This window comes from Epilithonimonas bovis DSM 19482, assembly GCF_900108115.1.
In the GTDB taxonomy this organism is placed as follows: domain Bacteria; phylum Bacteroidota; class Bacteroidia; order Flavobacteriales; family Weeksellaceae; genus Epilithonimonas; species Epilithonimonas bovis.
Genome location: NZ_FTPU01000008.1, coordinates 1 through 111,288, shown reverse-complemented (window position 1 = coordinate 111,288; position 111,288 = coordinate 1). Strand labels below are relative to the sequence as shown.

Annotated in this window: 92 protein-coding genes; 38 read left to right on the top strand and 54 right to left on the bottom strand. The window is 38.5% G+C overall.

Translation table 11 applies throughout. The annotated features are described in order from the left end of the window. Positions 1-273: 273 nt before the first annotated feature. Complete coding sequence (locus B0B05_RS05185) at positions 274-1,392, bottom strand: HEPN domain-containing protein (RefSeq protein ID WP_076782415.1); 1,119 nt, start codon at positions 1,390-1,392, stop codon at positions 274-276. A gap of 215 nt (positions 1,393-1,607) precedes the next feature. On the opposite strand from B0B05_RS05185, the gene B0B05_RS05180 reads away from it, so the two are divergent. The 4 genes from B0B05_RS05180 (at position 1,608) to B0B05_RS05165 (ending at position 5,109) form a co-directional block, all read left to right on the top strand. Beyond that, positions 1,608-1,994 carry a helix-turn-helix domain-containing protein gene (locus tag B0B05_RS05180; protein ID WP_076782414.1) on the top strand — a complete coding sequence of 129 codons (387 nt, stop codon included), beginning with the start codon at positions 1,608-1,610 and terminating at the stop codon, positions 1,992-1,994. A 335-nt stretch (positions 1,995-2,329) separates the two neighbouring features. After that, positions 2,330-3,514 (top strand): aspartate aminotransferase family protein, encoded by a 1,185-nt coding sequence (locus tag B0B05_RS05175; protein WP_076782413.1) that lies wholly within the window; start codon positions 2,330-2,332, stop codon positions 3,512-3,514. Between the two features lie 331 nt (positions 3,515-3,845). Beyond that, a complete protein-coding gene (locus B0B05_RS05170) occupies positions 3,846-4,232 on the top strand; it encodes an START-like domain-containing protein (RefSeq protein WP_076782412.1) in 387 nt (128 codons plus the stop codon). 49 nt (positions 4,233-4,281) lie between these two features. After that, entirely contained in the window at positions 4,282-5,109 is an 828-nt protein-coding gene (locus tag B0B05_RS05165) for an aminotransferase class IV (RefSeq protein ID WP_076782411.1), read from the top strand. Positions 5,110-5,114: 5 nt separating this feature from the next. Here the strand turns inward: B0B05_RS05165 and B0B05_RS05160 are convergent, their stop codons facing one another. The 7 genes from B0B05_RS05160 to B0B05_RS05130 all read right to left on the bottom strand — a co-directional run bounded on the left by B0B05_RS05160 (position 5,115) and on the right by B0B05_RS05130 (position 9,190). Continuing rightward, a complete protein-coding gene (locus B0B05_RS05160; RefSeq protein WP_076782410.1) occupies positions 5,115-5,750 on the bottom strand; it encodes an HAD family hydrolase in 636 nt (211 codons plus the stop codon). After that, a complete protein-coding gene (locus B0B05_RS05155) occupies positions 5,743-6,711 on the bottom strand; it encodes an ATP-grasp domain-containing protein (protein ID WP_076782409.1) in 969 nt (322 codons plus the stop codon). Before B0B05_RS05155 ends, B0B05_RS05160 begins: the two co-directional genes overlap by 8 nt. A 3-nt stretch (positions 6,712-6,714) precedes the next feature. Continuing rightward, positions 6,715-7,317 carry a sugar transferase gene (locus B0B05_RS05150; RefSeq protein ID WP_076782408.1) on the bottom strand — a complete coding sequence of 201 codons (603 nt, stop codon included), beginning with the start codon at positions 7,315-7,317 and terminating at the stop codon, positions 6,715-6,717. A 72-nt stretch (positions 7,318-7,389) separates the two neighbouring features. Then, positions 7,390-7,629 carry a hypothetical protein gene (locus B0B05_RS05145; RefSeq protein ID WP_076782407.1) on the bottom strand — a complete coding sequence of 80 codons (240 nt, stop codon included), beginning with the start codon at positions 7,627-7,629 and terminating at the stop codon, positions 7,390-7,392. Positions 7,630-7,785: 156 nt separating this feature from the next. Then, positions 7,786-7,968 carry a T9SS type A sorting domain-containing protein gene (locus B0B05_RS05140; protein WP_076782406.1) on the bottom strand — a complete coding sequence of 61 codons (183 nt, stop codon included), beginning with the start codon at positions 7,966-7,968 and terminating at the stop codon, positions 7,786-7,788. Next, complete coding sequence (locus tag B0B05_RS05135) at positions 7,962-8,339, bottom strand: hypothetical protein (protein WP_076782405.1); 378 nt, start codon at positions 8,337-8,339, stop codon at positions 7,962-7,964. Before B0B05_RS05135 ends, B0B05_RS05140 begins: the two co-directional genes overlap by 7 nt. 65 nt (positions 8,340-8,404) lie before the next feature. Further along, positions 8,405-9,190: a hypothetical protein gene (locus B0B05_RS05130; protein WP_076782404.1), complete on the bottom strand. Its 786-nt coding sequence runs from the start codon at positions 9,188-9,190 to the stop codon at positions 8,405-8,407. An 878-nt stretch (positions 9,191-10,068) separates the two neighbouring features. Here B0B05_RS05130 and glgP point away from each other — a divergent pair. Next, the gene (glgP, locus tag B0B05_RS05125; RefSeq protein ID WP_076782403.1) at positions 10,069-11,721 is read left to right on the top strand and encodes an alpha-glucan family phosphorylase; all 1,653 of its coding nucleotides are present in this window, start codon (positions 10,069-10,071) and stop codon (positions 11,719-11,721) included. A 169-nt stretch (positions 11,722-11,890) separates the two neighbouring features. On the opposite strand, the gene aceA is transcribed toward glgP, so the two are convergent. Further along, the gene (gene aceA, locus B0B05_RS05120; RefSeq protein WP_076782402.1) at positions 11,891-13,171 is read right to left on the bottom strand and encodes an isocitrate lyase; all 1,281 of its coding nucleotides are present in this window, start codon (positions 13,169-13,171) and stop codon (positions 11,891-11,893) included. A gap of 87 nt (positions 13,172-13,258) precedes the next feature. Then, a complete protein-coding gene (aceB, locus tag B0B05_RS05115; RefSeq protein WP_076782401.1) occupies positions 13,259-14,833 on the bottom strand; it encodes a malate synthase A in 1,575 nt (524 codons plus the stop codon). A 124-nt stretch (positions 14,834-14,957) separates the two neighbouring features. Here aceB and B0B05_RS05110 point away from each other — a divergent pair, with 124 nt between their 5' ends. Together B0B05_RS05110 and B0B05_RS05105 are read left to right on the top strand one after the other, a co-directional pair. Then, a complete protein-coding gene (locus tag B0B05_RS05110) occupies positions 14,958-16,433 on the top strand; it encodes a helix-turn-helix domain-containing protein (RefSeq protein WP_076782400.1) in 1,476 nt (491 codons plus the stop codon). Between the two features lie 4 nt (positions 16,434-16,437). Beyond that, the gene (locus B0B05_RS05105) at positions 16,438-17,091 is read left to right on the top strand and encodes a ComF family protein (protein WP_076782399.1); all 654 of its coding nucleotides are present in this window, start codon (positions 16,438-16,440) and stop codon (positions 17,089-17,091) included. A gap of 71 nt (positions 17,092-17,162) precedes the next feature. Here B0B05_RS05105 and upp read toward each other — a convergent pair whose 3' ends face one another. Beyond that, positions 17,163-17,813 (bottom strand): uracil phosphoribosyltransferase, encoded by a 651-nt coding sequence (gene upp, locus B0B05_RS05100; RefSeq protein WP_076782398.1) that lies wholly within the window; start codon positions 17,811-17,813, stop codon positions 17,163-17,165. Positions 17,814-17,985: 172 nt separating this feature from the next. Further along, positions 17,986-19,293: a ribosome biogenesis GTPase Der gene (gene der / locus B0B05_RS05095; protein ID WP_076782397.1), complete on the bottom strand. Its 1,308-nt coding sequence runs from the start codon at positions 19,291-19,293 to the stop codon at positions 17,986-17,988. Between the two features lie 316 nt (positions 19,294-19,609). On the opposite strand from der, the gene B0B05_RS05090 reads away from it, so the two are divergent. After that, positions 19,610-20,071 carry a heme-binding domain-containing protein gene (locus tag B0B05_RS05090; RefSeq protein WP_076782396.1) on the top strand — a complete coding sequence of 154 codons (462 nt, stop codon included), beginning with the start codon at positions 19,610-19,612 and terminating at the stop codon, positions 20,069-20,071. 72 nt (positions 20,072-20,143) lie between these two features. Here B0B05_RS05090 and B0B05_RS05085 read toward each other — a convergent pair whose 3' ends face one another. Genes B0B05_RS05085 through B0B05_RS05070 form a run of 4 tightly spaced genes read right to left on the bottom strand, consistent with a single transcriptional unit; the run spans position 20,144 to position 22,737 of the window. Then, positions 20,144-20,677: a hypothetical protein gene (locus B0B05_RS05085; protein WP_076782395.1), complete on the bottom strand. Its 534-nt coding sequence runs from the start codon at positions 20,675-20,677 to the stop codon at positions 20,144-20,146. Positions 20,678-20,688: 11 nt separating this feature from the next. After that, positions 20,689-21,894, bottom strand: a complete 1,206-nt coding sequence (locus B0B05_RS05080; protein WP_159435838.1) for a hypothetical protein — start codon at positions 21,892-21,894, stop codon at positions 20,689-20,691. Next, positions 21,825-22,502 (bottom strand): hypothetical protein, encoded by a 678-nt coding sequence (locus B0B05_RS05075; RefSeq protein WP_076782393.1) that lies wholly within the window; start codon positions 22,500-22,502, stop codon positions 21,825-21,827. The genes B0B05_RS05080 and B0B05_RS05075 overlap by 70 nt, the downstream gene beginning before the upstream one ends. Then, positions 22,495-22,737, bottom strand: coding sequence for a hypothetical protein (locus B0B05_RS05070; protein WP_076782392.1), 243 nt, complete (start codon positions 22,735-22,737; stop codon positions 22,495-22,497). Before B0B05_RS05070 ends, B0B05_RS05075 begins: the two co-directional genes overlap by 8 nt. A 303-nt stretch (positions 22,738-23,040) precedes the next feature. On the opposite strand from B0B05_RS05070, the gene B0B05_RS05065 reads away from it, so the two are divergent. Continuing rightward, positions 23,041-23,472: a thiol-disulfide oxidoreductase DCC family protein gene (locus B0B05_RS05065; protein WP_076782391.1), complete on the top strand. Its 432-nt coding sequence runs from the start codon at positions 23,041-23,043 to the stop codon at positions 23,470-23,472. A 533-nt stretch (positions 23,473-24,005) separates the two neighbouring features. Here B0B05_RS05065 and B0B05_RS05060 read toward each other — a convergent pair. From B0B05_RS05060 to B0B05_RS05050, 3 genes are all read right to left on the bottom strand, one after another. Further along, positions 24,006-24,920 carry a hypothetical protein gene (locus B0B05_RS05060; RefSeq protein ID WP_076782390.1) on the bottom strand — a complete coding sequence of 305 codons (915 nt, stop codon included), beginning with the start codon at positions 24,918-24,920 and terminating at the stop codon, positions 24,006-24,008. A gap of 178 nt (positions 24,921-25,098) precedes the next feature. Then, entirely contained in the window at positions 25,099-25,833 is a 735-nt protein-coding gene (locus tag B0B05_RS05055; protein ID WP_076782389.1) for an RsiV family protein, read from the bottom strand. A 107-nt stretch (positions 25,834-25,940) separates the two neighbouring features. Further along, a complete protein-coding gene (locus B0B05_RS05050; RefSeq protein ID WP_076782388.1) occupies positions 25,941-26,201 on the bottom strand; it encodes a hypothetical protein in 261 nt (86 codons plus the stop codon). A 325-nt stretch (positions 26,202-26,526) separates the two neighbouring features. Here B0B05_RS05050 and ffh point away from each other — a divergent pair, with 325 nt between their 5' ends. Next, a complete protein-coding gene (gene ffh, locus B0B05_RS05045) occupies positions 26,527-27,882 on the top strand; it encodes a signal recognition particle protein (protein ID WP_076782387.1) in 1,356 nt (451 codons plus the stop codon). A gap of 120 nt (positions 27,883-28,002) precedes the next feature. On the opposite strand, the gene B0B05_RS05040 is transcribed toward ffh, so the two are convergent. Beyond that, positions 28,003-29,514 carry a SusD/RagB family nutrient-binding outer membrane lipoprotein gene (locus B0B05_RS05040; RefSeq protein WP_076782386.1) on the bottom strand — a complete coding sequence of 504 codons (1,512 nt, stop codon included), beginning with the start codon at positions 29,512-29,514 and terminating at the stop codon, positions 28,003-28,005. 12 nt (positions 29,515-29,526) lie between these two features. After that, positions 29,527-32,529 (bottom strand): SusC/RagA family TonB-linked outer membrane protein, encoded by a 3,003-nt coding sequence (locus B0B05_RS05035; RefSeq protein ID WP_076782385.1) that lies wholly within the window; start codon positions 32,527-32,529, stop codon positions 29,527-29,529. A gap of 602 nt (positions 32,530-33,131) precedes the next feature. On the opposite strand from B0B05_RS05035, the gene B0B05_RS05030 reads away from it, so the two are divergent. Both B0B05_RS05030 and B0B05_RS05025 read left to right on the top strand, forming a co-directional pair. Next, positions 33,132-36,002 carry a SusC/RagA family TonB-linked outer membrane protein gene (locus tag B0B05_RS05030; RefSeq protein WP_076782384.1) on the top strand — a complete coding sequence of 957 codons (2,871 nt, stop codon included), beginning with the start codon at positions 33,132-33,134 and terminating at the stop codon, positions 36,000-36,002. Between the two features lie 16 nt (positions 36,003-36,018). Continuing rightward, positions 36,019-37,419 carry a RagB/SusD family nutrient uptake outer membrane protein gene (locus B0B05_RS05025; RefSeq protein WP_076782423.1) on the top strand — a complete coding sequence of 467 codons (1,401 nt, stop codon included), beginning with the start codon at positions 36,019-36,021 and terminating at the stop codon, positions 37,417-37,419. A gap of 682 nt (positions 37,420-38,101) precedes the next feature. Here the strand turns inward: B0B05_RS05025 and B0B05_RS05020 are convergent. Then, a complete protein-coding gene (locus B0B05_RS05020; protein WP_076782422.1) occupies positions 38,102-39,595 on the bottom strand; it encodes a RagB/SusD family nutrient uptake outer membrane protein in 1,494 nt (497 codons plus the stop codon). Positions 39,596-39,626: 31 nt separating this feature from the next. Beyond that, on the bottom strand, positions 39,627-42,617 hold the full coding sequence (locus B0B05_RS05015; RefSeq protein WP_245799215.1) for a SusC/RagA family TonB-linked outer membrane protein: 2,991 nt from the start codon (positions 42,615-42,617) through the stop codon (positions 39,627-39,629). Positions 42,618-42,783: 166 nt separating this feature from the next. Between B0B05_RS05015 and B0B05_RS05010 the strand changes: the two genes are divergently transcribed. Together B0B05_RS05010 and B0B05_RS05005 are read left to right on the top strand one after the other, a co-directional pair. Further along, positions 42,784-43,383, top strand: coding sequence for a ribonuclease HII (locus B0B05_RS05010; RefSeq protein ID WP_076782382.1), 600 nt, complete (start codon positions 42,784-42,786; stop codon positions 43,381-43,383). A 120-nt stretch (positions 43,384-43,503) separates the two neighbouring features. Beyond that, positions 43,504-46,653 carry a UvrD-helicase domain-containing protein gene (locus tag B0B05_RS05005; protein ID WP_076782381.1) on the top strand — a complete coding sequence of 1,050 codons (3,150 nt, stop codon included), beginning with the start codon at positions 43,504-43,506 and terminating at the stop codon, positions 46,651-46,653. A 138-nt stretch (positions 46,654-46,791) separates the two neighbouring features. On the opposite strand, the gene B0B05_RS05000 is transcribed toward B0B05_RS05005, so the two are convergent. Continuing rightward, the gene (locus B0B05_RS05000) at positions 46,792-47,301 is read right to left on the bottom strand and encodes a ferritin (protein WP_076782380.1); all 510 of its coding nucleotides are present in this window, start codon (positions 47,299-47,301) and stop codon (positions 46,792-46,794) included. Between the two features lie 74 nt (positions 47,302-47,375). Next, a complete protein-coding gene (locus B0B05_RS04995; protein WP_076782379.1) occupies positions 47,376-48,347 on the bottom strand; it encodes a deoxyhypusine synthase family protein in 972 nt (323 codons plus the stop codon). A 176-nt stretch (positions 48,348-48,523) separates the two neighbouring features. Between B0B05_RS04995 and B0B05_RS04990 the strand changes: the two genes are divergently transcribed. After that, positions 48,524-50,467, top strand: a complete 1,944-nt coding sequence (locus B0B05_RS04990) for an ABC-F family ATP-binding cassette domain-containing protein (RefSeq protein WP_076782378.1) — start codon at positions 48,524-48,526, stop codon at positions 50,465-50,467. Between the two features lie 153 nt (positions 50,468-50,620). On the opposite strand, the gene B0B05_RS04985 is transcribed toward B0B05_RS04990, so the two are convergent. From B0B05_RS04985 to B0B05_RS04950, 8 genes are all read right to left on the bottom strand, one after another. Continuing rightward, positions 50,621-52,699, bottom strand: coding sequence for a M3 family metallopeptidase (locus tag B0B05_RS04985; RefSeq protein ID WP_394332783.1), 2,079 nt, complete (start codon positions 52,697-52,699; stop codon positions 50,621-50,623). Between the two features lie 257 nt (positions 52,700-52,956). After that, positions 52,957-54,159: an enoyl-ACP reductase FabV gene (gene fabV / locus B0B05_RS04980; protein WP_076782376.1), complete on the bottom strand. Its 1,203-nt coding sequence runs from the start codon at positions 54,157-54,159 to the stop codon at positions 52,957-52,959. A gap of 73 nt (positions 54,160-54,232) precedes the next feature. Next, positions 54,233-56,335 carry a type IA DNA topoisomerase gene (locus tag B0B05_RS04975; protein ID WP_076782375.1) on the bottom strand — a complete coding sequence of 701 codons (2,103 nt, stop codon included), beginning with the start codon at positions 56,333-56,335 and terminating at the stop codon, positions 54,233-54,235. 556 nt (positions 56,336-56,891) lie between these two features. Beyond that, entirely contained in the window at positions 56,892-58,178 is a 1,287-nt protein-coding gene (locus B0B05_RS04970; RefSeq protein WP_076782421.1) for a TolC family protein, read from the bottom strand. A 112-nt stretch (positions 58,179-58,290) separates the two neighbouring features. Then, on the bottom strand, positions 58,291-60,732 hold the full coding sequence (locus B0B05_RS04965) for an ABC transporter permease (RefSeq protein ID WP_076782374.1): 2,442 nt from the start codon (positions 60,730-60,732) through the stop codon (positions 58,291-58,293). A 62-nt stretch (positions 60,733-60,794) separates the two neighbouring features. Further along, positions 60,795-63,206, bottom strand: coding sequence for an ABC transporter permease (locus B0B05_RS04960; protein ID WP_076782373.1), 2,412 nt, complete (start codon positions 63,204-63,206; stop codon positions 60,795-60,797). Positions 63,207-63,321: 115 nt separating this feature from the next. Continuing rightward, positions 63,322-64,044: an ABC transporter ATP-binding protein gene (locus B0B05_RS04955; RefSeq protein WP_076782372.1), complete on the bottom strand. Its 723-nt coding sequence runs from the start codon at positions 64,042-64,044 to the stop codon at positions 63,322-63,324. Between the two features lie 33 nt (positions 64,045-64,077). After that, positions 64,078-65,319 carry an efflux RND transporter periplasmic adaptor subunit gene (locus B0B05_RS04950; protein ID WP_076782371.1) on the bottom strand — a complete coding sequence of 414 codons (1,242 nt, stop codon included), beginning with the start codon at positions 65,317-65,319 and terminating at the stop codon, positions 64,078-64,080. Positions 65,320-65,547: 228 nt separating this feature from the next. Here B0B05_RS04950 and B0B05_RS04945 point away from each other — a divergent pair, with 228 nt between their 5' ends. The 4 genes from B0B05_RS04945 to B0B05_RS04930 all read left to right on the top strand — a co-directional run bounded on the left by B0B05_RS04945 (position 65,548) and on the right by B0B05_RS04930 (position 70,185). Further along, positions 65,548-66,909: a sigma-54-dependent transcriptional regulator gene (locus B0B05_RS04945; protein WP_076782370.1), complete on the top strand. Its 1,362-nt coding sequence runs from the start codon at positions 65,548-65,550 to the stop codon at positions 66,907-66,909. 130 nt (positions 66,910-67,039) lie between these two features. Continuing rightward, a complete protein-coding gene (locus B0B05_RS04940) occupies positions 67,040-68,356 on the top strand; it encodes a sensor histidine kinase (protein WP_076782369.1) in 1,317 nt (438 codons plus the stop codon). 201 nt (positions 68,357-68,557) lie between these two features. Then, positions 68,558-69,397: a restriction endonuclease gene (locus tag B0B05_RS04935; RefSeq protein WP_076782368.1), complete on the top strand. Its 840-nt coding sequence runs from the start codon at positions 68,558-68,560 to the stop codon at positions 69,395-69,397. After that, on the top strand, positions 69,397-70,185 hold the full coding sequence (locus B0B05_RS04930) for an SDR family oxidoreductase (RefSeq protein ID WP_076782367.1): 789 nt from the start codon (positions 69,397-69,399) through the stop codon (positions 70,183-70,185). Before B0B05_RS04935 ends, B0B05_RS04930 begins: the two co-directional genes overlap by 1 nt. Before the next feature lie 69 nt (positions 70,186-70,254). On the opposite strand, the gene B0B05_RS04925 is transcribed toward B0B05_RS04930, so the two are convergent. Both B0B05_RS04925 and B0B05_RS16550 read right to left on the bottom strand, forming a co-directional pair. Further along, positions 70,255-70,791 (bottom strand): DUF4136 domain-containing protein, encoded by a 537-nt coding sequence (locus B0B05_RS04925; RefSeq protein ID WP_076782420.1) that lies wholly within the window; start codon positions 70,789-70,791, stop codon positions 70,255-70,257. 108 nt (positions 70,792-70,899) lie between these two features. Further along, positions 70,900-71,076 carry a C1orf53 family protein gene (locus B0B05_RS16550; RefSeq protein WP_159435834.1) on the bottom strand — a complete coding sequence of 59 codons (177 nt, stop codon included), beginning with the start codon at positions 71,074-71,076 and terminating at the stop codon, positions 70,900-70,902. Between the two features lie 255 nt (positions 71,077-71,331). Here B0B05_RS16550 and B0B05_RS04920 point away from each other — a divergent pair, with 255 nt between their 5' ends. The 4 genes from B0B05_RS04920 (at position 71,332) to murA (ending at position 75,515) form a co-directional block, all read left to right on the top strand. Beyond that, entirely contained in the window at positions 71,332-71,658 is a 327-nt protein-coding gene (locus tag B0B05_RS04920) for a hypothetical protein (RefSeq protein WP_076782419.1), read from the top strand. Between the two features lie 101 nt (positions 71,659-71,759). Then, on the top strand, positions 71,760-73,481 hold the full coding sequence (locus B0B05_RS04915; RefSeq protein ID WP_076782366.1) for a tetratricopeptide repeat protein: 1,722 nt from the start codon (positions 71,760-71,762) through the stop codon (positions 73,479-73,481). Positions 73,482-73,545: 64 nt separating this feature from the next. Continuing rightward, positions 73,546-74,208 (top strand): DUF4290 domain-containing protein, encoded by a 663-nt coding sequence (locus B0B05_RS04910; RefSeq protein ID WP_076782365.1) that lies wholly within the window; start codon positions 73,546-73,548, stop codon positions 74,206-74,208. Beyond that, positions 74,208-75,515 (top strand): UDP-N-acetylglucosamine 1-carboxyvinyltransferase, encoded by a 1,308-nt coding sequence (murA, locus tag B0B05_RS04905; protein ID WP_076782364.1) that lies wholly within the window; start codon positions 74,208-74,210, stop codon positions 75,513-75,515. The genes B0B05_RS04910 and murA overlap by 1 nt, the downstream gene beginning before the upstream one ends. A 19-nt stretch (positions 75,516-75,534) precedes the next feature. On the opposite strand, the gene B0B05_RS04900 is transcribed toward murA, so the two are convergent. The 4 genes from B0B05_RS04900 to B0B05_RS04885 all read right to left on the bottom strand — a co-directional run bounded on the left by B0B05_RS04900 (position 75,535) and on the right by B0B05_RS04885 (position 77,622). Beyond that, positions 75,535-75,843, bottom strand: coding sequence for an NIL domain-containing protein (locus tag B0B05_RS04900; RefSeq protein WP_076782363.1), 309 nt, complete (start codon positions 75,841-75,843; stop codon positions 75,535-75,537). Between the two features lie 26 nt (positions 75,844-75,869). Next, positions 75,870-76,304 (bottom strand): DUF4395 domain-containing protein, encoded by a 435-nt coding sequence (locus B0B05_RS04895; RefSeq protein ID WP_084173887.1) that lies wholly within the window; start codon positions 76,302-76,304, stop codon positions 75,870-75,872. A 243-nt stretch (positions 76,305-76,547) separates the two neighbouring features. Next, entirely contained in the window at positions 76,548-77,189 is a 642-nt protein-coding gene (locus tag B0B05_RS04890) for a YiiX/YebB-like N1pC/P60 family cysteine hydrolase (RefSeq protein WP_084173886.1), read from the bottom strand. Beyond that, positions 77,167-77,622, bottom strand: coding sequence for a DUF1801 domain-containing protein (locus tag B0B05_RS04885; RefSeq protein ID WP_076782361.1), 456 nt, complete (start codon positions 77,620-77,622; stop codon positions 77,167-77,169). Before B0B05_RS04885 ends, B0B05_RS04890 begins: the two co-directional genes overlap by 23 nt. A 211-nt stretch (positions 77,623-77,833) precedes the next feature. Between B0B05_RS04885 and B0B05_RS04880 the strand changes: the two genes are divergently transcribed. The 6 genes from B0B05_RS04880 to B0B05_RS04855 all read left to right on the top strand — a co-directional run bounded on the left by B0B05_RS04880 (position 77,834) and on the right by B0B05_RS04855 (position 82,626). Then, positions 77,834-79,042, top strand: coding sequence for a pyridoxal phosphate-dependent aminotransferase (locus B0B05_RS04880; protein WP_076782360.1), 1,209 nt, complete (start codon positions 77,834-77,836; stop codon positions 79,040-79,042). A gap of 149 nt (positions 79,043-79,191) precedes the next feature. Beyond that, complete coding sequence (locus B0B05_RS04875) at positions 79,192-79,638, top strand: hypothetical protein (RefSeq protein ID WP_143745947.1); 447 nt, start codon at positions 79,192-79,194, stop codon at positions 79,636-79,638. After that, positions 79,635-80,651 (top strand): UDP-N-acetylmuramate dehydrogenase, encoded by a 1,017-nt coding sequence (gene murB / locus B0B05_RS04870; RefSeq protein ID WP_076782358.1) that lies wholly within the window; start codon positions 79,635-79,637, stop codon positions 80,649-80,651. Before B0B05_RS04875 ends, murB begins: the two co-directional genes overlap by 4 nt. 10 nt (positions 80,652-80,661) lie before the next feature. Next, complete coding sequence (locus B0B05_RS04865) at positions 80,662-81,366, top strand: DsbA family oxidoreductase (RefSeq protein WP_076782357.1); 705 nt, start codon at positions 80,662-80,664, stop codon at positions 81,364-81,366. 22 nt (positions 81,367-81,388) lie between these two features. Continuing rightward, the gene (gene proC, locus B0B05_RS04860; RefSeq protein WP_076782356.1) at positions 81,389-82,192 is read left to right on the top strand and encodes a pyrroline-5-carboxylate reductase; all 804 of its coding nucleotides are present in this window, start codon (positions 81,389-81,391) and stop codon (positions 82,190-82,192) included. 2 nt (positions 82,193-82,194) lie between these two features. Beyond that, positions 82,195-82,626 carry a GNAT family N-acetyltransferase gene (locus tag B0B05_RS04855; RefSeq protein ID WP_076782355.1) on the top strand — a complete coding sequence of 144 codons (432 nt, stop codon included), beginning with the start codon at positions 82,195-82,197 and terminating at the stop codon, positions 82,624-82,626. Here the strand turns inward: B0B05_RS04855 and B0B05_RS04850 are convergent. The 5 genes from B0B05_RS04850 to B0B05_RS04830 are packed head-to-tail and all read right to left on the bottom strand — an operon-like array spanning position 82,607 to position 86,499. Next, positions 82,607-83,035, bottom strand: coding sequence for a VanZ family protein (locus B0B05_RS04850; protein ID WP_076782354.1), 429 nt, complete (start codon positions 83,033-83,035; stop codon positions 82,607-82,609). The two genes, B0B05_RS04855 and B0B05_RS04850, sit on opposite strands and share 20 nt — an antisense overlap. A 33-nt stretch (positions 83,036-83,068) precedes the next feature. After that, positions 83,069-84,046, bottom strand: a complete 978-nt coding sequence (locus tag B0B05_RS04845; protein WP_076782353.1) for a transglutaminase family protein — start codon at positions 84,044-84,046, stop codon at positions 83,069-83,071. Positions 84,047-84,101: 55 nt separating this feature from the next. Then, positions 84,102-84,977 carry an alpha-E domain-containing protein gene (locus tag B0B05_RS04840; protein ID WP_076782352.1) on the bottom strand — a complete coding sequence of 292 codons (876 nt, stop codon included), beginning with the start codon at positions 84,975-84,977 and terminating at the stop codon, positions 84,102-84,104. Beyond that, a complete protein-coding gene (locus B0B05_RS17185; RefSeq protein WP_076782417.1) occupies positions 84,952-85,023 on the bottom strand; it encodes an alpha-E domain-containing protein in 72 nt (23 codons plus the stop codon). The genes B0B05_RS04840 and B0B05_RS17185 overlap by 26 nt, the downstream gene beginning before the upstream one ends. A 33-nt stretch (positions 85,024-85,056) precedes the next feature. Then, positions 85,057-86,499 (bottom strand): circularly permuted type 2 ATP-grasp protein, encoded by a 1,443-nt coding sequence (locus B0B05_RS04830; RefSeq protein WP_076782351.1) that lies wholly within the window; start codon positions 86,497-86,499, stop codon positions 85,057-85,059. A gap of 210 nt (positions 86,500-86,709) precedes the next feature. On the opposite strand from B0B05_RS04830, the gene B0B05_RS04825 reads away from it, so the two are divergent. Both B0B05_RS04825 and nhaA read left to right on the top strand, forming a co-directional pair. Continuing rightward, positions 86,710-88,911 (top strand): RelA/SpoT family protein, encoded by a 2,202-nt coding sequence (locus tag B0B05_RS04825; RefSeq protein WP_076782416.1) that lies wholly within the window; start codon positions 86,710-86,712, stop codon positions 88,909-88,911. Continuing rightward, positions 88,911-90,083 carry a Na+/H+ antiporter NhaA gene (gene nhaA / locus B0B05_RS04820; protein WP_076782350.1) on the top strand — a complete coding sequence of 391 codons (1,173 nt, stop codon included), beginning with the start codon at positions 88,911-88,913 and terminating at the stop codon, positions 90,081-90,083. Before B0B05_RS04825 ends, nhaA begins: the two co-directional genes overlap by 1 nt. Here the strand turns inward: nhaA and B0B05_RS04815 are convergent. Then, the gene (locus B0B05_RS04815; protein ID WP_076782349.1) at positions 90,060-91,001 is read right to left on the bottom strand and encodes a YihY/virulence factor BrkB family protein; all 942 of its coding nucleotides are present in this window, start codon (positions 90,999-91,001) and stop codon (positions 90,060-90,062) included. The genes nhaA and B0B05_RS04815 overlap by 24 nt on opposite strands. 30 nt (positions 91,002-91,031) lie before the next feature. On the opposite strand from B0B05_RS04815, the gene B0B05_RS04810 reads away from it, so the two are divergent. Further along, on the top strand, positions 91,032-91,505 hold the full coding sequence (locus B0B05_RS04810; protein WP_076782348.1) for a 23S rRNA (pseudouridine(1915)-N(3))-methyltransferase RlmH: 474 nt from the start codon (positions 91,032-91,034) through the stop codon (positions 91,503-91,505). A gap of 28 nt (positions 91,506-91,533) precedes the next feature. Here the strand turns inward: B0B05_RS04810 and B0B05_RS04805 are convergent, their stop codons facing one another. The 3 genes from B0B05_RS04805 to B0B05_RS04795 form a co-directional block, all read right to left on the bottom strand. Then, positions 91,534-92,079 carry a phosphatase PAP2 family protein gene (locus B0B05_RS04805; protein ID WP_076782347.1) on the bottom strand — a complete coding sequence of 182 codons (546 nt, stop codon included), beginning with the start codon at positions 92,077-92,079 and terminating at the stop codon, positions 91,534-91,536. A gap of 1 nt (position 92,080) precedes the next feature. After that, positions 92,081-92,404: a Sec-independent protein translocase subunit TatA/TatB gene (locus B0B05_RS04800; protein ID WP_076782346.1), complete on the bottom strand. Its 324-nt coding sequence runs from the start codon at positions 92,402-92,404 to the stop codon at positions 92,081-92,083. 138 nt (positions 92,405-92,542) lie between these two features. Beyond that, on the bottom strand, positions 92,543-93,763 hold the full coding sequence (locus tag B0B05_RS04795) for a TCR/Tet family MFS transporter (RefSeq protein WP_076782345.1): 1,221 nt from the start codon (positions 93,761-93,763) through the stop codon (positions 92,543-92,545). A 302-nt stretch (positions 93,764-94,065) separates the two neighbouring features. Here B0B05_RS04795 and B0B05_RS04790 point away from each other — a divergent pair, with 302 nt between their 5' ends. Both B0B05_RS04790 and B0B05_RS04785 read left to right on the top strand, forming a co-directional pair. Next, positions 94,066-94,392, top strand: coding sequence for a PadR family transcriptional regulator (locus B0B05_RS04790; RefSeq protein ID WP_076782344.1), 327 nt, complete (start codon positions 94,066-94,068; stop codon positions 94,390-94,392). A 1-nt stretch (position 94,393) separates the two neighbouring features. After that, a complete protein-coding gene (locus tag B0B05_RS04785) occupies positions 94,394-95,104 on the top strand; it encodes a hypothetical protein (protein ID WP_076782343.1) in 711 nt (236 codons plus the stop codon). A 212-nt stretch (positions 95,105-95,316) separates the two neighbouring features. On the opposite strand, the gene secD is transcribed toward B0B05_RS04785, so the two are convergent. After that, the gene (gene secD, locus B0B05_RS04780) at positions 95,317-98,226 is read right to left on the bottom strand and encodes a protein translocase subunit SecD (protein WP_076782342.1); all 2,910 of its coding nucleotides are present in this window, start codon (positions 98,224-98,226) and stop codon (positions 95,317-95,319) included. Positions 98,227-98,449: 223 nt separating this feature from the next. Here secD and B0B05_RS04775 point away from each other — a divergent pair, with 223 nt between their 5' ends. The 4 genes from B0B05_RS04775 to B0B05_RS04760 all read left to right on the top strand — a co-directional run bounded on the left by B0B05_RS04775 (position 98,450) and on the right by B0B05_RS04760 (position 102,921). Next, a complete protein-coding gene (locus B0B05_RS04775) occupies positions 98,450-99,814 on the top strand; it encodes a PQQ-dependent sugar dehydrogenase (RefSeq protein ID WP_076782341.1) in 1,365 nt (454 codons plus the stop codon). Between the two features lie 446 nt (positions 99,815-100,260). Continuing rightward, entirely contained in the window at positions 100,261-100,515 is a 255-nt protein-coding gene (locus tag B0B05_RS04770; protein WP_143745946.1) for a hypothetical protein, read from the top strand. A gap of 38 nt (positions 100,516-100,553) precedes the next feature. Then, the gene (locus tag B0B05_RS04765; protein WP_076782339.1) at positions 100,554-102,374 is read left to right on the top strand and encodes an L-type lectin-domain containing protein; all 1,821 of its coding nucleotides are present in this window, start codon (positions 100,554-100,556) and stop codon (positions 102,372-102,374) included. A 16-nt stretch (positions 102,375-102,390) separates the two neighbouring features. Beyond that, complete coding sequence (locus B0B05_RS04760) at positions 102,391-102,921, top strand: hypothetical protein (protein WP_076782338.1); 531 nt, start codon at positions 102,391-102,393, stop codon at positions 102,919-102,921. Positions 102,922-102,992: 71 nt separating this feature from the next. Here B0B05_RS04760 and bglX read toward each other — a convergent pair whose 3' ends face one another. The 5 genes from bglX to B0B05_RS04735 form a co-directional block, all read right to left on the bottom strand. Continuing rightward, positions 102,993-105,320 (bottom strand): beta-glucosidase BglX, encoded by a 2,328-nt coding sequence (gene bglX / locus B0B05_RS04755; RefSeq protein WP_076782337.1) that lies wholly within the window; start codon positions 105,318-105,320, stop codon positions 102,993-102,995. A gap of 11 nt (positions 105,321-105,331) precedes the next feature. Then, on the bottom strand, positions 105,332-106,042 hold the full coding sequence (locus tag B0B05_RS04750) for a carboxylesterase family protein (RefSeq protein WP_076782336.1): 711 nt from the start codon (positions 106,040-106,042) through the stop codon (positions 105,332-105,334). Between the two features lie 306 nt (positions 106,043-106,348). After that, on the bottom strand, positions 106,349-107,734 hold the full coding sequence (locus B0B05_RS04745; protein WP_076782335.1) for a glucoamylase family protein: 1,386 nt from the start codon (positions 107,732-107,734) through the stop codon (positions 106,349-106,351). A gap of 66 nt (positions 107,735-107,800) precedes the next feature. Further along, positions 107,801-109,228 (bottom strand): RagB/SusD family nutrient uptake outer membrane protein, encoded by a 1,428-nt coding sequence (locus tag B0B05_RS04740; protein WP_076782334.1) that lies wholly within the window; start codon positions 109,226-109,228, stop codon positions 107,801-107,803. A gap of 10 nt (positions 109,229-109,238) precedes the next feature. Then, entirely contained in the window at positions 109,239-111,227 is a 1,989-nt protein-coding gene (locus B0B05_RS04735; RefSeq protein WP_076782333.1) for a SusC/RagA family TonB-linked outer membrane protein, read from the bottom strand. Positions 111,228-111,288 lie beyond the last annotated feature (61 nt).

The following is a 111,288-nucleotide window of genomic DNA, read 5'->3' as shown; positions in this document are numbered from 1 at the left end:
ATGGCTCGGATTGCCCACTTTGGAATACAAGGGCGAAAATTCTTTCTCAAAATAATTCCAATCTATTTTTTCTGAAAGTAGAACAAGTTCATGCTCGTGGTCAATAAAATCCACCAACATTGGGCGGAATAATTCTGGCTTCTTTTCTGGATTTTTCCCCAACATATTTGCAAAGTTTTAAAGCTCTAAGATACAAATTCTTGCAATAAAAAACAAGCTATTTTAAACCCAAAATACTAATAATCAGTAAATTATAGGTGGTTTAAGGAGGGACTAAGTAAAAGACAATATCAACAACGAAGCTTTCTGCCGTTTATTAAACAACACCTGAACATTACTTAAAGACTCTCGTAAATCTATTTCGGTTATAACTAAAAAATCAAAGTAGGAATCGACATCTTCTCCCGTATCACCTGTATTAATTCCACTGATAAAAAAAGAACGATGCCGGTAACCAAATAAATAAATTGTCAACGGCTGCGAAATATTAGATACCACATAATCCACTGCATCTTTCAATTGCAGATTAGAATCTATATTTCTTATGGGCATCATTGTTAATACATCAGGAATTTGATCATTTTGAAGATTATTATCTGTATCTATTTTTTGAAAAAAGTGGATAGTTTCCTCAAAAACTTTTTCTGCGATATCAACCAGAATCTTCATTTTATCTTCCAATTGTTGTAACGTACTAGTATCAATTGAAAAAAAATCTTCATAGCGTGTACCGCGATACATATTTTCCAAAACCTTCAGCAACGCCATGTCATTTTTATTATTTTCGGTAAAAACTCCAGTATAAAACTCACTAATACGTTTCAAATGACGGTGATGATAACGGATAGAATGTGTGATACGCTCTTTGGCAAGGATTACAATTTCCAAGTATCGGTAGGTGAATTCAAACGCTTGATGTAACATAAATGCTGCTAAGGAATAGTTTGTCTTTTCAATCAAATGATAATAAGTCTCTATAAATTCATTGATCTTAATCTGTTCCCTATCCTTAAAAGAAATCATAAGTTTCTTGCATTGTTCGAAATCAAAATTATCCGGTATTAAAACTAATTTAGACTTCTTCTTTTTATAAATAAGCTTCTTAGCCTGACAAGATGTAAAAAGAAATAAACATCCATTTACTATTTTGTGCATTGCATGATGTGTGAGGAAACACAAAGCCTTATACTTTTGATAATTCAAAAGCGTATTTTCGATTTTCGGAACCAAATCGTTTAGTTTACCAATATCGTTTTCAGAAATCAGTATAACTAGCTCATAAGGAAATTTTAATCTTCCGTAAGTATTAATGTAGATCCGCTCAATACAGTATTCAGCAGTCAAAAGAAGAACAATCTCCTCAATTTCTGGTAAAGTCTCTACGTTTTTCATAATTGATTGATTAAGTACAAAATTCATTAGAAGGTATATCCTACTCAATATTTATAATCTCATTTTTTCTTTACAAATGAACTCATTGAATGTTATGTAAGAAACCATAACGTCTTGTATAAGACAAGATTTCATTGTATTATACCATAATTTGTTATATTACAATAGACAATATTTTGCTATATTACGCCCTTAAATTTCCTTAACTTTGAAGCATGAGCACAATTAATACTAGCAATCCTATAGGAAGAAAAATCACCCGCATCCGTGAGTTACGGGGAATGAAGCAAGAAGCCTTGGCCTTTGAATTAGGAGTAAGCCAACAGACCGTATCTAATATGGAGAAAAGTTCAGTTATCGAGGATGATCTGTTGGCTAAAGTAGCCAACATTTTGGGAGTTACTCCTGAAGCCATTGAGAACTTTAGCGAGGAAGCTGTATTTAATATTATTAACAATACTTTTCAGGACAGCAGTTCTAATAACAATAATTATTTTTGTACTATTAATCCTCTGGATAAAATTATTGAACTTTACGAACGATTACTGGAAGCCGAAAAATCTAAGATTGAATATTTGGAGAATATATTAAAAGATAAGTAAGCATAATCAATGTCCAAATAACTTTAAAAGCTAAGGCTTGGTGTCCACAATTATAATTAAACCATCTGATTATCCCAGCCCATAATCACAACTTCAATATCCAATACGTTATCCAATTCAGCATAGTTTCTTAACAAACTAAAATTATAATTTTAAGGTTCAGTGACAATTTTGTCTTTAATCAATTCGAAAACATGCTTTTTGCATTAGAACCACCCCGCCATCTTTCAGAAGATTATTTCCATTTTAAATATGCTACATCTAGGATAAAAAACAAACATGCAAGCGCTGATATTGTTTAATATTTCCGAACTTTGTCTTGATTTTATTTAGCAATGGATTTAAAGGAAAATTTCTTTCAATATCAGGCGCAGACCACGCCTTACGCCGCTGGTTTTGAAGTGGAAAAAGCAGCAGGAAGTTATATCTATGGGAAAAACGGGAAGGCCTACCTGGATTTTGTTGCCGGCGTTTCTGCCAATACATTGGGGCATTCTCACCCCAAAGTCGTTAACGCTATTAAGGAACAAGCCGACAAATACCTTCATGTAATGGTGTATGGCGAGTATGCCCAGGACAAGCCGGTAGCACTTTGCCGCCTACTGGCAGAAGCGACGCCGGAACCTCTGGAAGTTACTTATCTTGTTAACTCCGGTGCAGAAGCTATTGATGGTGCATTGAAATTAGCCAAACGATATACCGGGCGAGAGGAGATCATCGCCTTCAAGGATGCTTACCACGGGAACACCCACGGTGCTTTGTCCGTAGCAGGTAACGAGACGCATAAAAGGGAATTCCGTCCCCTATTGCCTTTGGTGGATTTTATTGAGTTCAATAACGAGAATGATTTTGACCGGATTACCGAGAAGACGGCCTGCGTTATTGTAGAAACCATTCAGGGAGCCGCAGGATTTATCACCCCGAAAGAGAACTACTTTATCAAACTAAAGAAACGCTGCGAAGAAGTTGGCGCATTGCTGATCCTGGACGAGATCCAACCGGGATTTGGCAGAACGGGCAAACTATTTGCCTTTGAGCATTATGGCATTGTGCCGGATATCCTGGTAATGGGGAAAGGCATGGGTGGCGGTGTTCCGGTGGGTGCTTTTATGAGTTCTCGCGAAATAATGACAAGTCTTTCCCACTCACCAAAGCTTGGTCATATCACGACCTTTGGAGGCAACCCGCTGATTGCGGCCGCCTGCTATGCGACGCTGGAAGAAGTTTTGGAAAGCGGACTGATGACTGAAACGGATGAAAAAGAAAAACTGTTCCGCGAATTGCTTATTCATCCGAAAATCAAGAATGTGAATGGGAAAGGACTGATGCTGGCCGTGAATCTTGGCAACCCGGAATATACACTGAAAGTAGCCTCCCGATGCATGGAAAAAGGCCTGATTGTGTTCTGGCAACTCTACAGAAATGAGTATATGAGGATATCGCCACCACTCACCATCTCTGAAGATGAAATCAGAAAAGGCTGCCAAATTATTCTGGAAGCTTTGGATGAAGTGGAGTAAAGTTGTATATAATTTTTTTTTTAGGTGATAACGTAATTACAGACTAAAAAATTTCATCTGCCCGCTGATGAGGCTAATTTTACAGAATTTTAATTTCAGCATCTGCGTAATCGGAAATATCTGCTAGAATCAGAAATAATTAGAAATCCATTCAAAGAATGATTGTAGACATACAAATATCTTACGATCTCTTAATTAATATTTTACATCTGCCTAAAAACAGCTAATAAAAATCATACTTATTTTCTATAAAAAAATTGAATACCAATAGACATTTTGATTTGGAAATAAGAAATTAATTTATATATTGCGCCACAATTAGAAATAGAGTATGGCGAAAACGAAAGTGCATTATGAATACAATATGCATTGTCTCTCCGAGATTTTGTATGAGTATCTGGCAAGTGCAGAGGGATTATCAGAATGGTTTGCAGATGATGTAGTGGAGCGTGGTGATGACTTTTTTTTCAGCTGGGGCGGTGGTCCTGCTGAGAGGGCTACGCTGATCCGTTATAAGCCGGAGAGTTTTGTGCGCTTCCGCTGGGAAGAGGATGAAGGTACTAAGTATTACTTTGAGCTTTCTATTATCATTGACGAAATTACCGATGACCTTTCGCTGAACATTACCGATTTTTGTGAACCAGGCGATGAGGACGAAAACAGACTCTATTGGGAAAACCTGATAGAAAATCTACAGATAAAATTAGGTGCCGCTTAAAATAAATGGATGAACGATTTTATCGTTCATTATTTTTTTCTATACTATCATGCAATTACAGAAGTTGGTTTATACCGAAGATCATTTACAACTTATCAACCGTGCTTTTCTTTATGGCGATGCCGTTTGGGTTTCGTTTTTTGTAAGAAACGGGCAATTGATTATGGCCGAGGAATCTTACTTTTTCCTGATGGCCTCTATGCGGAAAATGCGGATGAATATCCCACTGAGTTATACCTTAGAATTTTTTCAGGCACTTTTTGAAAGAGAAGTTCTGGAAAAAGGCATCAGGAACGGTATTATCCAGATGATGGCTTACAGAAAACAGGAAGAGAAACCACTTCCCAAGTCTGCAACGGCTTTCTATTTTGAAGTAGAGGAATCTGAGGACATCCTGGGTATCCAAGGCGATATAGAGCTGGATCTGATTAAAGAGATTAATGTGAATGCCAATCTCCTCAGCAACATCCGGGTGCATTCGGCGGAGAATATCTATGCCACCATCTACGCTAAAGAGAATGACCTGGACGATGTGATCTTGCTGAACCCGAATAAGAAAATTGCAAGAAGTATTTTTGGGAATCTTCTATTTCTACAAGATAATGTGATTAAAATCCCAAAACAGACAGAAGGCGCATACATCTCGCCACTGATGGAAAACTTTGTGACCTTTGTCCACAAAAATAAACTGGCGGACATAGAGGAGGCAGAAATCATTGCTTTTGAATCTCAAAAAGCTGAGGAAATCCTTAGAATATCTGATGAAAAGGGCGTACATTCGGTTTCTAAGATCAGGAATAAAACATTTGCCAACAACCGTTTTACCGAGATGGTGACAAAATGGAAAGCGTCTTTTGATGAACATCAAACGAACTAATATCCTCAAATAAATTCTGAAAAATTTTCCCATCTTAGGGTATGTTGTGGCAGGTAAGAATCGTCTAAAAAATCTGGGATTTGGTGGATTTTTTTGACCTCTTCATCTGTAATCATGAGTGTTTTCCAACCCAATGTATTGGGTGCTACAAAATCTTTTTTGGGATTATCAGCCACATAATAATAGTCGTAACCGGGCTTCTCAAAAATTTTGTAGTTTGCCAGATTGGGTTTTTCTGATCCGAATTCTTCTGAAATTATAATTTTATCAAAGAAATGCCTTATGTTGAGTGCATCAATTTTATGATTCTGAGTCAAGGTTCTACCATCTGTCAGAAGCCCCATTTTTATATCTTTTCCTGCCAGATTTTCCAGAATACCAAGAACACCTGCTCTAAGGGACACCGATGGAAAATGAGACCTGTACATCGTTATAAGATCATCTTTCGAAACATTGTATTGCGCTGCGACGTACGCAAAAGTATCCTGCTTCTGGCGGTAAAGCTCCAACATTTTTTGATGCACAGATTCCACATTGTTTTCAGAAACAAAATCAGCAATTTCACGATAGGCAGAAGTCAAAAAATCCTGTTCATAAAACAGGGTGTCATCCAGATCAAAAACGATATAAGGCTTATTCATAATTTCTTACCAATACTTCTGCATCATACCTCAACATCAATAATTGATCTTCCCAATCATCTGTGTAAGTGATTATTTTATTTTCAAAATACTCTTCAATCAACATTTTGGGATAATTGGCACCAGCCTCGTAAGATAAAGGGTAACCGCCACCGAATCTGGGGTTGATCTCTATAGCAACAATATCATTGCTAGCCTTATTAAAGAAAAGCTGAGTGGTAATACATCCTACTGCTCCAGGGATTGTAGCTACTTTTTGATTTAGATAGTCTATGATATTATTTTTATCGGTAACGCCCTTTTGTATCTCACCGCTCCGTACAGCAATCCTCTGCCTTGGAACAGCACAGCAAAGCTGATGATCTTTGTTGTAATAACAGTCCACCGTATATTCTTTATACAAGGCAGGATCTATATATTCCATAAACATAAACTTTGGATTCTCTTTATGATAATCCGTCAATTCAGCTTCAGTTTTAATTAAGTAAATATCTTTACTCAAACTGCCATCGTAGGGTTTTATAAAAAGTGGAAATATCGGATTATATTTATCCACAGGTTGGGGAAATCTGATATTATAAGCGCTGAAAAAATCGTTAAGAAGCCGCTTGTCTCTACAACTATTGACAAATCCTTTATCCGAAACAATAAGATGAATATCCTCTTTTTGGAAAACAGCCTTATTTTCTGCTAAAATTTTAAGTTCTGTATCAATCGTAGGAACAATCATCCCGATATTATTTTCGCGGCAAATGCTCAATAATTCTGAAACATACTGACTATCATTAACTCTGCAAATCTTATAATAAGCATCTGAAATCCTACAAGCGGGTGACAAATCAGGATTAAAATCTACCGAAATAACTATTGAATCCGGAAACTTCTTTTTTAATTCTTTTTGAAAAGCTTTTACCAGCGACACTCTTTGCCCGGCAGAAGTGATCAGAACATTTGTATTCATTATTTAATTACCTTTAAAACTTTCTGTTGTGGCCTGCCCTGCACTGTTGATGCCTTCACTTTTTATCACTTTTTTGATGGTAAGCAGCAATATTTTGATATCCAGCCAAAAGCTGATGTGATCCACATAATAGACATCGAGCACGAACTTCTCCGGCCAGTCCAACGCGTTACGCCCGTTGACCTGTGCCCATCCTGTTATGCCTGGTTTTATGAGATGCCTTTTTTTTTGCTCCTCATTGTACAACGCCAGGTAGCTTACCAATAATGGCCTTGGCCCGATAAAACTCATATCACCTTTTAGTACGTTAATCAGCTGGGGCAGCTCATCCAGAGAGGTTTTCCTTATAAATTTACCCATGGGAGTCAAACGCTGTGCATCAGGAAGAAGGCGGCCATTGCTATCCTTCTGATCTGTCATGGTCTTGAACTTGATGATGCGGAAGACTTTTTCATCTTTACCTGGTCTTTCCTGGAAAAAGAAAACATTCTTTTGATTAAAGAAGTAGAGCAACAGCATAATCAACAAAAATACCGGAGACAAAATTACCAACATTACCAGTGAGCAGCTAAAGTCAAAAACAGGTTTTATAAAATCTCTGTACATGGGGGTAAAATAAATCCGAAATTTAAAAACTTCGGATTGCGTATATTTTAAAGATTAATACTTCTTTTTCGTTTATAAAACGATCAGTGCCACACCTGTCAGCAATAACACGGGAATATAGTCATCTATGGGTGCGGGAGAAGGTTTACCAGGCTTACCAGTATAACCGTTACCGCTGGCTGATTCTTCCTGTTCAGCAGACAAATCACCATAATCCTTGGAAAGCTTGTCGTTACCTACAGACCTTTCCTGCTGTGATTCTGAAGTTTTCTCATTATCAAAGACGTTATCACGAAACTGGGCGGAAGCCACTGTACCGATGCATATATATATATGAATATTAAATATTTTCTCATTGCAAAGTGTTAAAAAATAAAGTCATTTTTCAATTGGTAAAGATATAAATTTTTAATAAATAAGTTGAATAGTTCAATATTAATTATCATTAATCACTCATTTCTCATTCAGCTACCTGATTATTTTTCGTGATCTTACATTACCCGAGTTTTCTGCACGGATAATGTAGACCCCAGCCGGTAAAACTAAAGCATCCAGTAAGAACTCCTTCTGAGCTACAAAAGTCCTCATGATAAGTTTTCCTCCCGCGTCATAAACATCAATATTCCCCAGCTTATGGGATGATTTTACCACATAACTATTTTGCCCGCATGGAAATCTGGATCAGAGGTTATTGTAAATTTATCTTCAGACTCCCTGTACTGTAAAAAGCAATTGGCAGCTGTTGCCGGCGAGAAGCTTTTAATTTTTTGACCTGTGACAGGCGAGCTCCAATACACAGAATCCAGACGTGTGAAAATATCATCCATCTCTGCAATATATCTTTGAGATTGGATTTGCGCATTGGTACTATCCGCATCGTCATCCTGTAAAAGCTGGGCATTATTTTCTAAAATCAAGCTGCCACCTGTTGTAGCGATCCCTTTGCGCGCATAAAGGACATTTGCCGCTACTGCATCATCAGTTTTCGGGATAAGTAATGTGCCTGCCGTAACATTGGTCATATTATTGGCTAGCAGATAACCGCAGCAGCTGTTTTGTACCGCTGCTGAGATGCTTGAGCTACTTATTATTTGATCACCATCATCTGGCTATAGAGGTTTTCCAGATGCAAAATCTTGGAAAAGGGACTTTTGACGTTTTCCAATTCTTCTTTATGGTGGATATAAGTATAGCGAGAGGCGATATTATGCATATTAGAAACCAGTACCAGCCAGCACTCTTCCGTTTTGCAATTATAATTATAAAGCGGGTATTTAGAATTTTTCTTTTCAATCACCTGCAGGATTTTTTCAGAATGCAGCTCGTCAAACAAAGAAAATTGATATTCCAAAAACAAAAGAACGCCCTTTTGATGAGGCGTTCTTCTGATATGTTTTACAAATTTTGTTCTTTTCTGGTTGGTAATGGCAGACAATATTTCTTTAATCATCAATTCCGGCTGGGTATAAAACTCTTCCTGGAAATAGTCTATATCAAGATAATAGATGCCACACAAACTTTTATAATCAGACAACTGCTGCTCTACCCTGCGAAAAATACCATTGATATAACTCTCTTTGCGCTTCAGCTCAAAGTGATTGATAATCTCAGAAACCTCCAGCCCAATCCGCCTGCCTTTATAACTGATAATAAAATCAGGGCTTTCACCAGTCAGGTTTTCAATTTCTATTTCGGGGTAATGTTTAAAAAGAGTCGCCAGAAGCAGTAACTCTGTTTTTTTCTGATATTCCTCACGCTCATGCAGTTTTGCTTCGCTTATAGAGTCATACCATCTCATCAGGTTATCTGATCTTCCGTTTTTAGAAGCCATACACAGTGCCAGGTTTTTTTGGAGATCTTCGCAAACAATCATAACATTAGGTTTGAGGATTAGCGCTTTCTAAAGTTAGTAATTAATTGATTATAAAATAATTATATTAATTAAATTTAATGTAAGTATTCAGAGATCATAAGATATTTCATATTACCACATATTCTTTATTAATAAGAAACAGTAATAAAATCATTTAACCACAAAGTCACAAAAGTCTTTTTGTTGTAAGTATCGCTGTAAGAAGTACACAAAATTTTCGAGTTCAACTTTTTTCATCTTTAATTAATTATTTAAAATAAACTTCTTTCTTTTGTGACTTTTTTGGTAAAAAATAAAATTAAAGAAAAGAGGTCATAAGATATTCTCATATTACCACATATACTTTGTTAAAAGGATTTTGTTTCTAAATTCTCGCAGATTTTCCCGATGGCGCAGATGCTGAAATTAAAATCTATAAAATCTGCCTCATTAGCTAGTTCATTATACTTCTCAATATCTAATTACATGATGGCCTCTACTAAAAAGAATCAGTAATAAAATCATTCAACCACAAAGTCACAAAAGTTTTTTGTTGTATGTATTGCTGCGAGAAGTACACAAAATTCTTGAGCTCAACCTTTTTCATCTTTAATTAATTATTTAAAATAAACTTCTTTCTTTTGTGACTTTTTTGGTAAAAAATAAAATTAAAGAATAGAGGTCATAAGATATTTTCATATTACCACATATTCTTTTGCCTATGACGCCGATACCGAAATTAAAATCTGTAAAATCCACCTCATTAGTGAGTACATTATATTTCTTAATGCATAATTAAATTATGACCTCTATAACTAATAGATTGTCAAAAAAATATCATCTGACATCAATTTATTATATTTGCAACTTAATAATTTAGACCTTATTAACAAAAAACTATGGATTTTAAAAACTACACGATGCCTTACAGCATCAATCCTGAATATTCTAAAAGAACAGCTTATTTCTCTATGGAGTTTGCCATAGATCAGGCCCTTAAAATATACAGCGGCGGTTTAGGCTTTTTGGCAGGATCACACATGAGAAGCGCTTACAATCTAAAACAGGATTTTGTAGGCATTGGGATCTTGTGGAAGTATGGTTATTATGACCAGAGCAGAAACGCAGATCAGACCCTCAACCCGATATGGACCAAAAAAATGTACAGCTTTTTGGAAGATACCGGCATCAAATTTCAGATTGAGATTCACAACGCGCCGGTTTGGGTCAAAGTATGGTACCTGAACCCGGAGACCTTCAAGACCTGCCCTATGTTTTTCCTAAGCACCGATGTTCCGGAAAATGACCATATTTCCAAAACCATCTGTCACAAGCTCTACGATGCCAACGAATCTACAAAGCTGGCGCAGTACATCTTACTAGGGAAAGGTGGTGCCAAGCTGCTGGATGAGATGAATTTTGAACGCGACATCTATCATTTGAATGAAGCGCACGGCTTACCTGCAGCCTTTTATCTATTAAGAAAATATGGCGGTGATCTTTCCAAAGTCAGAGAGAAACTCGTCTTCACCACACATACGCCAGAAGAGGCTGGCAACGAAAAGCACAACCTATACCTTTGTCACGACATGTCCTATTTTTGCGGGCTAAGCATAGACGAAGTAAAAAAAATAGAAGGTGTGAATGATGACCGTTTCAACCATTCGCTTTGTGCGCTGAGAATGGCAAGAATCGCCAATGGCGTGTCACAACTGCACGGTGTTGTATCCCGGGAGATGTGGAATAAATATCCCGGTATCTGTGAAATCAAATCGATTACCAATGCCCAGGAATTCAAATATTGGGCAGACAAACCGCTTTATGACGCCAAAGACGAGAGTGACGACACCTTATTTGATTACCGCAAAAAGCACCTCAAGAAAAGAACCTTCAAAATTGTTGCAGACCAAACCGGAAAACTGTTTGACCCGAATGTTTTAACCATTGTATGGGCAAGACGTTTTGCAGGTTACAAAAGAGCAGACCTTCTTCTGGCAGACAAAGAGCGTTTCCGCAAAATGCTGGAGAACAGCAAGCATCCGGTACAGATCATCTGGGCAGGAAAACCCTATCCGATGGATTATGGCGCAATCTCTACCTTCAACAATCTGGTTGAGGAGAGTAAAAATCATAAAAACATGGCAGTGCTTACCGGCTACGAACTGGCACTCAGCAAAGCTCTGAAACAGGGATCAGATATCTGGCTCAATAACCCAAGAGTCCCAAGAGAAGCATCCGGCACCAGCGGTATGACTGCGGCCATGAACGGTTCTGTCAATCTTTCTACCGATGATGGCTGGATTCCTGAATTTGCAAAAAATGGCATTAATTCTTTTGTTGTGCCACAGGCAGATTACAAGAACTGGCCACAGATAGAACAGGACCAGTTTGACCTTAATAATCTCTACGACGTTCTGGAAAACCAAATTATTCCAAGCTATTATGATAACCCCAACCAATGGAGAACAATCGTACAGACAGCAATGGATGATGTGAAAATCCAGTTCGGAAGCGACAGAATGGCGGATGAATATTACAAATTATTGTATTAAATTGCTTTTGCCAAACAAATTTTAACTTTTAAAAACCAAACCCCTGCAGAGTTCTGACTTCTGAAGGGGTTTTTTATCAAACTAAATTCAAAACCCTGATTCAAAAGAAATCAGGGTTTTTTGTTGACATATTTCGAAAATTCAACAATTATAATATAGATAATGAGCTTTAATGAAACTGCGCCGTTTCCGTAGAATCTTTCATAGCGACTGTTGCCGAAGTACCATTGGTAACAATGGTCTGTATCTGATCAAAGTAACCGGTTCCTACAAATGACTGATGCTTCACCGCACGGAAGCCCTTGGCCTGTAACGCAAACTCACGCTCCTGCAATTCTGAGTAGCCGGCCATTCCGCGTTCTTTGTAAGCCAGTGCCAACTCAAACATAGCTGTATTAAGCGCATGGAAACCTGCCAATGTAATAAACTGAAATTTATAGCCCATTTTTGCCAGTTCTTCCCGGAAGTTTTCCATCTCTTCTACCGATAATTTAGCAGCCCAGTTAAACGATGGCGAGCAGTTATAAGCCAGCATTTTACCAGGAAACTGAGCATGGATACCTTCTGCAAATTGCCTTGCATACTCAAGATCCGGGTTAGAAGTCTCCATCCAGATCAGATCTGCGTAAGGTGCATAAGACAAGCCCCTGTCAATCCCCTGCTCTACGCCGTTTTTCACAACATAAAAACCTTCGGCTGTTCTTTCGCCAGTTACAAATTTCTTATCACGGTCATCCACGTCGGAGGTTAGCAAATCTGCCGCATCAGCATCCGTTCTTGCTACGATCAGAGACGGCACACCGCACACATCTGCTGCCAGCCTTGCAGCAATCAGTTTATTGATCGCTTCCTGCGTTGGAACCAGGACTTTGCCACCTAAGTGCCCACATTTTTTTGCAGAAGATAATTGATCTTCGAAATGCACTCCGGCCGCTCCGGCTTCAATCATTTGCTTCATCAATTCAAAAGCATTCAGGTTACCTCCGAAACCAGCTTCTGCATCAGCAACAATCGGTACCAGATATTCTTTTTCCCCACCTCCGTTGACTGATTGGATCTGGTCTGCTCTCAACAAAGCATTATTGATTTTTTTAACCACAGACGGCACCGAATTAGCCGGGTATAGCGACTGATCAGGATACATTTCTCCGGAAAGATTAGCATCTGCCGCCACCTGCCAGCCGGAAAGGTAAATAGCCTCTAATCCCGCATCCACTTCCTGCACAGCCTGATTGCCTGTTAAAGCACCAAGGCCTGCTACCCAATCCTGGTTATTTAGTTTATGCCAAAGTTTTTTGGACATCTCTGTCGCAATAGTATAGTCTAATCTGTAAGAGCCTCTCAGCTTCAGCACATCTTCTGCTGTGTAAGGCCTTGTAACGCCGATCCATCTTGGATTTGTCAGCCAGTCTTTTTCAAGATTCTGGATTTGTTCTTGTTTTGTTTGCATAATATTTTGTGATTTGGTTTTGATTTTATTTTAAGATTTCATTACTGAGTCTAAAGTCGTTCATCCTTATTCTTTATTCTTGTTTCTTTAAATAAATGGATACGCTTTCAAAGTGAGGAATTCTTCAAACTTTTCGCAAAAAATCAATTCATTGAAGAGTTCTTTTGCCAGATTGAACTTACCTTTATTATAACGCTCCTCTCCAACATATTTTTTGATTTTGATTAATTCATCTTTTTCCCACTGCAATACCAGCTCCCGTGTCAATATGACTTCATCTTCCAATTCCACTTCATGTTTCAGCCATTGCCAGATCTGGGTCCTGGAGATCTCTGCTGTCGCTGCATCTTCCATCAGGTTATAAAGCGCAGCGGCTCCAACGCCCATTAACCACGATTCGATGTAGAGGATTCCGACGTTGATGTTTTTGCGAACGCCGCTTTCTGTAATTGTCCCGGCAGGAACCTCCAGCAATTCTGATTCTTTTATGTTGTAATCAAATTTTTTATCGATTTGATTTTTCTCTGGCATGTAATGATCAAAAATATCTTTAGCTATCTGAACCAGCGCCGGATGCGCCACCCATGTTCCGTCATGACCGTTTCTGACTTCCCGTTCTTTATCATTACGGACTTTGTCAAAAGCAGCCTCATTAGCCTCATTGTCATTTTTCACCGGTATCTGAGCAGCCATACCACCTATTGCATGTACATTTCTCTTGTGGCAAACCTCAATTACCCTTTTGGAATAGGCACTCATAAAAGGCGAAGTCATGGTCACCTGATCCCTATCCGGGACTAAAAACTGAGCCTGATTCCTAAATTTTTTGATGTAAGAAAAAATATAATCCCAACGGCCGCAATTAAGCCCGGCACTATGATTTTTGAGTTCAAAAAGAATCTCATCCAGCTGGAACGATGCGGTGATGGTTTCAATCAGCACCGTAGCTTTGATCGTCCCCTGCGGAATATCAAGATAATCCTGAGCAAAGACAAATACATCATTCCACCATCTGGCTTCTTTATAATGTTCTAATTTCGGAAGATAAAAGTACGGGCCGCTGCCTTTTTCGATAAGCGTTTTAGCGTTCCTGAAAAAATAAATCCCAAAATCTATTAATGAACCGGAGGCTTTTTCACCCTCTATCTCAATATTTTTTTCCGGCAGATGCAAACCTCTTGGGCGTACAATCAGAGTTGCTGTTTTCTCATTCAGCTTGTAAGATTTGCCCTGTTCATTGGTAAAATCAATTGTCCTATTGATAGCATCGGTCAGGTTAATTTGCCCATCGATACAGTTTTTCCAGGTTGGTGAATTGCTGTCCTCAAAATCCGCCATAAAAGTATTGGCACCGGAATTAAGCGCATTAATAATCATTTTCCTGTCAACCGGGCCGGTAATCTCTACGCGCCTATCCAACAGGTCAACCGGGATTTTTGAGCAAACCCAATCCCCATTCCTGATATGGATCGACTCATGAGGAAAGGCAGGAAGCTCACCGGCATCAAATCTTAACTGCGTTTTTTTTCTCTCTTCTAAAAGGGCAATCCTGCTGTGGTTAAAATTTTTATGAAGTTTTGCTAAAAACGTCATCAATTCGTCCGTAAAAACGTCCTGAAATTGAGTTTCCGGGATAATATTAAGCTGGCTCATCGTTTCCATATTAAAATATTTTGTGATTTGGTTTGACAAATATAAAAAAAATATTTTCACAATTAGCGAACGTTCGCTAATTTTTTGTAAAAATTATTATGCGAATAATCGCTTTAATAATTATCTTTGATAGATGATTGCAGAAAGTGACTATATCCGCGTGGTTTTTGGCCTTAAATTAAAACAGCAAAGACAGAAAAAAAATTGGTCTTTACAAGACCTTGCCACTAAAACCGGTTTGTCAAAATCTTATCTTAATGAGATCGAAAACGGGAAAAAGTATCCCAAACATGATAAGATCATCCAACTTTCGGAGGCGTTGCAATGTACTTTTGATGATCTGGTATCAACCAAACTGGACAAAAGCCTGACACCAATCAACGATGTTCTGCAATCTGATTTTTTTAAAGAAATCCCTCTGGATCTTTTCGGCATCAATAAAAACAATCTTATCAGCATTATCAGCGATGCACCCAAAAAGGTCACCGCTTTTATTAATGCCCTGATCGAAGTTTCCCAGAATTACAACCTTGGGAAAGAGCGTTTCTATTTTGCCGTGATGCGGTCTTTCCAGGAGCTTTATGACAATTATTTCCCGGAAATTGAAGAGAAAGCCATACGTTTTGCAGGCGATAATCAACTGGAACTGAACAAAAACCTAAAGACAGAGACACTTGAAAAATTATTAAATGAAAAATTCGGTTATGATATTCAGCCGATGGATTTTTCTAAGGATCCTGTCCTCAACAAACTGAGATCGCTTTTTGTACCAGAAAAAAAATTACTCCTGCTGAATGACAGGCTGGATGAGAATCAGAAGACTTTCATTTATGCTAAAGAAATTGGTTTTAATTTCCTTAACCTTCATCCAAGACCCAATACTTATTCCTGGCTGGACTTTGGTAGTTTTGAGGAGATTCTCAATAATTTTTACGCGTCATATTTCGCAGGCTGCCTGCTGATTTCTAAGCAGGAATTGATTGATAAAACATCAGATTTCTTTTATCAGAAAAACTGGGAGTCTGAAGATTTTGAAAAACTAATCAGCCACTTTACAGATTCTCCGGAAACGTTCTATTACAGATTAACCAATATGCTGTCAGCAGAATTAGGGATTAAGGATTTGTTTTATCTGTGTTTTGTAAAAAAGGATAATTCTGACAAGATCCAAATCCTGAAAGAGCTGCACCTCAACCATCAGCAAGCCCCACATTCTAACGCGACCAACGAACATTACTGCAGACGTTGGGTGGCTGTAAAAAACCTGCATCATCTTAAGGAAAACGAAACATTAACTGCTGCCCAAATCTCTCATTACAAAGATCAGGGCGTGAGCTATCTGGTGATTTCCACTTCTCAGAAAAACCCTTTCTCCGACGGCAGCAACAGAAGTTATTGCCTGGGAATCCTGCTGAATAACCAGACGATTAAGAAAATTAATTTTGCAAGATCATCATCGCTTAAAACAATAGAAGTAGGCGTCACCTGCGAGAGTTGCAGCATCCAGAATTGCGAAGTGCGCCAAGCTCCGCCCTTGAGGCTTGAGAAAGAACAGTTTAACCTTGATATGAAAAAATCGATAGAAAGAATCAGAAAATCACTAACTTAGATTAATGATTATTGACTTCCTCTTTCCTAACCGCTGCCTGGATTGCAATCAGCTGATTGACAAAGAAGAAGTAGTGTGTGAGCTTTGCATGGACAAAATCCGGTTTTCTGATCATCATTTTTTTGAAAGCAACGCACTGAAAGAGAAGGCTACATTGCAATTCCCGGTTGAAAACGCATTTTCATTGATGATGTACGAAAAAGAAAGCCTTGCACAAAAAATCATCCATCAGCTGAAATATAACCATCGCGAGAGAGTTGGGAAAATACTGGCTCATTGGGTCAGCGAGAGAATCATTTTTCACGATAAACCCGACCTATTTGTAACGGTACCTCTCCACCATAAAAAACTAAAACAGCGTGGATATAACCAATTGCACCTTTTTGCAAATGCGCTTTCCGAATATTACCAGATCCCAGTCAGCCACACCTTACTCAGGAGATCCAACCACTCCCGCGCTCAGGCCAAGAAAAACCAAACCGAACGGCTGAAAACAAAAAATGCTTATCAACTGACAGAAACGATCCGTGATAAGCATATTGTACTGATTGATGATGTTTATACTACCGGCAATACCCTATCTAATATTGCGTGGGAAATCCTCAATAATTCCACTAATGTTAAAATCAGCATCCTGGTCATGGCGATGGATGTTTGATGAATTGTTAAATCGCAAATTGACGATAATGATTTTCAAATCACTGGTTTTAAAATTCAATGGTTTTACAATTATCGCTGCAGTTTTTCACCATACGACAAATCGCCCGCATCTCCCAAACCTGGCGTGATATAACCTTTTGAAGTGAGATGCTCATCCAATGCACCCACCCAGATTTGAGCTTCGGGATAAGCCTTATGAATCGTTTCCACACCTTGCCTGCTCGCAATAGCCGCAACGATATGTATGGCTGTTGGCTTACCGTTGGTTAACAAGTCTTTTATCGCCTCTATCAAAGACGCACCTGTTGCGAGCATGGGATCGGCGACAATTAAAGGGCGGCCATCTAATTTTGGACAGGTAAGATAATCCTGCTTTATCGAAAAATAATCATTGGCATCATGCTTTCTGTAAGCTGCTACAAAACCGCAATCCGCTTTATCAAAATAATTAAGAACACCCTGAAACAAAGGTACTCCCGCTCTCAAAATCGTTGTGATAACCGGTTGTGTTGCGATCTCCTTCACAGCAATGGTGTCAAGCGGTGTGGTAATTTCAATATTCTTATAGTCAAGCGTTTTACTGATTTCGAAGGCAGAAATCTCACCGATCCGCTCCATATTACGGCGGAACTTCATCCGGTCATCCTGAATGTCGATATTCCTTAAATCATTGATCCAGGAGTTCACGAGAGAGAAATTATCTGAAAGTATAGTTAGCATTATAATAAGTTAATTTGAAAATGATATAATAGTTCTGTGATTCAAAAATATAATTAAAATCTTAGAGCATTTTAAAATTTTAATAAAAAATTGTTTTCAGGACCAATTTTTATTGTTAACAATTTGATTATAAAAAACCCTTTGAGAGCCTCAGCTCTGAAAGGGTTAAATTTTATTTTTGCCTGAAATAAACTTCAATAGGAACGCCGGTAAAACCAAACTGTTTCCTCAACTGGTTTTCTGTAAAACGCTTGTAAGGTTCCTTTACATATTGTGGCAGGTTGCAGAAGAACACAAACTGTGGGGAAGGTGTTGGCAACTGCACGCAGTATTTGATTTTGATGTATTTACCTTTAATAGCCGGTGGTGGTGTCTGCTCAAAAATCGGCAGCATCACTTCGTTCAGTTTAGAAGTTTTAATTTTTTTCTTACGGTCTTCATAAACTTCCATTGCCACCTCAACAGCCTTCAGGATTCTTTGCTTTGTTAAAGCGGAAACAAAAAGAATCGGCACATCATTAAACTGACCGATTTTATTCTTGATGGCCGCTTCAAAATCACGCATTGTGTTGGTCTCTTTCTCTACAAGATCCCATTTGTTCACAAGGATAACGATACCTTTCCGGTTTTTCTGAGCGAGGCCAAAAATATTCATATCCTGAGATTCCCAACCTAAAGTGGCATCTACCATCAGGATAACCACGTCAGAATATTCGATAGAACGGATAGAACGCATAACCGAATAGAACTCAAGATCTTCCGACACTTTTGACTTACGGCGCATACCGGCAGTATCTACCAACACAAACTCGTGCCCGAACTTGTTATACAATGTCTGGATACTGTCACGCGTTGTCCCGGCAATGTCGGTTACAATATTACGCTCAACATCCAGCAGTGCATTGGTCATCGTAGACTTACCTACGTTAGGACGGCCTGCAATGGTAATTTTTGGCAATCCTTCGAAAGGATCTTTGTATTCTGTGGTAGGAAAGTCGGCAACTACCTGATCCAGCAGTTCACCTGTCCCCGATCCTGTAGCTGAAGACAGTGTATAATATTTCTCTACACCTAACTGGTAAAACTCTGTAGCAGGCAATTCCTCTTTTGAAGAATCGACTTTGTTAACGACCAGATAAAGTGGTTTATTAGATTTTCTCAGTAGTTCGTAGATCTCCTGATCTGTATCGGTAAGCCCTTCTTCCACATTCACCATAAAGACAATAGAAGTGGCCTCATCCACAGCCAGCTGTACCTGTTTGCGAATCTCCTGCTCAAAGATATCATCTGTGCCCACGTCATAACCACCGGTATCAATCACGGTAAAGTCTACGCCATTCCAATCTGATTTGCCATAATGGCGGTCCCGCGTAACGCCAGCCGTAGAATCTACAATAGCCTCTCTTCTTTCTAATAACCGGTTAAATAATGTGGATTTTCCAACGTTGGGGCGCCCAACGATAGCAACAATGTTTGACATAAATTTGTTTAATAATAAGATTATTAATGGGTTACTCCTACTTTAGGAGCCCAAAATTTTGGCAAATATAGTGATTTTAGACGACAGTTGAGAGTCGTGGAATTGTCAGCTATAATTGAAAGAAAACCCTAAAGCTAAAATTAGTTTTAATCGAAGCCTTCCTCTAACTATTGGTTTGAATGGTTTTGAATATCTCCTCTATTACACCAACGAAAGTAGCTGTAAAAAAGACACTTAAGGAAAATCGATGACCAGATACAGATCTAATTTCCCGCAATTTGGACAGATTTTTGTAATGCTGTACAAAAAATAAACGATGAAAAAAATACTTCTTATCCTGCTGACAGCTTTTATCCTCATTCAGTTTTTCCCTATTGATAAGACCAATCCGGTATCTAATGCCGGCATGGATTTCCTAAAAATCAAAGATACACCTGAACCAATAGCCAAAATTATCAGAAACTCCTGCTACGACTGCCACTCCAATGAGACACGGTATCCTTTTTACAGCCATATCCAGCCGGCAGCCTGGCTCATGAAAAGCCAAATCGATGAAGGGCGCATTGCCCTTAACTTTTCAACATTCTCGACCTATGACACCCAACGCCAATTAAAAAAACTCGGCGAAGCCGCTGATTATACCGAACAGGGCGACATGCCGCTGGAAAGTTATCTCCTGGGCCATCCGGATGCTAAATTGACTGATGAACAAAGAAAGATATTGGCAGACTACTTTAGAAAGATGCAAAAAGCCATTGCTGATTACCAAGCGCTTTAGGCAGATTTTTTTTAAAATAAAACCCTGCATTTTTCAGAATGCAGGGTTATGTTTATCAATCTGGTGATATTGTTATTTCCAATAGTTCCATCGTACACCATCGTACACCGCCAATGAAAGGCTGGCCGTATCATAACACATCATACCAGGAAAAGGGCTTTTCACCGTTGTAGCCGGATTGTTGATCTGCGGCAGGATTAATGCTTTATTGGTGCTTTCCAAAATAAGAACGCCCACCGCATTGCTGGTTGCAGCCCCTATAACGACACCTTTACCGGATTCGGCAGATGAGTTGGTAAGGCTGGTAACGGCGGTACCGTCCCCTGCCGCGTCAGAAAGATCGACCCAGGCATTATTCTGATACATCTTTACTTTGCTGTCTGATTTGTCAAAGATAAAAGTTGCATTATTATTAGATGCTGTCGCTGCAAGCGCGGTATTCTTGTCAGCAATAGCAGGGAGTATAATCCCGTTTGAGTTTGCCGAAGCGCTGTCAAAATCCAGAATGGCACTATTACCATTAACGGCTGCTTTACCAATGGCTACCTGTGCAGAAACAAGATTAAAACCAAATAGCAAGACTGTTATATATTGAAGTTTTTTCATGTCCTAAATATTTAATATTGATTACAACTTTTTGAAATACAACGCCACTCGCCCATATTGTTGACTGTATCTACCAATCTGTAGAGTTTTACACAGTTTGCAGAGATATCGTAGACCATCATACCGTTTTTAGGATCTGTGATTAAGGACGTATTCTGAACTCTGGTGATCACAAAACCTGCTTTCTGAGATTCCAGTGCAATAAACCCATTAGGAACACTTTCCGGCCAACCCTCTAATTTGGTCTGGTTGGTAATCCCAACTTTGGTAGGCGAACCGCCAGTGGTTGTATTGCCCGGATCGGTACATTTACAAGGCACATTTTTGATACCCATTCCCCGTCCTTTGATATTGGTTGGCCCGTCAACAATCTGACCGATTACAATCGTATTGTTGGATGAAGTATTCCAGGTGTAAGTATTAAACGTATTTCCATTAAACAATTGTAATGGATAAAGCGGACCATTCGTAGCCTTGGCTCCAAACATAGTCACGGTACCATTATTACTGATGATAAAACGCAAAGCTGGTGTAGTACCATTACCGGCGATATTCCAAATCTCCGGGATGCCACCCTGCCCGTAATAGGCACCATCGGTGAAGCGTGCAGACCTTGTAGTGGTATGATTGGACTGGAAATCGATCTCCTGCGTTGTCAGCAGTGTCCCGTTAACTTTAATATTCAAAGAATTGTCGATACCGTAAACATCCAACTGGAAACCCTTATCTGTAGGATTAAGTGTAAAAGTTGTGGATGCACCACCAGACGCATTAAAACCAGTACTGTTTACAAGGTTAGCACACAGTGCCTGAACCTTTACAGGAGAAGAAACCGGACTAAAACATAAATGTTCTGAATCATAATAAAATGCATAATAAGTCCCCTCAGGTGCATTCCCTACCTGTGCAGATGTCAGCGCAGAGCCCAAATGTGCCACATTGTCATACCACACCAATGCTGCGCCTGAAGGTGGTACAGGAGCCGTACTGAAAGCATTGCTAAGGTTTGCACCTGTTGCGGGAGCCGCATAAGTCAGAAGCGGATTATTGACAACCGGCGCTGATGAACCTGCGTAACATGGTGTAACAGGGCAAGGTATCGTGGTACCAGTCTGGCCAGATGGGTATGCCGAAATCTTGGTAAGACTCAAGTCATCGATATAGTAGTCATTACCGTTAGTCTGTGAGTAGTCATTGCGGAAGACCACGCGCAACATATTACTGGCACAGCCTGTATTAGATTTAAAATAGATGGCACCTCCAGCCATCTCCCTTTGTAGCTGCTGTCTGTCATAGCTGGCGTGGTTAAAGTTGTCAGCACATTTCCGGACAAATCTTTTATATCAATCGCAATACGCACCGGTGTATTCACAATATATAGCCACATGGATGCCTTGTAGTAGCTATTTTGCTCTATTGTAACTGTTCTCTGGTAAAAAGGAGCCAAAGTTACACCAGCATTGATAACCATCGCTGCACCGGACTGATTACCCGAATGGTCCGTCACTGTGCCCGTTTCGTTATAAGCCGGTGTCCACCAGGTAGATGAATTGCTTGGGTTGATACCTGCTTTGATATAGCCCGGTGCAACCACAGCATAATAATTATCATCTATCTTATATGCCAGTGCATTGTTGGTATTAACATAGGAAGCACCATATCCAAAACTGCCTGCAGGCATGTAAGGTGATTGGCTACGACCGTAATCATTAGTGCCGGAGGGGAAATCACTTGTCCCAAAATCTTCATTAAAGACCACCTGGGCCTGAAAATTAATGAAGCACTGAAGTATAAACATCAGTAAAAATATAGTTGTTTTATTCATATGTAGGATTTATATTTTTAATTATAAATAAATAACCGACCTTCGAATTAAGACCGTCTTTGAAGAACAAAGCATCACCTCCTGCCTTTGCCATTATTGTCTTACTTTCAGTCTCAATCAATGATATTGTTGCAGCACGAGCGGCGCCTACACCTGCCAAGCCGATGAAGAAGACAATCGTCAGAAGAAGTTTTGCAAAACGCTTTGCAACTTCCAAAAGCAGTAGCACCGGCATTAGGTTAAATGGGAGTTGTAGAATCCATTAAATTTGCATCAAAAATATGCTTTTTTTTCATTGGATTAATAAAAAATTAACATTGTTATTAATTTTAATCATCTAATTTAACATCCACCATATCAACACGATAGGATTGATCAGGCATTAGGTAGTATTGAACCACCATCAGGATTAAGTTTGAAACCCTCTATCCTTTACTAAATAATTAACATCTGGTGTATCTTTTTAGATGATTTCATTTTTACTTTGACTTATCTTTGGATAATAATTTGATTTGATTATGTATTAAATAAGTTTGTGATGAGTGAAGATAAACTGACACCAGACAAAGAACAATACATCGTATTCTACGATGGTGACTGTGGATTCTGCAATCATTGGGTACAGTGGATCCTAACGCGTGATAAGAAGGATCAATTCCTGTTCTCGGCATTGCAATCTGATTTTGGACAACAATTTTTGCAGGAAAGACAGCTTCCTAATCTTGTGTTTGATACCCTATACCTCTGGAAACCGCATCAGTTTTACCTGACAAAATACCAGGCAATTATCAAAATAGCAAGCCTAATTGGTGGCACCTACACCTTCGCTGCAATGGGAAAAATACTCCCAAGTCCTATTGGCAATCTTCTGTATGACGTCATTTCCAAAAACCGTAAAAAGCTGTCTGCCAACCAATGCTTTGTCCCCACGCCGGAACAGCGCAAAAAATTTATTGAAGAAGGACTTTAGCCATTTCGGAAGTGCTTAGCAGATCAACATTCAGATAGAGAGAAGAATCACAATCGAACTGTCTTTGGTAGAAATATATCATTATTAACCCGTATCAAGCACTTAGCTGCCAGATTATGCCGTTTTGTCAAGCAAGGCTAAACGTGATCACCAGAGACTTATCAATATATTTTTTTTTATTATATTTGAAAAACCAGAGGATCTCTACTCAGAAGCCTTAATACTATTCGATTATTTAGCGGGATGCCACAGCCCATTTTAAATTATTCACAATTTTTGGGTTATATTACTATGCATATGATAATTTAAAACAACAATTATTTCCATGAACTATCCATGGCTTTACTATGGCTTTGGTATGACTTTGCCATGAATAGGACTATCCGCAATAATAACGATAATTTTTTGAGAATAGTGAAATCTGGCATTACCAATTACAGTGGTATCTTTATTTTTGCTCGGCTTCGGAGCTTTGCAGCAACATCCAGAAAACGATCTGTGTCAGTTTTGATGCCAAGGATATGCACAGGTTTTTACTTATGTGACGAAGATGATGGCGGTGCTGGGATAAAGGCAGGTGATTGCGCAGGTTGTGATTCTCCCGGGGTATCATTGCCAAAGTACGACATATCCTGCTTAATATAAGTATCGACCAGGAAAATTTTGCCGGGTCTTAGGCGTTTTACTTTTAATATTTTACCATTTCCTGTCCTTATCTGACGGGTATCGGCAATGGTTTCAGAAGATTGTAATGCCTCGACATCTTTTTCGATATCAGCGGGAAGTGGTTGTTTTTTGCCCGTCCGCTGCTTTTCGTTTGTTTCCTCATTCACCAGCATAAGCACGTCGTTCTGAAACGAGGCTCCAGCCCTGAAAACAGGCTTATCTGCCAAAGCATTGTACATCATGAATACATCCTGTACCTTGTCGGGCAGTTCGAAAGTATACACCTCGTGGGCGATATCCTCCGCTATTGGCCTACTTAAAAATAATGTCCCGGAACTGTTTTTATCCGCTTCCATATTATATTCGGCAGAAAAATAATTTTCATCAGGCTTATGGATATACTTTAGTTTCGTCTTATCAAATGGCAATCCTATGGCTAAGGCTGCGCCCGTATTTTGGTCGAAATATTTAAAATTCAATATCCTTTTATTTGAATTCCCATCGCTTGTATAAACGATAAACGGCTCTCCCTGTTCGCGGTTTTCTTCCAGAATGATTCCGCCTTTCCCATCATCTTTCCATGTCCCTACAATCAACCGATCTTCGGAACCGTATATCATACTGAGGGCAAAAGCATTTTGTGGCAAGATATACACATGGAAGACCAGTTCCATCCTGGACCCGTCATAAAAACCAACATACGGGCTGTTTTGAGCTTTGCTCTGGCAGGCAGTGCATAAAACAATTAACTGCAATCCCATGTAAAAGATGTATTTCTTCATTCAAAAAACTCTTTATGAACCACACAAATATAAGCGTATTTCGAGCAATTAAAAATCCATCAGCAAAACTCCTGTTTAAGCTATTATAAAGCCTAATTGAAGAAGTAAATTCTTACAACTCCGTTGAGATAAAGCTGTGTTCATTTTTATTTGCAGAAGTTCTTTCGGGAAATTCAGGTTAATAATGAAAGCCTTTTTTGAAAAGTCCTTTGAAATTTTCATAAGGCACACTTAATTCAAATGATCCCATTGCGTATGGTGTGAGTTCATAAGGATGGTAATGAAATGTAATATTGAATTTTGACAGGGTAAAATTATCCGTCACAGCAATTTTGTCTGCAATGAAATCACTGTCTTTTGCTTCGCTCAGCTTGATTCCCGGAGGAATACTATACTGTCTGCGCAGTTCCTGATCGAGCACTTTTTCTATCGCTGCTTTTTGGGAAAGGTCAAACACATCCTCCAACTGTAACCATTTTTTCTTTTTTTTGCTATAGTTGTAGTATTTGTCGGCATTCATACCATGTGCGCCTCCGGTGTAGGTAAATGTACTGTATGCCATAATCAGATACTGGCCGGTATTGATGACTGGGTAAAGATTGTAATTATGCACATGATCCATGATTGACGAGTATTCAGCATCCTCACCACTGAACTGCTCCTGCACTTCCCTTTTGTAAGATTGTTCAAAATCCTTGATTTTTACCTTCGCATAATTTCCGAAGTCATCAAATTGATCTTTCGTAATACGCCGGGTCAACATTTTGGCCACCGAAGGGTCTGAAGGCAGAAAGGCACTGAAGGTCATAGTTCCTTCCAACGCACGCTCGCTTCCTTTGACGGGAACCTTCACCACTTTATATTCCTGAAAGTAATTTAGCTGATCTTCGGGTTTTATTTGTTTTGCATACAAAACAATGTCTTCACCTTCGTCTGAAGGATTCCAGTACCATTTCCCTTTGAAAACTTTATCATTGCAAACGCCTTCGAAACGTTCCTGACTGTCTTCACTAATTTCATTTAGTATGATATCCCCCCCCTGGAACCTTTGCCTTTGTAAAGGGCAACAGGTACCAGATCATCTTTGAAATAATAAAAAGAAGAAAGAGGCTCAATTTCTTCGAACTGCCCTATATCAGACGACGGACGAACAGCGATTTCCAATACGGCGTCACGAGGGCCCAGCTTGCCTTCATACCGATAATATCCAGGCTTTTGCTGCGCATAGATCAGCACGGAAAGGAATAGGTTCAAGAGGCCTATTAAGCGTAACTTTATCATATCAGTTGATCATAATTTCCTGCTAATTTAAAAAAAATGGTCTGAAAGAATTTACATAGATGTTTTAGCAGGAGGAATATTTTGATAGTTAATCAGGCTCACTACAGACAAGGCTCAGGTATGACATCTTGAATGCAAACCGCAATGCTTAAACATTTTCATGCTGAGCCAATTTATATGGACCCTGACGAAACAAAGCCTTTATTAAAAATGGGAAGACCAATCATTCCTTTTTTTACTTTAAATTCTAAATCCCAACGAGCTGGCTACCTTATCGCTAAAATTTCTTATTTTTGCCAATTAGATACTTAATATAAATCAATATATGTTTAACAGTTTACAAGACAAACTAGATAAAGCGCTGCATAATATTTCCGGACGTGGTAAAATCACAGAAATCAACGTTGCAGAAACGGTAAAGGAAATCCGAAGAGCATTGGTGGATGCCGACGTTAATTATAAAGTTGCGAAAGACCTTACCAAAAGAGTTCAGGATAAAGCGATCGGTGAGAACGTGCTGACATCGCTTACGCCGGGACAGTTGATGACCAAAATTGTTCATGATGAGCTTGTAGACCTAATGGGTGGCTCTCAGGAAGGCATCAACCTGTCGGGGAAGCCAACGGTGATCCTGATTGCCGGATTGCAAGGTTCCGGGAAAACAACATTCTCCGGTAAACTGGCCAATTACCTGAAGCAAAAAAGAAACAAAAAGCCACTTTTGGTAGCGTGTGATGTATACCGCCCCGCTGCGATTGACCAGCTGAAAGTCCTGGGAAGCCAGATCAACATCCCCGTTTATACCGAGGAAGACAATAAAAATCCGGTGTCTATTGCTGAAAACGCCATTAATTACGCCAAGTCCAACGGTTTTGATACCGTGATTGTGGATACTGCGGGTCGTTTGGCGATTGACGAGCAGATGATGAACGAAATCAAATCTGTTCATCAGACAATCAAACCTACGGAAACACTTTTTGTAGTCGATTCGATGACCGGTCAGGATGCAGTGAATACTGCTAAAACCTTCAATGACACATTGAATTTTGACGGTGTCGTTCTTACCAAACTGGACGGAGACACACGTGGTGGAGCGGCGTTAACCATCCGTTCGGTGGTTGAAAAGCCTATCAAATTTATCTCTACCGGAGAAAAGATGGAGGCACTTGACCTATTCTACCCCGAAAGGATGGCAGACCGTATTCTTGGAATGGGAGATGTCGTGTCCTTAGTAGAAAGAGCTCAGGAACAGTTTGATGAAGAGGAAGCGAAAAAACTCCATAAGAAAATTGCCAAGAATGAATTTGGTTTTGATGACTTTCTGAAGCAGATCAACCAAATTAAGAAAATGGGTAATATGAAGGACCTAATGGGTATGATCCCCGGTGTTGGAAAAGCAATTAAAGATGTTGATATCAATGATGATGCTTTTAAACACATTGAAGCGATTATCCACTCAATGACACCCGACGAAAGAAGAAGACCTTCTATCATCAATGTTTCCAGAAAACAAAGAATTGCGAAAGGCTCGGGTAGAAAGCTAGAAGATGTAAATGCCTTGATGAAGCAATTTGACCAAATGGGCAAAATGATGAAAATGATGCAAGGCCCACAAGGCAAACAAATGATGCAGATGATGAGCAAAATGCCAAACATGGGTGGCGGATTGTTTGGGAAGTAGAATTACTTTATATAAATTCAAAAACCTGGGAACATTGTTTCTCAGGTTTTTTGTTGTTAGAATATTAAAATAAAAACCCGCATTGCTGCGGGTTTAATTATATATCAAGTGTGAAACCTATTATTGATCCCACCAGATTTTTGATGTATTTAGATCTGTAGCTGGCAAAAGTTTTTGAACAGCAGCACCGTAACTTACACTGTTAAAAATCTGCTCATTAACAGGATATTGCATTCTTCTTGGAATGAAACCTCCGTTTAGTGAACTTGGAGCAGGCTTAAGAGCTGGATAACCAGTTCTTCTCCACTCTGACCAAGCTTCAAAACCATTCAGAAACAACGAAACCCATTTTTCTTCTCCAATCACTCTCTTAATTCCAAATGTAGTAACATCAGCTTTTCTAGCAGCAGCATAAGCAGCAGCACTAGAAGAAATTGTTGTCGCATATTTAGCATCTAAAGATTGATAATTTAAAACAATCCCTTTTTCCAACAAAGCAGTAGCATCTTCACTACTCCATCCTAAAGCAGCACCTTCAGCTCTATTAAGAAAAGTATAAGAAGCAGTCATAAGGTTTCTTGCAGAAGTTACACCTCTGAATCTAGAAGCAAGAGTATTTGTTCCATTTGTATATCCAGCTGCTAATAAATCATTTAAGCTATATCCATAAGGTAAGCCTGTACCATTTGGTTGAGTAGCATAAGCATTTTTTCTAGCATCAACAGTATGATTAGAAGTAACATTAAATTGGCTAGCTGATCCTTTTAAAGATTCTAACAATTGTGCAGATATTCTGTAATCTGCAGCTCTAAAAGCATTTAGAGGATTAGTTACAGCCGCATCACTATTATAAGTAAACCAAGCCTCATCAGCAACTGTCTCAATTACACCTCCTGAATTACTAAGCGCAGCTCTAAACTCTGTTGCAGCATAATCTGATGCTCCAGGATATTTTTTTGACAACTGGAGAGTTGCTTGCAATAAAACAGAATTAGCTAATTTCTTCCACCTAGCAATAGATCCATTGTAAAGAACATCTCCTTTAGGCGTAACACCGGAAGCGTCAAGCATATCCCTACCTTCCTTTAAATCAGCAATTAAGCTCTTATATATAGATTCCTGCGAATCAAATTTCGGAGTTTTAATTCCTTCTTGCATTTTATTAGCCTCCGTGTAAGGTATATCACCATAAGCGTCTGTAATTCTTTTATAAACTATCGCTCTGAATATTTTTGATACACCTATCATATTTTCTTTACTACCCTGAGCTTCCATTGCTGGTGTTACTGTTCCTGAGTAGTCTTTAATAATGAGATCTAAATTATTAAGAGATCTAGCGTAATACCAATCCCATTGTCCACCTTCCTGATTATATTGCGATTCGGAAGTATAGGTTGCTTGAGATAAATGCTGGGCATAAAGAACAGGTTTCATTAAAAAATTATTTCCTCCTCTTAAAGCCAATTGGCTTATAGAACCAGCCATTAAAGACTTATAATCCGCAGAATAAACTCCATATTCATTTTGATTATAATCTGATTCAAAATTTTCATCACTACACGATTGAAAAGCTAACGAGCCAATTAGGGCTATTATAGCTAATTTACTATGATTATATTTTAATCTTTTCATTTTGATTTTGATTTAAAAATTCATTTTAATATTAACACCCATACTTCTTACAGATGGTAAATTTGCATTTTCCCCGAAAGTATTCGCTAGCTCAGAAGGATCAACTCTATGGATATTATCCTTTGACACACTAATTAACCACGGGTTTCTAACAAAAACACCAACACTCATACCTTGAATTCCTGTATTAGAGAAAAGAACTGGATTAAATTGATAGTTTAATGCTACTTCTCTTAACTTAATGTAGCTCGCATCATGAATATAATCCTCGATTAGTCCATTACCATAAAATTGATGAAAATATGATTGTGCATCTAAGTTTGTTGACACGGCTGTTCCATCTACAGTATTACCTGAAACATTAATTCCATTTTCCCTAATACCGTTCTGAGCTGTCTTTTCAGTTAAACCTGTGTAATCTGCCCACATTTCAGAAAGAGAGAAGAATTTACCACCTTTTTGAAAATCAATTGATGCACTTAATGTAAATCTCTTAAATGTAAATGAATTGAAGAATCCACCAGTAAATTCTGGTAGAACACTACCAAATTTTTTACCAATTTCCATTGCATATGTACCATCTTCTTTTAACACCTTATTTCCATTAGCGTCATATAGATAACCATTCCCTACAATTTGACCCCATTCTTCACCTTCAACTTGTACGATATTAGTTAAAACATAATCATCAGAAGATCCAAAATTAATTGCATTTAATCCTTCAGCAACTCTTTTGATTGTAGTCTTATTTTTAGCAAAGTTCAATGAGGTATTCCAAGAGAAATCCGGTGTTTTGATCACATCCCCTGATAAACTCAACTCAACTCCTTTTCTATTTACCACACCTGAGTTAATGAATATACTTGTATAACCTGAAGATGCAGGAGCTGTAACTGGAATTGGTTCGTCATTCTTATTTTCATTATAGAATGTACCGGAAAAACTTAATCTATTGCTAAAGAATTTTAAATCCGCACCTGCTTCAAAATTGTCGTTAATTGAAGGCTTCAAGTTAGGATCTATGTATCTTAACGGTTGATAACCTATAACATTGCCATTGATTGTAGATGCTTGATAAGTGTATTCTGGCTCAGTAGCACTTACTGCTAAGTCACTAGCAATTTTAGCATAACCCGCTCTAACCTTGAAATAAGTTAATGTTGAATTTTTCTCAAATAAATTGTGAACTAACAAACTTCCACCTAATGAATATGTGAAAAATGAGTTATCACTATTAAGATAAGCAGAGTTTATATCATTTCTGGCAGATAAATCTACATAAAAAATATCATTATATCCTGCAGAAATAGTTGCATATAAAGATTTATAAGTCTTTTTGTTATTAACTAATGTTGGATTAATTCTTACATTAGAATTAGAAAAAGTATAAACATCAGGATTAATTAATGTCTGAAGCTTACCCCAAACATCCATTGTCATAGATGAATAATTTCTTTTCTGTTCAGTAAGGTTAGCACCAACAATTACGTTTAGGTCAACCTTATCAAACTTTTTAGCATAATTTAAACGTCCATCATAAATTTCTTCAGTTCTTCTGTCGTTAATAATACCAAAACCATTTGTAAAATTCATGTACCCTGATTGCATACCTGATGCTTGATCAGAAATGGCAGAAGGCATAAAATATTGTCTAGTTCCAGTGTTATCTGTTCTAGAATACGCTACTCTTGCCGTTAAGTTTCTAGTTATTTTATATGTAGGAGCAATTAAGAGTGAATAATTTTGCTTTCTCGTTGTATCATCAAATTTATCCATATAATAATATGGATTCAACCAGAATGCTGGCTTTTGATAAATACCTCCTAAACCATAGTAATCAGGTCCCCACCAGTTCCAAGAAGCAGCATATCCAGCGTCATTTTTAAGATTCTGATATTCTTTTAATTTAGACATATTCAAATCTCTGTTGAACCAACTATTAAAGCTTCCAGAAGTTTGATTTCCATAGGTGTCATCCATCTCTCCTCTAACCTTTCTAAAAGCATAATTAAACATTGTTTCTACAGATAATCTATCTGAAAATTTGATGTTTCCATTATAACTAAGAAAGTTTGATTTTTGATAGGTGTATGGTGTAATACCATTCTGATCTAAATTTGAAAATGAAACTCTACCAGTAAAAAAGTCATTACCTCCTGAAACTGATATAGTATTTTTCATTGTCAATGCCTTATCATAGAAATCTCTAACATTATTAGGCTGTGGAGAGTAAGAAGCGGTTTTACCAAATTCTTTACTACCAGTCCACCAAGCATACCATGGAACATATTCTCTTCCATCTAATTTAGCTCCCCAAGACGCATCTTCATAAGCATTATCACCTTGCACATAATTTTTACCATTGAAAATTGCCCAACTAGCAGGATGGATCGATGGATCAAATTCAAAAACGCCCATGGATTCTTCACCAGCTGCACCTCCACCGTATTCGTTTTGATACTTCATAGTTCTAGCAATAACGTCAACATTAACAGTAGAATTCAATTCAACATTAACTTTATTTCTAGATCCTTTCTTCAAAGTCATTACAACAACTCCATATTGAGCTCTTGTTCCATAAAGCGCCGTAGCGTTCGGACCTTTAAGAACGTTAATACTTTCCAAATTATCCATGTCAATAGTGTTTGGATCTACGATCACACCATCTAACACGTATAGAGGATCCTCATCATTTAACATACTGATGGCACCTCTTAGACGAAGTTTTCCTGTTTCTCCTAATTTGGCACCTGCCTGTCCATTAATTTGAACACCAGCAACCTTACCAGCAATAGCACCTTTAACATCAATATTTTGCGTTAAGTTTAGCTCACCTGCTTTAACAGTCTGTGCAGAATAAGATAAAGATTTTTCATCTCTTTTGATACCTAAAGCCGTTACTACTACGCCCTCGATATCTTGCGTTGTAGCTGTATCTTGTACCTTTTGTGCAGAAACTACTGCAAAAGATGACGAAAGAACTACAGCCAACACGCTTGTTGTTAATTTTTTCATATCAAATCAAATTTTTCAATAAACAAATGTGCAAAAGATTATTAACATAAACAATAGCAACATCTAAAAAGATGTTAAAAAATTAAATTATTTTAAATACCAAAAAAAATTAAATTTTATATTTTAACAACCTAAAATTCTTAATTCTTAATCATTTCACCATAAAATCTTGTAAGAGACTATGAAAAATAGAATCAATTTTGAAAAAAAAATAATTCTTTTTTTCAAAATTTAACTTAATAATTAAGGTTTAAGTTTTAGTTGTACTTAATAAAATTAAGATCATACTTTATAAGAAAAAGAAGACACGACTAATTAACAATCATTGTACATATTATAAAATAAATTGAAACAAAAACAAGGTTAGCACAAAATAATTATTAAAACCAAGCACTTCAATAATAAATTAACAGATATAAAATAACAAAACCCTAATTAATATTTAATAAAAATTTAACAAAAAATAGAACAAATCCTCAGCCAAAAAAACTAACAAAAACACTCAAAACCCCTTTACATATGGTACATTCCCAATGTTTTAACTTTTTTATTAAAATATTTTTTAACACCTTTGCGTTCTTAAAATATTAAAAATTGTTAATATGAAATTACGTTTTAGTGTCTTGACAGCAGGCGTCCTATTTTTTACAGGACAATCTTTGTCAGCTCAAAAGACAAACGATACTGTTTCCAAAGAGACAGTTATTGAGAATGTTGTAATTATGGGATTTGGACAGAAAAAAGCTGTTCAGGAAATTACGGGATCAACAAGTACCATGACATCAAAAGCTATTGAAGATGTTCCTGTGGCTTCTGTTGATAAGATGTTGCAAGGCCGTGTTTCCGGTGTACAGACAGGTAATGCATCAGGACAACCAGGCGGTATGGCTAATGTACGCGTTCGTGGTATCTCATCAATTAATGGTGTAACATCTCCAATCTGGATTGTTGACGGCGTACGTGTATCATCAGGAGATTTAAGTACCAACAATACTACATCCAACATCTTGGCAAACATGAACCCAGATGACATTGAAAGCGTGACAGTACTTAAAGATGCTGTATCTACAGCTGTTTATGGTGCTGATGCCGGAGCTGGTGTAATTGTGATCACCACCAAAAGTGGTAAAAGAGGAGCTGCAAGATTTAACTTCTCTTCCAATATTGGATACAATGACAGAGCGATGAAAACTTACAGAGGTTTTACAGCTGATGAGTACAAGACCTATCTGAAAGATGCTGTTAACAACAGATATGCTAAGGATTACACAGTTGATCAATATGCTAACGCAGCTGTTCCTGGTATCAGTAGCAATTTACTTGCCAACCTTCGCCCTATCATGAGATCCGGTGCTGATTCTGACTGGCAGGATACAACGATGAAAAAAGGGTTTCAACAAAATATTGATTTTAATGTATCAGGTGCTAATGATAAATTGACTTATTACGCATCTACCAACTATATGACACAGGAGAGCATTATCAAAAACTCCAGTTTCCAGCGCCTTGCCTTTACCACCAAAGTAGCTTATCAGGCCACTGACAGGTTAAAAATCTCAACGGATTTTCAAGCGTCATTTGGTAAAATCAAAACATTATCCAACGGAGGTTCTTTCTCAAACCCAATCCTAGCAGCTTATTTTAACAGACCAACAGACCCAATCAGGAATGCTGACGGATCGTACTGGTGGCAAGCGTCTAATGGACAACTATCTAACGGAATGTTCAACCCAGGATTTTTACTGGACAACAACTATAACGAAGCTCAAACAGCCCGTATTTTTGGTAATTTGAAGGCAGAATATCAGATTGCAGATGGGCTTAAATACCAGTTTGTTTTCGCCCCTGAATATATCAATGTAGAAGAAGATACTTACTGGTCTCCCCTTCACGGTGACGGTTATGGTTATGCAGGATACCAAAGAACATCATTTAACAGATATTTTAATTTTAATCTTCAGAATATCTTAACCTGGGATAAAAATTTTGGAGATCACAATATTTCCTTATCAGCTATCCAGGAAGCTTACAAATCTAACAGGAAATTATTAAGCGCAACAGGTATCGGTGTTGGGTCTCCAACGTTGCAGACTTTGGACAACTTTGTAGTTCCTTTTGGATACAGCGGTTTGGAAACACCGACTTCAAGGTGGGGATATGCAGCAACTGCACACTATGACTTTAAAAAAATTGTGCTTTTTGATGGATCTTACAGAAGAGATATCCTATCTCAATTTATGCCGGGGCAAAAAGCAGGAAACTTCTGGTCTGCCGGTTTGGGTGTAGATGTTGCCAAGACAGGAGCTTTTACAGCCAATGAAACAGTAAGTATGTTAAAAGCAAGAGCATCCTATGGTAAGATTGGTAATCAGGTATTGGCCAACCCTTATGCCTTGTATGCTTTCACTACCAATTACAATAACACACCTGCTGCAACATATAGTGGTGTAATGAATCCTAACTTATCCTGGGAAACTGTCAACCCTTTCAACGTTGGTTTAGACTTTGGATTCTTGAATAACAGAATTACTTTAAGTGCTGAATACTATAACAAAAAGACAAAAGATCTGATCTACAATCTACCACTTTCTGCATCACAGGGAAGTATCCTAATTGCAAGCGACGGTACTGAAACCTATGGCCGCATGGTAGACAACGTAGGATCGTTGGTCAACCGAGGTTTTGAATTTTCCGTTAATGCAGACATTTTCAAAGGAGATAATGATCAGTTCAGATGGAGCTTTGGCGCTAACTTGTCAACTTTGCACAATGAGGTCACAGAACTTTACGGAGGTGATGTTATTGGAAGCAACACTATCCTGAGAGTTGGCGAAAGTGCCAGAACATTCTTCCTTAGAAAATGGGCAGGCGTAGATCCTAGCAATGGTGATCCTCTATGGTATATCAATGGTAAAGACGGTGCTACAACCAACAACTACAACCAAGCACAACAAGCTGCACAAGGATCATTCCTGAGTACTTTATTTGGTGGTGCTAACTCAACCTTCTCTTACAAAGGTTTCTCATTGGATGTATTATTCACGTACGGTGTGGGTGGTAAGATCTATGACGACTGGGCAAGATATACTTTAAGTGACGGTCAGTACAATCTTACTTATCCGGGATATGGTGATGTGATGGGTGATTACTGGACACCAACTAACACCTCTGCATCAAACCCTAAACCTATTTATGGTGGTAATAAACAATCAAACGCAGCTTCTACAAGATTCCTTTATGACAGTGACTATATCCGTCTGAGCAATGCGAAATTTGGTTATACCTTCAAACGTGATATCTTGAACGGAACAGGTCTTAATTCTGTCCAGGTTTATGTAATGGCCAACAATGCGTGGACACATAACTTTGATAAAAGGCTAAAATTTGACCCAGAAACGAACGTAGCAGGTTACACAGACCTAAACCTTCCGGTTCTTAAATCATTCCTAATAGGATTTAATGCAAGTTTCTAACAACAAACAAAAAAAAATGAAAAAGAGATTATTTAAAATCGCAATATTTTCTGCAGCATTACTTACATTCAATATTTCGTGTAGTGATGATTTTGTAGACAGAGAGTTTAATCAGAATATTATTCAGAGACCATTAGAATCTGTAGATGAGGTACAAACTTTTGTAAGAGGTATCTACGCAAGTATGAGATCTACCAATTATTATGGATGTGATTATCTTGCTTATGGTGAAGTTAGGTCTGACGAGATGTTCAGTAATCTGAAAGGAGGTTATTTCACAACCGTACAGACTTACAAAATGCTTTCCAATGATGCATATGCGACCGATACCTGGAACAAAATATACGAAACTGTAGCAAAAGCCAACATCGTTGTCAATACAGATGTTTCGGGATTTGCAGGCGCTGGTGCTGCAGAAAAGGCGCAATATTTACAAGGCCAGGCATATGGTCTAAGAGCGGTAGCATTTTTTGACCTGTTAAAACTTTACGGTCAGCAGTTTGCAGAAACTGGAAACCTAGGTATTGTTTTGCCAACAAAATATGATCCTACTGCCAAAATGCCACGTGCTACAATCGCTGAAACAGAAGCGCAAATTGATGCTGACTTTACAAAGGCATTGAGTCTAATGCAGCAAAAAGCTGGATATGACAATCCTTCTAACAAGACAGATCTTTCCATCAATGGTTTGAAAGCTTTGATGACCAGATTCTACCTTTACAAAAAAGACTACGCAAAAGTTAGAACACTCGTAGATGACATCGTTAATTCAAAAAATTATACGATAGCAGATGCTGGAAGTTTGAAAACAACTTTCAGTTTTGAGATGAATGGTGCTGCCGGTAACTCTATCTTCGAATTAGCTGTCGGTATCAACTCTGCATTAGCAACAGATTCTTACGGTTATATCCTTAATGTTTACGGTTATAATAACTTAGAAGTGAATGAGGATGCCTTTAACCTGTTTGATGAAAATGATGCACGATATTCTTTGTTCTATAACGAACCTGATGAAGATACCGGAGAAGCAATTTACTACCCATATATAGGTGGCAAATACACTCAGGATAATGGAGCGGACAATATCAAGATGATCCGTATAGAAGAAGTTATCCTTGCAGGTGTAGAAGCAGAACTTAACGGAGGTTCTCCGGCCAAAGCTTTAGCGTATTACAACAGCATTGTAACAAGAAGAGGTTTGGACACTGCAACTGCTGTTTCTATGGATGACCTAAAAACAGAAAGACTTAAAGAGCTTATGGGTGAAGGTCAAAGACAATGGGATTTATTACGTTGGGGAGACAAATCCTTTTTACCAGCCGGCGTAGATAAAAGACTGTTGGCTTTCCCAATTCCACGTGCAGAAACCAATGTGGCAGGAACGCTTATTGTTTCTAACCCGGGTTATGACAACTAATTAAGTTTTCGATAATATTTGCAAGCAGGCTGCCTAATTTGGACAGCCTGTTTTTTTTAATTCTATATAATTTAATAACTTTCAATTCCTGTTGTGTAAAGTGGAATTCTAAAATCATATAGAGTAGACCTTGAAAAAGCTTTAAATAGTAACTATATAAAATAGCTTTCAGTAATATTTTCTAAATGCAATTTAATCAAAAACCAGGTTTTTAATAATATTACAAAAGCGGTCCATTTTAGGTCGGATGTTTTACCATACCTAATAAAGTTTTATAAGAAGATAAATTCGAACTTAAGTTACCCTCATTCGACTGGCCCAAAAATGTATTCATCTATCTTAATTCTACGGTATACAAGCTACGAGAAAAAGTTTCATAACATTTATTGCTTTAAATAATCAATTTTTTTCACCTACAATTATTGATTTTTATATAATAATATTTAAACTGGAAAAACTTAAGTATTAGATTTCTAGAATCTATTTTACAGAATGCTCTTTAAGAGAAATACTTTGGTAATAAATAGGTATTAAATTTTTCTTGGAAAAAATTTAATACTATGCATTCATCAGAAACCGTGTATAAAACTTAAAAGGCTTTCTAATCCATATTTATGCTGTTAAATAAAAAAGCCATCTCAATTTTGAGACAGCTTTGAATGAACTTAGTTTGATATAGAAACTAAAGTGGATTTTGTTCTATAAGTGGATTAGCATTAATTTCTTTTCGCGGGATCAAATATTCCCATCTTTTGTCAGTGTTAGAAACAGTCATCACATTATTTACAACTGTAGAATTGTGATTAGCTCCTGTCCTGTCAAGATCAGCATTCAATCTCTTAAGATCTAAAAACCTAAAGCCTTCGCCCCACAACTCTAGTCTCCTGCTTAATAAAATTTCACTTATATAGGCATCACCAGTTGTTGTAGCGCCGGCATATGAAGGGTTCCTGTTCTTAGCAAACTCGTTAAAAACCTTTTTAGACTCAGTTTCTTTACCAGATTTTGCTAAAGCCTCTGCCTCAATCAGATACATTTCCGCTGATCTCATAAAAGGAACATCACATCTACTGTCTGATTGACTGACTGCTAAGAATTTTTGACTGGTATAAGGAAATTTTGAATACGTTTTCGGCAATCCTAAAGAAGTATGTTCACCGGTTGGGTCAAAATTCTTTGTTCTGATATCTGTTGCAGGAAATTTTGCATAAAGCGCACTGTTAATAGCCTTAGGAGCTTTTCTGATATTGGTGGAATTATAGTTTCTAGACATATATGCTCCGAAATTCCCAAAATAATCTGTTTGTTCAGAAATAATAGTACTTCCCCACATCCATTCAGCATTACCTTCCAACGTATTGAACCCTGATGTATAAGCTGTGTTAGACATGAGTGCAAAACCTGTTCTTGCTTTTTTAGCCTGTTCTGCTGCTAAAGTATAATTACCTTGCGTTAATGCAACCCTTGCGATCAAACCTCGCACGACACTTTCGTTAAAATGTGATTTGACAGCTCTGCTAGTACCTTTAAGATAAGTTAAGGATGTATCCAAATCCTGATTGATTTGAGTATAAACTTCTTCAACTGTATTTCTTTTCATTGGAGCTTCGTCAACGGTTAAACGTAAAGGCACACCATTCTGGGAATTAGTACTACCGGCAACATATCTTTTACCATATAACTGAACCAGCATATAATATGAGAATGCACGAAAAGCATAGGCTTCTCCAGTAGCTTTTTTAATCGTCAAAGCATCTGAGGTGGTATTTGCAGGTACCCTCGGTGCGTTTTGTATAATTAAATTAGCATTTCTTATGAGTGCATAATAGAATTGATAAGGAAAAAGGTCATTAGCGCCATTTTCATTGATCTGATCTTGCCATCTTACAGTTGATAGATACCAGCCATTACCGGTAGAAGGAAAAACCAAATCTTCTCCTAAAGCATCCATCATTATCATAATCCCACTTTGCCCGGCTTGGCCCTGATTACTATTTTGCCTATAGTACATATTTCTAATCATACCGTTGACTATAGCCATAACATTGTCTGCAGTAGAGAAAGCTTCTGCATCCGACACTGCATCCGTTGGATTAGTATCAAAATAATCACTACTACAAGAATTCACAGTAGCTATTGTGAATACTGATAAAGCACCTATGAAGAGATTTTTTATTTTTTTATTTATTAATTTCATTATATTATTTTTAGAATGATACATTAAGACCTATGGTAATAATTCTTGCAGGTGTATATCTGTTGGTGGTGGTTCCGCTAAAAGATTGAGTTGGCTCTAATCCTTTGCGGGCGGTTTTGCTCCAAAGATTTTCTCCTGATAAGAAGAGCTTAAATGCTGTAAATCCAAATTGATCAATATAATCTTTGTTAAGATTATATGATATTGTTGCCTGTCTCCAGCTTATAAAATCTGATTTTACCAACCATCTTGTACTTGCAACATCAGAATTAGTATATGTAGATGAGTTAAGAGCAGGAACATCTGTTATTTGCCCTGGTGTTGTCCATCTGTTTAAGATATCAGTGCTTAAAGCACCACCTTGTGTGTAAGATGACATTAGGGAAGCATAGTTACTATCATATGTTTTACCACCAATCTGATAAGTGAACATAGTACTGAAACTTAGATTTTTAAAACGGACTGTTGTTCCAAAAGATCCAAATAAATCAGGAATTGCCGTTCCGGAATAATCATATTTTGCTTTTGCATAATTGGTAGTTACCAATGTGCCATTTACAGTTCTTATATCAGAAGCAGTCGTGTTTGCATAAGCATCTGCAACTAAGAATAATGGTGAACCATCTGCAGCATCAACACCGTACCATTGTCTCAACCAGTAATCATAGATAGAGTGATCAACCATGATTTTTTTCGTGCCATTAATAATTTCTGTTTGACCATCTGGCAACTTGGTAAATCTATTTTTCAATGTAGAAGCATTTCCATTAATACTCCATCCAAAATTAGATTTTCTGATAACGTCAACATTCAAAGAGAATTCATATCCCTGATTGTACATATTGCCTAAGTTTTGAAGAATTGTACTTCCTGGAACCCCTGCAGAAACAGGTAGTGGTTTAGCAAATAATAGTCCATCTGTATTTCTCTTATAATACTCTGCAGTACCAGTAATTCTCTTATTCCAAAAACCAAAATCAATTGCAGCATCATACTGTCTGTTTGCCTCCCAAGTAACTAACGGATCTGCTAAGAGATCAAACAAAATCCCTGCTTCATTAGCATTATTATATCCTAAAGCATAATTACTTTTATACAAGTAATAATTATTCGCGATATCATTACCAACCTCACCATACGAACCTCTTATTTTTAGTTCATCAACAAAATTTACATTTTTCAAGAAGTTTTCTCCCTTAGCTCTCCAACCAGCCCCAACTGACCAAAAAGAATTCCATCTAGTATCTGGCGCAAAACGGGAAGATCCGTCCCATCTAATGGAAGCTGAAAGAATATATTTGGAAGCAAAATCATAATTAAATCTACCAAAAGCACCTTCTTTTCTATAATTATCTGTTTGAGATGTTAAAGATGTTGTGGTTACAAAATTAGTAAGGTCATAATTATTATCAGCTACTTGTCCCTGCTTGTAGCCATCCATGTATTCATAAATATATTTATAATTCTCATGTCCCACAAGAACATCAAAGCTGTGACTACCAAAACTTCTTTTGTAATTTAACAATTGATTCCAAGTAAGCGTTTGCTCAGTAAAGGTACTAATTTCGGCTGCACCAGCAGGAGCTGCATCACCAATAAGTTTGTTTGTGTATTGGTTTCTCTTATTGTTTCTTATATCATAACCTACATTAGTTGTTAATGTTAGATACTTATCAAATTTAATCTCTGCATAAGATCTAGAGATAATATAATAATTTTTAGAAATATCTCTATTTAACAAAGTTTCCCAAATAACATTACGCCCTGCTGCTGCACTGACTCCTCTGTTGCTTCCTGCATCATATATAACATTTCCGGCGGCATCATACAAGGTGGCGTTGGAAATTGGATCGTGAGCATATGGAGAATAAATTGGACCCATAGTTCTTGTCCATGAGTATGGATTGATGTATGAAGAATTATTATTGGCACCATCTACGGAGTTATTTCCGTTGGATGAAGTTCCTGTTAAATTAACACCTACTTTCAACCAGTTTTTAACTTGAGAGTCTACTGCAACTTTTGCATTAAATCTTTCAAAATCTGATTTTAAAATATACCCGGTTTCTTTGGTATAACCTACCGATGCATAGTATGTCGTTTTATCACTACCACCACTGTAATTTAAATCATAATTTTGTCTGAAACCACTTTTTATCAATGCTTTTTGCCAGTCTAGGTCAGTATATTTTAAAGCGGCATTAGGGTTTAAAACCCCATCAGTAACCAGTACCCCATCAGCTACATTAAAAACATTAGTTTTAAGGACATCTGAAATTAAATTGGCACTAGCATAAGCATTTGCTGCAGCTACAGTAGTACTTGCACCAGTAGTAAGTCTGCCATTTCTGATAGACTCCCATACCAACGGATAGTATTGGTAAGCATTTACTCTGTCATATTCAGGAATAGATCTGGAAACATAACCAGTAGACATTCCAAAATTTAGGGTATTTGAATTCCTACGGCCTTTTTTAGTAGTAATCAAAACAACCCCATTGGCTGCACTGGAACCATATAATGAAGTAGATGCGGCATCCTTTAAGATGTTCATAGATGAAATATCATCAGGATTGATTGCATTTAAAGATCCTGTATATATTACGCCATCAACAATATACAGTGGAGCAGTTGAAATATTGTAAGAGCCAATACCTCTGATCTGTATGGATGGCGAGCTACCTGGCTGCCCTGTACTAGTACTAATTTTAACGCCTGGGCTAGCACCATCAATTGCTTGCAAAACATTGGAAATTGGTCTGTCAGCAATTTGGCTTGCAGAAATCTGAGTATTTGAACCTACCAACGTCTCCTTCTTTTGTGTCCCATAAGCAACCACTACTACTTCTTCTATATTAGAAACCTTTGCAGTATCGGTCTTTTGGGCCATAAGCGCCTGTCCTGTAAAAAATAGAACACCAGCACTTAAAACTTTTAGTTTAACATTCATATCAAAATTTTTATTAATCAATACGGCAAAAATGTTAAATAATTTTAACACTCACAAGTTTTTTTTTCATAAGTGATAATTTATCAGAATAAATATCAAATTCTATATTAAAATACAGGTAAAATTATCGACTCTAAACATGAAATCACAAAATTTAGAAAATATGCTAAACACAATTTTATCAAATTATTGGGTAACTTTGCACCCTCTTATAGTTATGCCCTTAAAAAAATCTTTTTCAAAAATCTATATAGAAGCCGGATGTGATGAGGTTGGCAGAGGATGCCTGGCCGGGCCGGTTGTGGCTGCGGCTGTAATTGTCAATAAAAAATTTAAGCAAAATTTAGTTAATGATTCTAAAACGTTAAATTATAAAACCAGACAGAGTCTTGATCTTTATATAAGGGAAAACGCCGTTGAGTTTGCTATTGCAGAGCTGCCTCCTGCATTTATAGATGAACATAACATTCTCAATGCTAGCATCCATGCGATGCATCTGGCGCTTGACCAATTACAGAACAGACCAGAATTAATTCTTGTAGATGGAAACCGGTTTCATCCTTATAATTATATCCCGCACCAATGTGTTATCAAAGGTGACAGCAAATATCTTTCAATTGCAGCAGCGTCAATTCTTGCGAAAAACTATCGTGATAACTTAATGATAAAACTTCACGATGAGTTTCCAGAATATGGTTGGAATACCAATTTCGGTTATTGTACCAAAACCCATCAGCGGGCTTTGAAAAAATACGGACCCAACATCCATCACAGGCGGTCGTTCCGGCTGGATTACGATATAGACATCGAAGAATAGATTGTAGATGGACAGATAATAGACGGATAGATAATAGACTGGCATATAATTATAGCGTCATTGTTTTTTGAAGTGCTCTACGTCTATCAATATTCATTCTTTTCCGTTATATTTGTTATTATGCAAAACACTTATTCCGTCATCAATGCATCTGCCGGCTCTGGCAAAACTTATACGCTGGTACAAAGGTTATTAATGATTTGCCTGCGGTTTCCCAATCAACCTGATGCTATCAGGAATATACTCGCATTAACTTTTACCAACAAAGCCGCAAACGAGATGAAGGAAAGAATCCTCTTCTACCTTGGCGAATTTGTAAAGGACCATTATGCACAAAACAACGATCTCAAAAACATTCAGCTGGCTTTGAAAGAAAAAGGATACAGAGTTACGCTTGAAGATCTTCATCACCGGTCACAAAAAGTGCTGGATTATATCCTGCACCACTACTCTACACTTAATATAGGGACAATTGACAAGTTCAATTCCCGGCTGGTAAAGAGTTTTTCGTACGAACTTGGTCTGGCTCAGAATTTTAATCTGGAGATCCAGTCGGAGCCTTACCTGATAGAAGCGGTAGATAAAATGCTGGACGAGATTGGTGAAGATGACACCGTTTCGGACGCTTTTATGGATTTTGTCAATTATAACCTTGATAATAATGAACGCGTCAACCTGAACCAAACATTATACAATTCGGCCAAAAAATTTGTGAGCGATGTGCATTATCAGCCTTTGCAGGACAACAAAGATTTTGAGTGGCAGGCTTATGAACGCAAGAAGATTGAACTGCGGAAAAAGATTACTGATAACAAAATACAGGCGTCAAATCTTGCAAAGCAGGCTCTGGAATTAATAAAAAACCGTGATATTGATATTGAGGATTTTGCACAGGGTAGAAATGGATTGGGTGGCTTTTTTCAAAAAGCTGATGATTTTTATGGCAAGAGAAGAGATGGTTTCCCGTTTCCGGCCAATGAAGAATCGGCTCTCACCAATTTTATGAAAGGTGCATCAGGAAAGGCAAAGGCAAAGCAAAACAATATTGAGGAGGTGCTGCCCCAGCTCATTGGATGGCGCCGGGAAATCATAGATCTGTACATCAATACACTTAAAAAAGAAAAAGTGCTGGAAGCTATTCTCCCTCTGAAAGTGAATGCGGATATCCAGAAAAAATTGTTGGAAATTGAAGAAGAAAATGATCTTGTACTGTTGTCTAAATTTAATATTATAATTAATGAAAACCTCAGAAATGAGCCATCAGCATTTATCTATGAGAAAGTAGGCACTCAGTTTCAGCATTATTTTTTTGATGAATTTCAGGATACATCAGCAATGCAATGGCAGAATTTCCTTCCGCTCCGTGACAACAGTATAACCTCAGACAACACAAGTTTCACGATTGTTGGGGACCCAAAGCAAAGCATCTACAGGTTCCGTGGTGGAGAAAGCGCGCTAATGCTGGACATTATTAATCACAAAGAACCCACACCAAAATTCGCGACCTTAGAAAACCTGGAGTACAACTGGAGAAGCGCCCGGAACATTGTCCGGTTCAACAATGAGCTCTACAATTATATGTCAAAAGACCTTAATGATGAGCATCAGAAAATCTTTGGCGAAAATGCACTGCAGAAAGCGCAATCCGATCTGGAAGGCCGCGTAAAAATCCATCTGTTAGAAAATTCGACCAAGGCGGTTTTTTATGAAGACTCGGCCGAAAAGATGCGGCTGGATATCCAGGAATGCCTGGATAACGGATTTTCATTCTCTGATATCACAATTCTTTGCCGCGGGAATACGGATATCTTCAACTATTCTCAGCTTTTGGGTAACTTAAAAGTTAATTATAACAATAACGAGATCTACATCAAAACCATCTCCGAAAAAGGCCTTACCCTTGATTTGTCCTTCACTATCAAGGCGCTCATTGAGTTTCTGAAATGGAACATCACGCCCAAAAACCGTCAGTTTCTGGTAAAAATGATGTATTACCTAAATGTTTCCGGAAGAATTAAAATGGATGATTTTACCTCTGAAATCAGAAACATTTTAATTCTGGAATCAAAAAAGGACATAGAGAATTATATCGATGAACATTACAAGATCACACTGGTTCAGAAAGATGTTCCGCAACTTAACCTGTATAACTTTATCGAATATTATGTCCAGGAGTTTTCTGTGGAAAATAAAGAGACCGATTTTCTTCTTAATTTTCTGGAAATGCTCTTCAATTACACCCAAAATGCGGGAGCAACACTAAAAGAATTCCTGAAATACTGGGACGATGAGGCTTCAAAAATCAGCATTCAGGCGAGCGAAAATATTGATGCAGTGCAGATTATGACCATCCATAAGGCAAAAGGGCTTGAATTCCCTGTTGTTTTTATCCCGATGGAAAATAAAAATAATGACAAAAAATTCTCTGAGTGGTTTGATCTTGACAGCGACGATGAACTGAAAACCGTTATCCTGACGCAGTTTTCACCCGAACTGGAAAATTATGACGAAGATCTGGCAAAATTTAATTCAGAAAACTCTTACCGAAACAAAATAGACCGCTTGTGCATCCAATACGTAGCAACCACGCGGCCTGTAGAGCAGCTTTTTCTTTATCTGGAAAAACCGGGCAAAACGGCCAATCATTTGGAATTATTTGATTTTGTAATGCAGTTCCAACCGGCAGTGAACGGTGAAGCGCAGGATTCTTTCGATATTTTCCCTACCTCAGATATTCGGAAAAAGAAAATAAAACAGCAACAAAATTATCTCTCAGAAAGTATTAACAGCATTGCTGAACAGGCAGAAAAAGCATCCAGAATAGAGATTGCCACCACATCAAAAAGTTACCAAAACCGCGTAGAGCACGTAAGAATTGGTATTTTCACGCATGAGATCCTGTCCAAAATAAAAACGAAAAAAGACCTGCCTAAGGTTCTTAATTCCTATTTTCTGGAAGGGATTATTTCTGCAGATGAGAAGCAATCTATATTGATGCGTATAGAGTCTGTGCTTCATCAGAAAGAGTATGCCGCCTATTTTGAAGAAAACCTGAAAATCATCAATGAAAGGGAATTGTTCGCCACGGAAGACGGCAGCTCAAAAACATACCGCCCAGACCGCCTGATAGAGACCAGGGATGGTTATATCATTATTGATTTTAAAACCGGCGAGGAAAATGCCAAAGACCGGAAACAGGTAAAGCTTTATAAAGATAAGCTGGAACACTTTGGCAAAAAAGTTCTGAAAACAGATGTGATCTATATTTAAAAATGAAAAATCCCCGGAAGATAATCTTTTGGGGATTTTTATCATTAAGATTAATAGTTAAAACATTTTGTGCCAGTAATTTACAAATATTGATAACATATAAATTTAAAACTATTTTCAGCTGTGATTTTTTTTTATTTAGTTCTCGGCTGCAGGCGTAAAAACCCGCTGAGCCAGCTCCTGATCAAAAAGATAGAGTGCAGAAGGATTGTCTTTTACCATTTTAATTTTTGTAACCAAAAGCGATGCACTGGACTCCTCCTCTACCTGCTCGTTGATAAACCATTGTAAAAAACTGGTGGTTGCAAAATCACCTTCGTCATTGGCGGCTTTTACAATATTGAAGATACTTTTGGTAACCAGCCGCTCGTGCTCCAGCGCTTGTTCAAAAATATCCTGTGCACCGGAAAATTCGTGTGGTGGCTTCGCAACCTCATCCAAAACGACTTGTCCTCCTACATTATTGATATAATCAAACATCTTATCAGCATGCATCAGCTCTTCTTTGGACTGTACACGAAAATAATTGGCTACACCCTCAAGATCCTGAGAATAGAACCAGGCACTCATAGAAAGATAAAGCTGAGACGCATATTGCTCTTTCGTAATTTGTTCGTTCATCAACCTGATAATTGTATCGCTCACCATAACTTTAATTTTTTCCCAAATATAAAAAAAAGAGCAGTTAAATAACTGCTCTTTATCAAAATTATGTAGATCGATTAGTTTTCCAAAACGTATGTAAACATCAATGGTGCACAGATGGTTGCATCGCTTTCTACAACAAATTTCGGCGTATCAATATCCAGCTTACCCCAGGTGATTTTCTCATTAGGAACCGCACCGGAATAAGACCCGTAAGAGGTTGTGGAGTCAGATATCTGACAGAAGTATGACCAGAACGGTACATCTTCCCACTCCAGATCCTGGTACATCATTGGCACTACACAAATCGGGAAGTCACCAGAGATACCACCACCGATCTGAAAGAATCCAACACCTTTCCCATGAGAATTGGCACGGTACCATTCGGTGAGGTAAATCATATATTCTGTTCCGTTTTTTACAGTATGAACATTTAGGTTCCCTTTGATTACATTGGATGCAAAAATGTTACCTGTTGTAGAATCTTCCCAACCCGGGCAAATAATCGGCAAATTCTTCTCGGCAGCAGCAACCATCCACGAGTCTTTTGGATCGATCTCATAATATTGCTCCAAAACTCCTGAATTGATAACCTGATACAAAAATTCGTGTGGAAAATACCTCTCACCCTTGGCTTCCGCAGCATGCCAGACATCTTCAAGATGTTTTTGGAGTCTTCGGAACGCTTCCTCCTCCGGGATACATGTATCTGTTACCCTGTTATAATGGTTATCCAATAATTCTCTCTCTTGCTCAGGCGTAAGATCTCTGTAATTCGGTACTCTTTTGTAATGGGAATGCGCCACAAGGTTCATCACATCTTCTTCTAGATTGGCACCGGTACAAGAAATGATCTGCACCTTATCCTGGCGAATCATCTCTGCCAATATCTTCCCTAACTCTGCAGTAGACATTGCACCACCAAGAGAGATCAGCATCTTGCCACCATCTTTTAGATGGGCAACATACCCTTTAGAGGCATCAACCAATGCTGCTGCATTGAAATGCAGATAATACTTTTCTATAAATTCCGAAATAGGCTTATTCATTTTTATGAAAATTTTTTGCAAAGGTAGGATTTTTGACTTTATGTTAGAAGTCAGGAGACAGATGTTTTTATATCGTAACCACTTAATTATTATCAAATAACAATCTTCTGAAATCCATCTTCTAACTTCCAGCATATTTCAGTACTTTTGCAAATTGGAATTTTAAACATACAACAATGATTTCGGCACAGGGGTTAGGATTGCATCATGCGGGCAATTATCTTTTCAGAGATGTTAATTTTACGATAAAGAAGGACGACAAAATTGGCTTGGTTGGTAAAAACGGTGCCGGCAAATCTACCCTTCTCAAAATCCTCTCCGGAGAAATCAATTTCTACGAAGGCAACGTCGTGCCGGAAGGTAATATTACTATTGGTTTTCTAAAGCAGGATCTTGATTTTGTAAAGGGAAGAACGGTTTGGGATGAGACCATGCAGGCTTATGAGCAAATCAACGCGATGAAAAATGAGCTGGAAGATGTGAATCACCAACTGGCCACAAGAACAGATTACGAAAGTGATGCTTATTCTGACCTTATCGTGAGGATGACGGAACTTAATGATCTCCTGATGCACCATGATGCCTACAATCTGGAAGGTGATGTAGAGAAAGTCCTGTTTGGATTGGGTTTCAAAGCGGACGATTTTACCAAGATCACGGATGAATTCTCCGGAGGATGGCGAATGAGAATCGAGCTGGCAAAGCTGCTCCTTCAGAAAAATGATCTGATGCTGCTGGATGAGCCTACCAACCACCTGGATATGGAGTCTATCATTTGGCTGGAAAATTTCCTTAAAGATTATCCCGGTTCTATCGTTCTGGTGAGCCACGATAAACAGTTTATGACATCTATCTGTAACAGGACTTTTGATGTCAATAATAAAAAGATAGAGGATTATAAAGCCAACTATTCCAAATATCTGGAATTGAGGAAAGAACGCCGCGAAAAACTGGCTCAGGCCAAGAAAAATCAGGATGCCGAAATCAAGCAGATGGAGGACAACATCAACAAATTTCGGGCGAGTGCTACCAAAGCGTCTTTTGCCCAGTCACTCATCAAAAAACTTGATAAAATTGAAAGAATCGAGATTGACAATGAGGATGTTTCCAAATTCAATATCCGCTTCCAACCATCCGTAACACCCGGAAAAGTCATTTTTGAAGCCAAAAATCTTGGGAAAGCTTATGGTAAAAAACAAATCTTTGACCATGTTGATTTCTTTGTAGAACGTGGCGACCGAATCTCACTTTTGGGACAAAACGGACAAGGGAAAACCACCTTGGCAAAAATTCTTGCTGGCGATATCAAAGATTATTCCGGCGAATGGAACCTTGGTCACAATGTAAGCATCGGTTATTTTGCCCAAAATCAGGAAGAAGTTTTATCACCTGAAAAAACCGTTCTGCAAGAAGCAGAAGACTCCGCAACAGAAGAGACTCGCCCGAGAGTGCGTGACCTTTTAGGATCTTTCCTGTTCCAGGGTGAGGATGTAACAAAGAAAACCAAAGTCCTGTCGGGAGGAGAAAGAAACCGACTGGCTCTGTGTAAATTACTGCTCCGTCCCTTCAATACCTTGATTATGGATGAGCCCACCAACCACTTGGATATTCAGTCAAAGGAAATCATCAAGCTGGCACTTCAGAAATATGAAGGAACACTGATTGTCATTTCTCACGACCGTGAATTTTTACAGGGATTGTCTGATAAAATTTTTGAGTTCCGCGATGGCAAAATGAAAGAATTCTTAGGAAATATTGACGAATATCTGGAATACAGGCAAAAAGAAAGCATCCGGGAAATCTCTGCCGAGAGATCGAAACTCCATAAAGAAGAGGAAATCCAAGAGTCAAAAATCAAGAGTCAGGAATCAGAAAAACCACAAACCAACAGCAATCAATCAATAAATATTGTCAGCAAAGAACAAAAAAACATCCAGAACAAACTGAAAAAAGTAGAAGAAAAAATCTCTGAGCTGGAAATTAAGATTGCCGAATTTGAATCTTCTTTCACGAAAGAAAATCCTACAGAACAGATCCTGGAAACCTACAACAAAACAAAGGAAGATCTGGATCTCACTTTGCAGGAATGGGAATATCTTGGCAGCCAGTTAGAAGCTTAGTTAGAAGCTTAGCTATTGATCAATTAATAAGTAAATTTAATAATCCAACAATATAGATGTATACTTTTAAAGGTAATATGTGACATCTAAATTCTTCAATCTACCTACAAAAAAACGTTTCCAAAATTGGAAACGTTTTTTATTAATCAATCATTATTTTATAAACCCTCTGTTTCTCAAGAGTGGCTTAATATCAGGATCATGACCCGCAAAATCCCTAAAAGCCTGATTAAGATCCACCGAATTACCGACTGACAGGATATATTTTCTAAATCTGTCACCATTTTCTCTGGTCATGCCACCGTGAGACTTGATCCACTCCCAGGCATCATTATCCAGGGTCTCTGACCAAAGGTAGGCGTAGTAACCTGCCGAATAACCGCCACCCCAGATGTGTGCAAAATAAGGTGCGTGGTACCTTGGTGGGACTGCCGCAACAGTAAACCCATTGTCTGCCAAAGCTTTTTTCTCAAAGTCAAGAACAGGAATATTCTGGCTCTCATCAGTCACAGAATGCCACATCATATCGTTCATAGCTGCAGAAACCAGCTCTGTTGTCGCATAGCCTTGGTTAAATTTGGATGCTTTTTTGATTTTCTCTACCAAGTCTTGGGGAATAGGCTGTTTGGTCTCATAATGCACGGCATAATTGTTCAGCACCTCCGGCTCCAGCGCAAAATGCTCATTGATCTGAGAAGGGAATTCCACAAAATCCCGTGGCGTTGCAGTTCCCGAAATCGAAGGGTATTTTTGGCTGGCAAACATCCCGTGGATAGAGTGGCCAAACTCGTGGAAAACCGTCGTCACATCATCAAAGGATATCAGAGAAGGCTTGCCTGCGGCTGGTTTTTGGAAGTTGTAAACATTCACGATAACCGGTTTTGTCCCCAAGAGATAGGATTGAGTAACAAAATTGTTCATCCACGCACCTCCACTTTTGGAGCTTCGCGTAAAGAAATCGAGATAGTAGATTGCCAGAGATTTTCCATCTTTATCAAACACTTCATAGGCAACAACATCCGGATGGTAAACGGGCAAATCGGTTCTTTTTTTGAAAGTAAGGCCATAGAATTTTTCTGCGGCATAAAAAACGCCTTTTTCCAACACTGTGGTTACTTCAAAATAAGGTTTGATTTGATTTTCATCAAGGTCATATTTTGCTTTTCTCACCTGCTCAGAATAGAAATTCCAATCCCATGGCTGCACCTCAAAATTACCCCCTTGGGATTTTATTAATTCCTGAATTTCTGCTTGTTCTCGTTTTGCCGTTTCTACTGCTGGTTGGGCAATCTGCTTCATCAGATTCATGGCAGCCTCCGGCTTTTTGGCCATCTGATCCTGCAGACGCCACTCTGCAAAACTTTTTTTACCCAGGATCTGCGCTTTTTTCAGACGAAGTTTTACCAACTGTTGTATGGTTTCTCTGGTGTCATTCTTATCCCCTTTTTCTGCTCTCAGCCAGGATGCCTTGAAGAGTTTTTCTCTTGTAGCCCTGTTCTTTAGATTCTGAAGCAATGGCTGTTGTGTGGTATTCTGAAGTGCCAACAAGTACTGCCCGTCATGCCCAGCAATCTTGGCATCAGCTGCTACTGCGGCAATCTCATCAGCAGACAGCCCATCCAATTCTTTGACATCTGAGATTAATAATCCACCTTGTTTTCTGGCTTCCAGCAGTTTGTTGGAAAACTGAGTCTCCAGCTTAGCCAGCTGTTGGTTAACTTCTTTCAGTTCATTTTTTTGCTGAGAAGATAAGGCTGCGCCGGCAATATCAAAATTTTGTCTGTAATACTGTAATAGCCGTTTAGATTCTGCATCAAGTCCATTATCAGAAATATTTTTTATTCTCTGGTACAGCTTATCGTTCAGATATATATTATCACTATGCGAGGCGAAAATGGGCGCGTACTCCTCCTCCAGTTTTTGTAATGTAGTATTGGTATTAGAGCTGGTAAGGTTATAGAAAACAATAGTCGCCCTGTTGAGAACCTCACCACTTTTTTCCATTGCGACAATGGTATTTTCAAAAGTCGGTTTTTCAGGATTGTTAGCTATTTTTTCGATTTCCTGTGTATGTTGTTTCAGTCCAAAATCAAAAGCCGGTTTAAAATGTTCATCTTTGATTTTATCAAATTCCGGAGCCTGATACTGCAGGCTGCTCTTGTGAAAAAATGGATTATCTGCCATAGTTTTTTGTTTAGCCACAGTTGTTTTTTTCTGCTGTGCGTGAATCATAACCTGCCCTGCTCCCAAAGCAAGGCCTGTTATAAGTATTGTAGTTTTGATTTTCTTCATTAAGAATTTTATTTTAAGGAATAAAATTAAGGAAAATGAGTAACAGAAACTGCAAAATTTGCATAAACATTGTGTTTGTTTTGCAACTGTAAATCAATTGATATCAATGGTCATTAAAAATCATAAGTTTGCATGAAAAAAAACAGACACTGCATAGCGTCTGTTTTAAATATTATTATTAGGATTTACCAAAAAGGCTAAGCTTCAATACTTGGGATTTTCACATTCTCGTTGGCATCTTTTTTATAGTCAACACCATCGATTTCAAATCCGAAAAGATTGAAGAATTCTTTTCTGTAACCTTCTATATCACTGATATCAGGAAGCGTTTCCGTCGTCACTTTGTCCCAGTATTTCGCCACTTCTGCCTGCACATCTTCGGCCATCTCCCAGTCATCAATCCGGATTCTGCCATCTGCATCCAAAGGCACTTCGCCATTCTCTGTATAGAGTCTGCCTGCAAACAATCTTTGCATCTGCTCGATCGTTCCCTCGTGTGTCCCTTTTTCTTTCATCACTTTGTATAGTAAGGAAATATACAACGGAACCACAGGGATCGCCGAACTGGACTGCGTTACCAGCGCCTTATTTACAGACACATAAGATACACCATGCAAATCCTTCAACAAATCATTAAGGACAGTAACCGTTTTCTCAAGGTCATTTTTTGCCTGCCCAATCGTTCCGTTTCTGTAGATCGGGAAAGTCAGTTCCGGGCCAATATAGGAATAAGCCACCGTTTTTACACCATCTGCCAAAACACCGGCATTTTTAAGATCCTCGATCCAGAATTTCCAGTCTTCACCGCCCATTACAGCGATTGTGTTGGCAATATCTTCTTCATTTTCTACAGGACTAATGGTAATATCAGAAACCACCCCAGTATGGAAATCAACGGTTTTATTCGTAAACGGTTCGCCGATTGGCTTAAGAACAGAGGCATAAGCAACACCAGTTTTTGGGTGCGTTCTTCTAGGCGAAGCCAAACTGTAAACCACCAAATCAACCTGACCCAGATCTTTCTTAATCAAATCAATGGTTTGCCTTTTGATATCGTCAGAAAATGCATCGCCATTAATACTTTTGGCGTATAAACCGGCAGCGTGGGCTTCTTTTTCAAAAGCGGCAGAATTATACCATCCTGCAGTTCCCATTTTACCTTCAGATGCTGGCTTTTCAAAGAAAACGCCGATGGTTGCAGCATCTGACCCAAACGCAGCAGCAATCCTGGAAGACAAGCCAAAACCTGTAGAAGCGCCGATGACCAAAACTTTTTTTGGGCCGTTTTTGATTTTGCCCTTAGACTTTACATATTCTATCTGATTTTTAACAGCTTGCAGAGCACCGTCCGGATGCGCTGTCAAACAAATAAATCCTCTTGTTCTTGGTTGAATAATCATTATTTAAATTATTTTTAGCATTGCAAATTAAGGAATTTCCAAGACATAATCTGCAAAATTCCTAATCTTGTTATCATTTGAAACCGATAGAAAAGTCGTCATTCAATATCAAAACACCTTCTTCCCTGTCGCCGGTAAAGCCTTTCAGTTTAGAGGTTTTGCTTTTTAAAATCAAATCCTGAAGCTGCTTATCTGACAGTTTTTTTCCAAATATCTCAAACGGGGCTTTGAAACCACAACCCTTATAATCCGAACAGCCAATGGCCGTTTTACCTTTCATCAAGTTATTGGTTTTACACTTTGGGCACCCAGTTTCCTCCCAGATGATTTCGGTTTTTTCTCCTGGTTTTTTTTCTTTCGGAGCGGGCTTTTCTTCCTCGAAATTAATGACTTTCGCTTTGCCGTTGATCACTTTTTGGGTTAAAGTTGTGACCATTTCTATCAGTTCTTCTTTGAACAGATTGGCTTCGTACTCACCTTTTTCAATCTTTCTAAGCTTAGATTCCCATTCGCCGGTCAGTTCCGGGCTTTTGAGAAGTTCATCTTCAATCGTATCAATCAGCTCGATTCCGGTTTGTGTGGCGATGAGGTTTTTTCTTTTCTTCTCGATATATTTCCTTCTAAACAAGGTTTCGATGATGTTGGCCCGGGTTGATGGCCTTCCTATGCCGTTATTTTTCAACATTTCTCGTAATTCTTCATCCTCCACCTGTTTCCCTGCAGTTTCCATTGCTCTCAGCAAAGTTGCTTCGGTATAAGGTTTTGGCGGCGAGGTTTTCCCCTGATGAATCAAAGGTTCGTGATCGCCTTTTTCCCCAACAACGAATTCAGGAATAGTTTGTTCCTCGTCCTTATCTTTTTCGTCTTTCTCCGATTGGTCTTTTTTGTCTTTGGCATAAATAATTCGCCAGCCCGGTTCCAGAATCTGTTTCCCCGAAGCTTTGAAAGGAATCGTGCCCACCTGACCTTCCACCAAAGTATTTGAAATTTTACATTCAGGGTAAAAAACTGCGATGAACCGTCTCGCTACCAAATCATAAACCAACTTCTCTTCTCTACTAAGATTAGATGAAGGCGGAATCTCGGTTGGAATAATCGCGTGGTGGTCGGTTACTTTGGTATCATCAAATACTGCTTTTGTTTTCGGAATCGGCTGCGTCAGCAACGGTGCTGTAAACTCCGAATAAATGGTCATACTTCTAAGGATCCCGGAAATTTTCGGATAAAGATTTTCGGATAAATAAGTCGTATCAACCCTCGGGTATGTCGTATATTTTTTCTCGTAAAGACTTTGTATATAACTCAACGTTTTTTCGGCAGAATAACCATATTTTTTATTCGCTTCCACCTGAAGTCCGGTCAAATCGAACAATCTAGGATTTTTTTCTTTTCCTTCTTTGATTTCGAAAGAGACAATCTCGAATTGATTTTTTTTGAGATATTCTAAGCCTTTTTCTGCTTTTTCCAGAGATTTTAACCGGTCAATTGAAGCACTGAAAAGCACTTCCCGATATTTGGTTTTCAGTTCCCAATATTCTTCCTGTGTAAAAGCATCAATCTCTTTCTGACGCTGAACAAGCATCGCCAAAGTTGGCGTCTGAACGCGCCCAATCGATAAAACACCTTTGTTTCCACCAAATTTTTTTGTGAATAATCTCGTTGCATTAATGCCTAAAAGCCAATCTCCAATGGCTCTTGCATTACCCGCCAAATAAAGGTTTTTATAATCATCAGCGGGTTTCAGGTTTTCGAAACCTTCTTTGATGGCATCTTCTGTCAGGGATGAAATCCATAGACGTTTCATTGGTTTATCGCATTTGGCTTTCTGCAAAACCCAACGCTGAATCAACTCTCCTTCTTGCCCGGCATCACCACAATTGATGACCTCATCACATTCGCTGACTAGTTTTGCTATGGTATTGAACTGTTTCTCTACACCGTTGTTATCGATCAGTTTGATTCCGAATTGTTTGGGAATAATCGGTAAAAAAATCAGGTCCCAGGATTTATAATGCGATGCGTAATCGTGCGGCTCTTTCAACGTACAAAGATGTCCGAAAGTCCAGGTGACGCAATAGCCATTCCCCTCCATATAACCGCTTTTGGGCATCGTGGCACCCAAAACTTTTGCAATATCACGGGCAACGCTGGGTTTTTCGGCAATACAAAGTTTCATCTGTGATAATTTTCTTCAGGATCAGATGGAACGCCTTGACGTTTCATCTGTAGTTTAAAATTTTTCCTATTGAAAGGGAAGCAAAGTTGCGTAAAAATTTAAAATCAGAAAAGTTGTTTTTTCGAAAATAAGTTAATTGAGAATTCTATTTTAAACGCAAAGAACGCAAAGATTTTTTTATCTGTATTGAAAATATTTTTAAGATGCGCAAAGGCGTAAAAGTCCGCAAAGAGAAACAAAATCAGAAAAATTATGTTGTCATTACATAGGAAGCTACAGCTTAGACTGACTTCGCCACCGCTCGGTTAGGTTTCCTAAGGAATGACAAAGCCTTGTTCTATTACAAATCGTGTTTTGTACTGAAGCTGCGCCCCGGCCTGAACGGAGCTCGTCATTGCGATTGCAAAAAAGTTCTACAGATTGCTTCACTTCGTTCGCAATGACAGCGGGAGTGGAGGACGGATAAAGGCGCCCAAATAAAAAATACTTCTAACAAAAAATCCCCCCGAATACTATACGCCGGAGGGATCTGAGAAACTATAATATTGAATGAATGTTAAAGCCCGGCCTCAAATACTTTGAGTAATTCGGTTTGTTGGATAAGGTCATTTTTGCTGTTGATTAGGTTATAATTTGCTTGTAACCAACCATTTCTAACGACAAAAAAGGTATAAGCGTCCATTAACCCTTCTTTGTATTTTTCTTCTGATTTTTGGAATGACAGTTTTTGGTTTTCAAAATTAGCCTGCAGAAGATTGTATTTCTCTTCCGCGTTCTGGAACTGCGCTTTTATCGATTGGATGCTTTGCGTCAGATTATTAATGACAATATCTTTGTCGTAGTTGGAATTAATGACATCCAGCCTGGCCAGCTCCACATTATTTTTAACCTGCAATTTGTTAAAAACGGGGATATTGAGCCCGAAAGATAATTGTTGGTTTTTGTTCGCCTTGATTTGCTCTGAAAAAGCAGTCGCCGGCTCGCCTATAATTTTATTATAAAAACTGGACCAGGTGTAAGCGCCATTAAGCGTGGGCAAATAGCCGGATTTTGCCACCTCCACAGATTTTTGCCTGGCTTTGATTTCTGCCAAAGTCGTTTGATAAGCGGGATTTTTCTCCAAAAGATTTTGGATGAAATTAGCATCATTGAAATTTGAGCTCCCCAAATTTTCCTCGGTCATTGTAAAATCCAAAGTATCTTTTGTAATCGCCAGTGCATTAAGAAGGTTGATTTTGGAAAGGTCTCGTGAATTTTTTGCCGAAACCCATTGTTCCTGCATCGTCCCAAGATTGGCTTTGATGTCATAGATATCACTTTTCGGACGATTCCCGATTTCTACTTCTTTCTCAGTGCGTTTGATTTGGTCTTCGATTCCAGAAAGCTGCGTTTCCAGGACATCTAACCAACTTTTGGCATTCTGATAAGTGAAAAACATCTGGATGACATTCAGTTTCACCTCATTTTGAGCCTGCTTCATCTTGTAAGTCGAACTTTCTTTATTGATTTTGGACAAAGAAATATTAAGATAATTTTTCCAGTTCATCAGTTCCCAGTTGGCCTGTGCATAAATCTGGTCGTATTGCGTGTTAATCGCTTCCCGCTGATTGGTATTTTGATTGATAGACGACCCAAATCCGTAATTGTGGCTCACACCAGCGTCTACTAATGGCAGCAACATGCCTTTGGACGCAGAAATCTGCCTGTCGTTTTTCTGAATATTAACTGCAGATTGTTTAATTAGCGGATGATTGGCGGAAGCATAATCCAGACAATCTTTGAGTGTCCAACTTTGCTGAGCCGGGAGAAGATTGATGAATAATATAAAAAAGAGGTTTTTCATTTTTTTGAATTTTGTTTGGATGATGGATGTGGGAAGTTGGAAGATTTTAATATTATATTTTAAATAATTTCCGAATTGCAAACCTTCCAGCTTCCTTCACCCAGCTCCCAGCTTACTCATATTTCAAATATTTCACAAGATTGATTTTGGTGGCGCGATAAGCTTTGAAACTCACGACAACGAAGGTTAAAATCAATAACAAAAACAAACTCAAAACGTAAGGCCAAACCGGCATATCGATCCTGTAAGCGAAATCTTTGAGCCATTCGTTCATTGCATAATAACCGAACGGGATACTGATGAAAACGGCAATTACACAAATCAGTAAAAATCTCTTGGTCAAATCCCATACTATGGTTTTTTCATCTGCGCCTAAAGTTTTTTTGATGGCAACGTCTTTTAGTTTTTGTTCAATTAATAATGATGACAAAGCGAATAACCCTAACAATGCAATGACCAAAACCACGATATTTAAAGTTGTGAACAATGTCTGCTGTTTCTGGAATTTTTGGTATGTTTTTGCGAACTGTTTATCTATAAATTCAAAATCATAAGGATAACCCGGTTCTGCTTTTGTCATCCAAAATTCTTTGATACGTTCCAGAGTTCCGTTGATATCATTGCCTGAGATTTTTATCTGTAGGTTTCCCATATTATTTTTCACCCAGTTTCTGTCATAGTTGAACATTAGGATTGGGTCTACAGGTTTATCAACACCTGTGATATAGAAATCTTTGACAACACCCAGGATCTTGTACTTTCTGTTTTTTTGTTCCCATCCCGGCAAAACTTCTTTTCCTAAAGCCTGCTGAGGATTCCAACCCATCTTTTTTACAAATGTTTCATTGGCAATGGTTCCGGAAATTGTGTCAGAAGCATGTTTCAAATCTAGATCTCTGCCGGCAACAAATTTCATTTTATAAAATTTGAAAAAATTATAATCTACACCGCCAACACCAACTGAATTGATATTTTTTGTTGTATCAGCAGCGTTTTTCACTGATGAAGCGTTCATAAGGCCGTCGCCAATTTTGAATACAGAACTGGTAATATCTTCTACGCCGGTAATTTTGGAGACTTCATTTTTTAACCGAAGGTATTTTTTTGAATTGTAATCGTTTTGCCAATCTGTTTTTTTGAATTGAATTCTTACCACCTGATCACCCTTGAAACCCAAATCCTTGTTCATCATATATTTGACCTGACTATGAATAATTAATGAGCAAATGATGAAAAATGATGAGATAATCAGTTGCAAAGTCAAAATAGAATTCCTTAACCACACACCATTTTTACTTCTCGCAAAATTACCTTTCAGCGTATTAATGGGTTTGAAATTCGAGAGATAAAGTGCCGGAATCAAGCCGGAAATCAATGAAAAAATAACAAGTAACAATCCTGTATAAATGAAAAGACTGGCGTTATTGAGTTTGATATCTTTACCAAGGAATTTGTTATAAGATGGAAGCAGGAGCTCAACCATTGCGAAAGCTACAATGTAGGCCACAAAACAAATCATAAAAGTTTCCAGCAAAAACTGTAAAACCAGTTTTAATTTTGTGCTTCCAATCACCTTTCTTACGCCAACTTCTTTTGCCCGTTGCGATGCCTGAGCCGTTTTAAGATTAATCAGATTGATTCCTGACAGCAACAAAATCAATACAGATAAACTTAGTAAAATCATGATCGATTTTTTATCGCCTTTTTCTACACCTTCGCTTTTTGCATCTAATTTCATTTTACCCATTGGCGTAAGAAAAACCTGAGATTTATTTTTTTCATCAATAGTCTCTCCCCATTGTTTCATCGCAATTTTTTCGTTTTCCCAGAGCAAGTCCGACAATTTTCTCTCAAGATTATGGATATCTGTGCCTGGCTTTATTTTATAATAACCGACATAGCTATAATTCATCCATTGTTTATCCTGATCATTTTCTTTCAAAAAATTAGGATGCTTCATCACGAAACCGGGTCTAAAAGCGGTATTTGTTACAGGTAACTTATAAACAGCGGTCACGAAATAGGATTTGTTTTGAGAATCGTCCAATTTCAATTCTTTTCCGATACAATTTTTATAATCGTCTCCAAAAAGCGTTTTTGCTGTTTCTTCTGAGATAGCAATTTTACCATCCCCATTGACTGCATTCTTAAAATCTCCTGCGATTTTCTCAAAAGGGAAAAACTCAAAAAAATTATCCGAAACTCTTGCATTGCTCGTAAAAACAGAATTATTACCAAACATTAACCTGATCTTATAATCATTCCAGGTATTATTGACCGCAAAACTTTCGATTTCGGAAAACTTTTCTGTAGAAACTGACAATTGCGGATAGCTGGATGTAAGCATAAATCCAAATGAGGCATTCTTTGTCTCTACAAGATAGATATTTTCCTTATTCGGAATCCATTGTTCGTAAGATTTCTCATCTTGCCAATGAATAAATATCAACAGGAAAACACACAGACCAACACTTAATCCCAAAATATTGATGATTGTGGAAAGCCAATTTTTTCGGTAATTGATGAATGCTATTTTGAGCCAATTCTTTATCATAATGGTTAATTATTAGTTGTAAATGGTTAGCTAATCATTGATAATTAACCATTAATAATTGATTACTCGTATTTTAAGTATTTCACAAGATTCACTTTTGTTGCTTGATAAGCTTTAATACTCACAACAGCGAATGTCAAAATCAATAATAAAATCAAACTCAAAACGTAAGGCCAAATCGGCATATCAATTCGGTAAGCAAAATCTTTCAGCCATTCATTCATCAAGTAATAACCGATGGGGATGCTGATTAAAACAGCAATCAATGTAATCCAAAGGAATTGTTTCGTTAATCCAACAATCAAAGTTCCGTCTGATGCGCCTAAAGTTTTTCTGATGGCGACTTCTTTCAGTTTCTGCTCAATCATCAATGATGATAAAGCGAATAATCCAAGTAATGCTACCATTAAAACCATTGCATTCAAGATTGTGAAAAGAGTTTGTTGTTTCTGATATTTCACAAAACTTTCAGCGAATTTTTTATCTATAAAATAAGAATCAAAAGGATAACCCGGTTCTACATTATTCTGCCAATAGGTTTTGATTCTTTTCAGAGTCCCGTCAATATCATCTGCTTTTAATTTCAACTGGATATTATAAACATTGTATCGCTTCCATTCTGTTTCTCTGTAATGGAAAAATATGATTGGGTCCACATCTATACGAGGATTGAAAACATTGAAATCCTTTACAATTCCCACAATATGGTAAGGTTTATTGTCAAATCCAGGACGAACTTCATTTTTAAAAGCTTGGTCATCTGTCCATCCAAATTTTTTAACAAAAGCCTCATTAACCAAAACATTAGCGATAGTATCAGAAGCGAGATTTGGGTTTAGCCAGCGTCCTTTTTTCAGTTTGACATCCATAAACTGGAGGTAGTTGTAATCCATAGAACCGTGCTGAGCGAAGATACTTTTGTCCATATAATCCATATTAGAATTACTGTATCTATTGCTTCCAGGAGCCGCTTCGCCATAAGAAACATCGGCAACACCTTCTATTTTTTTTATCTCGTTTTTGATGCGTTCGTACTTCAACCAAGGTTTTGCATTATTCTCACTGAAATTAATCAACAAAACTTGCTTTCCACTATAACCAAGATCTTTGTCCATCATATATTTCACCTGATTATTGACAATCAAACCTCCAATGATGAAGAAAGATGAAATGATGAGTTGTAAAGTCAAAATTCCGTTTCTTAACCAAATCCCGTGTTTACTTCTGGCGAAATTTCCTTTCAAAGTTTCGATAGCTTTGAAGTTGGCGAGATAAGTTGCCGGAATCAATCCCGAAATCAACGTAACCGCCAAAACCATAGCAAATGAATAATAGTAAATACGCCAGTCATTCATCACGATTTCTTTGTCATAAAACTTGTTGAAGCTTGGTAAAAGAAGCTCCGTCAATGCCAATGAAAGCAAATACGCCGCGACACAAATCAGAAAAGTTTCCATTAAAAACTGAAGAACCAAACTCGATTTTGTACTTCCGATTGCCTTTCTCACACCAATTTCCTTCGCACGCTGGGAAGCTTGAGCGGTTTTCAGATTAATGAAATTAATGGCTGACAAAATCACAATCAAAACAGAAAGTGTGAACAAAATAATGATTGATTTGAAATCCGGTTTTCCAAACCAAGTAGATTCTGCGTGCAGTTTAATTTTATCTAAAGGCGTAAGCAATGTATCATTGGGTCCATAAGTATCGATGTATCGTTGTGGTGTCATTCCGCCCTCTTTGGAATTTTCTTTAGCACGCATCATAATAATATCGAGAAATTTTTTTTCAAAGCTTCTTGGGTCTGCGCCTTTTTTCAACAGGAAAAAACCTGCATAATTGAAATTTCCCCATTGTTCCTTATCATTTTTGATTTGGTCTACCGGTTTGAAAACAAACTCCGGTTTTACCTGACTATTTCCTTCCGGTAATTCGTAAACTGCTGTTATGATAAAGTTGGTTGTGTTAATTTTAATAATTTCGCCGACAACAGCCGTTTTTCCGAAAAGATTTTTTGCTGTAGTGGTAGAAATAGCAATATTGTTATCATTTTTAAGAACATCTTTATAACTTCCTGCTACCAATTTGAATGGAAACAAATTGAAAAAACTATCCGAAGCACTCAGTCCGCCTTGTTGATAAGCTGTTTTGATTTTGGTTGTCATTTTGTAAGCACTCCCATCGTTCATCATCAGGACATAATCCTGCACTTCCGAAATACGTTTCAAAGCATTCTCTGCATAAGGAATAGAAATAGCGGCTCCGTAAACATTATCTTTTTTATTATACGTTTGAAAATAAAAAATATTGTCCTTTTTCGGGTTCCATTTTTCGAAGGATTCTTCGTCATTCCAATGCATCAAGATGAGCATAAATCCGGTCAAACCAATGGTCAATCCAAACAAATTGATGATGGTGGAAAGCCAGTTCTTTTTATAATTAATGAAGGCAATTTTGAGCCAGTTGTTTAACATAATTGATAGTTGATAAGTGATAAATGATAATCTTGGAAGTCGGTTGCGGGAAGATGGAAGAAATCCGGCAGTGTAAACATCCAGCTTCCATCGTCCAGCTTCCTTTATTTAACAATTATTCGAAGTTCTTGGCATCTGCTTTTTCGAAGACATCTTTTCTTTGGGAAGAATGTTCTTCGCTGAAAATCTCGCCATCTTTCATATTCACGATCTTGGAAGCGTAGCCCGCATCATAGGAAGAGTGCGTTACCATTGCAATTGTAGAACCTTCTCTGTGAAGTTCTGCGAGAAGGTTCATCACCTCGTTTCCGTTGGAGCTGTCGAGATTTCCAGTTGGCTCATCGGCAAGAATCAATTTTGGTCTTGTCACCAATGCCCTTGCAACGGCCGCTCTCTGCTGTTGACCGCCGGAAAGTTGCTGTGGATAATGTTTTGCTCTGTGTGCGATGTTGATTTTATCCATAATTTCCTCCACTCGTTTTTTCCTTTCTGAGGAAGAAATCCCATTATAAATCAAAGGCAATTCTATATTTTCATAAACCGTCAACTCATCGATCAGATTAAAATTCTGAAAAATAAAACCTATATTTTTCTTTCTGATGTCCGATTTTTTCTTCTCAGAAGTTCCGATGGTTTCTACGGATTCAAACTGATAAGAACCGGAAGAAGCGCTATCCAAAAGTCCAAGAATATTAAGAAAAGTCGATTTTCCACAACCTGACGGTCCCATTATCGCAACAAATTCGCCTTCTTTGATGTGCAAGCTTACATTGTTAAGCGCATTGGTTTGCACGTCTTCAGTTTTATAGATTTTTGAAAGGTTTTGGATGTTTATCATTTTATTAATTTTTTTAAGTTCTATTTATGTAATTTATTTTTGAATATCAAGCATTTCATACTTCTTCAGTTCAGAATAATCTGATGTAATAACGGTTTCGCCTTGTTTTAATCCGGAAACCACTTCATAATACAAAGGATTTTCTCTTCCCAAACTGATATTTCGTTTTTCCGCTTTGTTATTTTTCACTACGAAAATCCATTTTCCGTTCGTGTCTTTGTAGAAATTCCCTTTCGGAATCATCATACTTTGTGTGTCGGCAGACAATTTCAATTTTACCCCGAAAGTCATTCCGATTTTAAGATTTTCAATTTTTGCATCAATGAAATTTAATTCAACTGAAAACTGTCCGTCTTTCACTTCCGGAAGGATTTTCGTGATAATCACTTCGTATTCTTTTCCATTGTTATCCAGACTTCCTTTGATTCCGTTGGTTAATTTATTGATGTAATATTCATCAACTTTTGCAACCAACTTGTAACCGCCCATCAAATCGATTTTTCCGATGCTTTCTCCAGTCGTCAAATTTTGTCCAAGCGAAATATTGAATGATGACAACCTTCCAGAAGCAGGCGACATTATCAGGAAATTATTTTTGTTGGAACGAAGAATATTCAAACTTTTTTCCATTTGATTAATGGAATTATTAATCGCTGCGAACTGAGAATTTCTAGAAATTTTCTCATTAGAAGCTCCTTTTTCTACGATTTGTTTTCTGTCTTTTTGATAATTCAAATTCTGAAGTGCAATATCATAATCGGTTTTCTTTCCGATTTCCGCATCGTACAATCTTTTTTGAAGATTAAAAGTCTGCAACGCCGTATTATAATCATTTTGAGACTGCAATAACTCTTTATCCTGGTTAAATTCCTGATTCTTTAATTCCAAAAGCGAACTTCTCATTTGGCTGATCTGCTGCATAATTCCTGTTTCCTGATTCAGATAATTGAATTCCGTATTCGGATTGTAAACTCTTGCGATTGGTTGTCCTTTTATCAACATTTGTCCGTCTTCCGCAAAAATTTCTTTTACAGCGCCACCTTCCAAAACATTCACCAAAGAAGAATTAAGAGATTGCGTCTGCGCAGTTACCATCAACATATCTTCGAATTTCCCGTTGGTCACTTCATCAATCGTGATATCTTCCGATTTTACATTATAAGTTTTTTTCTGGTTTAAGAAATACCATCCAAAAACCAAAACTGCTGCCGCGGAAGCAACAATGATTAAGACAAATTTTAGTTTGGATTTCTTTTTTACTATTTTCGTATCCATAATTAGATAACTATTTTACTTACAGATGATTACACAATACAAATGCCGTAAATTTATAATCCTGTAACGCTCTGTAAATGTGATTAAACATCAATTTATTAATTTTAAAACTGTTCATTATCGGACACTTTTTGTGCGAAAACGGACAATTTTAGTTGATAGTTAACAGTTGTCAGTTGATAGGTTGTCAGGCTGAGCGGAGTCGAAGCCTTAATTTTAAATTCAAAAATGCGAAAAAAAGAAGCTCATATATTAATTGTGGATGATGACGAGGACATTTTGTTTTCGGCAAGAGTCTGGCTCAAAAAGTTTTTTACGGAAGTTAGTTGTCTCAGTCAGCCTAAAAATATTTTGAAATTTTTATCCGAACAACAAGTTGACACGGTTCTTCTCGATATGAATTTCCGGAAAGGTTTTGAAAACGGACAGGACGGTTTGTATTGGATGCAGGAAATCAAAACGCTTGAACCTCAGCTTCCGATTATTCTGATGACCGCTTATGGCGAAGTGGAATTAGCGGTTGAAGCTTTGAAAAACGGTGCTTCCGATTTTATTCTGAAACCCTGGAATAACGAAAAATTATATGCTTCCGTGAATCTCGCGGTCGATGTTTCCCGAAAAAACAAAAAGCTAAATCAGTGGGAAAATATTAACATCAAAACCAATCAATATCAGTTGGAAACCCAATCTCTAGCGATGCAGGAAGTGATGGACCAAATTGAAAGAGTTTCTGCAACCGACGCCAATGTTTTACTTTTGGGAGAAAACGGAACCGGAAAATATGTTTTGGCAGAGCACATTCACGAATTGTCGGAAAGGAAAAACCAACCTTTTGTGCACATCGACCTGGGAAGCCTTTCCGAGAATCTTTTCGAGGCTGAATTGTTTGGTTACAAAAAAGGAGCCTTTACAGATGCGCATCAGGATTATGCCGGAAAAATCGAAAATGCGCAGAACGGAACGGTTTTCCTGGACGAAATTGGGAATCTTCCGCTTCATCTCCAAACCAAATTATTGAGCCTGATCCAAAACAGAAAACTGTCCAGAATCGGAGAAAGCAAAGAACGCATGTTGGATGTGAGATTTATTTTTGCAACCAACGAAAATCTTAAAAAAGCCGTTGCAGAAAACCGTTTCCGAAAAGATTTGTATTACAGAATTAATACGGTTGAACTCAATATTCCAAATCTGAGAGAACGAATTGAAGATATTTCAAATTTAGCCGATTATTTTCTGGATAAGTACAAACAGAAGTATCACAAACCTGATTTGGTTTTAAATGAGGTTTTAATTTCAGAATTAACACATTATTCCTGGCCTGGAAACATCCGTGAGCTCGACCATTGCATCGAAAGAAGCGTAATTCTTTCCAACGAGAAAAACCTTAAATTACTGATGCCTCAGGATGAAGAATCGATGCTTCGAGAACCTCAGCATGACAATGTCAAAAGTCTGAACATCGAACAAATGGAGGAAATCCTCATCAAAAAAGCCTTGAAAAAACACCGTGGGAATATTTCTTTGGCGGCGGAAGATTTGGGATTATCGAGAGCGGCGTTATACAGAAGAATGGAAAAATTTGAATTGTAATGTCTGCAACCACAAAAGTCACAAAAGATGATTATGATGGTTAGAAAACAGAAGTTCATAAAAGTTATTTATTGTCCTTTTTGAACTTCTAAAATAAATGACTTTTGTGGTTAATAAAAAATAATAAACAGTGAAAAGACAACAGTTTTTTTGGTTAATCTTCACTCTGCTGGCAATTGTCTGCGGAATTTTTGCATTTGATTTTTATTCTCAGAACAAATGGATTAATTGCACCTTATTCTCATTGGTTAGTTTGGTTTGCGTTGTTTTGGCACAGACTTCGGCTTCATTATATATTCAGAAAACGGAAAAACTGCTACTGGCGATTCAGAAAAAAGATTTTTCATTATTCCCAAAAATTGAGGAAAACAGTTTAGTCGATAATGCTGTAAAACTCTATTACCAAAGCAAAGAAGAACATCTTTCATTGTCCTCTTACAAACTTTTGTACGAAGAAATTCTGAATCAACTGGAAATCGGATTGATGATTCTGTCCGAAAAAAATAACGTTTGGGAAGTTTTTTATGTAAATCCTGTTTTTTTGGAAATTCTGGAAATTCCGAAATATAATTCTTGGAATCTTTACGAAAAGAAAGCTTCCGATTTCTATAAAATTATCGAACAAACCAACTACGAAAATTCTCAGGAATTCTTTGATATTTCAATTAATGAAAATGCGAAACAATCGTTTTCTCTAAGGACTAAGAAAGTTCAAAATGTGAAACATCGGTTTTGTATTATCAGTTTAGAATCAGTTCAGAAAATTATTGAACAAAAAGAAAAGCTGGCCTGGAACAATCTGATGAAGGTGATTTCGCACGAGCTTCTGAATACATTAACGCCCGTCAACAGCCTGATTCAGAACCTGGAATACATTGCCAATCAGGAAATTATTGAAAAAGAAGACCAGCAGGATATGAAGGAAAGTCTGATGATTATCAATTCTAAATCAAAACAATTACTGAATTTTGTGGATGATTACCGACAAGTGGCCGAACTTCCAAAACCTGTTTTCAAAACTATTTCTTTGACGAATATTGTAGAGTCTGCGCTTCATTTCCTAAAACCGGAATTTGAAAAAAATAACATCACCATTATTAATTCATCAGAAAACCAAACGGTTTTTGCGGATGAGAAAATGATTGAGCGCTGCCTGATTAATCTTTATCTCAATGCGATTTTTGCCGTTTCTGACAACGTCGAGAGAACAATTAAAACAGAAATCAAAACACATAACAAACGCATCATTCTGAGTGTAGAAGATAACGGAATCGGAATCCAAAAGGAAATTCAGGATAAGATTTTTCTTCCGTTTTTTACAACGAGAAGTAACGGTTCAGGAATTGGTTTGACACTCAGCAAAAGCATCATCGAAGCGCACAAAGGTTATCTTAACTATAAACCTCTTGAACGGGGAAGCCGGTTTGAGATTTGGTTTGTGGAGTAAAAAGAGACAAGAATAAAGAGCAAATAAAAAAACTTCAATTCGAAAAAGATTTTAACGCAAAGGCACAAAAAATTGTTAAAATTCTAAGTTTAAAAGTCGCAAAGATTTTATCTTCGATAAAATTTGGAAATTTGGCAACTTTTATCAATTATTAAAATAAAAAAAACTTGCGCCTTTGCGTTAAAAAAAACAGACACAATTATGAAAATCAAGAATAATGCTGGCGAAATTGTAGAATTTGAAATCAGTAAACTGGAAAGCTCTCTGAGGAATTCCGGCGCAGATGAAAATGCTGTGAAACAAGTTCTGGAAAGCATCTTACCCAATTGCACCGATGGCATCACAACACGCGAATTGTACAAACTGGCTTTTGAGGAACTGAAAAAAATCTCAAATTCCGCAGCGGCAAGATACAGTCTGAAAAAAGCTTTGCTGGAACTGGGGCCTGCAGGATTTTATTTCGAACAATGGATTGCACGGGTTTTCCAAAATATCGGCTACAAAACCGAAACCGGCCAACTGATAAGAGGCCATGCTGTAACTCACGAAGCGGACGTCATCGCTAAAAAAGGCGATAAAACCTATTGGGTAGAATGTAAATTCAGGAATGCAGAAGACACAAAAATATCGGTCACCACGCCAATGTATGTTTTATCCCGAATAAAAGATATTTCTGATATCCAATACAATCTTTTCGGAACCAAAACCGAATTTACTGACGGCTGGCTGATTACCAATACTTATTTTACCAAGGATTCTATTGCTTTTTCAGAATATTATGGACTGAGATTGTTGTCTTGGGATTATCCGAAAGATAAGAATATCAAAAGTTTGGTGGACCAAAATGTGCTTTATCCGATAACTTGCCTCACAACTTTGGATGGAAAGCAAAAACAAAGATTATTGGAAGAAAAATGTGTTTTGGTTAAAGAATTGTTCAGTCATCAGGACCTGCTGGATGATTTGGATTTGGAAGCTGAGAAGAAATCTGATATCTTAAAAGAAGCCCGTGAATTATTAATCCAAAAAATAGCCGAATAATGAATATCAAACTAAATGATAAAAATGCGCTGGTTGGTGGCAGTACCAAAGGCCTGGGATTGGCCATCGCAAAGCAATTGGCAGAATGTGGAGCCAATGTAACACTGATGGCGCGCAACGAAGATGAACTTAAAATCAGATTGACAGAATTATCGACGGCTGACCATCAAAAGCATGAATATCTGGTTGTGGATTTCAATGATTTTGAAGCGGCAAAGACATCCATTTCTCAATTTTTTGAAAATCATAACATTGATATTTTGGTGAATAATACCAACGGGCCCAAACCGGGCACCGTATTGGAAAAATCCTTGTCCGATTATCAGGAAGCTTTTAATCTGCTTTTTCAGATTCATAATCATACCACAGAGTTGGCCTTACCAAACATGATCAAAAACAAATGGGGACGCATCATCAATGTTTCTTCATCATCTGTAAAAGAACCGATTAATAACCTTGGACTGTCCAATACCATCAGAACAGCTTTGGTAAGCTGGAGCAAATCTCTGTCACAAAATATTGCGCAACACAACATAACAGTTAACAGTATCCTGACCGGCACCTTTGATACAGAAAGAATCCATCAACTCAACAAATCTCAAGCTGAGAAAGAAGGCATCAGTGAGCAAGAAATTCTACAAAAAAGAATTGATGCCATTCCGGCGAAACGTTTAGGTAAACCAGAAGAATATGGTTACCTGGCGGCATTTTTGGCTTCGGATTATGCAGCTTATTTAACGGGAACCACTATCCCTTTGGATGGCGGTAATATGAAATCTATCCTATAAAAAAACCGCAGAAAATTCTGCGGTTTATAATGTCTTTTTTCTATTAGCCTCTCATCTAATATCTGGAAACTATTTTCTTTTTTGAGGCGGATAGTTCGCCATAATATCGGCTACAATCTGCGGGATTTGTTTTTGTTTTGATCTTGGTGAGTCAACAGAGATTCCGCTGCCCGCACCTTGCCAAACCAATTTTTGGGTTTTGGCATCTATGATATCAATCACAATAGATCCGCTGTTGTAATTGTTGGTCCAGGTATTTCCCATACCGAAACCGCCACCCCAACCCCAAGGTCTTCCCCAACCAAAGCCGCCGCCGTAAGAGGTGGTAATATCCTGTACTTTTTTGTGGGACGCTTTTACATTGATGATCAGATCAGGATCCTGAGCAGGCGTTAATCCTTTTGCCTGAACCTGCTTTGATAATTCATTCAAAACCCGGTCTTTATCCAAGTCATTCAGTTTGAGGTCGTCAGTTCTCAACAGATAAGTTTTGTAATTGGCAAAATTAGCGGTGGCAGAATAATCAGATTTTACCTGAAAAGGGCTACAAGATGTGACCGCCAAAGAAGCTGCAGCCAACAGTATAAAAAAATATGTTTTACTCATTTTTGATATATTTTTAATTTGGAATTTGTGAATCCTGGATTTCATGATATAGATATTTATGATTTATGCATTTTATAAGCCAAAAAAGCGATCCGTTATATTTAGAAGTCAATCTTTACGTTTTTTGATAAAAGTGTCGGTCTTCTTATCATAACCATACGGGCAGTGCCTGCATCCGCTTTTACAGCAATAGCCACGTTTCAGATGGAATTTTTCTGTAAAAACCTTATAACCTTGCTCATTATAGTAAAAGTCTTCATTTTCTTTGATGTCATTAAGTTTCATAAGTTAAAAACTGTACCAATTTTTTTTATCTTTGATACATTGATATGTCTGATTTTTATAGCAGCTTCATCCGCCTTTCGCTCCCAAACCTAATGAAGTGTTTCGACGGGGTCATTTTTTTTGCCGGGCCTTTCCAGTCAAGAAAAAAAAAGGATTTCCGTTCAAGTCGGGATGGGTGCAATTCGTTGCTCCAATTTATGTTGAAAATTAAAATTTAACTTCAATCATCCATCTGCTAACATCTATCCAACAATGATAATCATCGTCTGCCAAAGATTACTCAAAAATACTAAAATTTCGGGGATTACATTGTTCCCGTTTATTTTGTTGAGGAAAAAAGTTGATAAAAAAAACAGCGTTCTAATTAACCACGAAAAAATCCATATCCGTCAGCAGATAGAACTTCTTATTATCCCATTTTACATTTGGTATTTATCAGAATATTATATAAAATATTTAAAGTACAAAAGTCCGCAGCTGGCTTACCGCAATATCAGTTTTGAGCGAGAAGCCTATGATAACGAACATAATTTGGATTATCTGGAAAAAAGAAAATTTTGGCACTTTATAAAATATATCTGAAAAGGTAATTAATAGAAGTTGGTGGTCCATTGCATGGAAATAGCAATCCTGCCAATTGATATTCAGAATATTTTTCTCTACTTTGCATTGAGAATCGTATAATGTTCAAATTTCTATATTTTTCACTGTTATTATTAGGAGGAATTAATGTTTTATTTTCTCAAACCATTCGTATTGATAAAAATCTGCAAGGCCGCAAGCAGATTGAATCCATCATCCTTCAGGAAAAATCCTTTGGAAAAGATACTGTCCGTCTCAAATCATATCTGGCGCCGCTCCTAAAATCATCTGACAAGAAGCTTCATGTCGTCTATTACAATCTTTTGGCCACCGGTATCTCAAAAGCCTGGGATCGGGTCAATATCTCGAGTGACAGATATTATAAGCTATCAATAGAGACAGCCAAAGCCTTACATCATCCCGGTCTGGAGATCTGGGCGCTTGTTAATTATGGATTTTATTTATATAATTATACCAAAATAGCAGCAGCACTGCCAGTTTATATGGATGCGGATGCTAAGATCAATAAAACAGACCCATCACAAATGATCTTCCCCAGCCTGTGCTATAAAAACCTCGGTTTTTTCTTTGGGACTATAGGAGACCGGGCAGAAGCTGTCACTTACCTTAAAAAGGCCGAACAATTTGCCGGTTCAGGCTATGGTGATTTAGCGGCTATTCAGGATAATATTGCTTTTTATCTAATCGGCAACAGTCAGTTTGCGGAAGCTGAAAAATACCTTTCTGAAGCCGCTCACAACGCTTTAAAAATAAAGGATAATGAGAGATATGCCAAAATACTTGGGAATTATGGGAACCTAAGTTTTAAGAAGAAAAATTATTCTGCCGCTATTGATTATTACCTGAAGGACATCCAATATTCGCGGTTGGCCAAAGCTGAAAAAAATACCATGTTTGCACAGATACAGCTAAGCCGGGCGCTGATCATGAATAACGATATACCGCAGGCCAGAAGCAACCTTGCCGAAGCGGCAAAATATGCCAGATCCAAGGCTTATTATATGTCATTTGAAAAAGACATCCAAGAGCTAAACCTTCAGATTGCGCTTAAGGAAAATAATGTTCCTCAGGAACTTGCTGCAAGAAGACGGCTAAGTCAGCTTGATGATTCCCTGGCCCATCTGGATAGCCAAAGCAATCTGGACCAAAGTAATCTGCTGGCACAGAAAGAGCGCTACACCAGCAAACTGAGCCTTGCCAATGCAAAGTATGAGAATGAACAGCTAAAAACCACAGCGTTTATCATCATCGCAGCCATTCTCCTTATCCTTATCATGTTGATAATCTTCATCAATAAAAAACAGCAGAAAAACCGTAAAATCCAATACGAAAAAAATGTTCTGAAACTGCAACTGGATAAACTAAGTTCTGAACAGAAACTGTCTGACACCCATTTTACGCTGGAAGCCATGAACACTTATCTCAGCGAAAAAAACCTGCAGATAGAAAGGCTTAACAAAGAAATTACCCGCGTGCACAAACAGTCTGATTATTCTGCTCTGGAAAAGCAACAGCAAAAACTCCAGAGGCTGCTGGACTCACATCTGATGACCGATGAAAACTGGCTCCGTTTTAAGAGAGCTTTTCAAAAAGAGCAACCTGATTTTTACAATCAGCTCATCCATAATTTCCCTGATCTTACAGAGTCTAATATCCGGATAATTATACTGCTGAAACTTGGCCTTATCAATCAGGAGATCGCTTCTCTGCTGGGCATTACGCCAGAAGCGGTTAAAAAATCAAAACAACGGCTTAGGAAAAAAATAGGATCAGAATATGATGCTATTTTTTATGAAATCTAAAGCCCGTTACCTCTCCCAAGATATTTAAAAAATATTGTAAGTTTATATTTATATTTGCATGATTATGGAATATAATACCAACAGAACAAAACTACTGATGCCCGAATACGGGAGAAACATACAACAACTTGTAGAATACTGCAAAACACTGCCAACTAAGGAAGAACGGAATGAGATGGCGCTTTCTATTGTAGAATTTATGGGTCAGCGGAATACCCATCTCCGTGATGAGGAAAATTATAAACACAAACTGTGGGATCACCTTTTTATTCTTGCCGATTACGATCTGGATGTTGATACACCCTATCCTATTGTAACGCTGGAAGAATTGGCATCCAAGCCAAGAAAGATGGACTACCCAAGTTTTGATAACGATTATAAATTTTATGGCAAGAGCATCCTTCAGCTTATAGAATTAGCGATAAAGCTGGAAGATGGTGACGAAAAAGATGCCCTGATACAGGTGATTGCCAATAATATGAAGAAGTCTTACAATGTCTATAACAAAGAACATGTTACAGATGATGTGATCTTCCGCCACTTGAAAGAGCTCTCACAAAACCGCCTGGATCTTACCGGCCTGGACAGTCTGGATAAGAGTAAAATCTATTATGCCAGCAACCGCAACAAGAGTAATGGTAACAACAGTCACAACAGGAATATTAATCAAAATAATAACAACAAAAGAAAAAACAACTTTCAAAACCATAAAAATAAAAGACGATAATGAGCGGAGCTTTCGAAATAAGAGGAGGAAAAAGATTAAGCGGTGAGATCACCCCACAGGGCGCTAAAAATGAAGCTCTGCAAATCCTTTGTGCGGTATTGCTAACTGAAGATGAAGTAAGAATTGATAACATACCTGACATTATGGATGTCAACAAACTGATTGATATCCTGCAGGATTTCAATGTAAAAGTTATCAAAAACGGCAAAGGTGATTATACTTTCAAAGCAGATGAAGTTAACTTCGATTATATCAAATCCAAAGAATTTAAAAAAGACGGTGCCAAACTGAGAGGCTCTGTTATGATATTAGGCCCCATGTTGGCCCGTTTCGGAGAAGCCTACCTTCCAACACCTGGCGGAGACAAAATCGGGCGCAGAAGACTCGACACGCATTTCCAGGGGTTTGTAGAACTTGGTGCAGAATTCAGTTATGATGAGGAAGAAGGCTTCTACTCACTCAGTGCCAAAGAGCTGAACGGGAAATTTATCCTTCTCGAGGAAGCATCGGTAACCGGGACAGCCAACATCGTGATGGCTGCCGTTCTTGCAAAAGGTAAAACAAGAATCTACAATGCCGCATGCGAACCTTATCTGCAGCAATTATGTAAAATGCTCAATAGGATGGGTGCCAACATCTCCGGAATTGGCTCTAATCTTTTGACGATAGAAGGTGTGGAGAAACTTCATGGCACGACACACACCATGCTGCCCGACATGGTAGAAATTGGCTCATGGATAGGTCTAGCCGCGATGACCAAATCTGAAATTACCATCAAAAATGTAAACTGGAACCAGCTGGGCCTCATCCCAAACACTTTTAGAAAGCTGGGAATAGAACTGGAGCAGAGAGGCGACGATATCTACATCCCTTCTCAGGAGCATTACAAAGTCCAGAAATTTATAGACGGATCTATCCTGACTGTCTCTGATGCACCTTGGCCAGGTTTTACGCCGGATCTGCTATCCATAATTCTGGTAGTGGCCACTCAGGCAAAGGGTTCTGTGCTTATCCATCAGAAGATGTTTGAGAGTCGGCTGTTTTTTGTAGATAAATTAATTGATATGGGTGCGCAAATCATCTTGTGCGACCCACATAGGGCAACCGTAATCGGGATGAATCAGGAAACGCCGTTGCGCGGAACAACGCTTGTCTCCCCGGACATCCGGGCTGGAAATGCATTGCTGATTGCCGCATTATCAGCCGAAGGCCGATCTGTCATCCAAAATATTGAACAGATTGACCGCGGATACGAGAATATTGATGAGCGATTGAGAGCCATCGGCGCAGATATCCAAAGGATCTAAAATATTAAAAAGGAAGCTTTTATGAGGCTTCCTTTTTTTGCAGTACATCGATTTTGCTGCTGAGCAATTTGTATTGCGCCAGATAGGCTTCTATCTGCCCCAGCTCTTCCTGAGAAATTTTAAGCAGAAGCCTGACATTCCCAAAATTGTTACCATCCAGATATTCTATATGGGCATGCACAATTTTGTAGGTGATATTATAATGGTTATAAATGGTGTAGAGAAGCATATCAAACCTTATTTTCCCATTCAGTTCTATTTCCAGAATGATTTCTTTTGCGGTTCTGGGGACAAAAGCATTGGCATTGTTTTCTTGTTTGTAGATCATATTAATATATTTTTTGGTGAATTAAATTATTCATTTTTACGCCGGACAGGTTGTATCAAAAACTGATAAATATAACAGCCAACGCAGATTTTAAAAAAACATTCCAGCCCGGCTAACAATATCAGCAAAAAGCCCAGGACAACCGCCACATTATCATAACCCAACTGCTGGGTAAGAAAAATGATTGCTGAGAAAACAGCTCCCAGTGCAGCTGCAAACCTCTTTGGCGATGCAAAGATCGGTTTTGGTGTTACATTCAGGGTTTTGAGTATTAGCTTTGACAACAAAACAAAAGGCGCAAACGCTAACCCAAATGCTCTCAGCCCAAAATCGAAACATAAAAACAGCCAGATAAAAGAAGCCTTAAAAAGCAGAGCTACCACAGCCGTTGCAATTACCAACATCGCAGTTAATCTTACCAGGTTCTCGTCTGTATAAAGGTTCACAATACTTTTCATCATTGATTATTTAAAATAAAAAAGCTTCACCCTAGGGTAAAGCTTTACACAGCAATTTCCCCAAACCTTTCAGTTTGTTTTACACATCATTATATGAGAATATGATTTGATCATCTAATTTTTAAAATTGCTGAAGCAAAGATATAAAAATTTTATATCCTACCAACTAAGTATGAAATAAAATTAAAAAATATCTATTGCAAGCCTTGTGGCTGACAGATTACACTTTTACGCTCACAACAAATATTATAAAGTCCCCACTTTATACAGTTTGTCTGATGCAGCAAGCCCATTGGGATTACACCCCGGTTTTCCTTCCGGTACCTGCAGATTTTTGCTTTGATAGAACTGTGCCCAAAAAGCATTGGTTTTACCGGTTTTGGGATCGATAAAAGTCATTGGTTCTAACTTGAAAATCTGATGATCCCGAAATGCCCGCTCCACAAAATCAGAACAATAATAAGAATGATCATCCAGTATATAAGTGAAATTGTAAGGTCTACCCAGCAGAGATTCTGCTTGAGAAACTGACGCCGGAATTATAATATGGTATTCATCTCTCAACCGGTACACATCAATTTTTTGGCCGCTTTTTGTCTGCTGGTGAAGAAACTTGCTGAGTTTCTGTTTCTGTGATCCACCTGCAGGCGCTGCATGCAACACATACAGATGATTTGCTTCCCGCTTCACAATACCGATGTGGTCATAAGATGTTTTTTTCTCAGTTTGCGTCACATTATTAATTGCTCCTGACAAACCGGAATCTGCCGCAGGCACAAAAAGTAAATCACCGTTTTCCAAAATAGATGTATTGTAGGTTTTGCAACTTGTTAAAAAAACCAGCGCAAAAATAAGGTAAAGTAAATTACTTTTTATAATTCTTCTCATAAATTGCGATCCATTCGTTTACTGTTATTTTCTGACAAAGTTCACCCAGTAAATCATAAGTAATATCTTCAATCTTTTTGAATCTGATACAGGATTTTCCCATGTCTAATTTCTTTTTGGAATGTTTCGGAAATTTTTCAACAAACCAATCCAAAATCTCTGGTTCGGCATAAATTCCCATATTGTAAAATGCGACAAAGTTTTTCTGAGAAGCTACACTGAGAAAAGGCAGCGGTGTATTTTTCGCACAATGATAGCCGGCTGGATAGGTCTCCAACGGTACGCACCAAGTCACCATGCCGTATTGCATATTTTGCTGAAAACCTTTTGGAAGGTTGGCGTCAACTATTTCCAATAATTTTCTAAAACCTTCCCTTCTTTCTTCAGGGATTTGGGCAATATATTCTTCTATTGTATCAACAAAAATCTGCATCTGATTATTATTAAAGTTTATCGCGAAATTAGATTAAAACTAAGTTATACTTAAGTCGAAAATTTATATTATTAAAAATTGGCGGCTCAAAACACGATTTATAAAATTTATTGCCTTTGCGTGTCCATACAATCCAATATTTCTAATCAAAAATAGTAATTTTTTTATTGAAAATTTAAAGCTTATTTTTGTATCCCAAAGTATTATAAGAATGCCAAAAATATCGCAAAGGGCACAGCACATGCCCGCTTCTCCCGTAAGAAAATTAGTACCTTATGCCATAGTTGCCAAGCAAAAAGGTATCAAAGTTTATCATCTTAATATTGGCCAGCCGGATATAGAAACACCACAAACGGCTCTGGATGCGGTGAAAAATATAGACCTTAAGGTTTTAGAATATGCCCTTTCCGAAGGTAATATCGAGTACAGAAAAGCATTGACGGATTACTACCATTCGTTAGGCTTTACAGATCTTACACCAGATCAATTTATTGTAACCAACGGCGGTTCAGAAGCGCTTAATTTTGCGATTTCAACTTTGTGTGACGATGGTGATGAGATCATTATCCCGGAACCATATTATGCCAATTACAATGGTTTTGCAGGAACTTTTAATATCAATGTGGTAGCCGTACCATCGGGCATAGAGAGTGGTTTTGCACTGCCGGCGATAGAAGAATTTGAAAAGAAAATTACGGACAAGACCAAAGCCATCATTATCTGTAACCCCGGAAACCCAACCGGCTATCTCTATTCCAGAGACGAACTGCAACAACTGGCCGACATTGCTAAAAAACACGACATTGTGATTATTTCTGATGAAGTTTACCGCGAGTACGTTTATGATGGCGAAAAGCAAATCTCTATGTTTGAATTCCCGGAAGTAGCAGACAATGTTATCGTAATTGATTCAGAATCCAAACGCTACTCTATGTGCGGCGCCAGAATCGGTTGTATGATCACTCGCTCAAAAAAAATCCATGACGCTGCCATCCTTTTTGCACAAGCCAGATTAAGCCCTGTACTATTAGGGCAAATTGCAGCAACAGCAGCTCATAAAAACGATGCAGAATATATTGCAAATGTGAGAGAAGAATACACCAAACGAAGAAACCTGCTGGTTGAATTGCTGAATGACATCCCCGGCGTCATCTGCCCAAAACCAAAAGGGGCTTTCTACTGCGGTGTAGAACTACCTGTAGATGACACAGAAAAATTTGCACAATGGCTGCTGGAAAGCTATTCCAATAATAATGAAACGGTAATGGTAGCACCAATGGGCGGATTCTACAGTGATCCGGAATTGGGAAAAAAACAAGTAAGAATTGCTTATGTCCTAAAACAGGAAGATCTTAAGCGAAGTGTTGAAATCCTCAAAGATGCTATAGAAACGTACCGTAAGACATTCAATATCAATTGAAAATAAATCTGTAAATTAGTTATATAAAATTGATTTTATAATATCTGGCAAACAAAACCATCGTAATCTTATGAAATAGCCCTGATTTAAAATCCAAATAACGATATAGGTTAGGCAACCGCATATAACCTCTGAAAAAAAATCTGTTTATGAAAATATTAAAATTTGCAATGATCCTTTCGGCATTCGGATTACTCATTACCAGCTGCAAAAGTGCCGCGCAAGGAAGTAAAATCCAGTCTGTATCTTATACCAACACTTATGGTCGGGGCGGCTCTACATCTGTGACAGCTACCAAAGATACAATTACAGCTGTTGGCGCTGGGGGCAGAGTTCGTGATTTTCCTAATTTTAAGAAAAAAACAGACCCAAAAATCTGGAATAAAATCGTTTCCGGATTGGATATCACAACGCTGGACAATACAAAAAACGGAGCAAGAAGAGGCGTTTTTGACGGTAATGACGAGATTTTCACCATTATAACAACCGACAAGGAATACCAAATCATTAATGCATCGGCTGATGCGGAAAACTATAAACAGTTAGAAAAACTTAAAGCCACGCTTAACAGCCTGCTTCCTGACTATCAAAAATGATCAAAGACAATATTTCCCTCCAACCATTTAATACTTTTGGGGTAGAAGCTAACTCCAAATACTTTGCTGAAATTAATTCTGTTGAAGAATTAATTGAAACCCTCAAACTGCCGAACGCTCAAACCGACAAACTTCTATTCCTTGGCGGAGGCAGCAACATCCTCCTTACAAAGGATTTTGATGGATTGGCGATTAAACTCAGTTTGAAAGGCATTGATGAGAAGATCATTGATGACAATCATGTTTTGGTCACAGCAAAAGCGGGCGAAAACTGGCATCAGTTTGTGATGTATTGCCTAAGCAAAAATTACGGTGGGCTGGAAAACTTGTCTCTAATCCCGGGCAATGTCGGTACCTCACCGATGCAGAATATTGGCGCTTATGGCACAGAAATCAAAGACGTTTTTGAAACTTGCCAAGTGCTGAATCTTGAAACGTTGGAAATAGAGACCTTCGATTTAGAAAAGTGCAGATTTGGTTACAGAGACTCGATTTTCAAACAGGAGGGCAAAGGAAAATATGTGATCTTGGAAGTAAGCTTCCGGCTTACAACAAAAACCCATAAGGTTAATGTAGAATATGGAGCCATCAAGTCTGAACTGGAACATCTTGGAGTCGATAATCCCACAATTCAGGATGTTTCAAAGGCAGTCATCAATATCAGGCAAAGTAAACTGCCGGATCCAAAAGTAACCGGTAATGCGGGAAGTTTTTTCAAAAACCCTACAATTCCATTGGCTCAGTTTGAAAATCTAAAAGAAAAATTCAACAATATTCCCGGTTACCCGAATGGTAATTTTGTTAAGGTACCAGCAGGATGGCTGATTGAGCAGACCGGCTGGAAAGGCAGGCAGACAGGCAATGTTGCTACGAACAAGCTTCAGGCTTTGGTGATCATCAATGCAACAGGAAAAGCAACAGGAAAAGAAATCTTTGATTTTTCCACAGAAATCATCAATTCTGTAAAAGAAAAATTTGGGATTGAACTGGAACGGGAAGTGAATATTATGTAAAAACAACAAAATGAAAGTAGATATCTGGAGCGACACACGTTGCCCGTTTTGTTTTATTGGGAAGAAAAATTTTGAAAAAGCGCTTCAGAAGTTTTCTCAGCATGACCAGGTGGAAGTCAATTGGCATTCTTTCCAGTTGGACTCAAAAATGAAAACCGACCTTAGCAGGAATCATTATGAATATCTTTCTGATATCAAAGGCTACTCGCTGCAGCAGACCATCCAGATGCACGAAAACCTTATTCAAATAGGAAAAAATGCCGGGATTAATTTCAATTTTGATGAAGTGAAAGTTTCTAATTCCTTCAAAAGTCAAATGCTGGTGCAATTGGCTAAAGAAAAAGGTAATGCCGGAGAAATGGAAGAGCTTTTATTTGAAGCCTACTTCATCCACGGAAAAAACATTGATGATGTTGAAGTCCTTTCGGAAATTGGTGAAAAGTTAGGTTTTACAAAAGAAGAAATCCAAAATGCAGCTGAATCTCCGGAATTGACAATATTAGTCAACAATGATATCTCCGAAGCCGCATCACTTGGAATCAACAGTGTCCCGTTTTTTGTTTTTGATAGAAAGTATGCGATTTCAGGCGCACAGCCAAGCCATTTATTTTCCGAAGTTTTGGAAAAAAGCTGGACAGAATTTTCAGAAAACAATACAAAACTCGACATTATAAACGAAGGCGATTCTTGTGATGTTGATGGAAATAATTGCTAAATAATCAAATAAAAAAACACCAATGAAAATAGCAGTCTTAGGCGCTGGAAATATGGGATTATCATTTTCAAAATCATTTTTGAAATATGACCTTATAAAGCCTGAAAACCTTCATCTGATCACGAGAAGCGATCATAAAAAAGAGAAAATCAGAAGCCTTTTCCCAACGTCTCAGATTTCAGCATTTTCTGAGGTTAATAATCTGGATGCTGACCTGATTATCATTGCAGTAAAACCTCAGGATTTTGCTTTCGTAGCTGAGAATTTACCATTCAATATTTCTGAAAATTCAATGATTCTGTCGATCATGGCAGGTATCTCAATTGAGAAAATACAACACCTTCTCAATCATAAAGAAGTCGTACGAGCCATGCCCAATTCGCCGACACTTTTGGGGATGGGAATTACGGGTTATACAGCGGCAGAAGGTATCCTTTTTAATCAACTGATCAATATAGAGCGGTTGCTGAACTCTACAGGGCGCTCTGTTTACCTGGAGGATGAGGAGCTCCTAGATGCCGTCACAGCATTATCAGGCAGCGGGCCGGCTTATTTTTATTATATTATTGATGCCATGATAAAGGCCGGAACAGCCATGGGAATTGAGGAAAACCTGGCACAGCTTTTCGTAAAGCAGACGATGTTAGGCGCCTATTACCTCATCAATAATTCTGATAAATCTCTGGAAGAACTCATCAAAGATGTAGCTTCTAAAGGCGGAACTACGGAGGCTGCTCTCAAAACATTTGATGATAATGAACTGAAGGTCATTTTACAAAAAGGAATCTTAGCCGCAGAAAACCGCGCCAGGGAACTCAACTCTTAACGATGTATAATTTAGCAGACTTTTACATTTCTACAGACCAATCCAAAATGGATATCGAGACTATACATCAGTATTTATCAGAAGAATCCTATTGGGCAAAAGGAATACCAAGAGAAACTGTTGAAAAATCTATTGCCAATTCCTTTTGTTTCGGTGTCTTCTATAAGGATCAGCAGGTGGGATTTGCAAAAGTCATCACAGACTTTACGACGATTGCTTATTTGGGTGACGTATTTGTTTTGGAGAAATTCCGGGGACTTGGCCTTTCAAAACTGCTCATGGAAAACATTATGGCTCATCCGAAATTACAAGGTTTGAGAAGATGGATTTTGCTAACTGCTGATGCGCACGAACTTTACAGAAAATTTGGATGGGACACTATAAAAAATCCTGCAAGGTGGATGGAAATCCATACTAAGAATCCTTATGAATAGACCTTCCCCAAATAAATTGGTATAAAAAGAATCCCATTGCAACGCCCAATGTATTAAGGATAATATCATCAATATCAAAAACCCCGAGCCGGGTAATATACTGCAGGCTTTCTACCACGACAATGGCAGAAATAAAATTAATGATTAGAGTCCTAAAGTCATTCAGCTTTGGGAAAACAATTCCTAAAAAGCCAAAAGGCATAAACATCAGAATATTCCCACAGACATTGATAAAAATGCTTTTCCATAAGATTGTCTCCTTAACAAAACCCAGTGTGGAAAACATCGGGACAAGCCTTACAATATTAATAGGATAAGGGCTTCTGCCAAACCCAAAAAACATCAGGTACAGCAGAAAAACAGCGTAAAAGGCAATCGAAATTTTATAGAATTTTTCAAAAAAATGCATCTCCGCAAATCATCCCCAAATATAACCGAAAATCTATTGCTGTTGCTGCTGTTGTTGCTGCATTTCTAAAAACCGCTGGTAAGAATTACTTTTGACATCGATAACTTCAGGCTTATTCTCCCTGATGTATAATGGGAACTTGGGCTCCGCCGTTTTTTCTTTAGTTTTCTCGTTGGTGATAATTACAGATACGCTCAGGATGTGGCTGGATGTTCCTTTGTAGGTTCCTTTCACCGGGGTGCAATCTTTAAAATCTCTTCCTATTGCAATCTTGATATGCCTGTCACTCACCCAGCAATTATTGGTAGGATCATTACCGAGCCAGCCGAATCCGGGGATATAAACCTCTACCCACGCATGTGTAGCTCCTTCCCCTCGGAGATCATGATTGCTGGGGCTGATGTAACCGCTAACATATCTCGCCGGGACGCCAAGCATCCGCAACATCCCCAGAAGCAGATGGGCAAAATCCTGGCAGACACCTGCCTTCAGTTGCCAGATTTCATCAATCTCGGTTTCAAAATCGGTAACACCCTGTTTGTATATAAAATTTTCGTAGATGTAAGTGGACAGGGATGTTGTTACCTCCATTACTGATAACTCCGGTTTAGCCAGCGATTTTACGACAGACAGAATCTCATCTTTTTGTTGTATCTCCTCACCTCGTACAAAATCGATATAAGGATATTGGCGGCACTGCTCCCGAAGCATCTCCCACTGCTCTTCTACGGTATAATCTATAACAGGTAGAGAAATTGGGAATGTTTCTACCACAATCTCTGATTTGATCTCCAGATGATGATGTGGTTCCACTATGGTAAAGACCCCTATTTTGTTGGTAAAATAATCATGATAAAAATCAATATTGGCATTAGGCGAGATGGTTATTTTCTGATCTCTGACATCCTGAAAGTCATTGCTGAGCGGAGAAAGGATAATCTGGTTGGCGCTGTCTGTAACAGCCGTTGGGTAATCGTATTTGGTGATATGTAAAATATTAAAAACTGGCATAGTTCATTGTTTGATATTACGTTCCGGATAGAGAATGTAATTTTTAATAATAATTTTAAAGAGCCAAACCAAAAAAGTTATGGTTAAAAACCTCTGTGATGTCATACAGGTCGGAGCGGATAGCCGCCAAAAAATTCATTTTGTCAACATGCGATTTAGGATGCCTGGTATACTGAACATTGGCACGGCTTTTCCCAATGAGGAAATTAACATTATCATCCTTTTCATCGGGCTCTGAGGCCTGCAGATGCCTGGCGTATTTTTCGATCTCGTGGAGGCAGTAAGAGATAGAACTGGGAAACAGCGGCTCGTAAAGCATCTGGTAAAAGATACGTTCTTTCTCCATAGTCCCCAGATTATTTCTCAGGTAGAAGTTATACCCGGTTACCGAACTCAGGAAATAACGCCAGCTGGAATAATCGTTATCTAAAAGATCTTCGCCGTACAAAACCCATTGCTTGCGGATTAGATTGAGCATATTAAGGATCCGTTCAACATATTTGCCCAATTGTAAAAAACAATAACCCTCATCCCTTGCCAGGGAATTATCTACAACACCGTAATAGACCATCGACTGATTGATCAGGGTATCAAAAACACTGATAGGATCGCCAAACCGCGCCTGATTATGCAAAAAATGATCCTTCATCAGATGGTGGAAATCATTGAGGCACTGCCAGACATCTTTATTGATGTGATCCTGAGCGCTTCTCGCATTTTCCCTGGCACGGAAAATATTATTGGCGATAGAATTCTCGTTTTGCACATCGAATAAAGCTTTTGACAGGAGAATGCCAAAACTGTAATCACCATCTTCTATCACAATTTGATTTTCTTCGCAAAAGCTCTCCCAACTTTCAGAAGAGACACCATCCTGATAGGCAATATATTTGGTATGGAACACTCTAAGCTGAAAACTGGAGCGCTCCAATATAACGGCTCATCCAGAAGATATTCTCTGCAACTCTGCTTAACATTAATTATAATTAGATTAAAAAGATTAATAAAAACTAGCCGACAATCCAGGTATCCTTGCTTCCGCCTCCCTGAGATGAATTGACTACAATAGAACCTTCTTTCAGCGCAACTCTGGTAAGGCCGCCCGGTACAATATCTATCCCATCGGGACCAAAAAGCGCAAACGGGCGCAGATCTACACGCCTTGGCTGCAAGGTACCATTGATATAGCACGGTGCAGTAGACAGGCGAATGATCGGCTGCGCAATATAGTTGCGGGGATTGAGGTTGATCTGTCTGGTAAATTCGGCAATTTCTTCATCAGTGGCTTTATCGCCAATCAGCATCCCGTAACCGCCGCTTTCATTGGTTTTTTTGATGACCATCTTGTGCATATTTTCGAGCGTGTATTGTCTCTCATCCATATTTTCCATACGGTAGGTAGGCACGCTCTTCAGGATAGGCTCTTCTCCCAGATAATAGCGGATCATATCCGGCACGTAAGAATAGATGGCTTTATCATCTGCCACGCCATTCCCCATCGCATTGACAAGGATAACATTGCCTTTTCTGTACGCATGGTATAATCCGGGGACACCCAAAATACTATCGGGGCGAAACACCAGTGGATCCAAAAATTCATCGTCCACACGGCGGTAGATAACATCCACTTTTTTGAGGCCTCTTGTGGTTTTCATAAAAACCTGGTGATTCTGGATAACAAGATCCCTACCTTCTACCAGCTCAATACCCATGAGCCTCGCCAGCGTGGTATACTCGAAGTAGGCCGAATTAAAAATACCCGGCGTTAATAAAACCACATTCGGTTTTGGGCTGATCTGCCGGCCCAAAGACAGAAGATTTTTAATTAAAAGATCAGGGTAATTATTAACCTGCTTTAATTTGACATTAGGGATAACGTTGGGGAAAAGCCGGTAACTCATTTTTCGGTTTTCGAGCATATAACTCACTCCGGATGGTGTTCTCAGGTTGTCCTCCAGCACATAATAACTGCCGTCATAATCCCGGATAAGATCTATACCGCTAATATGTGTGTAGATATCAAAAGGCACGTCCACATTCATCATCTCGCGCAGGTAATTGGGGCAGGTATACACCAGAGAGGACGGAATAATGCCATCTTTGATGATAAACTGCTGGTGGTAAACATCCTTTAGAAAAATATTAAGGGCGCGCAAACGCTGCTTGATCCCCTTTTCTATAAAAGCCCATTCCGAAGCAGGAATAATCCTTGGGACAATATCAAAAGGGAAGATCTTCTCTATGCCCTCGCCATCATTGTAAACAGTGAAGGTAATCCCCTGTGTTAAAAACAGCTTTTTGGCAACCTCAGTCTTACTCTCCATGTCAGAAATATCCAACTGATCAAAAAAACGCACAAACTCCTGATAATGATTTCTGACCTGCTGATTAATCATCATTTCATCAAAAACTTCTTTCAGTGGTTTATAATCGCCCAACACCCCACTATTCATAATTTTTATCTTTTTTCGTTAACGAATGTATAATTTTATAGGGTATAAACCAAAATTTTATAATTATTTTTATTAACAACCTTATTTTTTAAAGCATTTATTACAAAATAATATTTTTTACCCTAACTCAATTTTTCTCTTCATTATGAGAAAAAGCGCTTGATAATTGATTCAAATTTTACTATATTCGTTATGAACTTACATGATATGATGACCTACGACCTAGAGAAAGAAAACAAGGAAATCCTTGCCCGATACAAAGACCTGATTACCAACACCTACCGGACACTGGATGAGGAACAGAACAAACTGATCAGAAAAGCTTTTGATATTGCTCTGGACGCCCACAAAGACCAGCGGCGCAAAACCGGTGAGCCTTATATCTACCATCCGATAGAGGTGGCAAAGATTGTAGCCAATGAGATAGGCTTAGGTGCTACCAGTATTGCGTGTGCCCTTTTGCATGACGTCATAGAAGACTCTGAATACACCTACGAAGATCTCGAAAAAATATTTGGGAAAAATATTGCTGACATTGTGAATGGCCTCACAAAAATCTCTGTAATGAACCAGCAGAACATCTCTGTACAGTCAGAAAATTACAGAAAATTACTATTGACGCTGTCAGAGGACTTCCGGGTTATTCTCATCAAAATCGCCGACCGCCTGCATAATATGAGGACTTTGGACAGCATGCATCCTGTAAAACAGAAAAAAATTGCGGCAGAGACAGCCTATATCTACGCACCGCTGGCTCACAGGTTGGGTCTCTACAATATCAAGTCTGAACTGGAAGATTTATCATTAAAATATAACAACCCCGATGTTTACAACGAGATTGTGGACAAATTGGAAATTGCAAAAGAAGGCCGCGAGAAATATGTGGAAGAGTTCACCAAAGAAGTTTCTGAACAACTGAAAGAAGAAGGACTCAATTTTACCATCAAAGGCCGCGCAAAAGCCATCAGCTCCATCTACCGCAAGATGCAGAAGCAGAATGTAACGTTTGAGGAAGTCTATGACAACTACGCCATCCGTATCATTTATAAATCCGACCCAAGGAATGAAAAATTCCTTGCATGGAAGATCTACTCTATCGTAACCGATCTATACCAAAGCAATCCGTCGCGGATGCGCGACTGGATTTCGCAGCCACGATCTACTGGCTACGAGAGCCTCCACCTTACCGTGATGGGCCCTGATAAAAAATGGATAGAAGTCCAGATCCGATCAGAGAGGATGGATGATATTGCCGAAAAGGGCGTGGCGGCACACTACAAATACAAAGAAGGTTACCGCAAAAACAGTGATGACCAGCGTTTTGAAAACTGGGTGGCCGAGATCCGCGATGTGCTGGAGCAGCAACAAAATCTCTCAACATCAGAACTTCTGGATAACATCAAGCTTAATCTATACTCCAAAGAAGTTTTTGTCTTTACCCCGAAAGGCGAGATCAAAATATTGCCAACAGGCGCTACTGCACTAGATTTCGCATTTTCTGTACATACTGATCTGGGAATGAAATGCCTGGGCGCCAAGATCAACGGAAAACTGGTACCCATCAGTTATGTTCTTCAGAACGGTGACCAGATCGATATCCTATCTTCTCAGAATCAAAAACCTAAAGCAGACTGGCTGGATTTTGTTGTGACATCCAAAGCCAAATCAAAGATTAAGAACATCCTTAATTCCGAAAAAAATCAGAATACTGCCGAAGGTAAGGAAATTTTACAGAGAAAAATGCGTCACGCCAAACTCAACTTTAATGATGATGAAGTGAATGCTTTACAAAAATTCCTGAACCTGAAAACTTCTCAGGATCTTTTCCTCGGTTTTCAAAACGGGACATTTGACATTGGCGATATCAAACGGTATGCAGACGGTAAAAGTATCCTCAGTAATATCTTCCAGCGTTTCCGAAAATCGTCCAGCAAAGAAGAATTTGTTGAGAAAGTGGATTCTAACCTGGACATGATTGTCTTTGGGAAAGATGAAGAAAAACTCAATTACACCTTTGCCAAGTGCTGCACGGTGATCCCGGGCGACAAGATTTTTGGGTTTATTACCATTTCTGACGGTATCAAAGTTCATAACGAGAACTGCCCCAACGCAATCAACCTGCGCGCCAACTACGATTACCGTGTTTTACAGGCCAAGTGGGTGAATGCGGAGAGTTTCAAAAACAGGATTAAAATCGAGATCGAAGGGATTGACAGGATGGGTATGATTAACGATATTACAGCCGTAATATCCAACAATATGAATATGGATATGAAGAGCATGAGTATTGCCTCCAACGATGGTATTTTCACAGGGAATATCAATCTGGAAGTCCGTAACCGCAGCCAGCTGGAAGAGACCTTCAAACAACTGAAAGCCATCAACGGCGTTTCTAAAGTGAAACGGGTGTAATGATCATATACCGCTATTTTAATCAGTTTGTCAATAACAGTAAAAGTGCAGGGATCTTGCTTCTGATACTGGTTTTGATTTCACTTTGCATTGCTAACAGTTCCTTCGCGAACAGTTTCCAACATGTATTGGATTATCAGATAGGAACCGAGATTCTTCATCTAAAATATCCTATTTCTGTCTGGATCAATGACGGATTGATGGCAATATTTTTTCTCTATGTTGGGCTGGAAATAAAACGGGAACTCCTGCGAGGCGAACTTGCCGACATCCGGCAGGCTGCATTGCCAATTGTAGCCGCATTTGGTGGAATGGTTTTTCCTGCGGTTATTTACCTGGTATTTAATCATAATACATCACATGCCGATGGATGGGCGATACCCATGACCACTGATATCGCATTTTCCCTGGCGATTATCTCTATGCTTGGGAAAAATATCCCTACCAGCCTAAAAATATTTCTAAGTGCGCTGGCCATTGTAGATGACTTGGGAGCGATCATCGTCATAGCATTATTCTACACAGATTCTATTGATTGGGTTTCTTTGGGTATTTGCGGTGGAATTACAATTTTTCTCATCATTTTAAATAAAACAGGAATCAAAAACCTTCTATTTTATCTTGTCCCCGGATTATTGCTCTGGTACTTTATGCATCATTCTGGGATACATGCCACAATAGCCGGCGTCATCCTGGCTTTTACAATCCCGCTAAAGAATCCTGCGAACAAAATTTCGCCATCAGAAAAACTTGAAAAACAACTGCACCTGCCGGTTAGTTTCCTAATCATGCCGCTGTTTGCTTTAGTTAATACAAACATTACTTTTGAGAAGGATATTTTCAGCCACTTTATAAGCCCACTCAGTACGGGGATTATTTTGGGGCTTTTCGCAGGGAAAGTCCTCGGTATTAATATTTTATCCTGGCTTGCCATAAAAATTAAATGGGCAAAATTGCCGGCTAATTGCAGTTTCAAAGAAATGCTTGGCGTGGGGTTTCTGGCAGGAATAGGTTTTACAATGTCAATTTTTGTCGCTTTGTTGGCTTTCCCAAAAGATTTTGAAAGTCAGAATATCTCTAAAATCAGCATTCTTGCAGCATCTGTCATCTCCGGCGTTACAGGGTATATTATTTTAAGGTTTAGAAAATCAGGCATCCGCCATACCGCCTGACTTGATTTCTTCACGCACCAGTTTCTCAAGCTTAACTTTTTTGATAGCCAGGTTAAGTTCGTTGCCCATCAGTACGAGAAATACGTTTACGTTAACCCAAACCATCACCAAAATAATGGAACCAATAGAGCCATATAAAACATTATACCTGGCAATATTACTCACATAGATCGCAAAAAAGTAAGTCAAAAGTACAAACAGAATCGTGGTTAAAACAGCACCAGGATACGCCTCTCTCAGCCTCGTAATTTTGAGACAACCCACCCAGTAAAATAAGGTTAAAAGGATAAAATAAAATAAGGGAAACGATATAAAACTGATAATCTTGGTCAGGTTTTTTGTAAACCAGCTGATGTCATAAGTAGGGGTAAAAAGCTTGAGAACAACCTCGCTGTAGTAAATCCCGAAAATTGAAAGAAACACCAAAGTCAAAAAGCTGATCGTTACCAGCATAGCAAGCAGATATTCCTTAACAAAACCTCTTTGCAGCTCGGTATTCCTGTTAAAACCATTGATGAGCGTAAAGCAACCGTTGGTGGCAAAAACAAAAGACAGCAGGATGGTAAGGTTACTGATAGATTTCATATTGGGAATAATGCTGGCCTGGATATAATTGGTAACATCACTCTGCATGTGAGACGGGAATACGCGCGGCATCAATACTTCAAAAATATAAAACTGCAGTTTGTCATAATGCGGCATGTAAGGCAATACCGACAGGAGGAAGAGAATCATAGGGAAAAGGCTGAGGAAAAAATTCCAGGAAATGCTTGCTGCCTGCCTGCCCAAAGGATTTTTGAAGATAGCATCTGAATAAATACTGAACATCTTCCACAGAGATATGCCTAAAACAGGGATGTATATTCCGTCGAAAAAGTTTTTGATTTTGAGAAAAAAACGCTGTATTTTTTTTGCCATTCAGTTATCTTTGCCCAACAAATATACTAAATGCGTATTAATTTGATCTGCATTGGGAAAACTGATGACAAAGAAATCGTTTCGCTCATCCGTTACTATCTCCCCAGAATCCCCAAACACTGGAATTTTGAACTGGTGGAAATCCCGGATGTTAAAAATGCAAAAAACCTAAGCCCCGATTTGCTGAAAAAAGAGGAATCCAAATTATTTTTGGGCCATATTGATAGTAATGATCTGGTTATATTGCTGGATGAGAAAGGCAAACAGTTTACCAGCCGTGAGTTTTCTGAAAAAATAGATTTCTGGATGGGTCATTCCTATAAAAAAATTCACTTCCTGATTGGAGGTGCCTATGGTTTCTCTGACGAGATCTATCACAGGGCGAATGAGAAAATATCCCTATCCAAAATGACATTCACGCACCAGATGATCCGTTTGTTTTTTGTAGAACAAATGTACAGAGCTGCCACAATTTTACAGGGAAAACCTTACCACAATGATTAAAACCGACTGAAAATCAAAACCTTAATAATTATCTGATTTTTCTAACAAGATTAGCAAAAACACCACTTAGCAGAAAACCTACCGTGGCACCAAAAGCCACATCCAAAGGGAAATGTACACCAAGATAAATCCGGCTGTAGGATACCAGCGCAGCCCAAAAGAATAAAATGTAAGGCAAAAATCTATATCTGCTGCCCATTAACATTGAGAGAAATCCCGCAAGAAAAAAGCAGTTGGAGGCATGGGAACTGTAGAAACCATATGGGCCGCCACATGTTACCAGTCGCATCTTGGCCATCAGCAGCTCGTTATGGCAAGGCCGCAGCCTTGCGACACCTACTTTGAAAATGCCGGCTAGCTGATCAGAAATAGTGATGCCTATGGCTATAAAAATAAGGATGAAGATTAATTTCTTTACCGGAAAACGCTTATAGAGGAAATAAAGCAAAATGATGTAAAAAGGAATCCAAAACCATTTGCCGGTAATCATGAGCCAGAAAGGATCAAAAGATGAATTTCCCAAACCATTGAGAAACAAAAGCAATTCCTGATCTTTTTCTATTAACCCGTTCATCTTACCTGCTTACAGGACCCTCGTGTGCGTCATCGTTGGACAGGTCAGGTTTTGGAGTATTATCAGCAACGAGTGGCTGGTTGTTTTTATCAACCAAAGGATTATAGTCCTGAGCAGACTGCTTGACTTTTTCGATCTCTTTTTTAATTTCTGAGACAGGATTATCTGCTTCCTTCATAATCTCGGTCTTGATGTCATCTACTGCACCACGCATTTTGCGCACGCCTTCGCCAAGGCCGCGGGCTATCTCGGGCAGCTTATCCGGTCCAAACAAGACGACAATTGCCAGGGCAATCATCAGCATTTCTCCTAAACTCAATTCCATTCCGCAAAATTAAGAAAGTTTATAAAAGTGATTGACAGACTTTTGTCATAATTTTATCATAAAATTGAAATAACTTTTGACAGCATTAATTTTCAAAAACCACCAGGATGATAAAATAACATGAATAAACAATTAATGTTACGACTTTTTCTTCTTGCTAAAATTGATATAAACAAAATAAATACTCGCTATAAACAGCAGAAATGCCAGAAAAAAAGGAGCTCCCGGAAATTGAAAAGGTGCAGCCTTGTGTGTGAAATAATAAAACAGATTGGTCATCAGCGGCGGACCTATAATAGAAGTTGCACTCATAAGGCTGGTAAGTGCACCCTGCAACTCTCCCTGCTCATTAGACGGGATATTTTTGGTAATAATCGACTGCAACGCCGGACCACATATACCACCCAAACAATACGGAATCAAAAAGACAAACATCATCCAGCCTTCTGTAGCAAAAGCAAACAACAGCATCCCAATCCCATAGAGCAATAATCCATAATAAATGCTCTTTCGGTCACCTATCAGCGGATTAATCCATCTAATTAACAAGCCCTGCACCAGCCCTACAAGAAGCCCTACAACACCCAGAGAGATACCCACCATTCTCTCGTCCCAGTTAAAACGGAACATGGTATAAAAACTCCAGTTGCTCTGCACAGCATGCGATGCAATATAAATCAATATTAATGAGATGACCAGTCCTGATATTTCAGGATGTTTCCGCAACAATTTTAGCGAACCAATCGGATTGGCGCGTCTCCAGTCAAATGCTCTTCGATTTTCTTTATCAAGGCTTTCGGGTAATACAAAATAGCCGTAAATAAAATTAACCATGCACAAAACCGCAGCCGCGTAAAACGGTACCCGGGAACCGTAATGACCTAAAATACCACCCAGTACGGGACCAATGATAAAGCCCAGACCAAAGGCGGCACCAATTAGCCCGAAGTTCTTAGCACGGTCTTCGTCGGTTGATATATCCGCAATATAGGCACTTGCTGTGGTAACACTAGCTCCTGTAATTCCTGCGATGATACGCCCGACAAAAAGCCACCATATTGTAGGAGATAAAGCCAGGAAAATATAATCAATAGAAAACCCAAAAAGTGATAACAGAATAATTGGTCGCCTACCATATTTATCACTCAAATTTCCGACCAGTGGGGAAAATACAAACTGGATAAAGGCATAAGCAAAACTCAGCCAACCACCGTATTTGGCCGCCTCGCTCACATCGGCATGGATAAGCTCCTCAATTAGTTTTGGAACCACTGGGATGATGATTCCCCAGCCTGTAATATCTATCAGTAGCGTGATGAAGATAAAGCCAATGGCAGCGGATTTTTGTGTCTTTTTCACAGGTAGTGATTACTTGATTTATTTTAACTGATTTCTGATTAATTTAGCTTTAATACAATCATCGGCGAAGATAACAATTTTTCTGTATGCCAAAATATTCTTAAAAAAGTAAGTCGGCAATTGATTAAATCCTTTTCAACTATTAAATCTCAATTATTTATTAATCAAATCAAGTTAGAAGTGTATATTGCTCCTAGGAGTATAGCTTCACTTAAAAGTAAGAAAAATATTATTATTTAGAAAAGTAAAGGTTATACATAAGAAAATTATGTATACATTTGTAATGCATAAAAAAATTAGGCATGCCAAAAAATAATAAATTATATAAAGGTACTTTACAAAATATCATTCTGAAGCTGCTTTCGCAGGAGGTAAAGATGTATGGCTACCAGATGACGCAGCGCGCAAAGGAACTCACTAAAGGCGAACTGGAAATGACAGAAGGCGCGCTTTATCCTATCCTGCATAAGTTGGAGGGCGATGGCATTATTTTTTCGGAAATCCAAAACTTCAACGGGCGCGACCGGAAGTATTACCTGCTGACCGACAAAGGTAAGAAGCAACAAAAAATTCACGAAAAAGAAATGAAAAGCTACCTACTGAACCTAAATACTATTTTTAATTTTTGAAATGATGCTCACAAAAGAACAAGGCCAAGCCGTTACAGCCTATCTTATTTCTAAAAAACTACCGATGGATCTGTTACTGGAAGTGAAAGACCATTTTATAGAGCAAATAGAAAATACGGAAAATACAGATTTTGAAACTGCTTTTGGAGCCGCAAAACTTTCATGGGAAAAAGAACTGCGAATGGTCTACAAATTCAATCTACCACTGAGAAAAGTAACCGTTTTTCAACGGAATACTGATCGTAAAATTTCTTTTGCGATTAAAAGAACTATTTTATACTTTGTCCCGTTTTTTCTGCTAAGTGTTTTCCTTTGCTATTTCAGGAAAGATTGGGCGCAGAATCTATTCCTTTTCTCTTACATTGTAATCGGCCTGGTCACTCTATTATCCTTTGTGCTATTTTACAAATATTACAAATCATCAACAACCAATGATAAAAGAAACATCAGCATTTACCAAAAAGGGACCTTAATCTATTTTTTAAGCGGGATGTATGTTGTTGTTTTCAACCTGATAAATTTCTACGACCGTTTTGAAAAGTTTAATATTTCGCTTTTAATGCTCACAAACGGGCATTTGGGTAAAGTATCCTACATACCGTTGATTTACACTTATATTTTTATGTTTTTCTGGATGTATGGCCTGCTTTACTTTTTGCAATACCGTAAAGCCGTTACAGAGTTGGAACAACGCATCAATCTGAAATTATGATAAGAAATTCTTATCGTTAAGAAATCCCCAATGATCCCATCACTACTTATAGAATACCATTTTAAGCCTGATTTTTCTATTGCCTTATCTTATCTCGTCTTTCATCCTGAGAATGTGATATTTTGACAAAGAGATTACCCAACATATTCTGATAAAAAAAAACAGCTCCCAAATTATTGAGAGCTGTTTTTATATTTAATTTTTAGCTGATTTTATTTCGCTACTTCCAGATTATCGGTAGAAGATTTCCCATGTGGGTTTTCTTCGTGCCTTTTACCTCTCAGGAAGTCGTAAGCCGTCGCCGATGCAATGAAGATGGATGAATAGGTACCAAAACCAATACCAATTAACAGACAGAACATGAAGCCTCTCAGGTTATCACCACCGAAGATAAAAATCGCAAGGATTACCAAAATGGTTGTGAAAGAGGTGTTAAACGTCCTACCAATCGTGCTTGAGATAGAATCATCAAACAATCCTGCCAATGTCAACGCTTTTTTCTCGCGCAGGTATTCTCTAATCCTGTCGAAGATAATTACAGTATCGTTGATTGAGTAACCAATTACGGTAAGTATAGCCGCGATAAAATCCTGATTGATCTCCATATTAAACGGCATAATCTTATAAAACAGCGAGTAAACGCCTAAGATCACCACTGTATCGTGGAAGAGACCGGCAACCGCACCCAATGAGAACTGCCATTTGTCAAACCTTACCAAGATGTAGATAAAGATACCAATCAATGATGCTGCAACCGCCAGGATACCATGCGTGGTGATGTCATCTGCCACGGTAGGCCCTACTTTGGTAGAAGACACAATACCGGCGTGGCCTTTGTCTGCCGCTTTGAAATCTGCCAGTGTCATATTGGCTGGTAAATCACTTTTAAGACCTTCATAAATTTTTTGTTCTACAGTTTGGTCTGCTTTAAGCGATTCGTCATCAATAAGATAATCAGTCGTAATTTTTAACTGAGATGTGTTACCAAAAGTTTTGGCTTCTACCATGTTGTTTTTCCCATCGGTAGTTTTCATCAGTTTTCCGATGCTCTCTTCTATCTTGGTTGCGTCTACAGGTTTCTCGAATCTTACAACAAAATTACGTCCTCCTGTAAAGTCGATACCATATTTGAAACCGTTAACAGCAATAGAACCTATAGAAATCACCATCAAAATGGCAGAGAAAATATAAGCATATCTTCTTTTCCCGATAAAATCGATCCAGGTATTTCTGAATAAATTCTTGGTAGGCGCTGTCCAAACGGAAAGGGATTTCCCTTTTTCTAATCTACTGAAGATCATTACCCTGGACAATAATACAGAGGTAAACAATGTCATAATCAAACCAATGATCAATGTTACTGCAAAACCTTTGATTGGCCCTGTACCGAAAACATAAAGGATAATAGCCGTAATCAGGGTTGTAAGGTGACCATCGATAATTGCAGAAATCGCATGTTTGAAACCATCTTTATAAGCTTCCAGAATTCCTTTTCCACGGAAAAGCTCTTCCTTAGTTCTCTCGTAAATAATCACGTTGGCATCTACCGCCATCGCCATAGATAATACGATACCTGCAATACCCGGTAAGGTCAGCGTAGCATCGATAGAATCCATAATCCCGAAAATATAAAACAAGTTGATAACCATCGCAATAACGGCGTAGATCCCTGCCCCACCATAATAGAAAATGATGTAAACAATGATAACCGCAAATGCAATGAGGAACGACATAACACCGTCATGGATAGACTCTGCACCCAAAGATGGCCCTACCACATCTGCCTGAACAATTTTAGCCCCGGCAGGCAATTTACCAGCACCCAAAACGTCTACCAAATCTTTGGCTTCTTCCTGAGTAAAATTTCCGGAAATCTGTGTCCTACCGTTAGGGATCACTTCATTTACCATAGGAGCCGTGTAAACCCTGTTATCCAAAGAAACTGCTACCACTTTACCTTTGTTTTTCTCGGTCATGGTTTTCCAGTCACGTGCACCGTTAGAATCCATCTGCATATCTACCACGATACGGCCTAACTGGTCATAATTGATATTTGCGGATTCTACAGCACCGTCAACCGGAGCTTTCTGATTGATATTCCCACGGATTGCATACAATACAAGACTGTTTGACGTATTAGTCTCAGGCTTGTAACCCCACATGAACTGGGTATACTTTAAGTTAACAGGTCTCGCTTTGATTGCAATAGCACTGTTAAGAATTTTGTTAACTACGGCTGTATCCGACAACTTAACATTAGCCACGGCATTCCCCGGCGTTGAATTAAGCTGAATCAGATTAACCAAATTGGTTGATTTGGAAACGCCCATCGAGTCACCTTTGGCTCTCACCAATTGGTTAAGCTCTGAGAAATAAGGTAATACCTCCTGTCCCATCTGCACTTCCCAAAACTGAAGTTTTGCAGACGTTGCCAGCATTTTTTTAACTCTGTCGATATCTTTGATGCCCGGCATCTCCACAAGGATCCTACCAGTTCCCGGCACACGCTGAACGTTTGGCTGAGTTACTCCCATTTTATCAATACGGGTTCTCAACACTTCATAAGCGGTTCCTACGGATGCGTCAATTTTTTTTCTGACAATATTTTTCACCTGGTCGTCAGGTGTATTGAATTTGATCTCGGAAAGATTGGTATTACCAAAAATCTCTGGATCTGCAAGTTTCAGGTTGGTACCTTTCTCCTTGTTAACCGCCTCAAACTGAGTGAAAAAATCTTCGATGTATTGTTTACTCGAATTTTTCTGAGCCTGATCTGTACGGTTAAGTGCTTCTATCAAAACAGGGTTTGTAGAATAATTGCTGAGATCATTTACCAAATCTCTCTGGTTGATTTCCAATAGTACGTTGATACCACCCTTAAGGTCCAAACCGAGCTTCATCTCTTTCTGTTTTGCAGAGGCATAATCCAGTTTTGTAAACCCAAGATTAAGCGTGTCTTTAGAAAGTCTGGCAAGCTCTGCCCGATATTTTACCTGATTATCTCCTGCGATGGCTTTTGCTTCGTTTTCTATCTTATTAGCATAGAAAGAAGGCAGAAGCTCATTAAGGCAAATCAGTCCAAGAACGATGGCAACCAATGTAACGAGTCCTTTTCCTTGCATTTTCTTACGATATATATAATTTAAGTCGGCAAATATAATCATTTCTAATTGAAATAAGAATTTGAAAATGAGAAATATGTATTTATTGATTCAGACAAAAAAACGATGGATTTTTGCTGGCCATTTTAAGATCTACGGATTAGGTTCAAAGTTAAAAACAACATGTTTTTTTTGCCAAGGCATGCAATTTGGTAATTCTTAATTAATTAAAAAATAATCAGTTATGAAAAATTATACACTTTTATACAGTTTATTCTTTTATGTAAGTTTATCTGCGCAGACGATTGTTTTGGAAAATTTTGCATCGGGATTATCCAGTCCTGTCGAGATCATAGCCTCTCCCACATCTGACAACAGATTATTTGTTGTGCAGCAATCCGGTACCATAAAAATTGTTAATGAAAATGGCAGCCTTGGTACTGGTAACTTTCTGGACATTACAGACAGAATCACTTATAATGGTGAACGTGGTTTATTGGGACTGGCGTTTCATCCTCAGTTTTCTGTCAACCGCTACTTTTACGTTTATTATAACACAACAGACGGATCAGTAAGGCTTTCGCGCTTTACCGCTAATGCTGGTGAGACCAGTACAGCAGATGCATCCTCAGAAAAAATCATGCTTACTATACCCAAATCGTTTGCTAATCACAACGGTGGCAGTATCCATTTTGCACCAGATGGCAAACTTTGGATTTCTACCGGCGATGGCGGTGGTACCGGCGATCCTGATAACAATGCACAAAATAAAAACTCACTTTTGGGAAAAATCCTCAGAATAGATGTTAATTCTGAATCAGGTTATGCGATCCCGACAGACAATCCGTTTGTGGGTAAAGATGGCGCAGATGAAGTATGGGCTTTCGGTCTTAGAAATGCATGGAAGTTTTCTTTCGACAGAACAGCCGGTACAGCAATGACTGCCGATGTGGGACAGGGCGCTATTGAAGAAATTAATAAAGTATCCGTCAATTCTGCAGGCGTTAATTATGGCTGGAAGTGCTACGAGGGAAACAATACCTATAATACAAATGGTTGCGCTGATTCATCCACCATGACTTTCCCGATTGCCCAATACGGCCACTCGGATGGTAAATGTTCTATTACCGGAGGCTATGTTTACCGTGGCAACCAGTATCAGGATCTCATGGCGAAATATCTTTTTGCGGATTATTGCTCCGGTCAAATTGGCGTTTTGGACAATGCCAACACCATCGTATGGACAACGGCATTTTCAGGAAATAACTTTACAACTTTTGGCGAGGATAATAATAAACAGCTTTACATCGCCGCATCCAACGGTAATATCTATAAAATAAAAACTGAAAACCTTGCTGTATCGGACATCAGTAATAACGGAATTCTATTGGCTCCGAATCCTACCACCGAGTACGTCTATATCTATAATCTGAACGCAGACAATGTCTCCGCCGATATTATGGATTCTACAGGAAGACTGATCCGCACAACAAAAATCTCCGGCAGTAATAACCGTATTGATATTTCTGAATTGCAACCCGGCAGCTATTTTATCAACCTCATCAAAGACAGTCAAAAATTTTTATCACAAAAATTGATTAAGGAATAAAAATCAGATGTAAATTAGCATTTGGGTGACTGTAATCTTTAAAAATGCCAGCGAATTTATCATTTTCATGAAAATGTAACGCCAATTAGTTGCCACAGCAAGTGTTAAAGCCTAATTTTGCAACCAATTAAAAAACACAAATGATTAAAGGAGGATACATAAAACTATTTGCAGTAAAGGTATCCTCTTTTTTTATCCTGTTATTATTTCCTGCTCTGTTTTTTGCCAATCCTGAAAAAGAGGCTCCGGCAAATTAACCAAAAGAAAAAACTGAGGCTACCTTTTATATTGCCGGTGATGCCGTTGCCTCGGGGGCAGAACATATTAATAATGCTCGGATTATCTACCAGCATCCTGTTGAAAAATCCGTAAAGAAAAAATCGCATACAAACGCCTCAAAAAAAGCGGTTTTACCTCAACGAAGTTTGTCTAACAAACCAAAAAAATTGCAGGACAAACTGTGTACATCTAAGGTATATGGCGATAATACTTCTAATTCGGTGTTTCAGAAAAGCACTGTTGAATCCGGCAAATATAACCGACAGGAAAACAATCTCTTTTTTGGACCTTTTCTTGCGCAGGTTGAGATTGGTACACAATCATTAATCCACAAAGAACCTGTCTTCACGTTTCAGATCATATACTCAGCTAAAACGCAGCAGAACAGAATTTTTATCAGAGCACCGGGTAACAACTTTTAAACAACAAGTTACTCAGTTATCAATATAAATTAAAATAAATGAAACATAAATATATATTATACACTTTAATTTTTTCATTGGCCAACTTCACATTAGTAAATGCTCAAACAGATCTGGACAGTGATAATGACGGTATCACAGATTGCATTGAAAAAGGAATCGGTAATATTACAGATCTACGCGATGTTTTTGCACTGAATGAGAATGCCAATATCCCTGCAACTAAGATATCTACGTATCCTTATGAAGTCCAGCTAACTCCAGACACATCAAGTCAGGGGGGACAAATCTGGTCTAATGGGAAAGTTGATTTCACTAAAAGTTTTACTTTAAAATATCAATTCTACGCAGGTACAAAAGATGGTAATGGAGCTGATGGCTTTACAGCAGTTTTCCATAATGATGCTGAAGGGCAAACAGCCAGTGGAGACAATGGTCAGGGTCTAGGAGCAAAAGGAATAAAAAACGGCATCGCACTGGAAGTTGACACGTGGGACAACGGAGGCAATATCAATGGGACAACGGACTATGACATCTCTGATGACCACGGAGCAATCTGGGCAACCAGTGACCAAATAACACTTAGTAAACCAGTTTCGATAGGTACAAATGGTAATGTTGAAGACGGCAATTGGCATACAGTTATCATTACCTGGGATTATACAACAACAACCCTCAGCTATACTGTGGATGGTGTAAATGCCGGAAGTCACATGTTTACAACCTCTGATCCAATCAGACAATACCTTGGAGGTTTGGATACTGCTTATTATGGCTATACTGCATCTACTGGTGGATTTTCTAACGACCAAAGAATTGCGTTTAACAATCTTTGTGCTGATTTGCCTATATTTTTAGATACAGACGGTGACGGGATTCCCAACCATTTGGATTTGGATTCTGATGGAGACGGCTGTTATGATGCCATAGAAGGTGATGGTGATATCACCATTGGGCAACTTAATCCTGATGGTAGTATTAGTGGAGCTGTTGACAGTAACGGGATCCCAACACTAGCTAGGGGCGGACAAGGTATAGGAAGTGCCTATGATTATTCTGTTGTTGCATGTTGTTCTACCGAAACAGACGGTGTAGCGTTTGAAGCTAAAAATGGGACGCCTTATACATTCACGGCACCTGCAGCAGATTTTGGATTCCAGTTTGATATATACACGTTAGATAATTCGTTTAATCTTGAGGTTAATGGCGTTGCTCTGGCGACAAAAGAGATTCAGTTTCAGGCAGGAGATTCTACACTTCCTCAAAATATCCGTTTTGCAGATGGAGAACTATACGGTGGCGCAGTTCCAAATATTTGGCAAATTACAGGTGATTTTTCTGCACCAGCAGTCAGAGTGATAATAAGCCCATCGGGATCTGTTTCTTTCTTTGGCAGCAAATCTTCTGGCGGAGTCTTGGAACCTTTACAACTTTTCAACGGTAATGTTGTTAATACAATTAATTGGAATACATCGGGGACAAATGAAATTAAAGTTTCTCAGTATGTCATAGGAACAACTTACATCACCGGTTATGGCAGCGGAAAGAAAATCAGCCCTTGTGTATGTTACAACCCAGCTAATACAAGCGGTATAGCACAACCTGTGAAAGTTGGGATCACGACCCTCAACAGGGCCGGCGCAGAGCAGGCTGACCAATGGCCTATGTCTAGAAGCTCTGCACATATTGCTTTGGAATCAAATACAAAAGGATTTGTTATTACAAGAATTGCAAAATCCAACTTAGGAAATATCAGCCAACCCCAGGAGGGCATGATGGTTTACGATACCGAAGATAAATGTTTGAAAATCTATTCTGATGGTGCATGGCATTGTTTTAAAGCGCCTGCGTGCCAATAACCTTAAAAATTAAATAATGAAAAATCATATTTCTCTAATATTAGTTTTACTTTCCTTTTCTGCTAAAAGCCAGGTAATTATTGGTGATAATGTAGGTTCGGCGTCAGATAAAACATCTGTATTGTTAGAATTTGCAATGGGGCAGAAAAAGGGACTCATCCTTCCTTATGTAAAAGCTTTGCCTACAAATGTTACAGAAGGAACGATTGTACTTGATGCTACGGATCCTGCAAAAGCCCGTGTAAAATATTTTAACGGAACATGGCAGGACCTCAGCGGACAGGATGGGCAGGTCACCAATGAGCTTACAACACAAGCTACAACGGCGGAATCGTCTGACAGCAAAGTTATAATTGGTAGCGACACAGCTTCTGCCGACGGCGTGTTGGTTTTGGAATCTCAGACTAAAGCAATGATTCTGCCTTTGGTTGGCAGCACAGACGACATCCCTAAACCATCACCAGGTATGATGGTTTTTGTGAACAGAAGTGGTGGTAAGCGCCTTGCTATTTTCAACGGAAATGCCTGGTCTTACTGGAAACCTTAATTGATAAAGACGTAACAAAAAGCCTTTCAGAGTTACTCTGAAAGGCTTTTTTTATACCACTTGGACAGATATTATTTCGTCCAGGTTATTCTTGTTGTTTTTACATCGTGAGAATTGGTACCTATCATAATATCAAAATCACCAGCCTCCCAATCGTATTTTAAATCATTATTAAAGAATTTGAGATCCTCCGGAGAAATTCGGAAAGTCACTTTTTTGCTTTCACCAGCTTTGAGGTAAACTTTCTGGAAACCTTTGAGCTCTTTTACCGGCCTTGTAATGCTGCCTACCAGATCTCTGATATATAACTGCACGACTTCGGCACCATCGTACTTCCCATTATTTGATAATGTGACAGAAGCCTCAACAGAAGTATTGCCTGAAGGTTTTGCATTGCTCACCGCAACTTCCGAATAGCCAAAATTGGTATAACTCAAACCATATCCAAACGGATAGAGTGGCGTATTACACTCATCAAGATAATTAGAACGGAATTTTTCAAACTGGCATTTATCCGTATTTTCTGCACTTAGAGGGCGTCCTGTATTTTTAGCATTATAGTAGATTGGTACCTGGCCCACACTTCTCGGGAAGGTCATTGGCAGTTTTCCGGACGGGTTAACTTTACCGAACAGCACATCAGAAATGGCGTAACCCGCCATACTGCCCGGGAACCACACATTCAGGATAGCATCAGCTAACTGTGATTCTTCGGTCAAAACCAATGGGCGACCTGTAAACAAAACCAAAACGATTGGTTTACCGGTTTTCTTAAGTTCTTTTAGTAATTCTTGTTGTGTTTCAGGTATAGTAATATCTGTCCTGGAACTGGACTCGCCACTCATCTCCGCACTTTCGCCAATGGCTAAAACAATAACGTCTGCCTTGCCTGCGAGATCAACAGCCTCTTTTCTGATCTGCTCAGCAGGGCGACTGTCCCTGCCAGAGGTTTTACCAAACATGGATGCACGTTCTTCCATTTTTTCGGATTCGTAGATATTGCTTCCTTTGGCAAAAAGAAAATTAACGTCTTTACCAATTGTCTCCTTCAGCCCTCGTAAAAGCGAAATAGAATTGGCATGTTTTGAAGCAACACTCCAGGTGCCGGTCATATTCATGGCATTATCAGCCAATGGCCCAATCACAGCTACTGTGCCAGACTTTTTAAGTGGCAAGGTCTGATTGTCATTTTTCATCAAGACCATAGAATTAGAAGCTATTGTTTTTGCAGCTTCCAGATGCTTGGGACTGAACACCTCTTTTTGCGATCTTTTGGAATCGGTATATTTATAAGGATCATCAAAAAGCCCCAGATCATATTTGGCTTCTAAAATCCTTCTGGCAGCATCGGTAACACTCTGTTCTTTGACTTTACCTTCGGAAATTGATTTTTTGAGTGTTTTCAGGAATCCTTCGCCTACCATATCCATGTCAATCCCGGCGTTCATTGCTAACGCTGAGACCTGTTGCAGGTCGCCCAGACCGTGGTCTATCATCTCATTAATCCCGGTATAATCCGTCACGACAAACCCATTGAATTTCCACTGGTTTCTTAATACATCGGTCATCAGCCAACGGTTACCTGTAGCAGGGATACCATCTACCTCATTAAATGATGCCATCACAGAACCTGCACCAGCATCCACTGCTGCTTTGTATGGCGGGAAATAAGTGTTGTACATCTGCAAACGGCTCATATCAACAGTATTGTAATCGCGTCCGCCTTCGGGTGCACCGTATAATGCAAAGTGTTTAACACATGCCAGCATGGTGTTGTTTTTAGATAGATCGTTCCCCTGGTAACCATACACCATTGCCTTTGCAATTTCACTTCCCAGATAAGGGTCTTCTCCTGAACCTTCGGAAACTCTTCCCCATCGCGGTTCTCTGGAGATGTCTACCATTGGGGAGAAAGTCCAGTTGATACCATCAGCAGTCGATTCCTGTGCTGCAATCTGAGCAGATCTCTGGATCATATCCATATCCCAGGAAGATGCCAGCCCCAACGGAATAGGAAATGTAGTCTCGTAGCCATGTATCACATCCATCCCAAAAATCATAGGGATTTTTAAACGGCTTTTTTCAACTGCTACTTTCTGTACATCACGGATCTTGTTGACACCTTTGATATTAAACAGACCTCCTACAAGCCCCTGCTCTATCTTTTTACCAATGTCTGAACTCTGAGCCTGGCCGGTTGTAAAATCACCTGCTGACGGTAAATTGAGCTGTCCGATTTTCTCATCAAGTGTCATCCTGGAAATCAGATTATCAATAAAAACCTTTTTCTTAGATTGATATTTTTCTGACTGGAATGACTGAACCGGCTTGGTTATGATCTCCTGCGCTAAAAAATAAGGCGATAAAGCCAGCGTAGCCAAGATTACAAACTTTTTCATTGTATATATTTTTATTTACTTATTAATTTTTGTGAAAACATCCAGCTCCAAAGTTTGGGATCAGCATAAGTTGAATCCCAGGAGTTATGATTGTCATTAGGGAAAATAGTCAACTCTGCTTTTGGATTGACAGGGTGCAGCTTCTGATAAAAATTGAATGCATTCTCCGGGAGCACCACATCATCCATCCCGCCATGGAACAGTTTTATGTTCAAATTTTTATACTGGTGTATATTGGCCACCATCACACGGTCTGTAGGAGCACAAACAGCAGCCACTGCTGCAAACATCTCAGGATGTTCACCAGCCAGCTTCAGGGTACCCCAGCCTCCCATCGATAAACCTGTGAGATAGATTCTGTCTTTATCTATTTTATATTTTTCGGATATTTCTTTGATAAGAAAATAGACAGCATCGGTATCCCACCATGTATTTTCGGGGCATTGCGGAGCCAGAATAGCTACAGGTTCCTGCATCAGGTTTCTATAGGTAAAAGGACTGTGCGCTTTTACAATTTCCAGATTATCTCCCCGCTCACCGGAACCATGCAAAAAGACAATAAGTGGCAATTTTGTTTTTGAATTTTGCGGAATATCCAGAATATAAGAGAGTTTTTTCTGAATCTTAACCTCTTTATTGAATTCGGATTTTATCTCCTGCGCAGGAGAAAATGTTGAAAATCCCAATAGGAGAAGTGGTAAATATTTTAGTTTTAAGGTCATAATTATTATTTTAGAAATATCTGTAGTACCAGATATAAAATGTTAATTTGTATGTCTTAATTTTATAATTATATCGGATCCCGAATCTCGACTAACTCTAATTTTATATGTCATAATTTGAATCACCGAAAATCCTTATTCCTTTTTCTGTAGGAAATTCTGTTGCTTTTTAATCCATTAATAGTAATAGATCAATTGCCTCACGATCTCTTTAGGATTATGAATGAAAACAATATTGAGCTTCCAAAAAACTTATTGAATCAATATGAGACAATAAATATCCTGCCCTAAAGATAATGATTTTAACTAATCTATCTTATGCTTTTCTGATTTGAAACCGATTTTTTTGAGGCCACTTCTAACTTCGGGAGCACTCATAAAAAGATCCCAAAGCAAACCAGATCTATAATTTTCTATCATTGGTGCAATAGTACCCTGATCTATAGCCAGGTAACGTGGTGTAAACCAATTGTCATAATGGATTGATGTAGCATCATACGGGCCTGCCTTTCCTATAAAGTCAGGCTTTTCCTGGTAAAGAAATCTAAGAAAATCCATGGATTCTTTAGGGGTGTAAGGCATAGAGCTAAGCGCCGCCGTTGGGACAATAACACCCAAATCTTCCTTCATAGGCTGATGTGCGGCATATCCCGTAGTGCCATCCTTATTTCTGGTATAACCTGCAGTCAGGCCCCAATATTTTTCTGAATATCCATTGAATTTCAAAGGATTTTCTACACAATATTTATAATCGATCAACACCTGATTCCGGTTGAGGTCCCAGTAGCTTTTTACATATTTGTCTGACAGGCCTCTTGGATCTAAACCCAGATACGAATATTGGCTCCAAAATAGCGGGCCCCCAAACTCTTCTGCATAATTATGCTTAACATACAGTGGCAGGCCATATTTGGTACGGTCTGTCGTGTAAGTTCCGTTGCGTGTCCAGCCCTTATTATAGGTATCATAATCTATAGAATGGTCTGGTGAAGCTGCTGCAAGAACATAGGTGATAAGGCATTCGTTATAGCCCTGAAGCGGAAAGTTCATTTCCCAGCCATAATTTGGGGACCAGTGCCAGTATAGAACCTTCTCTCCTCCTTTGGTATACCAGTTCCATTCTACGCCTTTCCAGAGCTTGTCCATTTTTGCAGCCAAAACTTTTTCTTCGTCATTTCCGTTTTTGAAATATTCGCGGACACAGATAATTCCTTGAGTAAGAAAAGCTGTTTCTACCAAATCTCCGCCATTATCTTTTTTTCCAAACGGGACTACTTTTCCTGTTTCACCATTAATCCAATGTGACCAAGCGCCGTGGAAACGATCTGCTTTTTCCAGAAAATCTGCAATATGTGTCAATCTTTTAACCGCTTCCTGGCGAGGAATAAATTTTCTGTCTACACCAACTAAAATCGTCATCAAACCAAATCCTGATCCACCAGTTGTAGTCACGTCTTTGTCATTATCCGGATAGATATTGTCTTCGTGATAACGTTCTCTTCCTAATAATGAATGAGGTTCTGCAAAGTCCCAAAAATATTTTAGGGCATCACTTTGGACTTTGTCCATTAGTTGGTTGTCGGACAATATTTCAGTTTTGAGCTCTGTCTTATTTGATATTGGTTGCTGATTACTTTTGCATGATACCAGAGCCAATAGGGAAACCACTGATATTGATATTATACTTCTCATAACAAATAGTATTTTCTATTAAAAAAAAGAGGAGAATAAAAACTCTCCTCTTAAAATTGTTTAAGATTAATTGTAACCCGGGTTTTGGGTAAGAACACCTTTGCTGTCTGTAATGGCCTGTAAAGGAATGGGAAAGAGTTCATTGACACCTTTTTTAAACCCTAAAGGTCCAAGGTAAGTTTCTGCCTGACCTGTCCTTACAAGATCAAGAAACCTGTCCATCTCCATTGCCAACTCCACCCTTCTTTCCTGCCAGATAGCTAATCTTATTGCAGATTGTGTAGAAGCAGTTGTATTTGCTAGTTCAGCTCTGTTTCTTATTTTATTAATATTGGTAACTGCAACAGAAGTATTGCCCAATTCATTAGCCGCTTCTGCATTGATTAAAAGAATATCAGCAAACCTTAGAATTCTAATATTCTGAATTGATCCATATCCGCAGGTGGCATTGTTCAAAGCTTTTGGAACATATACTTTCTGATTCCAGGTGTTGCCTGCTTGTGGGTCTCCTTTTTTGATAAGATCACCTTCCGGCGTTGTTTCCCCTTCTCTCAAAATACTAAGTTCCTTTCTTATATCACCAGCTTCAAATGCATTTTCCAAAGCCTGAGTTGGTGTAAAAAACCCCCATCCGAATTGATTTCTTACGCCTTGAACCTCCGCATATTGGCTACCTCCAAACTCTGCCGAACATTGGCAATTAACTTCGAAAACAGACTCAGAACCAAATTCTCCATCTGGCCTGAACAGATGATTAAAATCCGGGTCTAGCTGATAACCCATATTGATGACCAGATTAGACGTGTCATAAGCTTTCTGATAGTCTTTCATATAAAGGTAAACCTTAGACAATAGTCCCAATGCACCGCCTTTTGTCACTCTGCCGAGATCTGATGATGGATAAGTAGCTGGCAACACTTGAGAAGCTTCTGTTAAATCCTTTACAATAAAATCATACACTTCTGCTGCTGTGTTTCTTGGTTTGATATAATTCTTGTCTGCTGGCAAACCATCAAAAATAGGTACACCACCATAAACCCTAACTAAATTAAAATAAAAGTAAGCTCTAAGCATCTTTGCTTCTGCCAATAATCTACTTTTTAGGGCAGCATCCATTTCTATATTTGGCACGTTCGTAATCACCTGATTGGCCCTGTTTACGGCCTGCCATTGTCCAGTCCAATAACCATGTACACCGTCGGTACTTGCATTATACTTAAATTGATCAAAATCGTTGATAAATGCTGCGTCACCCGGATTGGATCCTTTTTCTACATCATCTCCCGTTACTCCCAATATATTCTGTGCAGGAAACCCTGAATTTTCCCAGCTTCTAAGAAAACTGTAAATGGCATTGGTTGCCTTCATGGCATCACTTTCTGTTTTGAAAAAGTCGTCGCTGACAACTACTCCTTCTTGCTTGATATCAACAAAATCATCACTACAGTTTACTAGTAATGAAAATATAGATAGAGTTAAAAATATTTTTTTCATGCTGTTCTAATTAAAATGTTAAGTTCATCCCCATAGTATAGATTGCTGAGATAGGATAGATATTATTATCAACACCCATTTGCACTCTGTCTGTATTCATAATCTCAGGAGAGAATCCGTTATACTTGAAACTTGTCCAAGGGTTTTGTGCACTTAGATAAATTCTTAGTTTTTTTACAGATAAAGATTCTGCTATGGCTTTTGGCAAAGTATAGCCTACTTGTACATTCCTAATCCTGAAGTAGCTGCCGTCTTCCACATAAAAACTACTTGGCAGAATAACAGATTGATTAGAGGTTATCATCGCATTGGTATTGGATGTACCGGCACCGTGCCATCTGTTATTGTACATATCCAGATCCCAACTTTCGTTACCATATCTTTGCTCACGGTTATAGTTGTAGATTTTGTTACCAAATACACCTTGGAAATCAACCGCTATATCAATAGCATATATATTAAGATTAAATCCAAATCCGTAAGTTCCCTTAGGTACTGGGCTTCCCAAGAAAGTCTTATCCCTCGTATCTATAATACCATTACCATCTAAATCAGCAAACTTAAACCATCCAGCCTTTGCATCGGTTTGTCCTGAGGCTGCAGCCTCTGCATCGGTTTGGAAAACCCCGGCAACCTGATAACCATAATAAGAGCCAACTGCCTGACCGGTTTGTAATCTGATAATTGAGTTATTAAAGAGACTGGCTCCAGTTTCTAAGAATGATCCGCCGTAAACATCTGTAATCTCATTTTTAAGAGATGTGAAGTTACCATAGACTCCCAAATTGATATTTTCGTTAATCTTCGTATTATAATTGGCAGTTACTTCAAAACCCTTATTTTTAAAAGAATAAGCATTTGTAACATAGTTTCTCCAGTTTTCTGCTCCTGAAACCGTTCCCTGGAAAATACCGTATACAACATCCTTTGATTCTTTATTAAAATAAGCGGCATCAATTTTCAGCTTATTGTTCAAAAGTGCCATTTCCACACCGTAATCCATACCAGTTGTGGTTTCCCATCCAATCGTTGGATCTATTATTGTGGTGATTGTTGCAGCTGGATAACCGGTATTGCCATAGTAGGCACCACTGCCTATTACAGACACATTCTGTGTATAAGCCCTGCCTACATTAGGGTTACCTAATTTACCCCAGCTTGCTCTGAATTTTAGTAAATTAAATACATTTTGCTCACTCATAAAATCTTCCTTAGAAAGAACCCATCCAACACTTACGGCAGGAAAAGTTTTGTATCTGTCAACAGAAATCTGCGAGGTAGCATCCCTACGTACAGAAGCATTTAATAAATATTTTCCAGCATAATCATAATTGACTCTGCCAAAAAAAGATTCAATACGTTTTTGATCTTGAGTTGCATCAGGGCGGCCACCAGCAGTAGCTGGAGCGGTATCGTTATAGTAGAAGATATCAGTTCCACTGCCAATATTTAGAGAGCCATTGGTCCCATCATAATTTACGTTTTTAGCAGTCCAGACTTCCTCTGACCGGGAATCTCTAATTCTTGAGAAACCTGCTAACAGGTCAAAATTGTGGCTGCCAAAACTTTTTTTCCAATTAATTGTATTATCCCAAACATAATTTCTGTATCGGTTTTGCCTTGTAATCAGACTTGATATAGATGGTTGCGGAATATAGGTTATAGCAGGCGTATAATCGTACTGGCTTGGGCTGTAGTTGTCCGTAGTATAACTGCTTCTAAAAGTAAAATCTTTTAAAAATTTGATTTCTGCCCATACATTATTAAGTAAGCGATCCTGTCTTATCTGAGATCTGTAAAGATCAAGCTGGGCTCGTGGATTGGTTACATTTACAAGAGTAATATATTGGTATGTTCCCGTAGCTGGATTGATTACATCATATACCGGCGGTGCAATACGCGCATTGAGAAGTGGGTTGTTTGCCCTGTCTTCTCTTGTTTTGGAATATGAAAAATTATTTCCAATAACCCGTAGTGCATTATAGAAAAGGTTGCTCAAGTGACTAAAAATTAGTATATTGTATTGACTACCAATCAAATACAATTATGAGCAACCTTGA

What these genes read in the sequence shown, in the direction of transcription:
- B0B05_RS05185 (WP_076782415.1), bottom strand. Translation starts at nt 1,392, where the DNA reads ATGAAAAACGTAGAGACTTTACCAGAAATTGAGGAGATTGTTCTTCTT.
- B0B05_RS05180 (WP_076782414.1), top strand. Translation starts at nt 1,608, where the DNA reads ATGAGCACAATTAATACTAGCAATCCTATAGGAAGAAAAATCACCCGC.
- B0B05_RS05175 (WP_076782413.1), top strand. Translation starts at nt 2,330, where the DNA reads ATGGATTTAAAGGAAAATTTCTTTCAATATCAGGCGCAGACCACGCCT.
- B0B05_RS05170 (WP_076782412.1), top strand. Translation starts at nt 3,846, where the DNA reads ATGGCGAAAACGAAAGTGCATTATGAATACAATATGCATTGTCTCTCC.
- B0B05_RS05165 (WP_076782411.1), top strand. Translation starts at nt 4,282, where the DNA reads ATGCAATTACAGAAGTTGGTTTATACCGAAGATCATTTACAACTTATC.
- B0B05_RS05160 (WP_076782410.1), bottom strand. Translation starts at nt 5,750, where the DNA reads ATGAATAAGCCTTATATCGTTTTTGATCTGGATGACACCCTGTTTTAT.
- B0B05_RS05155 (WP_076782409.1), bottom strand. Translation starts at nt 6,711, where the DNA reads ATGAATACAAATGTTCTGATCACTTCTGCCGGGCAAAGAGTGTCGCTG.
- B0B05_RS05150 (WP_076782408.1), bottom strand. Translation starts at nt 7,317, where the DNA reads ATGTACAGAGATTTTATAAAACCTGTTTTTGACTTTAGCTGCTCACTG.
- B0B05_RS05135 (WP_076782405.1), bottom strand. Translation starts at nt 8,339, where the DNA reads ATGACCAATGTTACGGCAGGCACATTACTTATCCCGAAAACTGATGAT.
- B0B05_RS05130 (WP_076782404.1), bottom strand. Translation starts at nt 9,190, where the DNA reads ATGATTGTTTGCGAAGATCTCCAAAAAAACCTGGCACTGTGTATGGCT.
- glgP (WP_076782403.1), top strand. Translation starts at nt 10,069, where the DNA reads ATGGATTTTAAAAACTACACGATGCCTTACAGCATCAATCCTGAATAT.
- aceA (WP_076782402.1), bottom strand. Translation starts at nt 13,171, where the DNA reads ATGCAAACAAAACAAGAACAAATCCAGAATCTTGAAAAAGACTGGCTG.
- aceB (WP_076782401.1), bottom strand. Translation starts at nt 14,833, where the DNA reads ATGGAAACGATGAGCCAGCTTAATATTATCCCGGAAACTCAATTTCAG.
- B0B05_RS05110 (WP_076782400.1), top strand. Translation starts at nt 14,958, where the DNA reads ATGATTGCAGAAAGTGACTATATCCGCGTGGTTTTTGGCCTTAAATTA.
- B0B05_RS05105 (WP_076782399.1), top strand. Translation starts at nt 16,438, where the DNA reads ATGATTATTGACTTCCTCTTTCCTAACCGCTGCCTGGATTGCAATCAG.
- upp (WP_076782398.1), bottom strand. Translation starts at nt 17,813, where the DNA reads ATGCTAACTATACTTTCAGATAATTTCTCTCTCGTGAACTCCTGGATC.
- der (WP_076782397.1), bottom strand. Translation starts at nt 19,293, where the DNA reads ATGTCAAACATTGTTGCTATCGTTGGGCGCCCCAACGTTGGAAAATCC.
- B0B05_RS05090 (WP_076782396.1), top strand. Translation starts at nt 19,610, where the DNA reads ATGAAAAAAATACTTCTTATCCTGCTGACAGCTTTTATCCTCATTCAG.
- B0B05_RS05085 (WP_076782395.1), bottom strand. Translation starts at nt 20,677, where the DNA reads ATGAAAAAACTTCAATATATAACAGTCTTGCTATTTGGTTTTAATCTT.
- B0B05_RS05080 (WP_159435838.1), bottom strand. Translation starts at nt 21,894, where the DNA reads ATGTTGCGCGTGGTCTTCCGCAATGACTACTCACAGACTAACGGTAAT.
- B0B05_RS05075 (WP_076782393.1), bottom strand. Translation starts at nt 22,502, where the DNA reads ATGAATAAAACAACTATATTTTTACTGATGTTTATACTTCAGTGCTTC.
- B0B05_RS05070 (WP_076782392.1), bottom strand. Translation starts at nt 22,737, where the DNA reads ATGCCGGTGCTACTGCTTTTGGAAGTTGCAAAGCGTTTTGCAAAACTT.
- B0B05_RS05065 (WP_076782391.1), top strand. Translation starts at nt 23,041, where the DNA reads ATGAGTGAAGATAAACTGACACCAGACAAAGAACAATACATCGTATTC.
- B0B05_RS05060 (WP_076782390.1), bottom strand. Translation starts at nt 24,920, where the DNA reads ATGAAGAAATACATCTTTTACATGGGATTGCAGTTAATTGTTTTATGC.
- B0B05_RS05050 (WP_076782388.1), bottom strand. Translation starts at nt 26,201, where the DNA reads ATGATAAAGTTACGCTTAATAGGCCTCTTGAACCTATTCCTTTCCGTG.
- ffh (WP_076782387.1), top strand. Translation starts at nt 26,527, where the DNA reads ATGTTTAACAGTTTACAAGACAAACTAGATAAAGCGCTGCATAATATT.
- B0B05_RS05040 (WP_076782386.1), bottom strand. Translation starts at nt 29,514, where the DNA reads ATGAAAAGATTAAAATATAATCATAGTAAATTAGCTATAATAGCCCTA.
- B0B05_RS05035 (WP_076782385.1), bottom strand. Translation starts at nt 32,529, where the DNA reads ATGAAAAAATTAACAACAAGCGTGTTGGCTGTAGTTCTTTCGTCATCT.
- B0B05_RS05030 (WP_076782384.1), top strand. Translation starts at nt 33,132, where the DNA reads ATGAAATTACGTTTTAGTGTCTTGACAGCAGGCGTCCTATTTTTTACA.
- B0B05_RS05025 (WP_076782423.1), top strand. Translation starts at nt 36,019, where the DNA reads ATGAAAAAGAGATTATTTAAAATCGCAATATTTTCTGCAGCATTACTT.
- B0B05_RS05010 (WP_076782382.1), top strand. Translation starts at nt 42,784, where the DNA reads ATGCCCTTAAAAAAATCTTTTTCAAAAATCTATATAGAAGCCGGATGT.
- B0B05_RS05005 (WP_076782381.1), top strand. Translation starts at nt 43,504, where the DNA reads ATGCAAAACACTTATTCCGTCATCAATGCATCTGCCGGCTCTGGCAAA.
- B0B05_RS05000 (WP_076782380.1), bottom strand. Translation starts at nt 47,301, where the DNA reads ATGGTGAGCGATACAATTATCAGGTTGATGAACGAACAAATTACGAAA.
- B0B05_RS04995 (WP_076782379.1), bottom strand. Translation starts at nt 48,347, where the DNA reads ATGAATAAGCCTATTTCGGAATTTATAGAAAAGTATTATCTGCATTTC.
- B0B05_RS04990 (WP_076782378.1), top strand. Translation starts at nt 48,524, where the DNA reads ATGATTTCGGCACAGGGGTTAGGATTGCATCATGCGGGCAATTATCTT.
- B0B05_RS04985 (WP_394332783.1), bottom strand. Translation starts at nt 52,699, where the DNA reads ATGATTCACGCACAGCAGAAAAAAACAACTGTGGCTAAACAAAAAACT.
- fabV (WP_076782376.1), bottom strand. Translation starts at nt 54,159, where the DNA reads ATGATTATTCAACCAAGAACAAGAGGATTTATTTGTTTGACAGCGCAT.
- B0B05_RS04975 (WP_076782375.1), bottom strand. Translation starts at nt 56,335, where the DNA reads ATGAAACTTTGTATTGCCGAAAAACCCAGCGTTGCCCGTGATATTGCA.
- B0B05_RS04970 (WP_076782421.1), bottom strand. Translation starts at nt 58,178, where the DNA reads ATGAAAAACCTCTTTTTTATATTATTCATCAATCTTCTCCCGGCTCAG.
- B0B05_RS04965 (WP_076782374.1), bottom strand. Translation starts at nt 60,732, where the DNA reads ATGATAAAGAATTGGCTCAAAATAGCATTCATCAATTACCGAAAAAAT.
- B0B05_RS04960 (WP_076782373.1), bottom strand. Translation starts at nt 63,206, where the DNA reads ATGTTAAACAACTGGCTCAAAATTGCCTTCATTAATTATAAAAAGAAC.
- B0B05_RS04955 (WP_076782372.1), bottom strand. Translation starts at nt 64,044, where the DNA reads ATGATAAACATCCAAAACCTTTCAAAAATCTATAAAACTGAAGACGTG.
- B0B05_RS04950 (WP_076782371.1), bottom strand. Translation starts at nt 65,319, where the DNA reads ATGGATACGAAAATAGTAAAAAAGAAATCCAAACTAAAATTTGTCTTA.
- B0B05_RS04945 (WP_076782370.1), top strand. Translation starts at nt 65,548, where the DNA reads ATGCGAAAAAAAGAAGCTCATATATTAATTGTGGATGATGACGAGGAC.
- B0B05_RS04935 (WP_076782368.1), top strand. Translation starts at nt 68,558, where the DNA reads ATGAAAATCAAGAATAATGCTGGCGAAATTGTAGAATTTGAAATCAGT.
- B0B05_RS04930 (WP_076782367.1), top strand. Translation starts at nt 69,397, where the DNA reads ATGAATATCAAACTAAATGATAAAAATGCGCTGGTTGGTGGCAGTACC.
- B0B05_RS04925 (WP_076782420.1), bottom strand. Translation starts at nt 70,791, where the DNA reads ATGAGTAAAACATATTTTTTTATACTGTTGGCTGCAGCTTCTTTGGCG.
- B0B05_RS16550 (WP_159435834.1), bottom strand. Translation starts at nt 71,076, where the DNA reads ATGAAACTTAATGACATCAAAGAAAATGAAGACTTTTACTATAATGAG.
- B0B05_RS04915 (WP_076782366.1), top strand. Translation starts at nt 71,760, where the DNA reads ATGTTCAAATTTCTATATTTTTCACTGTTATTATTAGGAGGAATTAAT.
- B0B05_RS04910 (WP_076782365.1), top strand. Translation starts at nt 73,546, where the DNA reads ATGGAATATAATACCAACAGAACAAAACTACTGATGCCCGAATACGGG.
- murA (WP_076782364.1), top strand. Translation starts at nt 74,208, where the DNA reads ATGAGCGGAGCTTTCGAAATAAGAGGAGGAAAAAGATTAAGCGGTGAG.
- B0B05_RS04900 (WP_076782363.1), bottom strand. Translation starts at nt 75,843, where the DNA reads ATGATCTACAAACAAGAAAACAATGCCAATGCTTTTGTCCCCAGAACC.
- B0B05_RS04895 (WP_084173887.1), bottom strand. Translation starts at nt 76,304, where the DNA reads ATGATGAAAAGTATTGTGAACCTTTATACAGACGAGAACCTGGTAAGA.
- B0B05_RS04890 (WP_084173886.1), bottom strand. Translation starts at nt 77,189, where the DNA reads ATGAGAAGAATTATAAAAAGTAATTTACTTTACCTTATTTTTGCGCTG.
- B0B05_RS04885 (WP_076782361.1), bottom strand. Translation starts at nt 77,622, where the DNA reads ATGCAGATTTTTGTTGATACAATAGAAGAATATATTGCCCAAATCCCT.
- B0B05_RS04880 (WP_076782360.1), top strand. Translation starts at nt 77,834, where the DNA reads ATGCCAAAAATATCGCAAAGGGCACAGCACATGCCCGCTTCTCCCGTA.
- B0B05_RS04875 (WP_143745947.1), top strand. Translation starts at nt 79,192, where the DNA reads ATGAAAATATTAAAATTTGCAATGATCCTTTCGGCATTCGGATTACTC.
- murB (WP_076782358.1), top strand. Translation starts at nt 79,635, where the DNA reads ATGATCAAAGACAATATTTCCCTCCAACCATTTAATACTTTTGGGGTA.
- B0B05_RS04865 (WP_076782357.1), top strand. Translation starts at nt 80,662, where the DNA reads ATGAAAGTAGATATCTGGAGCGACACACGTTGCCCGTTTTGTTTTATT.
- proC (WP_076782356.1), top strand. Translation starts at nt 81,389, where the DNA reads ATGAAAATAGCAGTCTTAGGCGCTGGAAATATGGGATTATCATTTTCA.
- B0B05_RS04855 (WP_076782355.1), top strand. Translation starts at nt 82,195, where the DNA reads ATGTATAATTTAGCAGACTTTTACATTTCTACAGACCAATCCAAAATG.
- B0B05_RS04850 (WP_076782354.1), bottom strand. Translation starts at nt 83,035, where the DNA reads ATGCATTTTTTTGAAAAATTCTATAAAATTTCGATTGCCTTTTACGCT.
- B0B05_RS04845 (WP_076782353.1), bottom strand. Translation starts at nt 84,046, where the DNA reads ATGCCAGTTTTTAATATTTTACATATCACCAAATACGATTACCCAACG.
- B0B05_RS04830 (WP_076782351.1), bottom strand. Translation starts at nt 86,499, where the DNA reads ATGAATAGTGGGGTGTTGGGCGATTATAAACCACTGAAAGAAGTTTTT.
- B0B05_RS04825 (WP_076782416.1), top strand. Translation starts at nt 86,710, where the DNA reads ATGACCTACGACCTAGAGAAAGAAAACAAGGAAATCCTTGCCCGATAC.
- nhaA (WP_076782350.1), top strand. Translation starts at nt 88,911, where the DNA reads ATGATCATATACCGCTATTTTAATCAGTTTGTCAATAACAGTAAAAGT.
- B0B05_RS04815 (WP_076782349.1), bottom strand. Translation starts at nt 91,001, where the DNA reads ATGGCAAAAAAAATACAGCGTTTTTTTCTCAAAATCAAAAACTTTTTC.
- B0B05_RS04810 (WP_076782348.1), top strand. Translation starts at nt 91,032, where the DNA reads ATGCGTATTAATTTGATCTGCATTGGGAAAACTGATGACAAAGAAATC.
- B0B05_RS04805 (WP_076782347.1), bottom strand. Translation starts at nt 92,079, where the DNA reads ATGAACGGGTTAATAGAAAAAGATCAGGAATTGCTTTTGTTTCTCAAT.
- B0B05_RS04800 (WP_076782346.1), bottom strand. Translation starts at nt 92,404, where the DNA reads ATGGAATTGAGTTTAGGAGAAATGCTGATGATTGCCCTGGCAATTGTC.
- B0B05_RS04790 (WP_076782344.1), top strand. Translation starts at nt 94,066, where the DNA reads ATGCCAAAAAATAATAAATTATATAAAGGTACTTTACAAAATATCATT.
- B0B05_RS04785 (WP_076782343.1), top strand. Translation starts at nt 94,394, where the DNA reads ATGATGCTCACAAAAGAACAAGGCCAAGCCGTTACAGCCTATCTTATT.
- secD (WP_076782342.1), bottom strand. Translation starts at nt 98,226, where the DNA reads ATGCAAGGAAAAGGACTCGTTACATTGGTTGCCATCGTTCTTGGACTG.
- B0B05_RS04775 (WP_076782341.1), top strand. Translation starts at nt 98,450, where the DNA reads ATGAAAAATTATACACTTTTATACAGTTTATTCTTTTATGTAAGTTTA.
- B0B05_RS04765 (WP_076782339.1), top strand. Translation starts at nt 100,554, where the DNA reads ATGAAACATAAATATATATTATACACTTTAATTTTTTCATTGGCCAAC.
- B0B05_RS04760 (WP_076782338.1), top strand. Translation starts at nt 102,391, where the DNA reads ATGAAAAATCATATTTCTCTAATATTAGTTTTACTTTCCTTTTCTGCT.
- bglX (WP_076782337.1), bottom strand. Translation starts at nt 105,320, where the DNA reads ATGAAAAAGTTTGTAATCTTGGCTACGCTGGCTTTATCGCCTTATTTT.
- B0B05_RS04750 (WP_076782336.1), bottom strand. Translation starts at nt 106,042, where the DNA reads ATGACCTTAAAACTAAAATATTTACCACTTCTCCTATTGGGATTTTCA.
- B0B05_RS04745 (WP_076782335.1), bottom strand. Translation starts at nt 107,734, where the DNA reads ATGAGAAGTATAATATCAATATCAGTGGTTTCCCTATTGGCTCTGGTA.
- B0B05_RS04740 (WP_076782334.1), bottom strand. Translation starts at nt 109,228, where the DNA reads ATGAAAAAAATATTTTTAACTCTATCTATATTTTCATTACTAGTAAAC.